The organism is Tenacibaculum sp. SDUM215027, from assembly GCF_050566205.1.
Lineage (GTDB): Bacteria > Bacteroidota > Bacteroidia > Flavobacteriales > Flavobacteriaceae > Polaribacter.
In genome coordinates, this window is sequence record NZ_JBNXUE010000005.1 from 115,344 (window position 1) to 230,686 (window position 115,343).

Below are 115,343 nucleotides of genomic sequence, written 5' to 3' on the forward strand. Positions count from 1 at the left end.
TATTAACAAGAAAAAAGCTCGGAAAATGTATTTCCGAGCTTTTTCTTATTATCATTTATTTGTTGTACTAACTAAAAATTTCATTCAGTAATTTAGCCAAACGTAAACCTCCTTTTTGTAACTGTTCTCTAACTACAGGAAAATATACATACGAGTAACGATAGCGTAAATTTTCCCCTACCTCAGCTGACTTATATACTTCTTTAGTAATCTTGTGTGTATCATGTAACCAATCAACCACAGTTCCTTTTTGAATTAGTTTAACTTGTTCTTTAGACAAGTCTCTTGCATTATCAGCTAATTCAACATAACTCATATCCCACTTATTAATTAAATCCTCATCCCATACTCTATGTAAGTTAGAGCCTTTTCCATGCCACTGAACCTGAATTTTATTACCTCCTAAATCTTCTTTCTGTCCTACATGCATTGGTTGATGTAAATCACCTACTAAGTGTACTAACATCTTTAAGTAAAAACGCTTATCTTCTGCTGAACTATTTTCATCCTTTAACACTTTTACACATTGCTCAATGCCAGTAATCATATCTCCTTTCGGATTTTTATCTGTTTCTTCGTAACGAGCATCTAATGGCATATTTACATAGTGCCAAGTATAAAACTTACCATATTTCTTTCTATCAGACTTTATTTCATCTGCATAAGTAGATACAAACGCTAAGCTCTCACCTTGTAGTAATTTTTCAATTTTCTTTCTAGCTTTTTTAGTCAAATGTTTTTCTGCAATTTTTCCAGTAGCTCTATGACCTGTTGGTCCCCAAACATCTTCGTTGTTAGCTATTGACGAAATACTCACTAACAATGCAGCTAGTACTATTAAAAATTTTGTCTTCATGAATGGTTTAAATTATAATCGGAAGCTAAATTATAAAATATAATCATCAAAAATTTGGATTTAACAAAATTTAATTTATATCTTTATGATATCATTTTAATATCACTTTAAATAAAACAAACATGAAAGCAGAAAAAATCATCAAACCAGCAAATGGGTATGTAATGTTTTTTATCGTACTTATTCTTTTTATTGGCGGAATCGCTTTAACAGTAAAAAACGAAAACCCAATATTTATATTAATTTCAGTATTAGCATTTATTTTGGCATTAGGTTTCATTTTAGTGAACCCTAATTCTTCAAAAGTTCTATTATTCTTCGGTAAATATGTAGGTACTGTAAAACAAAATGGTTTATACTGGGCTAATCCATTATACAAAAAGAAAACTGTTTCATTAAGGGCTAGTAATTTTGATAGTGAGCGTTTAAAGGTTAACGATAAACTAGGAAACCCAGTAATGATAAGTACCATTTTAGTTTGGAGAGTTACCGAAACCTATAAGGCTGCTTTTGATGTTGATAATTATGAGAATTTTGTTCGTGTACAAACAGATGCTGCTGTACGAAAACTAGCTAGTATGTATCCGTATGACAATTTTGCTGATGAGGGACACGAAGAAGATATTACATTACGCTCTAGTGTAAACGAAGTAAGTGAAGCTTTAGAAAAAGAGTTAGAAGAACGATTAGCTATTGCAGGTATTGAGGTTTTAGAAGCACGAATTGGTTATTTAGCCTATGCACAAGAAATAGCAAGTGCAATGTTAAAACGCCAACAAGCTACAGCCATCGTTGCAGCTCGACATAAAATTGTGCAAGGTGCTGTTGATATGGTTGACATGGCTTTAGAAGAACTAAGCAAAAAAGAAATTGTTGATTTAGATGAAGAACGTAAAGCTGCGATGGTTAGCAATTTATTGGTTATTTTATGTGGAGATAAAGAAGCTTCTCCAGTAGTAAATGCAGGAACCTTAAATCATTAGAGTATGAAAAAAAAGAATAAAGAAAATAAAATTATTTTAGGAACTACTGTAGGTATAGCTATAGGTACAGCATTAGGAGTTGCTTTAAACAATATTGCTATTGGAATTTCAACAGGAATAGCGATTGGAGCAGCTATTGGGTTGACTATGAATACTAATAAAGGCAAATAAAATGAAAGAATACAAGATTATACATCGAAAATTTAGTTGGTCTAACGGAAGACAAAAATTTGAAGATGAAATTAATAATTATGCTAAACAAGGTTGGCGAGTTACCAGTACTTATCAAGTAAGTGATGGTAATATTGAAGTTATTTTAGAAAGAGATAAAAACCGATAGAATGAAAATTTTTAAAGAAGAACAACAGTTTACACAATCATGGTTAATTATTCTTATAACAATAAGTATAATTCTTCCTATAACTCTTATTATAAAAGAGTACATGAAAGAAAGTTCAACTATGAGCTCAACCGAGTTTATATTAACGTTACTTGGTATCACCTTATCTATTACGTTTATATTCTTCTTTAAATTAACAACTAGAATAGATGAAATTGGAATTCATTACCAGTTTTTCCCATTTCATCTTTCAATGAGAAAAATTACTTGGACAGAAATTAATAAAATACATGTTAGAAAATACGAGCCAATTAGTGAATATGGCGGCTGGGGATTAAAAGGTGGTTTTTTTTGGAACAAAGGAAAAGGAACAGCTATTAATATTTCTGGAAACATTGGCATTCAAATAGAATTGAAAAACAACAAAAAACTATTGATAGGAACTAAAAAAAAACGAGAAGCTAAACATGTATTAGAAAACTATCAATACAAAATCAACTAACGATGATAAAAGTAATAACTATTACCATAGTATATATTTTAACCTTTATAATCTCTTTACTATAAATTAAAAAGAAATTTGAAATTGTATTTTTGCAACCATTTTTTGCGTTTCAAAAAAACACTATTAAAAACACAACATGGCAAAGAAGAAAGCTTTTGCACTCCGCATTAATGAAGAAATGTTAAAAGCCATTGAAAAATGGGCTTCTGATGAATTTCGATCTACCAATGGGCAGATTGAATGGATGCTTATGCAAGCACTTAAAGAAGCCAAAAGAGAACCAAAAAAGAAAGAAGAATAACAACAAATCTTAAGAACTTGTTAAAAAAAACGTCCAATTTTATTGGGCGTTTTCTATTTTGTACATTGTACAAACTTAAATTACAAGCAACTAACCATTATGAAAAACCTTTTTTATCTACTGTTTATAACCTTCTCTTGCACTGTTTTTTCTCAAGAATTCTCAATGGACTTAGTCAAAAAAATGAAGCCAAGAAATATTGGTCCTGGCGGAATGAGCGGACGTGTAACAGCCATTGATGTTGTAGAATCTAACCCTGATATTATGTTTGTTGGTACAGCTTCTGGAGGTATTTGGAAATCTACTTCAGGAGGTATTAAATGGGAACCCATTTTTGATAAAGAAGTAACTGCTTCTATTGGTGCTTTAGCCATACAACAATCCAATCCTAGTGTAATTTGGGCAGGAACTGGTGAAGGAAACCCTCGTAATAGTTTAAATGGTGGTTACGGAATTTTCAAGTCTCTTGATGGTGGTAGATCATGGAAATCAATGGGATTAGAAAAAACACGTCACATACATCGTGTAGTTATACACCCAAACAATCCAGATGTTGTTTACGTAGGCGCTATCGGATCTCCTTGGGGAGAACATAAAGAACGTGGTGTATATAAAACTACCGACGGTGGTAAAACCTGGAAACAAATTTTATTCAATAATAACAAAACTGGGGCTGCTGATTTAATTATGGATCCATCCAATCCTAATAAACTAATAGCAACTATGTGGGAACACAAACGAGATCCTTGGTTTTTTAAATCTGGAGGTGAAGGAAGTGGTTTATACATTACCCATGACGGTGGCGATAACTGGAAAAAAAATACCGAAAAAGAAGGCTTCCCTAAAGGTGAACTAGGTAGAATTGGCGTAGCAATCGCTCCTTCGAACCCAAATACTGTGTATGCTCTTGTTGAAGCAAAGAAAAATGCTTTATATAAAAGTGAAGATGGTGGTTTTTCTTGGAAAAAGGTTAATGATAAAAAAGGTATTGGAAATAGACCTTTTTACTATTCAGAAATTTATGTAGATCCTCAAAACGAACATAAGTTATATACTGTTTTTACGTACGTAAATGTTTCTATTGATGGTGGAAAGAACTTTAAACAACTCATGCCTGCATATGGAGTTGATAATGGTATTCACCCAGACCATCATGCTTGGTGGATTCACTCAAAAAATGGAAAATTTATGATTGATGGAAATGATGGAGGAATGAATGTTACCAAAGACGGTGGTAAAACTTGGCGTTTTATTGGTAATTTACCTGTAGCTCAATTTTATCATATTAATGTAGATAATGAGTTTCCATATAATGTGTATGGCGGTATGCAAGATAATGGTTCTTGGAGAGGACCAGCTTATGTATGGAAAGCACAAGGAATACGAAATTCTTATTGGCAAGAGATTAGCTTTGGAGATGGTTTTGATGTTATTCCTGATAAAGACGATTCGCGTTATGGCTGGTCTATGAGTCAACAAGGATATGTATCACGTTACGATTACAAAACAGGTAATAATTATACCGTTCGTCCAACACATCCTGATGCCGATGTAAAACTACGCTTCAATTGGAATGCTGCTATCAATATTGATCCTTTTGATAACTCCACACTATATTTTGGAAGTCAGTTTGTACACAAATCAACCGATAAAGGGTTAACATGGAAGGTAATTTCTCCAGACTTAACTACAAATGATAAAAGTAAACTCAAACAATCTGAAAGTGGTGGGTTAACCATGGATGCTACTGGTGCAGAAAACCACTGTACTGTTTTAGTAATTGAACCATCTCCTATTGAAAAAGATATGTTGTGGGCTGCTACTGATGATGGACAAGTACATATTACTAAAAATGGAGGTACAACTTGGACAAATGTTGCCAAAAACCTAAAAGGATTACCAGAAAACAGTTGGATTACGCAAATAAAAGCATCTAACAAAAATAAAGGAGAAGCTTTACTAGTTGCTAACGATTATCGTCGTTTTAACTATAAACCTTATGCTTACAGAACTAAAGATTATGGAACAACTTGGGAACGTATTGTTGATGAAAATGATGTAAAAAGCTTTACACAATGTATTATTGAAGACCCAATTGAGCCAAATTTATTGTTCTTAGGAACTGATGATGGCTTGTATATTTCTATCAATGCTGGAAAAAAATGGACGAAATGGACGGAAGGCTTCCCCACTGTTCCTGTAAAAGATTTGATAATTCATCCAAGAGAACACGATTTAGTTATTGGTACTTTTGGTAGAGCAGCTTGGGTGTTGGATGATATTCGTCCGCTAAGAGCAGTAGCTAAAGACAACAATATTCTTACCAAAAACATTGAGTTATTTACTCCACCAACAGCCTATCAAGCAGCCTATCAACAACCCACTGGTAGCCGATTTGGTGCTGATGCTATGTTTAATGGAACTAACAGAGGTCGTGGTGCTTTGGTTAAGTTTTATGTGAATAAACCAAAATCAACAAAAAAACCTGATGAAAAAGATAAGAAACCACTAAAAAAAGAGGATGAGAATAAAGTAAAATGGGATTCTATCAAGTTTGAAGTTTTTGATGGTAACAGACTTATTCGAACTATTAAAAGAAAAACTCCTAAAGAAAACGGAATTCACAAAGGTGTTTGGTTTATGAGTGAAAAAGGTGTTACTCGACCTTCAAGAACAATCAGAAAACAAAAAAGAGAACCTAGGGGTGTACAAGTAAAACCTGGTACTTACAGAATAAAAGCTACGTTTGGTAACCAAACATCAGAAAAAAATATTACTGTAAAATTTGATCCTAGACTTCGTATTTCTCAAAACGCAATCGATCAAAAATATGCAACAGCTAAAGACTTAGAGGCTCAACAAAAAATTATAGCTGATGCCGTAAAACAGTTAGTTGAAAGTAAAAATATTGCAAACAATTTCAATCAAAAACTATCTAAAAAAGACAAAAAACTTTACAAAGAATCAATTAAAAACTCTAAAGATATTGTTAAGAAAATAGATACACTTTTAGCTGTTTATTTAGGTAAGGTAGACAAAAGACAGGGTATTACACGAAACCCAGAAATGAATGTTACGCAACGTTTAGGAATAGCTAGCAGATACGTTAATAGTAGATTTGGAGAACAAACTTCTACAGAAAAACAATTAATTATTCAATTTAAAGAAGCACTAAAACCAGCACTAGAAAAAACCAATGCTTTCTTTAATAAAAATTGGAAAGAATATAAGATTGAAGTTGAAAAAATAGACTTGTCTCCTTTTAAAGAAACCAAGCAATTTAGTTTAGAATAAAAAAGCTTACTAAAAACAAAAATTAATAACCCAAACATACACTTATGAAAAAACATTTCTTACTACTTGCTATTGCCCTTTCGGTAGTTGCCTGTAAAATGGATAAAAAAGATTCTGACAAAGCCATTGTAACACTCAAAAAATACTCTATTGAGCAAATGATGGATAACGAAAATGTTTTTGGAGGAAGTTTTTCTCCTGATAACTCTAAATTACTAGTAACTAGTAATCGTTCAGGAATTTATAACATGTACACTGTTTCAACTTCTGGTGGTGAGTTAAAGCCTATTACAAAATCAGATAGCTCTTCAGTTTTTGCAACCTCTTATTTTCCAAAAGATGAAAGAATGCTGTTTAGAATGGATAATAATGGTGATGAAATTTACCACATCTTTTTAAGAGAACTTAATGGTTACATTAAAGATTTAACACCAACTAAAGGAGCTAGAGCTAGCTTTTTTGGATGGGCTAAAGATGAAAAAAGTTTCTTTTTTACTTCAAACAAAAGAGACAATCGCTTTATGGATCTCTACGAAATGGATCTTGAAACTTTTACTCCTAAAATGATTTATGAGAACAAAGAAGGTTATAACGTTTCGGCTATATCAAACAACAAAAATATATTAGCATTAAGTAAAACGGTTAATACTAACGATAGTGATTTATTTTTGTTTGATAGAACCACCAAAGTAATTACAAAAATTAACCTAAGATTAAGTGGTAATTCAGCAGCTGATTTTTCTATCGATGATACTGAGTTTTACTACACAACAGATGCGGAAGGTGAATTTGCTACCTTAATGAAATATACTATTAGTACCAATGAAACAGAAAAAGTATTAGCTAAAGACTGGGATATTTCTGGAAGTTACTTTACCAATAATGGTAGCTACAGAGTAACATATATTAATGAAGATGCTAAGAATGTAATTGAAGTTTATGATATTAAAGCTGGTAAAAACATAGAACTACCTAATGTTAATGGAAAAAGCATTACTAGTGTTGGTTTTTCTAGAGATGAAAACATAATGCGTTTTTATGCTGGTGGCTCTAACACTCCTTCTAACTTATATGTGTATGACTTAAAAACAAAAAAGCAAACACAACTAACTGACGTATTAAATAAAGAAATTAACCCCGAAGATTTAGTAAAAGCTAAAGTAATCCGTTACCCTTCTTTTGATGGAGTAACTATTCCTGCAATCTACTACTTACCACATCAAGCTTCAAAAGATACTAAAGTTCCTGCTTTAGTTTGGGTTCATGGAGGTCCTGGAGGGCAATCACGTCAAAATTTCAGTTCTAGAATTCAATATTTAGTAAACCACGGATACGCTGTTTTGGCTGTTAACAATCGTGGTAGTAGCGGATATGGTAAAACCTTTTTTACTATGGATGATTTAAATCACGGAGAAAAAGATTTACAAGATTGTGTAGAGGGTAAAAATTGGTTAGCAAAACAACCAGAAATAGACGCTGAAAAAATAGGAATCATAGGAGGTTCTTACGGTGGTTATATGACAATGGCTGCTTTAACATATACACCTGAAGAATTTGCTGTTGGAGTAAACATTTACGGAGTTACGAACTGGATGCGTACATTAAAAAGTATCCCTTCTTGGTGGGAGTCTTTTAGAGAAGCTTTATACAAAGAGTTAGGCGATCCACACTCTGCAGACTCGGTAAGATTGAAAAGAATTTCTCCTTTATTTCATACAGATAAAGTAACAAAACCTTTAATGGTGTTACAAGGAGCTAAAGACCCAAGAGTTTTACAAGTAGAGTCAGACGAAATTGTAGCTGGAGTTAAAAAAAATGGAGTTCCAGTAGAATATGTTCTTTTTGATGATGAAGGACATGGTTTTGTTAAAAAGGAAAATCAAATAGAAGCTAATAGTAGAATTTTACAATTTTTAGATACTTATCTAAAAAAAGAAGAGCCTATTAAAAATGATGAATTATAAACAAGTTGGCGCAATTTTAACATCCTAATTTTTCGTAAGAAAACTCTGGTTTTTATTTTTGCTTACATAACAATTAAATCTCCTACATATACCGGATATGTAGGGGATTTTTAATATAACAAACAACCACTTTAACAATTATGAAAAAGTTAACTTTATTAATTATCACTTTATTTTCATTAAACAATTTCGCTCAACAATCAGCAGCCCCAGACCCAACAAAAGAATTAGGTGTATGGTATATGTACAACGGATCTCATCAAATTTCTGATAAGTTTAGTTTAAAAAGCATGGCGCATTTCCGTTTTTTTGAAATTGGAGACGATATACAGCAATTCATCGGACGTTTAGGTGGTAATTATAAATTCAACAAAACTTTAAGCGCTACTGTAGGATACGCTTTCTTAAATACTGATAGAACTTTTGATATTGATGCAGGAGATTTTAACGAACATCGAATTTATGAAGACCTAAATGTAAAGCATAAAATAGCTAGCTTAAATTTAGCACATCGTTTTAGAGGAGAACAACGTTTTTTTGAATCAATAACTGGTAATTTTTTTCGATACCAATTGGCCTTAGGGTATCCTATCAATGAAAAATGGTCTACATATTTGTATAATGAAACTTTTTTAGACTTTAAGGGTGAAGCCTATAATCAAAACTGGTTTGGAGTTGGTTTTAAATACAAAGTATCTGATATAGTTAAGCTTCAAGCAGGGTATCAACTAATAAATCTAAATGAGGTTGGTAACTTTAATAGAATTCAATTAGGAGTTGCAATCAGCACAGACCATAGAAAATAGAACTAACTAATATTTCATACTTTAGCGACAAATTATTTTTAAATGGAAGCACCTCTTTTTACAAACGATGCAATCGTATTTGGTATTTTAATGATTTCGTTAGGTTTTGTATTTTATACAGAATCTAAAACTACAGGGTTTTGGCCTAAGTTTTACAAAATAGTCCCAGGATTATTTATGGCTTATTTTATCCCTGCAATATTCACAACACTTGGTATTATCTCCCCAGAATGGGAAACTACTAGTGCTGCTGGCGAAGTCGTAAAAAACAAATCACAACTATACTATGTTTCTAGTAGATTTTTATTGCCTGCTGCCTTAGTTTTAATGACTTTAAGTATCGATTTAAAAGCTATTTTTAACTTAGGTTCAAAAGCATTAATCATGTTTTTTACAGGTACTATAGGAATTGTAATTGGAGGGCCTATAGCTATTTTATTAATTTCTTCTGTTTCGCCAGAAACAGTTGGCGGTGCAGGTTTTGATGCTGTTTGGAGAGGACTTTCTACCTTAGCTGGTAGCTGGATTGGTGGTGGAGCTAACCAAACTGCCATGCTAGAAATTTACCAATACAATCCTGCTAAATATGGAGGAATGGTATTTGTTGATATTGTAGTGGCTAATATTTGGATGGCAATCATTTTAATTGGAATTGGTAAAAAAGATAAAATAGATAAATGGTTAAAAGCTGATACCTCAGCTATTGAAGATTTAAAACAAAGAGTTTCTAACTTTACTCAAAGTGTTAAAAGAAATCCAACTTTAACCGATTTTATAATTATGCTTGCTATTGCTTTTGGAACTGTTGGTTTTGGTCATTTTGCAGGAGCGTATTTAAGTGATGTTTTTGCTTCGTTTACAGCAAGTATGGAGTCTCAAACTATGAGAAACATTTTCTCTTTCTTGGGTTCTAACTTCTTCTGGTTAATTAGTATATCAACAATTGCTGCTGTTGTTTTATCTTTTACTAAAGCTAAAAACTACGAAGGTGCCGGTGCTAGTAAGATAGGAAGTATTTTCATTTATGTACTGGTAGCAACTATTGGTATGAAAATGGACTTAACGCTAATTTTTGATAACTTCAATTTAATTTTTATTGGTTTAGTATGGATGGCAATTCATGCTGGATTATTAATATTAGTAGCTAAATTAATTCGTGCTCCATATTTCTTCCTAGCTGTAGGAAGTCAAGCAAATGTAGGAGGAGCTGCTTCTGCTCCAATTGTAGCGCAAGCTTTTCACCCTTCTTTAGCAACCGTAGGTGTTTTATTAGCTGTTTTTGGATACGCTATCGGTACTGTAGGTGCAATCCTATGTACAATTTTAATGGAAATAGCCTCAAAAGTTTAGGAGAAATCTGCATATTTGCAACAGACAAATTTTGAATTCAATGAAGAAAATTATTGCTCTTTTCGCAATTGCACTTGTTGCTTTTGCTTGTTCCTCTAAAAAAGAGGGTAACATGATTGTTAAAGGTCAGATTAAAGGATTAAAAAAAGGTACTTTATATCTTCAAAAGATGAAGGATACATTATTGGTATCTGTTGATTCTATGGCGTTGTTAGGTGATGATAAATTTATACTAACAGATAATATTGAATCTCCTGTAATATATTACCTAACTTTTGATGGTAATACCACAGATAAACACATCATGTTTTTTGGTGAAGAAGGTGAAATTACTATAAACGATAAAATTGAAGAATTTGGTTTTAAGCCTGAAATTAAAGGTTCTAAAAACCAGGAGGTAATGGATGAGTACCGTAAAATAAACCAACGATTTATAGATCAACGTTTAGACTTTGTTAAAAAAGAAGTTGAAGCTCGTCAAGCTCAGGATGAAGTACAATTAGAGCAGGTAGAAGCTGATTACAAAAAAATGATCCGTCGTCGTTACTTATTCTCTACAAACTTTGCCATTGCAAACGCTGATAGTGAAGCTGCACCATATATTGCATTATCTGAATTATACGACGCTAACATTCAACTTTTAGATACTATTAATAACAGTTTAACAGATAAAGTTAAAAGCTCTGAATATGGTAAGCGTTTACAAAAATTTGTAGATGATATAAAAGCTAAAGAAGAAAAGTAAAATTTACTTTTCTCTTAAAATATAAAAAACCGTTGTTCTTTTCAACGGTTTTTTTATTTTATTACATTTGAAAAAAATTAAAATTTATGAAAAATAAAAAAAAGATTATTACTTTCTATTTACTGTTATTAGCACTATTTTCTTTTAGTCAACAAAAAACTATTTCGAGAGACTGGACTTCATTTACTCAAACCTTAAATATTAATTCTAAAAACAAAAAGAAGTTTAAAGTAATTGGTAGTATGAAGGTTAAAACTCTTGATAGAATGGCTTGGGGTGGTTTATGGGCTAGGGTTGACACCAAGGATGGTGAAGTTGGTTTTTTTGATAATATGAATAATAGAAGAGTGGTAAATAATCAATGGCAGAAATATACCATTGAAGGTTTTATAAACGAAAACTCGAAATCTTTAAATTTTGGCGGATTATGCTCTTATAATGGAGATTTTTATTTTGATGATATTAAACTTCTTATAGAAGATGAAAAAGGAAACTTCCAAGAGGTTAAATTTATTAACAATAACTTTGAAAAAACTATAACTAATAATAAAATAGTTGGTTGGAATGAATCAATAAATAAAAAAAACTCAGTAAGAGTTAAAGAATATTCTTTGGAATCTAGTAATGACAGCTTTTCTGGTAAAAAATCTCTACTAATAAAAGGTAGAGGTATTAAAGTCCCAGATCAAAAATGGGGTTACATAGGAAAAGAAGATGCGAAAAACCCTGAGATAGAAAGTATGATTTCTATGTTAGAAGATTTAAAAAGAAGAGTTGAAAGAACTGTAAAAAGTTTACCCCAAGAACACGTAGATCACTTACACGACCCTAAAGCCAATAGAATTGGTTCTTTAATCATGCACTTAGCTGCAGCTGAAGCTTATTATCAAAAATATACTTTTGGAAAATCTTTAATCGATAAAAAAAATAAAGAAGAATGGGATGCTGGAATGGATCTAGATAATAAAGGAAGAGATTTATTAAAAGGTAAACCTATTAGTTATTATTTAGACATTTACAATAACGTTAGAAATAAAACTATAGAAGAGTTAAGAAAAAGAAATGATAAATGGTTTAAAAGTACTAACGCAGGGAATAGTATTTCTAATCAATATGCCTGGTTCCATGTTATGGAACACCAATCGAGTCATTTAGGTCAAATATTATTTCTTAAAAAAAGGCTTCCTGAATTAAAGAAAGAAGTAAAAATTAAAGAAACTATTAAAAACTAATAAAAAAGCTCATTCAAATTGAATGAGCTTTTTTATTTTCTGTGTTGTATTAAATTTTAAAAGACAACACTGGTAATTTACTATGGTTAGCAATATCTTCTGAAATGCTACCTTCAAAAAAGTGTGCTATTCCTTTTCTTCCATGAGTCGCTACCACTAAAGCATCTGAATTTATTTTATTTGCATGGTAAAACACTCCTTTTTCTACTGTGTAATCAGAAATTATTTTTACTTTATGAACCCCTTCATCATAACTTTCATTAGTTTGATTGAAAAAACGCTTCATTCTTTCTTCTAACTCTTTTGTACTTTTAAATTTAGAAGTTGGAGTACTCACATACACTAGTTCCATATCTGCATTAAATTTCTTAATAAACTCTTTTGCTTCCTTGTATGGCTTCACGTCATCATCAGAAAAATCGCAAGCAAATAATACCTTTTCTATTTGTTTTACTACTGGCTCTTCTTTAATAACTAATACAGGTACATGTGCATAACGGATAACCTTTTCTGTATTAGAACCTATAAACATTTCTTTTAAACCACTAGCTCCTTTAGACCCCATAACTATCAAATCTGCTCCTTCGTTTCTTGCTAAAAGATCTATCTCACTAAATATTTTAAAATGTTTTATAACTGGTGTTACTTTTATTCCTGATAAATAATCTTTCTTTAAAAATTCTGCTAACTTTTTTTCAGACATTTGTAGGTAAAACAACATTTCTTGTTGTAAATAGCTTTCTGAGCGACTTAAGACAGCGTTAGACAACTCAAGCATATGTACTACCAATACCTCAGCATCTGATCTTTTTGCTAAAAAAGCTGCTGTTTGTAAAGCATTTTCAGAATATTCAGAAAAATCAACTGGGACTATAATTTTTTTCATGATTAATTACTTTTAGGTTTAATGTCTCCTATAAAGTTACCTAATTTTTATCAGTAAAGCTATGATTTTTGTCAGTTTATAAACTACTATATATTCTATACATTTGTTTTCTTAAATTTTACATTTGTTATGAATAAAAACTCTTCCAAATTTGCAGGCGTTATTGTACGTGCCTTTATTTCTTTAATGGTCGTTTCTATTTTAGGAATTTTATTAAAGTTTTTTATTACCATACCCAACCGACTTTTTTTTAATAGACTTATAGCATATACCAGTACACATTATTCATACAAACCAGGGCAAAATGGATGGACTTTTGATTTTTTTGTATTAAATAATGATGGTTTATATATAGCACTACCTTTACTTTTAGTGATTTTTATTGCTCTAATTTTTTACTTTGGGGTATTTTCTGCTATTGCTACATTTTTAAATTTTAAAGCACAAAACACGCAATTAGCTAAAAGAGATTTTATTTTAACACTACTTGTTGTTAGCTTCTACTTTATGCCCAAATTCATAAATATTGAATCTTTTTTAAACATTAATGAAAGAGGTGCTTATGTACTTAAAGAGCGTATATATAATCCTAATAATGAAATTTGGGAAATAGGTATACAAAAAATAAAAGGTAGCTATATTAAAGAACACAAAACCGTAAGCAATGACTCTTCATTTTTAGTTGTAAGAAAATTTAACACCACCAAAGTAGATACTGTTTTATTTGAAAAATTAGTTATTCCTGGTAGTAGTATTCACACTTTTAATGCAAAAAATACCCTGTGGTTATTTGAAGCTTCTAATGATTATTTAAAAGCTTTTGACATGGTTAACAGCTCCATGATTATAAAAAACAAAGAGGATTTAAATCGTATGATGCCAGAAAAATATCAAAAAAGAGGTATTGCCGAATTAAGTTACTCTTCTGCTCAAAAAAATAGTATTTATATAAAAACTAACTATGGTGAGGTATTATACTTGCATACAGATGATAATTTAATCACAGATCAATACAAATACACTAACAGCACATACTATTTAAGACGCATAAACGAACATAGATATAAATTATTAGCAAAAAAGAAACAACTAGCTACTACTTTACAAGAAGCTGTGTTTTTAAATGCTGAAATTATTTCTTACACAAATAATGTTGTTATTATTAGACACAAAGTCAACATAAAAAAAGAAACTCCTTATACCATTTCGGCATATGATACTATAACAGGAAATAAACTATGGTATTTTAATGAACAAAACAATTCTTTTTTAAATGATGCTTATGGTAAAATTATTGTAGAAGCAACTTTTTTACCAAACAAAACAATTCTTAATTTTTATGATGCTTTTGCATTAAAAGGAAATGTAATAATAGATAATCAAGGAAACTATATAACTCAAAGTATTGACATAAACGAAAAACTAGCAAATAAACATTAAAAAAACACCTTGTATACTAAATATTTAGGCTGTTTTAAATTATGGTTAATGACAGCCTTCAACTGAATTATGAATATCTGTTACAGGAAGAGGAGAAACATAAGGTATTCCTAACCCTAATCCTCTAAGAATAAACAATACTCCTATAAAAACTACAACATAAGGTATTGCTTGTTGAATTCTTTTTCGCACCAAGCCATTTGCGAAATTACCTACATAAACTACTGCTGTCATTAACGGTATAGTTCCTAACCCGAATAGAAACATATATAGGCTTCCTGACAACATATTTGTTGTAGTTAGTGCTCCAAAAACTGCCATATATACTAAGCCACAAGGTAAAAAACCGTTTAAAAAGCCAATTGTAAAAAAGGTATCGTTTCCTTTTTTCTTTAACTCTTTTCCCAGAGAAGATTTTACTTTCATTACCAACCTATTTATTGGATTTGAAAAATTATATTTCTGAAAGGTTTTAGGCACTAGAATAGCCAAAATCATTAATACCCCAACAATAATTGATAGTTGTTGCTGAAACCCAAAGAAATAAAACCCTTTTCCCAGTAATCCGAATAAAAAACCTATTAAACTATAAGTAAATAAGCGTCCTAAATGATAACTAGTAATTTGAAAAAACTGCTTTACTTTATTCGTTCTATCTACAGGTAACATAAAGGCTATAGGCCCACACATACCAATACAGTGGAAACTTCCTAATAATCCAAATATGATTGCCGAAAGAAACATTAATACACCAACTCTTTCTGAAATAAATAATCTTTATTTTTGTAGCTCCAAGAAACTGTTATGTTCCAACGACCACCCAACAAACGATTCTCAGGCACGAGCAAATATGTTTTGGAAATCGAAATAGGTATTTCGAAATCCAATTGTTTATCAGATGGTCTGTATAGGAACACTTTTCCTTTTATATCTTTTGGGTTAAAGTTCATTGGAAAATGGACTTTAATTCCTTCAGTTACTTTTTCTATTTTAATATTGTCTTTTAATGCTTTCGCATTTTTAGTTGCATTTATTTTGTTCTGAAACTCTAATTCTTGTTGATAATATTTTTCAGTTACCAAATCGTGATTATAGTTTTTACCTGTACTCATTGTTATTACAAAATACATGATAAACCCCATAAAACTTATAATTGCAATTACTATACTCGTGCCCCAGTTTAGTTTCATTTTTATTTATTTTTAAATGAAGTAATCCATTTATTTACGATGAAATCACTTCTTAATTCTTATTCGTAATTATCTATAACTTCTTGGTCCTAAAAAGTTGGTTGTAGTCGTTTCAATAAGTTTATCACCACTAAATACTCCAATTTCTAGTTTTTCCTTTTCTTTTTTCATTTCAGATTGATGCAACTCAATAAACAAAGTTCCTTCTGCTAACCCTTGTTTAGGCACTTCAAAATTTTGATGTGTTACCATTTCTATTGTTCCATTGTGAGATAACAACTTATAACTCACATTATCTATCTGTTCGGTTGTTTTGTTTACTACTTTAAAAGTGTAAATATTACTAATAATTCCGTTTTCTTTATGTTGATACAATTGACCTGGTAATCGTAAAACTGTAGCTTCTACATCATTTCTTAAAAATAACATTCCTACTAAAATTCCTGTCAAAATGAATAATACAGCAGAGTACCCCTTCATTCTTGCTGTAAACTTAAAAGGAGTTTTTTTAACAATGTTTTCTTCACTGGCATAACGAATTAACCCTTTTGGCAACCCAACTTTTTCCATTATGTGGTCACATTCATCAATACAAGCTGTACAGTTTACACACTCTAACTGTGTTCCGTTACGAATATCAATTCCTGTAGGACATACATTAACGCATTGAAAACAATCAATACAATCTCCTTTTCCTGTCGCTGTTCTATCTTCTTTTTTATTAAACTTTCCTCTTCCTGCCTTTCCTTCTCCTCTTACATGATCATAGGCTACATTAATCGTTTTATTATCTAATAATACTCCTTGTAGTCTACCATAAGGACAAGCAATAATACACACTTGCTCTCTAAACCATGCAAAAATAAAATAGAACACTCCTGTAAAAATCAACAATGAGATTAAAGTACTTACATGATCTAATGGGTTTCCTGTTATATAACTTATAAGCTTATCACTCCCTATTAAATATGCTAAGAATACATTTGCTATAATAAAAGAGATGATAAAAAAGAGAACCCATTTTAAAATTCTTTTTCTAATCTTTTCAGCATTCCAAGATTGCTTAGCCAAACGAATTTGCTTTCCTCTATCTCCTTCAATTAAATATTCTATTTTTCTGAAAACCATTTCTAAAAAAATGGTTTGTGGACAAATCCATCCACAAAAAATTCGACCAAAAACAACTGTAAATAGAATGATAAACACCACTCCTATTATCATGGAGATTACCATTAAATGGAAATCTTGTGGCCAAAAAGGAAACCCGAAAATGTTAAACTTACGTTCTAAAACATTAAATAGTAAAAACTGATTTCCGTTAATTTTAATGAAAGGTGCTAGTAATAAAAAAGTTAATAAAAAGTAACTTACATAGCTTCGGTATTTATAAAATTTACCACTTGGTTTTTTTGGAAACACCCAAGCCCTTTTTCCTTCATCATTTATAGTACCAATACTATCTCTGAATTGTTCGTTTTTGGGTGTTTCCATAATCAACTATTAAAAACTAATTTGTAACTATTATTTTTATTGAATACTGTCTTTTGGTTGTTCTCCTGTTGGTTCTGCAACAGCTGCTGCTTGACCTTCTTCTTTATATAACTCTCCTTGAGGTTCTTTTGGTTTTGCTGGAGTAGTTCCTTGTAAAGAAATAATATAACTTGCTACCTTTTGAATATCTTTTGGCTTTAACGTTTTATTCCAAGCAACCATCCCTTTACCGTCTCTACCACCATTAGAAATCGTATTAAAAATGTTCTTGACTCCACCTCCTAAAATCCAATATTCATCAGTTAAATTTGGTCCAATACCTCCACCACCATCTGCAACGTGACAAGCAGCACAGTTTAGGTTATATACTGCTTTACCTCTACTTAAATCACCAGCATCTGTTAAAACTGTTACTGTCTCTGCATCGATAACTGCTTCTTTAGAATTTGATTTAAATGCTGCTAACTCTCTTTTAGCTTCAGCTACAGCTTGAGCGTATTCCATCTCTTGATTATCTGCTCCAAGCACATGATATCTTACTAAATATACCGCTGCAAAAATGATTGTTGCATAAAACATATATAGCCACCATGGTGGTAAGTTATTATCTAACTCTTTAATTCCATCATAGTTATGATCAAGAATAATTTCATCCTCTTCTTCCACGGCTTTAGCTTCCGTCCATTTATCTATAATTTTCTTTGCCCAAGCCCAGTTATCAACTTCTTCTGGCTGAATACCATCCTTTTCCATTTGAAGCTGCTTTGCTTTTTGTTGAGCAACAATATTTAACGCTTCTTTTAAAACAACTACTGTTACAAGCCCCACAATTGCTATCCATACTAACGGATGTTCATACAAACTAAATGGGTTTTTGTATGATTTAATTGCAGTGGCAATAGCAAAAAAGGTTACTGCAACAAAAATGATATATACTATAGATTGAAAATATTTTTTCATCTTGTTTAATTTTACTAATTATCTAAAGGTAACTTACTTACATTACTTATATATTCTCTTTTGGCCGTAAATACCCACCAAAACAACACTACAAAAAATGTAAAGAATATGGTTAGCGAAATAATTGGGTATATTTCAATACCTGCAATAGTTTCCATATGGTTTTTTACAAACTTTAACATAACTTCTAGTTTTTAGCGCTTAATTGATCTTCAATATCTTTTACTTTAATATCGGTTCCTAATCTTTGTAAGTAAGCGATTAAGGCTACGATTTCTCTATCTTTCATTTCAATGAAAGTTTGTCCGTTTTCTTGAGCATATTTCTTATCTGCTTCATAGTTTGTTGCAAAATCTGGATCAGCATATAAGTTCTCTTGAATTTTGGCTCCTTGCTCTTCCATACTTACTTGCGCATTAGCTATATCTTCTTCAGTATACGGAACACCTAAACTAACCATTGCTTTCATTTTACCTTCGGTATTGCTCTTATCTAATTCGTCTCTTACTAACCATTGGTATGATGGCATGATAGAACCTGGTGAAGTACTTTGTGGATCATACATATGATTTAAATGCCAACTATCATTATACTTTCCTCCTATTCTTAATAAATCTGGACCTGTACGTTTAGATCCCCATAAGAATGGATGATCGTATACAAACTCTCCTGCTTTTGCGAACTCTCCATAACGTTCTACTTCTGATCTGAATGGACGTACCATTTGTGAGTGACATCCTACACACCCTTCACGGATATAAATATCTCTACCTTCCAATTCTAAAGGTGTATATGGTTGTACGCTTGTTATAGTTGGAATATTTGACTTCACTAATAAAGTTGGTATAATTTGAACAACACCTCCAATTAAAATTGCTACTGTAGCATAGATTGTTAATTTTACTGGTCTTCTTTCTAACCAAGTGTGCCACCCTTCTTTAGAAGTTCTGTATTTAGATACTTTTGTTAACGCGGCAGCTTCTGCTAATTCATCTGTTACTCCACTACCTGATCTTACAGTTTTAACAATGTTGTATAACATTACGAATGCTCCTAGAATAAATAAACTTCCTCCAATAGCACGCATCCAATACATTGGAATAATTTCATTTACTGTTTCTAAGAAGTTACCGTATGTTAAGGTTCCATCAGGGTTGAATTGTTTCCACATTGATGCTTGTACAAATCCTGCTACATACATTGGTAATGCATACATGATAATACCTAAGGTACCTATCCAGAAATGGAAGTTTGCTAATGCTGTAGAGTATAATTTTGTTTTAAACATTCTTGGTACTAACCAGTATAACATACCGAAAGTTAAGAATCCGTTCCATGCTAAGGCTCCTACGTGTACGTGAGCAATAATCCAATCACTAAAGTGTGCAATTGCATTTACATTCTTTAATGATAACATTGGTCCTTCAAACGTTGCCATACCATAACCTGTAATTGCAACTACCATGAATTTTAATACTGGGTCTACTCTTACTTTATCCCAAGCTCCACGGAGTGTTAATAACCCGTTAATCATACCTCCCCAAGATGGTGCAATTAACATTACAGAGAATGCAACTCCTAAGTTTTGAGCCCAATCTGGTAACGATGTATATAATAAATGGTGAGGTCCTGCCCAGATGTAAATAAAGATTAAAGACCAAAAGTGTACAATCGATAATCTATACGAGTATACTGGACGATTTGCCGCTTTAGGAACAAAATAGTACATTAATCCTAAGAACGGAGTAGTTAAGAAGAACGCCACCGCGTTGTGTCCATACCACCATTGTACCAATGCATCTTGAACTCCTGCATATACTGAGTATGATTTTAAGAAACCAACTGGTAGTGCTAAACTATTAAATATGTGTAATACCGCTACGGTTACAAAAGTTCCTAAGTAAAACCAAATAGCTACATATAAATGACGTTGTCTTCTTTGGAAAATGGTCCAAATCATGTTAGCGCCAAAAGCTACCCAAACCAATGCTATGGCAATGTCTATAGGCCACTCTAATTCGGCATATTCTTTAGAACTTGTATATCCTAAAGGCAGCGTTATGGCTGCTGCAACAATTATTAACTGCCATCCCCAAAAATTAAACTTACTTAAAAAATCACTCGCCATACGTGCTTTCAGTAATCGTTGTAGTGAGTAATAAACTCCTGCAAAAATGGCATTTCCTACGAATGCAAAAATTACTGCGTTCGTATGTAATGGTCTTAATCGTCCAAAACTTAACCACGAGATTCCGTCAGTTAAATTTGGGAATAAGAACATAAAAGCCAATAACAATCCTACTGAAAAACCTACTATCCCCCATAGTAAGGTTGCGTAGATGAATTTTTTTACGATTTTATTATCGTAATAAAATTGTTGCATTTCCATAATCTATTTGAATTTAATATCTATTGTTAATTGTTAGTTTTTGTTTCTTCTTTTACCAGTTCATCATCAAACAACATGCGAACTGAGGGTGTGTACGAATCATCGTACTGTCCTTTTTTTACTGAAACAATAAATGCTATAAAGAAAATAATAGCCACTAAAATACTTAGTGATAGTAGTAAATAAATAACGCTCATATCTTGCCTGATAATTATAGTTCAAAGATACTTGTGAAGGTTTTCTTAAAATATGACTTTTGTCATGTTTCAAGTTTTTTATATAAAAAAACTCGAAGAAAAAATCTTCGAGTTTTTGATTATTAAATTGTCATTGAAAACAATTTGGTTTCTGGTTGTTTTTCGTGTAATTTTTTATCAAATGCCATACATATATTACGCACATAGGGCCTAGCTTTTTCTGGAACAGTTAACTTACTTCCTTCAATAAAAACCAAACCATCCTCTATCATTTCTTCTAATCTCTCAATATGGTTCTCTACACTTTCAATCTGTAACGAGTCTTCTTCCCACGAAGTGGAAAAATGACACATAATATTTAAAATATGCTTTCTAATAATTAAATCTTCTTTGGATAATATGTGCCCTCTAAACACAGGTATTTCTCCTTCGTTTACAATTCTTTCGTACTCTTTTACCGTTTTTACGTTTTGTGCAAATCCGTACCAAGAATCAGATATTGACGACATTCCTAAACCAACCATTAATTGCGTTTTGTTAGCGGTATACCCCATGAAGTTACGATGTAATGTTTTCTCTTGGGTGGCTTTGTACAAACTATCGGTAGGTAGTGCGAAATGATCCATTCCTATTTCTACATACCCCATTTCTGCAAATAACTCCTTTCCTATTTCGTACAGTTCTCGTTTTTCTTCATTCTTCGGTAAATCATCTTCATTAAAACCTCGTTGTCCTACTCCTTTTACCCAAGGAACATGTGCATAACTATAAAACGAAATTCTATCAGGCTCTAATTCTTTGGTTTTATTAATCGTATGAATTACATTTTCTTTCGTTTGAAATGGTAATCCAAACACCAAATCGTGACTGATAGAGGTATAGCCTATTTCCTTTGCCCAATTGTGTGCTTTTTTAACGTTTTCAAAGGGTTGAATTCGATGAATTGCTTCTTGTACTTTTGGATTATAATCTTGTACTCCAAAACTCACTCGTGTAAACCCTAAATCGTATAAAGTTTGTAAATGTTCCTTTGTGGTATTATTTGGATGCCCTTCAAAACTGAATTCATGTTCGGGGTGTTTTTTTGCATTAACAAAAATCCCGTCAATTAATCTTTTTAATTGTTTTTCTGAAAAGAATGTTGGAGTTCCTCCTCCTAAGTGAATTTCTTTTATCACTGGTGTTTCATCTACCAAATCAACATATAATTGCCACTCTTTCAAAACTGTTTCTATATACGGATCTTCCATTTCATGACGCTTGGTTATGTGTTTATGACATGCGCAAAATGTGCATAAACTTTCACAGAATGGTAAGTGAATATATAAGCTAATTCCTTCTGAAGAATTACTTTCTATAAATGATTGTTTAAAGGTTTTTATCCATTTCTCTTTTGAAAAAGTATCGTTATTCCAATACGGAACTGTTGGATAGCTCGTATATCTGGGTCCAGGAATATTATATTTTTGTATTAGTGAATTTTTCATGTGTGTATTTTTATTAGCAAGAGATTTCTCGCTATCACTCGAAATGACAATTATGCCAATTCTAGAGCTATTTCTATCATTTCTTTAAAAGTTTGTTCTCTTTCATCTGCTGTAGTTCTTTCTCCTGTAACTAAACTATCTGAAATCGTTAAGATGGATAAAGCATTTACTTTATGTTTAGCTGCAACTGTATACAATCCGTTAGTTTCCATTTCAACACACAATACCCCATACTCTGACCATTTTTTATAGCTTTCAAATTCATCGGCATAGAATTCATCTGAACTTAAAATATTTCCTGCTTTTAATGGAATTCCTTTTTCTTTTGCTGCATCAACTGCTTTTTGAAACAACTCAAAACTTGCTGTTGGCGCAAAATCAGCCCCATTAAAACGGATGGTATTTAATCCTGAGTTAGTGGATGCCGCCATAGCTATAACAATATCACGGATTTTAACTTCTTTTTGATAAGAGCCTGCAGATCCTACTCTTATTAAATTTTTAACTCCATATTCATTAATTAATTCATGAGCATAGATTAACGCAGAAGGAATTCCCATTCCTGTTCCTTGAACAGAAATTTGTTTTCCATGATACGTTCCTGTGAATCCTAACATACCTCGAACATCATTATAACAAACTGGATTTTCTAAAAATGTTTCTGCTATCCATTTTGCACGCATAGGATCGCCTGGTAATAAAACAGTTTCTGCTATTTCTCCTTTTTTTGCTTCTATATGTATGCTCATTTTAATATTGATTTTTATCTGAAACACCACTAGTTACTAAAGAAACTCCAGAAGAAGTTCCTAAACGTGTTACTCCCTTTTCTATATACTTCTTAGCTGTTTCTATGTCTCTAATACCTCCTGCTGCTTTTATCTGAGCTTTCCCATCTACAACACTATCCATTATTTCTACATCTTTAAGTGTAGCTCCTCCTGTACCAAAACCTGTCGATGTTTTTACATAATCAGCACCAGCTTCTACCGCTAATTCACTTGCTACTTTAATTTGTTCTTTAGATAAGTAACAGTTTTCAAAAATTACTTTTAAAACATTTTCTCCTATTTCTTCTTTAATCAATCGGATTTCTTTTTCTACATAATTCTCATCGCCATCTAACAATTTTCCAATATTGATAACCATATCAATTTCTGAAGCTCCCTTTTTAATGCAATCTTTAGCTTCAAAAACCTTAGCTTTAGTTGCCATTGCTCCTAATGGAAAGCCTATTACTGCTGCTACTTTCACTTCTGAGTCTTGTAATTCTTTAGCTGCTAACTCTACATAACATCCATTTACACAAACTGCATAAAAATTATATTCTTTAGCTTCATTACACAACTTAACAATATCTGCTTTTGTTGCTGTTGCTTTTAGTAATGTATGGTCTATGTATTTATTAATATTCATAATTATATTTCTTTTACTCTTTTTAAAGTGTCTAATTTTGATAACGATAACCTTACGATACTTTCTTCAGTAGCTGTTAGATTATGTACTACTTGTGGTTTTAATGAAATTATATCTCCAGTAACCATTTGTTTTACTTCTCCTGCAACTACAAAATCTATAGATCCTTTTACTATTTGAATAATGATTGCAAATGGAGCTTGGTGATCTTCCATAGTTTGCCCTTTTTTAAATACCACTCGTATTTCTTTTGAAAAATCTGTATCTAATAATAAAGACACTGCTGGTTTAAGTTCATTAAATTTTATATCTTCTAAAAATGAGGCTACTTGCATAATTTTTTATTTTATTTTTCTCCCTAATATATTGGTAGCTATGGTTGTAAAAACCACGACACTAATTGAACTCAACGGCATTAAAATAGCTGCTATTACTGGCATTAATTGTCCTGTTACCGCAAAATAAAGTCCAACAATATTGTACATTAAAGATAGCAAAAAACAATACTTTATAATTTTTATAGCTTTTTTCGATGCTTTTATATAATTTCCTATCTCACTAAATTTTGTTGCATCTAAAATAGCATCACAAGCTGGTGAAAACACATTGATGTTTTCTGACAACGCAACTCCTACATTACTTTGTGCTAGTGCTCCTGCATCGTTTAATCCGTCACCAATCATTAATACACTTTTGTTTTTTTCTTGTAGTTCTTCTACATAGTGTAACTTATCTTGTGGTTTTTGATTGAATAAAAATGTAGTTTCCTTTGGTAATAATTCTTCCAAAAACTTTTTTTCTCCTTCATTATCACCTGAAACTATTGATAAATCATACCTTCTACTTAAATCAGAAAACAAGTCTTCAACTCCTTTTCTATAAGCATTCTTGAATATGTATTTTCCTTTGTAATCGTTATTTACACTAATATGAACCGAAGTATCAAGGTTTGATTGTTCTTTTGCATTTTTCACAAAAGAAGATGAGCCTATTTTTATAGTTGTTTGTTGGTAACTTGCTTCAATTCCTTTTCCTACATATTCTTGATAACCTTCAACAGGTAACATTTCTTCTTTTAATGAAGTATATAGCATTCTACTCAACGGGTGATTTGATGCTCGTAATGAACTTTTTAAAATCGATTTCTGAGTTTCACTTAAACCTTCCCCTTCGTACGTTATCGTGTTTTCTTTATTGGTAGTAAGTGTACCTGTTTTATCAAAAATAACAGAATTTATAGCTGCTAACTGTTCTACTACCGTCGCATTTTTTAAGTAGAATTTCTTTCTTCCAAAAATTCGTAAGATGTTTCCTAATGTAAACGGTGCTGCTAATGCAATAGCACACGGACATGCTATAATTAATACTGACGTAAATACATTTAATGCCAAGCTTGAATCGTGATACAGCCAAAATGCTGTAGACAAAAACGCTATAGACAATACGATTATCGTAAAGTTTTTACTGATTTTATCGGTTAATGTTTTGAATGATGAGTTTTTATCTTTCTGAAACACATCGTTACTCCATAACTGTGTTAAGTAACTTTGTGAAACTGAAGCTAGTACCTCCATTTCTATGCTTCCTGACAGTTGTTTTCCTCCTGCAAATAACTTATCTCCTGACTTTTTATTTACAGGAACCTCTTCACCTGTAACAAAGCTATAATCTATTTTTGCTTCTCCGCTAATTAAAATTCCATCAACAGGAATTAACTCTTGATTCCTTATTAGTAATCTATCTCCTTTTGTAACGTCATATATTTGTGTGTTTTCCTCCTTCCCTTCGATAGTTATCTTGGTTACAGCAATTGGAAAATAAGATTTATAATCACGTTCAAATGACAAGAAATTATAGGTCTTTTGCTGAAAAAACTTCCCTAGTAATAAAAAGAAAACTAGTCCTGTTAAACTATCAAAAAAGCCTGTTCCTAAGTCAAGAACTATTTCTGCTGTACTACGTACAAATAGCACTAAAATTCCTAAAGCAATTGGAACATCAATATTTAAAATTTTTGAACGAAGTCCTTTATATGCTGAAATGAAATAATCTTGTCCTGCATAAAAAACTACAGGAAGTGAAAATGCGAACATTAACCAACGGAAGATTCCTTTATATTGTTCTAACCAGTATTCAGACACTTCAAAATACTCTGGAAATGACAAGAACATCACATTTCCAAAAGCAAACCCAGCTATTCCTAGCTTATAAATTAAACTACGATCTACTTTCTTTTTACCAACCTCATAATCTTCTAAGCTTATGTAAGGCTCATAACCAATAGAGCTTAATAGTAATACGATCTCTTTAAGTGATGTTTTTTCAGAATTATAAGTAATTCGAACTGTTTTCTTCGGAAAGTTAACCTGTGATGAAGATACGTACTTTTGTAATTTATGTAGATTTTCTAACACCCAAATACATGAGCTACAGTGTATGTGCGGAATGTATAAATTTATTACCTGTACATTACCGTCGTTAAACTCTAATAGTTTATCTACAATAGATCCATTATCCAAGAAATCATATTTTCCTTGTATTTCTTCCGGTATTGCTCCTGGGTTGTTTTGAAAATCGTAATAACAAGTTAAATCGTTTTCTGAAAAAATTTCATAAACTGTTTTACATCCATTACAGCAGAAAAATTTATCTTCTATTGTAATTGTTTTTGTATCGCACTCGTTACCACAATGAAAACATGTTGTGCTTTCCATATTTACTCTTTTGCCTTGTACAAATGTCCGATAAGATTACAAATTAAAACATGATAATTATCAGCTTTTCCGTATATTTGAGTAGCAAAAAAAAGGCATATTATGAGCAAATGTGAACAGTGTATTATTCGACAATTCAACTCTTTAAAAGCCTTGACTAAAGATGAATTAGTAAGAATCTCTGGGTGCAAAACTTCTAAAATAATTAAAAAGGGAGAGACTCTTTTTAATGAAGGAGAGTACATTAATGGTGTTTTTTGTGTTAAGGACGGTGTTTGTAAAGTATCTAAAATGAGTGATAATGGTAGAGATCAAATTATTCATTTAATAAGAAAAGGAGATATTTTAGGTGAACGTAGTTTAATAAACAATGAAGCTTCTAATTTAAAAGCCATTGCCGTAAATGATATGGAAGTTTGCTTTATTCCTAAAGAAGAAATTCTCAGAGATTTAGAAAACAATTCTAACTTTTCTATGGATGTTTTGAAAAAGATGGCTAATTCTTTAAAGAAAGCTGACGGTGTTATTGTTGATATGGCTCAAAAAACTGTAAAACAACGTTTAGCTGCTACTCTCTTACTATTGGACACTAAGTTTGATAAAAACGAAAATGGCTCTATAAACATTAATTTATCAAGAGAAGATATTGCTAATATTATAGGTACAGCAACTGAAAGTGCTATCCGTTTACTTTCTGAATTTAAAAAGAAAAAATTAATTGATTTAAAAGGAAAAGAAATATTTATAACTGATGTAAAAACTCTAAAAGAGCTTTCTGAAGGGTTCTAATCTTTCTTATATTATTACAAACAAAAAAATCGTCTAAATAGACGATTTTTTTGTTTTAGGCTTCACCAGTAGTACCTCCAAAGTTCATTGGAATTGGTGGTTGCTCATAATCTTTTATTTCACCATGTGCTTGTTCAAACTTACGAATATTATCTGCTAATGCTTTTGATAAACGTTTAGCGTGCTGTGGTGTTAAAATTATTCTTGATTTTACTTTTGCTTTTGGAACTCCAGGCATAATATTAATAAAATCTACTATAAACTCTGAAACAGAATGATTTATAATAGCTAAATTACTATAGGTTCCTTCTGCTATTTCTTGATCTAACTCTATATTTAATTGTGGGTCTTTCTTATTATCTTCCATAATTGAGTCTTTATATTATTTAGTTAAAAAATAAGGGTTTAGAGTTCTAAGAACTCTAAACCCTTGATATTATTTATAAACTCAAGTTTTTATAAACTTTGTTCAATCTCATCCTTAGGTCCAACTACTATGTCTTCGTAAGCTCTCATTCCTGTACCAGCTGGTATACGTTTACCAACAATTACATTTTCTTTTAATCCTTCTAAAGTATCAATTTTACCGTTTACAGCGGCTTCATTTAATACTTTAGTTGTTTCCTGGAATGATGCAGCTGAGATAAATGACTTCGTTTGTAACGATGCTCTAGTAATACCTTGTAATACTTGCTCAGCTGTTGCTGGTTGAGCATCACGTGCTACTACTAAGTTTTTATCTTCTCTACGTAATAACGAGTTTTCATCTCTTAATTGACGAGCTGAAACTATTTGTCCTGCCTTTAAATTTGTAGAATCTCCAGCATCTTCAACAACTTTCATCCCGTAAATAGCATCATTTTCTTTGATGAAATCAGTTTTATGAACTAATTGATTTTCTAAGAATAAAGTATCTCCTGAATCAATAATTCTAACTTTTCGCATCATTTGACGTACTACTACTTCGAAATGCTTGTCGTTAATTTTCACCCCTTGTAAACGATATACTTCTTGGATTTCGTTTACTAAGTACTCTTGTACTGCTGAAGGTCCTTTAATATTTAAGATATCTATTGGAGTAATTGCTCCATCAGATAACGGCATTCCTGCTTTAATAAAGTCGTTTTCTTGAACTAAGATTTGATTAGATAACTTAATTAAGTATTTCTTAATCTCTCCAGTTTTAGATTCGATAATAATTTCACGGTTACCACGCTTAATTTTACCAAATGATACAACTCCATCAATTTGTGCTACTACAGCTGGGTTAGAAGGGTTACGTGCTTCGAATAACTCAGTTACACGTGGTAAACCTCCTGTAATATCTCCTGCTTTACCAGACTTACGAGGAATCTTAACTAAAGTTTTACCTGATTCTACTTTATCTCCATCACTTACCATTAAGTGTGCTCCTACTGGTAGACTGTACGAACGTAACGCGTTACCATCAGCATCTTCAATAATTAATGAAGGAATAATCTTCTTATTCTTAGAATCTGTAATTACTTTTTCTTGGAATCCTGTTTGTTCATCAACTTCTACAGAGAAGTTAATTCCTTGCTCTAAGTTATCAAACTTAACTTTTCCTCCAAATTCAGAAACAATAACTCCGTTAAATGGATCCCATTGACATACTGCATCTCCTTTCTTAATTGTCTTTCTATCTTTATCAAAAAGAATAGAACCATAAGGAATAATGTTAGTACTTAATACAATTCCAGTTTTCTTATCTGTAATCTTAATCTCTGCTGTACGAGAAATTACGATTTCTACTTCTTCTCCTGCTGAATCTTTACCTTTTACAGTACGTAAATCATCAATTGATACAGAACCGTCGAATTTAGCGATTAACTTATTATCTTCTGAAATGTTTCCTGCTACCCCTCCAACGTGGAATGTACGTAATGTTAACTGTGTACCAGGCTCTCCAATAGATTGTGCTGCAATTACACCTACTGCTTCACCTCTTTGAACTTTTTTACCTGTTGATAAGCTTTGTCCGTAACATTTTTCACAGATTCCTCTTTCAGATTCACATGTTAATGCTGAACGTACTTCAACCTTATCTATTCCTGAAGCTTGTATTTTATCAGCTAAGACTGGTGTTATTAACTCTCCTGATTCAACTAGTAATTCATCAGATATTGGTGCGTATACATCGTATAATGCTGTACGACCTGTAATCCTCTCACTTAAAGGTTCAACGATTTCATCATTTTTCTTTAATGGAGCTACTTCTAATCCTCTTAATGTACCACAATCTACTTCGTTAACGATAACATCTTGAGATACATCTACTAAACGACGTGTTAAATAACCTGCATCGGCTGTTTTTAATGCGGTATCGGCAAGACCTTTACGTGCACCGTGCGTTGAGATAAAGTATTCTAAAATTGATAAACCTTCTTTAAAGTTCGATAAAATCGGGTTTTCAATAATTTCTCCACCTCCTGCAGTCGATTTTTTAGGTTTCGCCATTAATCCACGCATACCTGTTAACTGACGAATCTGCTCTTTCGATCCACGTGCTCCAGAATCTAACATCATAAATACAGAGTTAAATCCTTGTTGATCTTCACGTAAACGCTTCATCGATAATTCAGTCAATCTATTATTAGTAGATCCCCAAACATCAATTACCTGGTTGTAACGCTCTTTTTGCGTTAACATACCCATGTTATAGTTCATAACGATTCCATCCACTTCTTTATTAGCTTCAGCAATCATCGTATGCTTTTCTTCTGGAATAATGATATCTCCTAATGAAAACGATAAACCTCCTTGGAAGGCAAACGTATATCCCATACCTTTAATATCATCTAAGAATTTACCTATCGATGGAATATCTGTTACTTTTAAGATATTACCAATAATTCCACGTAACGATTTTTTGGTTAATACCTCATTAATATATCCTGCCTGCTCTGGTACTACTTCATTAAATAATACTCTACCAACAGTAGTTTCAATTATTTGAGTTACTAACTCTCCGTTTTCATTGAAATCTTTAGTTCTTACTTTTATTCCAGCATTTAAGTCTACTCTGTCTTCGTTATAAGCAATAGTAACCTCTTCTGGAGAATAGAAAGTTAATCCTTCACCTTTTATAGGCACTTCTGGAGTTGACTTTCTTTCTTTTGTCATATAGTATAACCCTAAAACCATATCCTGAGACGGTACCGTAATTGGTGCTCCGTTTGCAGGGTTTAAGATATTATGAGAAGCTAACATTAATAATTGCGCTTCTAAAATAGCTTCTGGTCCTAATGGTAAGTGAACCGCCATTTGATCCCCATCAAAATCGGCGTTAAATGCCGTACATACTAATGGGTGTAAACGAATTGCCTTTCCTTCAATTAATTTTGGTTGGAAAGCTTGGATACCTAAACGGTGTAAGGTAGGAGCACGGTTTAATAAAACTGGGTGTCCTTTAATTACATTTTCTAAAATATCCCAAACAACTGGTTCTTTTCTATCAATTATTTTCTTTGCAGATTTTACTGTCTTAACAATTCCTCTTTCGATTAACTTACGAATAACGAAAGGTTTGTATAATTCAGCTGCCATATCTTTTGGCAATCCACATTCGTATAACTTTAATTCTGGTCCAACAACAATTACCGAACGTGCAGAGTAATCAACACGCTTACCTAATAAGTTTTGACGGAAACGCCCTTGCTTACCTTTTAAACTATCAGATAATGATTTTAATGGTCTGTTAGACTCAGTTTTTACTGCTGATGATTTACGTGTGTTATCAAATAATGAATCTACTGATTCTTGTAACATACGTTTTTCATTACGTAAAATTACCTCTGGTGCTTTAATTTCCATTAATCGCTTTAAACGATTGTTACGGATAATTACACGACGGTATAAATCATTTAAATCAGAAGTTGCGAAACGACCTCCATCTAATGGTACTAATGGACGTAATTCTGGTGGAATAACCGGAACTACTTTCATTATCATCCATTCTGGGTTGTTTTCTCTATTCTTTTGAGAATCTCTGAATGCTTCAACAACATTTAAACGCTTTAATGCTTCGTTTTTACGTTGCTTAGAAGTTTCTGTATTTGCTTTATGACGTAACTGGTATGATAACTCGTCTAAATCGATTCTTTCTAATAAATCGATTAAACATTCTGCTCCCATTTTAGCTATAAACTTATTAGGATCAGAATCTTCCAAATACATATTTTCTTGTGGAAGCTCATCTGCGATATCTAAATATTCTTCCTCAGTTAAGAAGTCCATTTTTTGTAATGGTTCTCCTTCAGCATTTTTAGCAATACCTGGTTGAATTACAACGTAACGTTCGTAGTAAATAATCATATCTAACTTCTTAGATGGTAAACCTAAAAGGTATCCCATTTTGTTAGGTAATGATCTAAAATACCAAATATGTGCTACAGGTACTACTAAATTAATATGACCTACTCTATCTCTACGTACTTTTTTCTCAGTAACTTCAACACCACAACGGTCACAAACGATACCTTTATATCGAATTCTTTTATATTTACCACACGCACACTCATAGTCTTTTACAGGACCAAAGATACGCTCACAAAATAACCCATCTCTTTCTGGTTTATGCGTACGGTAGTTAATAGTTTCTGGTTTTAACACCTCTCCTTTAGAAGCCTCTAAAATAGACTCAGGTGATGCTAAACCTATTGAAATTTTGTTAAACTTCTTAACAGTGTATTTTTCGTTTTTTCTTGCCATGATAATGGATTCGAATTAAAAATAAATGTCTAATAATAAGACTGATATTGAAAAAATGATTTGCCTCAGAGCTTTCGCTCTGAGACATTTCACTGTGATTATTCTTCTAATTTAACGTCTAATCCTAAACCTTTAAGTTCATGCATTAATACGTTAAATGATTCTGGTAAACCTGGTTCTGGCATTGCTTCTCCTTTAACGATAGACTCGTAAGTTTTTGCTCTACCTAATACGTCATCAGACTTAACAGTTAAGATTTCTCGTAAGATACTTGATGCACCATATGCTTCAAGTGCCCAAACTTCCATCTCACCAAAACGCTGACCTCCAAACTGAGCTTTACCTCCTAATGGCTGCTGAGTAATTAATGAGTATGGTCCGATAGAACGTGCGTGCATCTTATCTTCAATCATGTGACCTAACTTAATCATATAAATTACCCCTACTGTTGCAGGTTGGTCAAAACGTTTACCTGTACCTCCATCATATAAATATGTATGTCCGTAACGTGGTATTCCAGCTTCGTCTGTTAAAGCATTTATTTGATCAATTTTTGCTCCATCAAAAATAGGTGTCGCATATTTTTGATCTAATTTTTGTCCTGCCCATCCAAGAACAGTTTCATAAATCTGACCAATGTTCATACGAGATGGTACCCCTAATGGATTTAATACGATATCTACTGGTGTTCCGTCTTCTAAGAAAGGCATATCTTCTTGACGTACGATACGTGCAACAATACCTTTGTTTCCGTGACGTCCTGCCATCTTATCTCCTACTTTTAATTTACGTTTTTTAGCAACATAAATTTTAGCAAGTTTTAAAATTCCAGCTGGTAGTTCGTCTCCTACAGAAATTGTAAATTTCTCACGACGTAAAACTCCTTGTAAATCGTTTACTTTAATTTTATAATTGTGAACTAATTCAACAACTAAAGAATTTAAATCTTTATCAGTAGTCCAAGTTCCGTGTAAGTGTGTAAAATCTTCAACAGAATTTAACATTTTTTGAGTGAATTTCTTACCTTTTGGCAATACTTCTTCACCTAAATCATTATAAACTCCTTGAGAAGTTTTACCTGATACTAAGTTGAATAACTTTTCAACTAAAACATCTTTTAACTCCTCGAATTTAGACACATAAGATGCTTCTAAAGCTGCAATTGCTTCTTTATCACGAGCACGCTTATTCTTATCTTTTACAGCACGTTTGAATAATTTTTTATTAATTACAACACCTCTTAACGATGGAGAAGCTTTTAATGATGCATCTTTTACATCACCTGCTTTGTCACCAAAGATTGCTCTTAATAACTTTTCTTCAGGAGTTGGATCAGATTCTCCTTTTGGTGTAATCTTACCTATTAAGATATCACCTGGATTTACTTCTGCTCCAATACGAATCATTCCGTTTTCATCTAAGTCTTTTGTAGCCTCTTCTGAAACATTAGGAATATCGTTTGTTAATTCTTCCGCTCCTAATTTCGTATCACGAACATCTAATGAATATTCATCAATATGAATAGAAGTAAAGATATCTTCACGAACTACTTTTTCAGAAATCACAATCGCATCCTCAAAGTTATACCCTTTCCAAGGCATAAAGGCTACTTTCATGTTTCTACCTAAAGCTAATTCTCCTTTTTGTGTTGCATATCCTTCACAAAGTACTTGTCCTTCCTCAACTCTATCACCTACTCTTACAATTGGTTTTAGGTTAATGTTAGTACCTTGGTTGGTTTTTCTGAACTTAATTAAGTTATACGATTTCTCATCAGATTCAAAGCTTACCATACGCTCTTCTTCAGTTCTATCGTACTTAATTGTTATTTTGTTGGCATCTACATACTCAACTACTCCTGCTCCTTCAGCATTGATTAAAATACGAGAGTCTTTTGCTACTCTACGTTCTAAACCTGTACCAACGATAGGAGACTCTGGACGTAATAATGGAACTGCTTGACGCATCATGTTCGATCCCATTAATGCACGGTTCGCATCATCATGCTCTAAGAAAGGAATTAACGATGCTGAAATCGAAGCTATTTGGTTTGGAGCAACGTCCATGTAATTAATTGCTTCTGGACTTTCAACTGGGAAATCACCTTCTTCACGGGCAATAACTCTATCACGTTCTATTTTACCATCTTTTGCAATAGGTAAGTTAGATTGTGCAATCTTCATTCCTTCTTCCTCCTCTGCACTTAAGTAAATAGGATCTTCTCCTAAAACTGTACCATCTTCAACTTTTTTATATGGTGTTTCGATGAATCCCATGTAGTTTACTTTCGCGTAAACTGCTAAAGAAGATATAAGTCCAATGTTTGGCCCTTCAGGTGTTTCAATCGGACATAAACGACCATAGTGTGTATAGTGAACGTCACGAACCTCGAAACCTGCTCTTTCACGTGATAAACCTCCAGGTCCTAAGGCCGATAAACGACGCTTATGAGTAATCTCTGCTAATGGGTTTGTTTGATCCATGAACTGAGATAACTGGTTGGTACCAAAGAAAGAGTTAATTACTGATGATAAAGTTTTCGCATTAATTAAATCAATTGGAGTAAATACTTCGTTATCACGAACATTCATTCTTTCACGAATAGTACGTGCCATACGAGCTAAACCTACACCAAATTGACCTGCTAATTGCTCTCCAACAGTTCTAACACGACGGTTAGATAAGTGATCGATATCATCTACTTCAGCTTTTGAATTGATTAACTCAATTAAATACTTGATAATAGTAATGATATCGTTCTTAGTTAATACTTTTTGATCTAAATCTTCATTTAACTGAAGCTTAGTATTCATTCTAAAACGTCCTACCTCACCTAAACTATAACGTTGTTCTGAGAAGAATAACTTTTCAATAATTCCTCTTGCAGTCTCCTCGTCTGGCGGTTCAGCATTACGTAATTGTCTATATACGTGCTCTACAGCTTCTTTTTCAGAGTTTGTAGGGTCTTTTTGTAATGTGTTATGGATGATGGCATAATCAGCTTGTAAGTTATCTTCTTTATGTAATAAGACAGTCTTAGCTCCTGCTTCGATTATTTCATCAATATGTTCTTTTTCTATAATTGTATCACGGTCGAAAATAATTTCGTTACGCTCAATAGATACTACTTCTCCTGTATCTTCATCTACGAAATCTTCATGCCAAGTTTTTAATACTCTAGCTGCTAATTTACGCCCTAATACTTTTTTTAATCCAGCTTTAGAAACTTTTACTTCTTCCGCTAAATCAAAAATTTCTAAAATATCTTTATCTCTTTCAAAACCTATGGCTCTGAATAACGTTGTTACTGGTAATTTTTTCTTTCTATCAATATAAGCATACATTACTTGATTGATATCGGTAGCAAATTCAATCCAAGAACCTTTAAATGGTATAACTCTTGCAGAGTATAACTTAGTTCCGTTTGCGTGAAATGATTGCCCAAAGAATACACCTGGTGAACGGTGTAATTGTGACACAACTACTCTTTCTGCACCATTAATGATGAAGGTACCAGAGTTTGTCATATAAGGAATTGTACCTAAGTACACATCTTGAACGATTGTTTCAAAATCTTCGTGTTCTGGGTCAGTACAATATAATTTTAAACGTGCTTTTAGAGGTACACTGTGAGTTAATCCACGCTCTATACATTCTTGAATGCTATATCTTGGTGGATCTACAAAGTAGTCTAAAAATTCTAATACGAATTGATTACGAGTATCTGTAATCGGGAAGTTATCCATGAAAGTTTTATACAAACCTTCTTCTCCTCGCTCTTCAGCTTTAGTTTGCAATTGGAAGAAATCTTGGAAAGATTTTACCTGAATATCTAAAAAATCTGGATAATCAGTCCCTAACTGCGATGACGCGAAGTTAATTCTTTCAGTAGTATTTATCGTTGCCAAAAGAGATGCTATTTTTAATTAAAAATATTATTTTTGAAACTCATTTGTTTCAATACTGCAATTTTAATTGCTGTTACTGATTAAAAATCAGCACTTTATAATCGTAAAATCACAATTAAAAACATTGTGACAAATAAAGAACGAATATATACACAAAATGGTTTAGGACTAAAAACATAAGTTTTTAGTACCTAAACCTTTATTGTTTTTTCCCGTTTTTTTATAAATCGGGAGTATAGCTTACTTAAGCTCTACCTCAGCTCCTGCTTCTTCTAAAGACTTCTTAAGACCTTCTGCCTCATCTTTAGATATACCTTCTTTGATTGGTGCTGGTGCGCTATCTACAATACCTTTAGCTTCTTTTAATCCTAATCCAGTTAATTCTTTAACTAATTTTACAACTGCTAATTTAGAACCTCCTGCTGCTTTTAAGATTACATCAAACTCAGTTTGCTCTTCTGCTGCATCTCCTCCACCTGCTGCTGGTCCTGCAATTGCTACTGCTGCTGCTGCTGGCTCAATACCATACTCTTCTTTTAAAATATCAGCTAATTCATTAACTTCTTTTACTGTTAAGTTAACTAATTGTTCTGCGAAATCTTTTAAATCTGCCATTTTAATTGTTTTTTAAAAATTTTATTTATTTAGTTTATTAGTGCGCGTAATTATCTTTCTGATAATGTTTGTAAAATACCTGATAACTTACCACCACCTGATTGTAATGCTGAAACAACATTCTTCGCAGGAGATTGTAATAAGGTAATAATATCTCCAATAAGTTCTTCTCTAGACTTAATGTTAACAAGAGCGTCTAATTGGTCATCCCCAACATAAACCGCCTCTTCAACATATGCTCCTTTTAATAAAGGCTTGTCTGATTTTTTTCTGAACTCTTTGATTACTTTTGCTGGCGCATTTGCTGCTTCAGCAATTAACATTGAAGTATTTCCTTTTAATACATCTGGTAACTCTCCAAAATCTTTATCAGAAGCTTCCATTGCTTTTGAAAGCAATGTGTTCTTTACAACAGCCAATTGTACGTTTGCTTTGAAACAAGCTCTACGTAAGTTAGATGTAGTAGTAGCATCTAATCCAGAAATATCTGCTAAATAGATGGTACTCGTATCTGCTAACTGTGCTGTTAAATCTTGTATTACTTGTGATTTTTCCTCTCTAGTCATAATTAAAAAGTTTTAACTGCCTTACGATACAGATTTTTCATCTATTGCAACACTAGGACTCATTGTTGAAGACATAAAAATACTCTTAATATAAGTTCCTTTTGCCGCAGTTGGCTTTAATTTAATAAGTGTTTGCAATAACTCGTTTGCATTTTCTTCAATCTTTTTAGCATCAAAAGATACTTTTCCAATTGCTGCGTGTACAATACCAGTTTTATCAACTTTAAAGTCAATTTTACCAGCTTTTACTTCGGTTACTGCTTTTGCAACGTCCATTGTTACCGTACCTGTTTTTGGGTTTGGCATTAAACCTCTTGGTCCTAAAATACGACCTAAAGGACCTAATTTACCCATAACGCTTGGCATAGTAATAATAACGTCTACATCAGTCCATCCTCCTTTAATCTTTTGAAGGTACTCATCTAATCCTACATAATCAGCACCTGCTTCTTTAGCTTCTGCTTCTTTATCTGGAGTAACTAATGCTAAAACCTTTACATCTTTACCGGTTCCGTGAGGTAATGTTACAACTCCACGAACCATTTGATTAGCTTTACGAGGATCAACTCCTAAACGTACTGCTAAATCAACAGACGCATCAAATTTTACGTTTGTAATCTCTTTAACTAATGCTGATGCATCTTGTAAGCTATAAACTTTAGAGCTATCTACTTTAGCACGAGCTTCTTTTTGCTTTCTAGTAATTGCCATTTCTAAATATCTTTTAAAGTTTAAGCAGGTGCATCACCTGTTACTGTTAATCCCATAGAACGAGCTGTTCCGGCAATCATTCGCATTGCAGACTCAACTTCAAAGGCATTCATATCTACCATTTTGTCTTCTGCTATTCCACGAATTTGATCCCAAGAAACGCTTGCTACTTTTTTCCTATTAGGTTCTCCTGAACCTTTCTTAATTTTGGCCGCTTCTAATAATTGTACTGCGGCTGGTGGTGTTTTTACAACAAATTCAAATGATTTGTCTGTATAAACTGTAATAACAACTGGTAATACTTTACCTTGTTTGTCCTGTGTACGAGCATTAAACTGCTTACAGAACTCCATGATGTTAACACCGGCAGCACCTAAAGCGGGTCCAACTGGTGGCGACGGATTCGCTGCACCTCCCCTAACTTGTAGTTTAACTAATTTACTTACTTCTTTTGCCATTGTTTAAGATTTAACGATGTGTTTAAATTGGAAGCTTAAACTCATCTAAATATAGGTGTAACAATTATATTTTCTCTACTTGCATATAATTTAGTTCTAATGGAGTTTTTCTTCCGAAAATCTTAACCATTACTTCTAATTTACGCTTTTCTTCATTTACTTTTTCAACAGTTCCATCGAATCCATTGAAAGGACCATCAATTACTTTTACAGTTTCTCCAACTGTGTAAGGAATTGCAATATTTTCATCTTTAACAGAAAGCTCATCTACTTTACCTAACATTCTGTTTACTTCTGATTTACGCATTGGCACTGGATCTCCTCCTTTTGTTTCACCTAAAAAACCAATAACTCCTGTTACTGATTTAATTACGTGAGGAACTTCTCCTGCTAAATTAGCTTCAACCATTACATAACCAGGAAAGTAAACTCTTTCTCTGTTAATTTTCTTCCCGTTTCTTACTTGAATAACTTTTTCTGTAGGAACAATTACTTGGTTTACAAAATCAGACAACCCATGTCGAGCAATCTCAGTCTCAATATAAGTTTTCACCTTATTTTCTTGACCTCCAATAGCTCTAACTACATACCACTTCATCACCGAATCAGCCATCATTAAAACATTTTAAAGAAGTTATCTAACCCAGTTTGAAAAACCTTATCTATCCCTGCTACAGCTAAAGCAAATACAATTGTAAATGCTGCAACTACTACAGTAGACTTCTGAGCTTCTTCACGAGAAATCCAAGTCATATTGGTATTTAATTCTTCAAAAGAATCTTTAATGTATTGTACAAAGTTACTCATATTTTATCCTTTTAACGAGTTGCAGTTTTCACCACAACTCGTTTTAGTTTTTGCACGGGTTGAGAGGCTCGAACTCCCGACACCTGGTTTTGGAGACCAGTGCTCTACCAACTGAGCTAAACCCGTATTTTAAAGGAGTCTCTCTCTTAAAAAGAGACTCCTTATACTCTTTATTATTAAACTATAATTAGTCTAAGATTTCAGTTACCTGACCAGCTCCTACTGTTCTACCTCCTTCACGGATAGCGAACTGTAAACCTGTGTTTAATGCGATAGGTTGGATTAAGTCAACTATAATAGTTAAGTTATCACCTGGCATTACCATTTCTACTCCTTCTGGTAAAGCAATGTTACCAGTTACATCAGTTGTACGTACGTAGAACTGTGGACGGTAGTTATTATGGAATGGAGTGTGACGTCCACCTTCTTCTTTCTTTAAGATATACACCTCAGCTTTAAACTTAGCGTGTGGAGTAATAGAACCTGGCTTACAGATTACCATTCCTCTCTTAATCATAGATTTCTCAATACCTCTTAATAAGATACCTGCGTTATCTCCAGCTTCACCTCTATCTAAGATTTGACGGAACATTTCGATACCAGTTACAGTAGATGTTAATTTCTCATCTCCCATACCAATAATCTCTACAGGATCTCCAGTATTAACAATACCAGTTTCGATACGTCCAGTTGCTACTGTACCACGACCTGTAATAGAGAATACATCCTCGATAGGCATTAAGAAATCTTTATCAGTATCTCTTGGTGGCTCTTCAATCCAAGTATCTACAGCTTCCATTAATTCTAAAACTGTATCAACCCACTTTTGCTCTCCGTTTAATGCACCTAAAGCAGAACCAGAAATTACAGGACCATTATCTCCATCATATTCATAGAAAGATAATAAATCTCTTACTTCCATTTCTACTAATTCTAATAATTCCTCGTCATCAACCATATCAACTTTGTTTAAGAAAACAACGATACGTGGAATACCTACCTGACGACCTAATAAGATGTGCTCACGAGTTTGTGGCATTGGACCATCTGTAGCAGCTACTACTAAGATAGCACCATCCATTTGTGCAGCACCAGTTACCATATTCTTTACGTAATCGGCGTGACCTGGACAGTCAACGTGTGCGTAGTGACGGTTAGCTGTTGCGTATTCTACGTGAGAAGAGTTAATTGTAATACCTCTTTCTTTTTCTTCTGGAGCGTTATCGATTTGATCAAAAGCTCTCTGCTCAGAAAATCCAGCATCTGCTAATACTTTAGTGATTGCAGCAGTTAAAGTAGTTTTACCGTGATCTACGTGACCAATAGTACCTACGTTTAAGTGCGGTTTCGAACGATCATAAGTTCCTTTTGCCATGATTATTAATTTTAATTCTTAGTTAAATATATTTAGTGTTATTTTTAAACTCTTGTCAAATAAACTCTAAAATAGAGCCAACAACGGGATTTGAACCCGTGACCTCATCCCTACCAAGGATGCGCTCTACCAACTGAGCTATGTCGGCAACGAATTTAGAGCGGGAGACCAGGTTCGAACTGGCGACATTCAGCTTGGAAGGCTGACGCTCTACCAACTGAGCTACTCCCGCAATAAAATTTTATTAAGATAGTGGGGAGAGCAGGATTCGAACCTGCGAAGTCGTAAGACAACGGAGTTACAGTCCGTCCCATTTGGCCGCTCTGGAATCTCCCCTAAACCTTAAATAGTATTTTAATGAACTTTTATTTTTTTAGAGCCGATGGAGGGACTCGAACCCACGACCTGCTGATTACAAATCAGCTGCTCTAGCCAGCTGAGCTACATCGGCTTTTGCTATAAAAAAACAATCCGCTATTTCTAACGGACTGCAAATGTAAAAAGTAATTTTTAATTTTTAAAACTTTTTTAATTATTTTTTATCGTTATTTATGATACTAACACATCCTTTGATTTTTCTTTTGATTTTTGCAACTGTCTTTTTAAGGATTCGACCGATACACTAATACCTTCTTCAAAGGTTTTATTTTGTTTCTTCACTATTAATTCACTTCCTGGAATATTAATTTTTACTTCAGTAATTTTATTCTCCTTCTCACTCGTTTTTTGCACTTTTAAAAACACCTCTGCATCAACGATCTTATCATGAAATTTTTCTAATCCCCCTATTTTTTTCTCAATGAAATCTATTAGTTTTTGGTCTGCTGAGAAATTTACTGATTGCGTGAATACCTTCATAATTCTTCGATCTTTTAAGTTGACTCTCTAGGGTGAGCCTTGTTATACACTTTTTTTATTTGCTCCAAGCTATTGTGCGTATATACTTGGGTGGAGGCTAAACTTGAATGTCCTAGCAATTCTTTAACCGAATTTAACGACGCACCGTTATTAAGTAAATGTGTCGCAAAAGCATGCCTTAATATATGAGGGCTTTTTTTAGCTTTTGTTGACACCCTACTAAAGTACAAATTTATTATTCGGTAAACAAGAGTTTCATAAATTTTAACTCCTTTTTTAGTTACAAAAAGCACCTCCATATCCACCTCTTCTAACTCCTTTTTTTCACTTAAATATTCTTCTAAAGTTTTATAAACTGACGGTAAGATTGTTACATACCTTTCTTTATTTCTCTTTCCTAAGACTTTTATTGTTTTACTTGTATGATCTACATCTTTCTCTTTAACATTTATTAACTCAATCCTCCTCATCCCTGTTGAATACAACATTTCTATAATTAATCGATCTCTTACTGATTCAAAATCAGCACCCTCTCTTATTAATTCTAAAACTTCTTTTACTTCATTTTGATCAAAAGGTGTTTGTATTTTCTTCTGAACTTTTAATGCTTTATGATTTGACAATGGATTCGTGGCAACTTCTCCAATTTTTTGCAGAAACTTATAGAAAGTTTTTAAAGAACTAACTTTTCTGTTTACACTTCTATTTGACACATCATTATCTACCAAACTAACAATCCATGTTCGAATTTGATTGTAATGAATATTTTCTAAATCCTCCTGACCAAACTCGACCTCACAAAAATCTTTAAACGTAATTAAATCTGTTTTGTACGCTTGAATTGTATTTTTTGAATATTTTTTTTCAAATTCTAAATACTCCAAAAAAGCCTCTATTAGCATTATTTATCTTATTTATTAATTGAAGGTACAAAAAAAACCTGTATTGATATCAATACAGGTTTTTTACATTTTAAGGATAACTACTATCCTACTTCTTCTTGAGTTCTTAATCCTTGAACGTAAGATGCTTTAATCATTTGAGCACGTTTTGCTACAGATGGCTTTGTAAACTGCTTTCTGTTACGTAATTGCTGCATCGTTTTAGTGTTGCTGAATTTACGCTTATAACGTTTTAACGCTCTATCGATATTCTCTCCTTCTTTAACTGGAATGATTAACATATTTTTGCACCTCCTTTCATTGTAGTCTCTATATATTAACAAACCGACAACAAACAGTATATCAGTTTATTATATCTTTTTATTTGATTTTGGACCGCAAATATACAAAGTATTCTTTAATATCAAATTATTTTATTTCTTTTTTGGTTTTAAAAATAGCCTAAATAAAAAAATCCTGCTATTGCAGGATTTTAACTTTTATCTTAGGAACAACCTATGTTGCAGGTTTATATTCTTTCTTATCTATTATCATTTTTGCAATAATCTCTTTAAGAATCTCCGAAGTACCTCCTCCAATTGGTCCTAAACGACTATCACGTAGTAAACGTGCCATTGGGTACTCTTCCATATATCCATAACCTCCTAACAACTGCAAAGCTTCATAAATAACCTCATCTGCCATTTTAGTAGACAGCAATTTACTCATACTCGCTTCTTTCACGACATAAATACCATCATTCAATCGTTTTGCTATAGAATAATTATATTCTCTACACATATCTACTCTACTGGCCATTTCTGCTACTTTATGACGTAAGGCTTGAAATTTATCTAATGTTTTCCCGAAAGCTTCACGCTCACTCATGTATTGCACAACATAATCAACTGCATAGTCTGCACGAGCATGAGCATTAATCCCCATTATTAAACGTTCTAAAGCGAAATGCTGCATAATATAAGGAAAACCTTTCCCTTCATCTCCCATTAAATTTTCAGCAGGTATTACCACATTATCAAAAGCAATTTCTGCAGTATCAGAAGCTCTCCACCCTAACTTATCTAATTTAGTTGAAGAAATTCCTTGAGTATCTCTATCAATAATAAAAATACTCATTCCCTTATGTTTGTCTTCTGGATCTGTTTTAGCTGCAACGACTAAGTAATCAGAATACACTCCATTCGTAATAAATGTTTTTGATCCATTAATCACATAAGTATCTCCTTTTTTTATTGCTGTTGTACGCATTCCTGCAACATCACTTCCTCCAAAAGGTTCTGTAATACATAAACACCCTATTTTATCTCCTTCGATACTTGGTGTTAAATATTCTTTTTTAATTCGATCGTCTCCTTCTTTATTTACATGTGTCATTGCTAAATAAGCATGTGCCCACATATTAGCTGCAAAACCTCCTGAATTTATTTTTTGTAACTCTTCTAAAAAGATAACAGTATAAAAAAGGTCTAAACCTAATCCTCCATATTCTTCTGGTTGATTTAAGCCAAAGTATCCCATTTCACCGAATTTCTTCCAGATAAAACGCTCTACCGTGCCTTCTTTCTCCCATTTATTTATATGAGGAACGACCTCTTTTTGTAAAAAATCTTTAAAACTCTGACGAAAGGCTTCGTGCTCTTCGGTAAAGTACATACTATTCATAGTGGCTTGTTTATTAAATTTTGTTGCTTGTTTATTTTGCTTCCAAATATAAGATTATTCTATCGTATTTATTTAGTGGAAAATCTTTAATATTTCTTAATTCTGATATATCTTGGAGTTCTGCTACTTCATCCCTGTATTCAAAAATCTTTTTACATAGCTCATAATTTATATATGGGTTTTTCAATACTTCTTTAAATCTCGCTGTATTTACATTTACTTTTTTAATTGTTGGCTTTTCTACTATAGTAAAAGTTTTTATAACTCTATTTGCTGTTACTTTATCTAGACCCCAAACTTCATATAATTGTTCAGAAAGTGAAAATCCTTGTAATTTACCTCGATATTTTATTATTCTAGAAGATAGCACCTCGCCTATTCCGCTAATAGTTTCAAAATCTTTTTGAGTAGCTTTGTTTATGTCTGTGGTACTCAACGTTGGTTTTACATATGGCAAATTTTGATTTTCAGTTCTATAATTACTTCCTGACCTTGTTCGTAATAACGTTTGATTTTTTCTTTTATTTCTAGCATCCACCCAATCTGGGAATTTGAAATACGGAGCTATCTTATTCAATAAGCTATCAGACACTTTTGTTACTTGTTTAAAATCCTCTACAGAATTAATCCACTTATTTAGCTTTCTGTAATTATGTAATCTATCTACTTCTTCAACTGACATCCCTAATTGATATCCTTTAAAATCAGTTATATAATTTGGATTGAATGGATATAGCTTTGGCTTTCTACCATCCAGCTCTATTCTTTTTAAACTATCAATTCTATTCTGAAAAGCTATCAATTCCGATTCATTTACGTCTTCTACTTCTTCTTCAGAAAAATCGGCATAGACATATATTAATTGTAAAGCAACAATGATAAACAACAAAAAGAAAACCCCATTTCGTTGGCGTTTGTTATACCAGAAATGGGGTTTAAATATTTTCATTAATTTTTATTTCTTATTCTTCTACTGCTTCTTTCTTAAGGTTAATAGCATCTAAATATCTTTTTAGTTGCTTTTTAACCACAGGCATTAACAAGTATAAACCTACCATGTTAGGAAACACCATTGCAAAAATCATTGCATCAGAGAAATCCCAAATAGACTTCATACTAGCCGCTGCACCAATTACCACAAAAGTTAAGAATAAAATTTTATATGTTAAATCAGCCTTCTTTCCTCTACCAAATAAAAACTTCCAAGACTGTAATCCGTAATACGACCAAGAAATCATTGTTGAAACCGCAAACAATACTACTGCTACTGTTAAGAATAAGTTTGAGAAAGGAATGTAAGCTGCAAATGCTCTTGAAGTAATTCCTGCCCCTTCATAAGCTACACCATCAATAAACACTGACCCTGTACCATCTCCTCCATATTCAAAGGCTCCTCCAAAATTAAAAATAATAATAACTAAAGCAGTCATTGTACATATTAATACAGTATCTATAAATGGTTCTAATAATGCTACTAGACCTTCAGAAGCTGAATATTTTGTTTTTACTGCTGAGTGTGCAATTGAAGCTGAACCAGCTCCTGCTTCGTTTGAAAAAGCCGCTCTTTTAAACCCTACTAATAAAACACCTATAATACCACCTACACCTATTGCTGTTGGATTAAAAGCTTCTGTTATAATTAAAGAGATAGCATCATCTATTAAAGAAAAATTAACTCCTAATATATATAAACAAGCTAATAAGTATAACAAAGCCATAAAAGGAACTACTTTTTCAGTAACAGAAGCAATTCTTTTGATACCCCCAATAATTATTACACCTACTAAAATAGCTAGCACAACACCTATGATAGCTCCAGCTGCTGTACTTTCTAAACCTAACAACTCCTTAATTACTATAGTTGCTTGATTAGACTGAGCCGCATTACCTCCACCAAAAGAACCTCCAATACAGAAAACTGCAAATGCTCCTGCAACTATTTTACCTAGGATTACAAAACCTTTTTCTTTTAATCCTTTTGATAAATAGTACATAGGTCCTCCATATACTGTTCCATCTTCACCTACATCACGATAGTGTACTCCTAATGTACATTCAACAAATTTTGTAGACATTCCTAGTAAGCCACAAATAACCATCCAAAATGTTGCTCCTGGACCACCTAAAGCGATTGCTAACGCAACCCCTGCAATATTACCATTTCCTACTGTACCAGAAACAGCTGTTGCCAGTGCCTGAAAATGTGATACCTCTCCTTCATGACTTTCATCTCTAATAGTATCTTTTATATCTCCATCAATTTCTAAATCACTATGTAAACTCTCTACATTTTCTATATGCTCCTCAATATCATCAACTTCATTCATATCTACTCCTTGAGCTATACCATCTTCTCCATATAACAATTGAGCCCCATGCTTTTCAATATCCTCATATTTTCCTCTTACAACATTAATTGCAGTAAAGAAGTAACGAACATTAGGGAATCCAAAATAAATCGTAAAAAAAGCGGCACTAGCCACTAACAAAATCAATACAAAAGGGGTTCCAAATACTGGAAAGAAAATCACACTACTAAAAAAATCAGAAATAGGTTTAAAAGCTTCGTCAATTTGTTTGTCTAAACCTTTTTCTTGTGCAAATGTTAACATTGGCGTTATCAAAAACAGCAATGCAAGTAGTTTTTTGTTCATAATATGTATTAGATTTTTGAATTAGTAGCCCGCAATATCATAAAAAAATGTACTTACAACAAGTTTTCGTTGTTAAATATAGTTTTTACGTTAGTTTTTCTTTAAATTTTTGTAAATCTTCTCGAAATGGTTTCGGAGCTAACCCTAAATATTGCTCAGTTTTTGCTAAATCAAACCCTGTTATCTCTGGGCGTTTAGCTCTTTGATTTAGAACTTCTGTAGAAATTGGTTTTATCAAGCTTTTATCCAACATAAAAACTTCTGCTATTTGTTGTGCTATTTCATAAATACTCAACAATTTTTTTGAGGAAACATTAAAAACTCCCAATGCTTTTTTATCTATTGACAATTTACACGCCAATGCTAAATCTTCAACATAAGTTGGCATACGAAATTGATCATCTACTATTGTAATTTCTTTACCTTCTTCCAACATTTTCTTCACCCATAACACTATATTACTACGTGACATATCGTATACTTTTCCATACACTAATATCGTCCGTAAAATAGTATAATCTATAGTCGATTTTGTTAAGACTTCTTCTGACTTCAATTTAGAGAGTCCATAATAACTTAACGGATTTGGTTTATCAGTCTCCTTATATGTTCCTTTTTTTCCATCAAAAATAAAATCAGTTGAAATATGGATTAAATGTGTGTTATTATCTTTAGAATAGTTTTTAAGATATTGGACTACATCAATATTTAATTTATCACAAGCTTCTTTGTTTATTTCACATATATCAACGTTAGTCATTGCTGCTGTATTTACAATAACATCAGGTTTGTGTTCAGATAGCTTTCTGTAAAGTGACGTTTTATCTGTAATGTCTATTGAAACATACTCAAAATCGTTTCTTCCACTTCTGTTTTCACCTCTAGAGAATCCTATTACTTGATAATCTTTTTCTTTTAACAAAAGATTCACTAGAGTTTGCCCAAGTAAACCATTACTACCAGTTACAACTACTTTCTTCATTAAAAAATTCTTCTAAGAGTTTCTATTTGTTCAGGGCGCCCTAAAACAATTAAATTGCCTCCTGCTTCTAATTTCACAGAAGCCTCTGGGTTGATAATATAATCTTTATCTGGAGTTCGATAACCTATTACTGTACACCCTGTTTTTTTTCGTAAATCTAAGTCTAAAATTGTTTTATCAAGATATTTTTCAGGTAAACCATTAATAGCCACTTCTTCTAAATTTGCAGTCGTTTCTCCTTCAATAGTTAATCTATCAACAAACTCAATAACATCTGGAGTAACAACTAAAGACGCCATGTGTGAACCACCTAATTTATCAGGCATTATCACATTATCTGCTCCCGCTATTTTTAGTTTATTATATGAAGTTTCTTTTGACGCTCTACTAATTACTTTACAGTTTTTATTCAATTGTTTTGCAGTTAACACCACAAACAAATTATCAGCATCAGAAGCTAAAGCAGTTATTAAGTTTTTTGCATTCATAATCCCTGCTCTTAACAAAGTTTCATCGAGCGTTGCATCTCCTTGAATTGTTAACACTCCTTTTTCATCTAATTGCCTGACTATTTCATCGAACTTTTCAACTATAACTACTTGTTTCTTGTAATTCTTTAATTTTGAAATAGCTTGTTTACCATTTCTTCCATAACCACACACAATAGTATGCCCTTTTAATTGTTCTATTTTTTTTTGCACTTTTTTTACTTTTAGTTGATGGAAAAATTGTCCGCTAATTAAATACTCTGAAAACGAAGAAACCGCATAACCAAAAATAAACAAGCTGGATATTATTAATCCGATGGTAAACAATTTTTCTCCTGTCCCAAATGGATGCACTTCTCCGAAACCAATAGTACTAATGGTTATAATTGTCATATATAAAGCATCTATTAGAGAATACCCAAAAAACACTATATAACCTAACACCCCTACCGAAACAATCAATACAGAATAAATTATAGCTTTATATAACCTTGACTTAAATACGGTATTTATCATAAATCAAAAACAGAAGTTCTTTTAGTGTAAATCATATCTTTTAACCTCAGTAAAAAGGCCATAGTTAAGTACAAGCCAAAAGACAAGCCAACTGTTACAAATGATATGTATATAAAAAACAAACGTACATTAGTAGCTCGCATACCTAAACGATCTGCAAACCTAGAAGACACATTAAAACCGTGTCGTTCGAAAAAATGTCGTACTGAATGGATAAACCTCATTACACTATTTTTTTTAATATATAAAAATTCTCATTTAGAATTAAATTTTCCTCTAATTTCACCTCGTTATTATATTTTTTTGAAAGACTAAAGTAGTCTTGATGATTTACCAAATCATAATTTTTACTTTCTCTATAAAAATCATCTTCAATTGTCTGCCAATCCGATGCTTCAGTTTTCACCATTTCTTTATTACAAAAATTGAGTAATTTTTTAAACCCTTCGGATTTTTTTAATCCTTTTTGAAAAGAAGCACTTCCTATGTAATCTCCTTTCTCTTGGGTTTCCGAAAAAAAATCAAAAAGTTTCTCTGTATCCTTTCTCGACAAAAAAAACAGCACCCCTTCTATTAAAACAAATGAGGTTTTATCTTTTTTGATTGACTTAATTGTTTTTAACAATTTCTCTACATAATCTTCACTAAAATCAACCCCAACAAAATGAATCGTCCTTTCAGGCAACTTCCCTGCTTTTATAAACTCTCCTATTCTGCTTTTCTTATAATTGATTACCTCCTCTTTATCTATTTCTATGTTAATTATATTTTCATCTAATAGAAAAGGATACATACTAAAGCCACATCCAAAGTTAATAACTACATCTGGCTTTAACCTTTCAATCTCCTCTAAAAAAAATCGATTTCTTAAACAATGCGCCGAAACTTCTTCTACACAAACTTGATTGAGGTATTTTTTTACTAGAACATCTGTTCGAGAATTACTCCAAAGCTCTGCATACACATCCCTACTCAAAGTCTCATTCAAAGACCTAAATGTTGATGTAACAAATGCTGTTTCGTGTATTTCTATACTAAGACTACTCATTAACACGCAAGATACTATTTTCAGTTTATTTGTTAACAATCACTACTTCAAAATAAATTTGGTTTTGGTAACTTTGCTGTTTTTGGTAAAATCCTCACTTTGAAAGAACAAGAATACATAGAAGTTTACGGAGCCCGTGCTCACAATTTAAAAAATATTGATGTTAAAATTCCTCGTGAAAAACTAGTTGTGATTACTGGTTTGAGTGGAAGTGGTAAATCTTCTTTAGCATTTGACACTATTTACGCTGAAGGACAACGTCGCTATATTGAAACATTTTCTGCTTATGCACGTCAGTTTTTAGGTGGATTGGAGCGTCCTGATGTTGATAAAATCGACGGACTTTCTCCTGTAATTTCTATTGAACAAAAAACTACTAATAAAAGTCCACGTTCTACAGTAGGTACTATTACTGAAATTTATGATTTTCTCCGTTTATTATTTTCTCGAGCAGCAGATGCATATTCTTACAATACAGGTGAAAAAATGGTAAGCTATTCCGATGAACAAATCAAAAACTTAATTTTAAAAGATTTTGACAGAAAACGTATTGCTATTCTTGCTCCTATAATCAAATCGAGGAAAGGACATTATCGTGAGTTGTTCGAACAAATTTCTAAACAAGGATTTGTTCGTGTTCGTGTTGATGGAGAAATTCGTGAGATTGAAAAAGGCATGAAACTCGATCGCTATAAAACCCACGATATTGAAGTGGTTATTGATCGTTTGGTTGTAAATGAATCTGCTGAAAAACGTTTAGAAGAAACCATTAAAACCGCTTTATATACAGGTGATAATATTTTAATGGTAATTGATGTTGATGATGAAAAACCACGTTATTTCAGTCGCGAACTGATGTGCCCTACCTCAGGAATCGCTTATCCAAATCCTGAACCAAATACCTTTTCATTTAACTCACCAAAAGGTGCATGTTCTCACTGTAACGGATTAGGAATTACCAATGAAATAAACAATCAAAAAGTAATTCCAGATGATGCTATTTCAATTAAAAATGGAGGGATTGTTCCTTTAGGGGAACAAAAAAATAGTTGGATTTTCAAACAACTACAAACTATCGCTGAGCGTTATAGTTTTAAATTAACTGATTCAATAAAAAACATCCCAAAAGAAGCTATGGAGATTATTCTTCACGGAGGGAAAGAAAAATTTGAAATACAATCAAAAACTGCTGGAGTTACTAGAAATTATGAAATTGATTTTGAAGGGATCATCGCTTTTATTGAAAATCAATACAAAAATTCTGAAAGTACTTCAATAAAACGTTGGGCTAAAGGGTTTATGGATGAAGTTACTTGTTCTGTTTGCAATGGTAAACGATTAAAAAAAGAAGCGCTTCATTTTAAAATCACCGATAAAAACATTAGTGATTTAGCTCAAATGGATGTTTTGGAATTGGCTAGTTGGTTTCAAGAAGTTGATGAAAAATTATCAGAAAAGCAACTCACTATTGCTTCTGAAATTTTAAAAGAAATACGTACTCGTATTCAGTTTTTATTGGATGTTGGGTTAGATTATCTAACATTAGACCGTACATCAAAATCACTATCTGGTGGTGAAGCGCAACGTATTCGTTTAGCAACACAAATAGGCTCGCAACTAGTAGGTGTTTTATATATTTTAGATGAACCAAGTATTGGCTTACATCAACGAGATAATCAAAAATTAATCGACTCTTTAATCAAACTTCGTGATCTCGGTAATTCTGTTTTAGTAGTTGAGCACGATGAAGACATGATTAAAAATGCCGATTTTGTCTTAGATATTGGTCCAGGTGCAGGTCGTCATGGTGGAGAAATTGTTAGTGAAGGAAATTTTAACGATTTAAAAAGCCACGATACACTTACTGCTGATTATTTATCAGGGCGAAAAAAAATTGAAATTCCTAAAAAACGTCGTGAGGGCAACGGAAAAAAAATCTCATTAAAAGGAGCCTCTGGGAATAATTTAAAAAATGTTTCAGTTGAATTTCCATTAGGTAAAATGATTTGTGTTACAGGTGTTTCTGGTAGTGGTAAATCTACTTTAATTAATGAAACCCTCTACCCTATTTTAAACGCACATATTTATCGTGCTGTTAAAAAACCAATGCCTTATAAAAAAATTGAGGGATTAGAACATGTTGATAAAGTTATTGATATTGATCAATCTCCTATTGGCCGTACTCCGCGTTCTAACCCTGCCACGTATACAGGAGTATTTAGCGAAATCCGCAGTTTATTTGCCAAAACTCCAGAAGCGTTAATTCGAGGTTATAAACCTGGTAGATTTAGTTTTAACGTAAAAGGAGGGCGTTGTGAAACTTGCCAAGGTGGTGGTGTTCGTGTTATTGAAATGAATTTTTTACCCGATGTTCATGTAGAGTGTGAAACTTGTCAAGGAAAACGTTTCAACAGAGAAACTTTAGAAATTAGATATAAAGGAAAGTCTATTTCAGACATTTTAGAAATGACGATCAACGAAGCTACAGCCTTTTTTGAACATATCCCTAAAATATATAGAAAACTAAAAACAATTAAAGATGTAGGCTTGGGATACATCACTCTTGGTCAGCAATCTACTACATTATCAGGTGGAGAAGCACAGCGTATTAAATTAGCGTCCGAATTATCAAAAAGAGACACTGGTAACACTTTTTATATTTTAGATGAACCTACTACAGGATTGCATTTTGAAGATATTCGTGTTTTAATGGATGTTTTAAATAAATTAGCTGATAAAGGAAACTCTGTATTGATTATTGAGCACAACTTAGATGTTATTAAATTAGCTGACTACATCATTGATATTGGCATGGAAGGTGGTAAAAAAGGTGGTAAATTACTAACTTCTGGAACTCCTGAAGAAGTTTCTAATCACAAAAAAAGCTATACAGCGAAATTCCTAAAAAAAGAGTTAAAAAAATAAGATTACAACATTTCTCACGAACAGATAGTTTATTTTTTATATATATTTTTGATTTTAAATTAGTTTGTATAAATTTATGAGCTGATTTTTTGCAAAAAGAATCAATTAAATAGTATTCCCCCCGAAATTATTTAAACATGAGAAAAGAAAAACAATCTGCTTTATTAGCAGATAATTGCCCGCTCATTTGCGAAACGTACAAGAATATAATATCTAAAATAGCTAGGCTAAACCCTAATTTTAACTTTAACACGGACATTACCTACAATTGTAATGGAGCTTATGATATTATAAAAAAGACAATCGAAAAAGAAACTTCTCTCAACTTTGTTGTTTTAGATTTAAAACTTTCACCTGCTAAGAACAGAAAAATCTTATCTGGTGAAGACTTAGGACTTTTAATAAGGAAATTACTTCCAAACACAAGACTGATTGTTTCAACTGATTGTAATGACAATTACAGAATCCACAATATTTTTAAAAGCTTAAACCCTGAAGGCTTTCTTATTAAGAATGATTTAACTTCAAAAGAATTAAAAAATGCGATAAAGAATGTGACTAATAACATTCCTTATTATAGCAAAACTGTCTTAAGCCTTTTAAGAAAAGAAGTTTCCAACAACTTTTCCATTGATTCGATAGATCGACAAATTCTATACGAACTTTCATTAGGTTCTAAAATGAAAGACATGCCTAATTACATACCTCTTTCCGCAGCTAGCATTGAAAAACGAAAACGACATTTAAAAAAAGTTTTTAATGTTAAAGCTAAAGGAGATAGAGAGTTGATATTAATAGCTAAGGAAAAGGGCTTTATTTAAAAAAATAAAAATTACGGTTTTCCCTTACTTTTTTTATGGTTTTTTCTATAAAAAAATAATTATCAAAATATAGCTTTGGGAAAACTAAAAATAGCTATCCTTAAAAACCTTTTTACTTTTGAAAGACACATTAATCAATTTAGTACAAAATTTACTTAAGAAAAATAGTATTTCTTTTGACAAAGAAGAATTAGCTTTTCAAATTCAAAGCCACCCTTCTTATCCTAGTTTACACGCAATTACAGGAGTGTTAGATCATTTTAATATTGAAAATGTGGCAGCCGATGTTCCTGTTAATTCAGAAACTCTTTTACAACTCCCTGAATGTTTTATCGCTCAAATTAATGGCGACCATGGTCAAGATTTAATTGTAGCGGAAAGAAAAAAATTGGATTACATAATTTATGATTCTGAAAACAAAAAAACGAAATTATCTGAAAATGAATTTCTAAGTAAGTTTACAGGGATTATTGTTGCTGTTGAAGAAACAGAAGATTACCAAACAGCCAAAAACAACTCTAAACTAGTAAAAACTATCGGTTTTTCTCTTCTTAGTGTTTTTGCGTTATTTTTTGTTTTTAATAATTCAACTTCATGGTACAATACTTTTTATTTTCTGTTATCAATAACAGGCGTTGTTATTAGTATTGCCATTATAAAACAAGAGCTTGGGTTAAAAACCTCTATAGGTGATGCTTTTTGTTCTGGAACTGATGACAAAAAAGATTGTGATGCTGTATTAACCTCTAAAGGTGCTGAAATTTTAAAAGGATACAAATTAAGTGACTTTAGTATACTTTATTTTATTGGATTATCTCTTTTAACTTTTACTCAAATTTCTAATCCTGTAATTTCATATACTATTAGTTTACTTGCTATACCTATTACATTATATTCTTTATATTATCAGTATGCAATAGTAAAAAAATGGTGCCTTTTGTGTTTAAGTATAGTTGGAGTACTTTGGCTACAAGCATTAGCTCCAGTATTGACAAATAGTTACATTAACACCTTTATACTTACTGACTTTGTTACTTTAGGCTTGATTGCTTCTTTTACTTGGTTAGCTTGGAATTACATTAAACCTCTGTTCACTGAAATTCAAGAACTTAAAAAAGAAAAAATAGCAAGTGTAAAGTTTAAAAGAAACTACGCTCTATTTGATAGCTTATTACAAAAGTCACCTCAACTTAACACTCAGTTAACTGACAGTAAGGAAATTATTTTTGGAAACCACAACTCTAACCTTGAACTAACAATAGTTACAAATCCTTTTTGCGGACACTGTAAACCGGTTCATACTCATGTTGATGAGATTCTTAAAAGATATCATAACAATGTAAAAATTAAAGTACGTTTTAACGTTAATGTAGAAGATAATAATAGTGATGTTGTTAAAATTACTAGTAGGCTCATAGAAATTTATAATTCTGAAGGAGAAAAAGAGTGTCTCTTAGCTATGGATGCCATTTATGAGGGGCAAAAACCTACTACTTGGCTAAAAAAATGGGGGGAGTGTTCAAACAAAGAAGTTTACACTTCAGAACTTGAAAAAGAAAAGAATTGGTGTACGGAAAATGCCATCAACTTTACTCCTGAAATTTTAGTAAACGGAAAATCATTCCCTAAAGAATATAACAGAACTGATTTAATATTATTTATTGAAGACTTAGAAGAAAACTCGAAAACTTCTAATGTTTCATTAAAAACAGCATAAAAAACAAAGCCCTAAAAAGGGCTTTGCGTTTTGAACAAAATTCTCTCGCGAAGAATAGACACATTGGTGAGTGTCTTTAAATGTTCGCCGCAAAAGTAACTTTAAATAATTTAATTATGAAAAAAACAGTTTTAAATTTAGGAAAAACTCTAAACAAAGCGGAGCAAAAAAGTATTAATGGAGGTTATTTATGCCACTGCAATGGAACTACTTATTATGTAGCAGATCCTAAGTGGTGCGGATGGAAATGTGGTGCAGGAACAATAGAAGATATTACAGAAGATTAATTTAAGGAGCTGCCTTAAGTTCTGAGACAGCTTCTTAAAACAAAAATTGTTTAGATAAAAATACAAATAACTAAAAGCTGAAATTGTACACATACATATAATTAATCAAAACCAGCATAAGAGAATAAACATATATGGTAAGTATCTTTAAATGTTTATCTAAAAAACAACCTTAATATTTTAATTATGAAAAAACAAATTCTAAATTTAGGTAAAGCTTTAAAAAAAGCGGAACAAAAGCAAATCAATGGAGGCAAGAGACAGTGTATTACTCCTTGGAGTAATGGTGAGTGTACCGAATACGGGGTACAATGTGCAGAACGTGAATGTCAATTAATTCCTTTTTAATCATGAAAAACCAGATTTTAAACTTAGGAAAAGCTTTAAACAAGACTCAACAAACCCTCATTAATGGAGGTGGAGAAATTGTAGGTTTATGTGATTTTGAAGGAAACTGCCCTAGAGGAAGTTATTGTGCAGACGGTTACGTTTGTATAAAAAATTAATTAATAACAAATACTTATGAAAAAATCAATTTTAAACTTAGGTAAGCTTTTAAATAAAACAGAACAAAAGCAAGTCACAGGAGGAATTCCAAGGTTTTGTCAATGTGATTCTGATTGTGGATTTAACTCTCACTGCTGTAACAATATGTGTTTCCTTGTATCAGATCCTAATTATCCTACAGGAAATTGCCCTGCAATGGAATGTCCAAACGACTTTTAGTCTTAAAAACAATCACTAATCAAACAATAACTCAATTATGAGAAAATCTATTTTAAACTTAGGAAAAACTTTAAATAAGGCTCAACAAATCCAAATTAATGGAGGTAGAAAAATGTGTGACACTAACAAAGATCGTGTATGTGAAGATTTTGGTGATCACTGCGCTGAATTATATTGTGCTTTTGGTCCTTTTTAGATAAAAAACATCAAAATGAAGAAATCAATTTTAAATATAGGAAAATCCTTGAATAAAGAAAAACAAAAATTAATCAATGGTGGTAGCACCCCTGTTGGGCTATGTGACTCTGAAAACAGCTGTCCCACTGGTTATTATTGCGAAGGAATTTATTGTTATAAAGATTATGGTGATAATGATAATGGTGATAATAGCTGTACAGGCCCATGGCAATTTTGTCCTAATGGTGGTGTAAGCTGTACAGGATGTTAATTTACTAATACAAAAACTAAAATTATGAAAAAAACAATTTTAAACTTAGGTAAATCTTTAAACAAAAAAGAACAGAAGCTAGTTAATGGAGGGAAAGAAATCCCTGGAGGATGTAGAACTGATAAAGGATATTATTGGCACCCATTAGAAAGATGTTGTTGGACAGATCAATATAATTGCTGTTACGGAACCCCTGAATGCCCTGCTCCTTATCTATAACCTTAAAGTAACTATTTTATGAAAAAATCAATTTCAAACTTAGGTAAAATTTTAAATAAAGATGAACTAAAATCAATTAACGGTTCAGTTATTATTGCCTGCTATACTCATTCTGAGTGTCCACGCAATATGGGGTGCTGTAAAAACCCTCCTTATATTGGACTTTGTATGGAAGGAGAAGATTATAGAAGAATCTGTAATAATTAATAAACAAAACAGGTAAAAGGGCAGTATCCCTCTTACCTGTTTCATATCTAAGCTTAACTTGAAAAAATTCCCAAACTACAAACAAACTGAAGCAAAAGATTGCGGACCAACTTGTATAAAAATCATAGCTAAGCACTATGGTAAAACTATTAACACACAACAACTAAGAAGTCTTAGTGAAACCACTCGAGAAGGTAGCAGTCTACTCGGTTTAAGCGAAGCCGTTGAATCTATAGGTTTTAAATCTTTAGGTATAAAATTAGCTTTCAGTAAACTTAAAGAAGCTCCTTTTCCTTGTATTGTTCATTGGAACAAAAACCATTATGTGGTTCTTTATAAAATAAAAAAGGATACGGTTTATATTTCTGATCCTGCTCATGGACTCATTACTTTTACTAAAGAGGAGTTTATTCAACACTGGATTGGAAACAACGCTGATGAAAATACAGAAGAGGGAATCGCTCTACTAGTTGAGCCAACTCCTAAGTTTTATCAGGAAGACTTTGAAGAAGACGAAAAGTTTGGCTTTTCATTTATTTTTAAATATTTATACAAATACAAGAAGTTTATAGTTCAATTAATAATAGGGCTTCTAGCAGGAAGTTTGCTACAGTTAATACTACCTTTCTTAACTCAAAGTGTAGTAGATGTAGGTATTAAAAATCAAGATTTAAACTTTGTATATCTAATTTTATTTGCTCAACTATTTTTATTCGTTGGAAAAGCTTCCTTAGAAATTATTCGAAGTTGGATTTTACTGCATCTAAGTACTCGTATCAACATCTCTTTAATTTCTGACTTTTTCATCAAGTTAATGAAGTTACCTATCTCTTATTTTGATGTGAGAATGACTGGTGACTTACTACAAAGAATCAACGATCATAAACGTATTGAACGAATCTTAACCACATCGTCTTTAACTGTTTTATTCTCTTTTTTCAATCTTATTATTTTTAGTTTAGTATTAGGGTATTACAGTTTACAAATATTTGGAGTCTTTGTTTTAGGAAGTGTTCTATATTTTGGGTGGGTATTGTTCTTCTTTAAAAAACGAAAAGAACTAGATTATAAACGTTTTTCTCAAGTAAGTCAAGAACAAAGCAAGGTTATTGAACTTATTAACGGAATGCAAGAAATTAAACTCCACAATGCTGAAAGACGCATGCGTTGGAATTGGGAATATGTACAAGCTCGTTTATTTAAAGTAGCTACCAAAAGTCTTGCTTTAGAACAAACACAAAGCGTAGGTTCAAATTTCATTAATGAACTTAAAAACATGTTTATCACCATTCTATCTGCAAAGCTAGTTATTGATGGTCAAATCACTCTGGGGATGATGATGGCAATTAGCTATATAGTTGGTCAATTAAATGGACCAATTACACAACTAATTAATTTTATGAGAGATATACAAGATGCACAAATCTCTATAGATAGACTAGGTGAAATACACAACATGGAAGATGAAGAAAAGCCTGGTGATGAAAAAGTAACTACAATCCCAGATAACGCATCTATAAGGCTAAATAATATTTCATTCAGATACACTGGTGGTTTAGAACCTGTTTTAAAAGATTTATCTCTTGAAATTCCTGCAAATAAAACAACGGCAATAGTAGGTGTTAGTGGAAGTGGTAAAACTACTTTAATGAAGTTATTACTTGGTTTCTACCAGGTTGATCAAGGTGATATTATGATTGACAACTTCAACTTAAAAAATGTTTCACAAAAAGAGTGGCGAAGAAACTGTGGGGTTGTGATGCAAGAAGGGTATATTTTTAATGATTCTATAGCTAAAAACATAGCCGTAGGAGAAGATTATGTTGATAAAGAAAAATTAGCTCACGCAATTGATGTAGCCAATATTGGAGATTATATAGAAGGCTTACCTTTAGGTTACAATACGAAAATTGGTAGTGAAGGAAATGGGTTAAGTACAGGTCAAAAACAACGATTATTAATTGCCAGATCTGTTTACAAAAACCCGAAGTTCTTATTCTTTGACGAAGCGACTAGTGCTTTAGATGCTAATAATGAAAAGGTAATTATGGGTAAGCTTAATGAATTTTTTGCAGACAAAACAGCAGTTGTTATAGCACACCGGTTAAGTACTGTAAAAAATGCACATCAAATAGTTGTACTTGAAAAGGGAAAAATCATTGAAAAAGGAAGTCACGAAGAACTAATCAAACTAAAAGGAAGTTATTACCATCTAGTTAAAAACCAACTAGATTTAGGCAAATAAAAATATTTCGCGGAGAATAGACACAAACCTTGAGTGTCTTTAAACTGTTCAAGGATTTTATCAAATTTAAATTATTTTAAAATGAAAAAATCAATTTTAAACTTAGGAAAAACTTTAGACAAACTTGAGCAACAACAAATTAGTGGAGGTAAAATAGTTAATTGTATGCATTACCGTATATGTCCTCCTATCGATGAGCTTGCATGTAAAATTATTGATAATGAATGTATCCTACTAGGATAAAAATGAATATTTATTAAAATAGTCTAGCTTTAAACAAAGTATAATAACAACAAATTAATGGAGCGATAAGTTCATGTATCATGTACAAACCCTGAACAATGTTATGAAAAATATAACTGTTTCTCAGATGATATATATTTTGACACAAACCATCTATTTATTCAACCTTATTGTTTTATAAAAAATTATTTCGCGAAGAATAGACACAAACCTTGAGTGTCTTTAAATTATTCAAGGATTTTATCAAATTTAAATTATTTTAAAATGAAAAAATCAATTTCTAACCTAGGTGAAGCTTTAAATAAAGCTGATCAAAAACAAATTAATGGAGGTCGTATGTTTACCTGTGATGAATTCTGTAGTGCTTCGCCTCAAGCACAACAACTTCAAATTGATCTCTATGGTTATGATGCTTTTCAAATGTGCCCTTGTTAATATCAAACATTTTTAACTATGAAAAAATCAATATTAAAACTAGGTAAAACTTTAAACAAACTTGAACAACAAAAAATCAATGGGAAATTTGGTCAAACTTGTGACGGTTTTGAAATGTATTACGTAAACGATTGTAGTTAATGTATTAATACTATGCTACCTGGAGCCCCTACTCTTTGCCACAATAATTGTTGTGTAATGGCTTACTAAAGTAGTATATAAATAAAATATTCTCGCGCGAAGAATAGACACAAACCTTGAGTGTCTTTAAATGTTCAAGGGCTAGTTAAATACTTAATTTTTTTAATCATGAAAAATTCAATTTTAAACTTGGGAAAAACCCTAAACAGAGTAGAACAACAACAAATTAATGGTGGATACATATATACTTGTGAAAAGTTTTGTAGTGTATCCCCTCAAGAACAACAAGACCAAATTAACAGGTATGGCTGCGCACCTTTTAGCTCATGCCCTTGTTATGTTCCATGTTAATTTTAAATAATTTCAACTATGAAAAAATCAATTTTAAACTTAGGAAAAGCTTTAAAAAAAGCAGAGCAAAAACAAGTTAATGGTGGCGTAGCATATGGCTGCTATCAAGATGGATATAAATGTTGTCAAACTACTTCTGGAGGTTTCACTCTATGTGATGCTGGAAGATGTGAAGGATTTCGTTGTATGTGGTACTAATCTAACAATTATATTTAAATCTTAAATTATGAAAAAATCAATTTTAAACTTAGGAAAAACTCTTAAAAAAAGTGAACAACAGCTTATTAAAGGAGGAAAAGTAATTGGATTTCCTTGCTCTAGCTACTTCTTTTGCGCTTTAGATTGTGAAGAAGGAGATGCTTGTGCTGTACCAAATGGTATGGGAGGTACCAATAGAGGTATTATAAATAACGGACAGTGCTGTCCTGCTTAACTTTTAAAATAAATAATTATGAAAAAACCAATTTTAAACTTAGGTAAAAGCTTAAGTAAAGTAGAACAAAAATTAATCAACGGAGGAGATGAATCATGCCCTCCAATTAACTGTTACTACGGAGATACCCCTCCAACAATGGGAGCTAGTCATTGCGGAACTTGTCAAGATTACCACAACCTTTCACCAGTATGTCAAGGTAGAGTTTTAATCAGTCACGAATGCTTCCCTAGATAAAAATTTATAATCCAACATCGTAAAAATATTTCGCGAAGAATAGACACAAACCTTGAGTGTCTTTAAATTTTCGAGGATTTTATCAAATTTAAATTATTTTAAAATGAAAAAGTCAATCTTAAACTTAGGAAAAAACCTAAACAAAACAGAACAAAAACTTATTAATGGTGGAGATTCCCGTAGAGAACCCGATTTTTGTGATGAACAAACGGAGATGTCAAGAGAAGGTTGTTTATGCTACTACTTTGGTATTTGTCCAAATAACAATTAGAAAAACATACATCAAAAAGAATATTGTCTGGGGAAAAATTTATACTAAAGACTTTTCTAACTGAAAGAAATTACTACCATCTAGTTAAAAACCAACTAGATTTAGGCAAATAAAAATATTCTCTCGCGAAGAATAGACACAAACCTTGAGTGTCTTTAAACTGTTCAAGGATTTTATCAAATTTAAATTATTTTAAAATGAAAAATTCAATTCTGACACTAGGAAAAGCATTAAACAAAGCCGATCAAAAATTAATTAATGGAGGTCGAATTTCAGCACACGGAGGTTACCAATGTTGTAACGCCTGGGGTTGTGGTGCTTGTGTAACTGGCTCAAGCGAAGACTGTAGCAGTTATGGTGAAGGTGTGTATGGAAGACATTGCACAGTTAATGAAGAAATAGAAATAGCCTAATCATGAAAAAATCAATCTTAAACTTAGGTAAAAACTTAAGCAAAACAGAACAACAGAGTATTAATGGAAGTATTAACGAGTATGGAGAGTGTAAAGAGAAATACAGTTTCTTTTGTGGAGTAGAAAATCACGTCTGCTGCAATTATATGTGTGTACTTCCAACTCATGCTGCCTGTAATTCCTAAAAACAAAAAGTAATAGAGGGAAAGTTTTTTCCCTCTATTTTAAACCCTAAATATGCCAAACAATACCCAAGACATAGAAATTCGTAGTGAAGAAGTTCAAGAGATTCTAACTCATGTTCCTAACTGGATGATTCGTTGGGGGAACACCTTGCTTCTTGGACTTATCATAATGTTATTATTCATTTCATGGTTTGTTAAATACCCTGACGTTATTTCCACCGAAGTAATGGTTACCACCTCTACTCCTCCTGAAAAAATTTATGCAAAGTCTACCGGTCAATTCGAAACTTTTTTAACAAGTGAAGGTAAAAATGTTTCTGAAGGAGATGTTTTAGCTGTAATTGAAAACAGTGCTTCTTACAAAGATGTTTTACTATTAAAAAGTATTGTCGATACTATCGAAATAAATCAACAAAAATTCTTTTTTCCTATTGATAAAGTACCTCCACTAATTTTAGGTGACATAACTTCTAGCTACTCTCAATTTGAAAACGACTACTCTGAATATGTTTTAAACGAACAATTAACTCCGTTTAAATCTGAGAACTTTGCAAATCAAATGTCTGTTATAGAAGCAAGAGGTAGACTACAGATTTTACTATCACAAAAAGAGCTAAACTTAAAAGAATTAGAGTTTAAAGAAAAGGACTTAGAACGCAGTAGAAAAATGTTTGGTCAAGGGGTTATTTCTGCTAAAGAAAAAGACCAAAAAGAAATAGAATATTTACAAGCTAAACGATCATATAAAACTCTAGAATCATCTATCTCACAAATAAGAGAGTTAATCAATAATTCTGCAAAAAACTTAGAAGGAACTTCTATTAAAAAAACACAACAAGATTCCCGTTTAAAAAAGAAAGCTATCCAATCTTTTCTATATTTAAAAAAAGCTATTAAAGATTGGGAAAAGCAATATGCATTAACATCTTCAATAGATGGAAAAGTATCCTTCTTATCGTTTTGGAACAAAAACCAAACTGTTAATACTGGAGATTTAATTTTTACTATTATTCCAAATAAAGGAAATTCTTTTATCGGTAAAATTGAAGCTCCTGCTGCTAATTCAGGAAAAATAAAAAAAGGACAAAAAGTTCAGATTAAGCTATTAAACTATCCATCTGATGAATTTGGAGAGCTAAATGGAACAGTAAAATCTATTTCACTTATCCCTAACGAAAAAGGCAACTACTTGGTTGATGTAGAACTTCCTCAAAACTTAAAAACAACCTATGATAAAACAATTCCTTTCAGGCAAGAAATGAAAGGTGCTGCTGACATAGTCACTGAAGACTTACGTTTAATAGAACGTTTCTTTTATCAACTTAAAAATATTATTAAATAAAAAATTCTTTCGCGAAGAATAGACACAAACCTTGAGTGTCTTTAAATGATCAAGGATTACTAAATATTAAATTTTTTAATCATGAAAAAATCAATTTTAAAACTAGGAAAAACACTAAACAAAGCCGATCAAAAAGAAATTAATGGAGGTGTCGGGTTTGGTTCCTGTACAGGAAGTGGAAGTAGATGTTGCGTACAAACTCAATGGGGAGAATTCTGTGACGCAGGAAGATGTACACAATATGGTTGTATTTGGTATTAATATCTAAAAAATAAATTATGAGCCTTGGAAAAGTTTTGAGCAAGGTAGACCAAAAACAAATTAATGGCGGAAACAACTGTGATTCTTACAAAGAACATGGCTTATGCTTTGGTCCTGTACCTGGTTGCTTAAGCTGCGATCAAATTGAATGCTACCCAAGCGCTATTGAATGTGCTCTAATTCATAGTTATTGTTTTGAAGAGATGGAGCCTTTATAAACTCTTTCGGCTGTCCAAAGAGGCAGCCTTTTTCTCTCTTCTTTACATTACTAACAAATAACTTTAAACAAAATAAACTAAAAAGAGCTTAATAGAAAAAACACATACAGTTAAGCTTATAATATTGCTACACAATGTATCTCCTTTTTTCACCAAAACACTTGTGCTAATTAATTATGGCTTAAGCATATTTAATGCATTTTATATCAACTAATAAAATATTAATTTTTAATTAAAAACATGAAAAAACAAATCTCAAATTTAGGAAACATTTTAAACAAAATTGAACAAAAAACGATTAACGGTGGAGGTCTTGCCAATTGTAGTACGTACTCTGGTCCTAATTGCTATAGTGACGAACAAAGCCAATGTGGAAGTTGTCAAGAATATAATGCGCTCCCTGAAGAACATAAACCTTGTGTACTTGTTGACTACTATTGTGTTTCTGTTTAGAAATAAAACTTGTCCTAAAATAATATATTTTAATCATTAATAATGAAAAAATCAATCTTAAGCCTAGGGAAAGCCCTAGATAAAACTAATCAAAAACAAATTAATGGAGGAAGCTCTAGTTGCAATACTTACTCTGGACCTCCATGTTACGGTATAAGTAATGGAGTTTGTGGTACTTGTTCTCAGTATCAAGCACTTCCTCAGGAACACAAAAGTTGTGTTCTTGTCCATGCAGATTGTGAAGAAAATAATCCTTCTTAACTATAAAACATTTTTATATAAAAAGAACACATCAATGGCTATGTTTAACTGAAGAGCAATGCCAAAGAGAAACACATTAAAATAAAATTCTTTCGCGAAGAATAGACACAAACCTTGAGTGTCTTTAAATGATCAAGGATTACTAAATATTAAATTTTTTAATCATGAAAAAATCAATTTTAAACTTAGGTAAAGTTTTAAATAAAACTGATCAAAAAGAAATTAATGGAGGAATAGGGTCTGGCTCTTGTACAGGAATTGGAAATAGATGTTGTGTACAAACTCAATGGGGAGAATTCTGTGACGCAGGAAGATGTACACAATACGGTTGCATTTGGTATTAATATCTAAAAATAAATTATGAAAAAATCAATTTTAAATCTAGGAAAATCTCTTAATAAGCGTCAACAGAAAGTTATTAACGGAGGTAATCAATCATGCCCACCAAGAGGATGCTATTACTCTGACGAACCACTCAACACACCTGCTACCCTTTGTGGCACCTGTCAAGATTACCATAACTTAACACAGGAGTGTCAAAATATGACGCTCGTTAATTATGAATGTTTTTCTTAATAATAAGAAAACAATGAACCATTCTATAAATATTTAATCTAAAAAAATAATAAAATGAAAAAATCAATTTTAAACCTAGGTAAGGTTTTAAATAAAGCCGATCAAAAAGAAATTAATGGAGGATTACCCCCTTGTTTTTGTTCTGCAAACCCAGTAACATGTCCAGATAACTTAACTTTGGTGCCTTGTACTTGTAACTCATCAGGATATGAATGCATGTAATTTTTTATAATCTTAAAACTACCTTAAGGTAAGGTAGTTTTTTTCTTTTATCTTTTTTCTAATATTAAAAACCACTAAATTAGCAGGCTTGCTAAAAATCAAATTTTGGCAGTTTAATTTGTTATTTAATATAAAAGTAGAAGAATTATGAGTCCGAATGATGACAGAAAAATTAGAGAAAAATTACAACAAAAAACCTGGAACGAAATAAAGACAAATGATTCTTGGGCAATATTTAAAATTATGTCTGAGTTTGTTGAAGGATATGAAAAATTAAGTAAAATTGGACCTTGTGTTTCTATTTTTGGGTCTGCTCGTACAAAAACTGACGACCCTTATTATAAATTATCCGAAGAAGTAGCCTTTAAATTAACACAAAATGGTTTTGGAGTAATTACTGGTGGAGGACCAGGTATTATGGAAGCCGGTAATAAAGGTGCTCATCGTGGTAAAGGAACCTCAGTAGGGTTAAATATTGACCTTCCTTTCGAACAACATGATAACCCATGGATTGACAAAGATAAAAACCTAAATTTTGATTATTTCTTTGTTCGTAAAGTAATGTTTGTAAAATATTCTCAAGGTTTTGTTGTAATGCCTGGTGGTTTTGGTACAATGGACGAGCTTTTTGAAGCAATTACTTTAATTCAAACTAATAAAATTGGACGTTTTCCTATTGTTTTAATCGGTAGAAAATTCTGGGCTGGCTTATTAGACTGGATTAAAAACACTTTAATTGAAGAGGGAAATATTAGTGAAAAAGATTTAAATTTATTCAGAGTTGCAGACACCGCGGATGAAGCTGTTGAACATTTTAATAAATTCTACGCTAAATATCAACTGAAACCAAATTTCTAAAATTTTTTATCTTTAAGGCTCGTTGAATTTACAACGAGCTTTTTATTTTTACAAGGTTTATGAAACTTAAATATTTTCTATAAAGCCTTTTTAAACATACCTTAAATAATATTGAAACAGAAAATATTACTCTTATTATTTGCAACCATCTTGTATTGCTTTAAAATAGTAGCACAAGAAAACTCTATTGAAATAAAAGCTAAATTAGATGTAAACAATGATATAATTCATATTCTACAAAAAACAACCTTCTACAATCATACTTCTTCTAATTTAGATTATATTTTTTTGCATAATTGGGCAAATAGTTATAAAAACGATGATACTCCCCTAGCTAAACGCTTTATTGAAGACTATAGAAAAACTTTTCATTTTTCAAAAGATAAAGATCGAGGCTATAGTAAAATAAGAAACTTAACAGTTAACTTTAAACAAGTTTCATTCAAAGAGATAAAGAATAAACAAGACATTATTAAAGTATCTCTTAATAAGCCTTTAAAACCAAAAGATAGTTTAATACTCCGTACCTCATATTCTGTAAAGGTGCCAAATGCAAAATATACAGGATACGGGAAAACTAAAACAGGATATCACTTACGATTTTGGTACATAACTCCTGCTATTTACAACAAAAAATGGCAGTTAATGAGCAACTTGAATTTAGATGATTTATATGAAGAGCTTTCTTATTATAATATCTCCATAGATGTTCCAAAAAAATATCACATTGAAAGCAACTTATATCAATATAAAACCGATAATAATCACTATACTAATTATTACCTAGTTGGTTCAAAAAAAAAGGATATTATACTTCATATTGATACAGTAAGAACTTTTAAATCTTTTAAATTAAAAGATAAAGAGGTAAAAACAGATGCTTACCTAAGAAAAATATCTAATAACGAAACCACCAAAATTATAAATAGACAAATACAATTTATAGAAGACTTTATTGGCAAACACCCGCACCCTGAAATCCTTGTAGATTCACGTACCATTAACAAAAACTCTCTACATGAAATTTATGGTCTTCCTAGTTGGTTAAAACCTTTCCCTAAAAACTTTAGATGGGAAACAGGTTTTTTCAAAGCACTTACTCAAAAATATTTTGATGATGTAATTATCCAAAATCCAAGAAAGGATTATTGGTTAACTGATGGGTTACAAACATTTTTAATGATGGAGTATGTGAAAAAATACTATCCAGAAGTTACTTTTCTAGGTAAATACTCCAAGTATTGGCCCATAAAAACCTATAACATTGCCAAATTAAAACAGAACGATAAATATCCTCTTGTTTATCAATTTAGCTCTCGTAAGTTTTATGATCAACCTTTAACTATCTCTAGTGATTCTCTTTCTAACTTTAACAAAAAAGTTGTTAGTAAATACAAAGCTGGCTTAGGAGTTAAATATTTACATGATTTTGTAGGTGATAGCATTTTAAAAAATGCCGTAAAAGAATTCTATATTCAAAATCAACTAAAACCTTCAAATAGTAAATCCTTTGCTGAGATCCTTCAAAAAAAGACTTCAAAAGATTTACAATGGTTTTTTGGTGATTATCTTACTACTGATAAAAAAATTGACTACAAAATAAAAAAGGTAGCCTACACCAAAAACAAAGACTCTCTATTAGTTACAATAAAAAACAAAAGAGACTTTTCAGCTCCCGTAGCACTTTATGGTATTCAAAAGAAAAAAATAAAACTTAAAACTTGGGTTACCAATGTAGACTCTACCAAAACAGTAAAAATTAAAAGAGGTAACTTTAATAAGCTAGCTTTAAATTACGAAAATAACTACCCTGAATTTAATTCCCTTAACAATTTTAGGAATGTAAATAATAGTATTATAAGTAAACCTATTCAATTTCGTTTTTTTAAAGATTTTGAAAACCCCTATTACAATCAATTATTCTATTACCCTGATATTAAGTATAACTTATATGACGGACTAATACTTGGGGTAAACATAAACAATAGATCGCTTGTTAATCACAACTTTCAATTTAGTTTAACTCCCAACTATGGCCTTAAAAGCCGTAACCTTACTGGGGCATTCTCTGTAGCATATAATCATTTCTTAAGAGACTCTAAGATTTATAAAATACGATATGGAATTTCAGGAAGTAACTTTCATTACGCACCTGAATTAGGATACAATACTTTTAGTCCATTTATTAATTTTCAATTTAGAAGAAATACACTCCGTGATATTGGTTCAAAATTCTTAATAGCTCGTATGGTTAGTATTGACAAAGAAGTAGCTCTTAACAATACTCAAAGTGATCGAGATAAATATAATATTTTCAACCTACGTTATATAAGTAATAAATTTGATGCCATACACAGAATTCAGTATGCAGCTAACCTAGAAATAAATTCTAATTTCAGTAAAGTATCAACCGATTTCCGTTATCGAAAGTTTTTTACAGCTAACGAAAGTTTTGAAGTTCGTTTTTTCGGAGGTCTCTTCTTATCTAATAAAACTGAAGGAGATTACTTCAGTTTCGGGTTAAATCGCGGTAACGATTATTTATTTGAACAAAACTTATTTGGCCGCTCAGAAAATGAAGGTTTCTTCAGTCAGCAATTTGTTGTAGGTCAAGGAGGTTTCAAATCTAAATTTAGCGAACCTTACTTTGCTAACCAACTTATAACATCTATTAACACTAGTGTGAGCGTTTGGAAGTGGGCTGAAATTTATAATGATGTTGCGATGTTAAAAAACAAAAGTACTTCTCCTAAGTTTTTTTATGAAAATGGTATTCGTTTAAATTTCCTTCCTGATATTTTTGAGTTTTACTTACCTATATACACCAATGAAGGTCTTGAAATTAATAAAAGCGCGTACCCTTCAAAAATTAGATTCATCATTACAACAGATATTGATAGAATTTATAACTTTATTAGAAGGGGGATATTATAGATACTTCAATAATTTTCTTTTTTTTCTTATTTTATTGAAAGATATTCAATAAAAATTCAAATTTTTAAATTTCAACTAAAAAACCTATCTTTGTAACCATACCTAAATTAGATGATTATGACGCAAAATACCGAAATAGCTAATACTCAACAGCTTTCTTTTCAAGATTTTAAAAATGAAGTTTTAAAAGACTATAGAATTGCTCGTATTAGTCGAGAATGTAGTTTATTAGGAAGAAGAGAAGTTTTAACAGGTAAAGCTAAGTTTGGAATTTTTGGTGATGGTAAAGAAGTTCCACAGTTAGCTATGGCAAAAGCTTTTCAAAATGGAGATTTCAGATCCGGTTATTATCGTGATCAAACATTTATGATGGCTATTGAGCAGTTAACTCCACAACAATTTTTTGCGGGTTTATACGCTCATACTGATATTAATGTTGAGCCAATGTCAGCTGGACGTCAAATGGGAGGGCATTTTGCAACGCATTCTTTAGACGAAAATGGCGACTGGAAAAACTTAACAGCACAAAAAAATTCATCGTCAGATATTTCTCCTACTGCAGGCCAAATGCCTCGTTTATTAGGATTGGCACAAGCATCAAAAATATACAGAAACGTAGAAGGATTAGAAAAACACACTAATTTTTCAATCAACGGAAACGAAGTTGCTTGGGGTACTATTGGTAACGCTAGTACAAGCGAAGGTTTATTCTTTGAAACTATCAACGCTGCTGGTGTTCTGCAAGTTCCAATGGTTATGAATGTATGGGATGATGAATACGGTATTTCAGTACATGCACGTCATCAAACTACTAAAGAAAGTATTTCTGAAATCTTGAAAGGATTCCAACGCGAAAACGAAACCAATGGGTATGAAATTTTTGTAGTAAATGGTTGGGATTATGTTCAGTTAATTGACACTTATAATAAAGCTTCTCAAATTGCAAGAGAGCAACACATCCCTGTATTAATTCACGTAAAAGAATTAACACAACCACAAGGACACTCTACTTCTGGTTCTCACGAACGTTACAAGTCTAAAGAACGTTTACAATGGGAACAAGATTTTGATTGTATTGCACAAATGCGTAAGTGGATTTTAGAATTTGAGTTAGAAAGTGAAGATGGAGAAACTTTAAAATTTATTGATTCTGAAGAAGATTTAATCAATATTGAAAAAGAAGCTAAGAAAGAAGTAAGTAAAGCTAAACGTGATGCTTGGAGTGCTTATACAAATGAAATAAAAGCAGAAGTAACTGAAGCTGTTTCTTTGTTAGAAACTATTGCTAAAAAAAGCAACAATGGTTCTTTTATTACAAAATACAAGAACGATTTAGCTGCTATTTCAGAACCTATTAGAAAAGACATTTTAGTTGCTGCTCGTAAAACTTTACGTTACTTAAGAGATGAAGATTTTGCTGAAAAAGCTACACTGCGAAGTTTTATTAAAACTTCAACTGATAAAGCTGCTATAAAGTATTCAGCTCATTTGGTAAGTGAAACTGAATTAGCAACTGAAAATGTTACTGCAGAAGCTCCAACCTATGCTTCTGAAAAAAATATCGTAGATGCACGTGTTATTATGCGTGACAACTTCGATGCTATTTTGGCTAAACATCCAGAGGTATTAATTTTTGGTGAAGATGCAGGATATATTGGAGATGTTAACCAAGGGTTAGAAGGATTACAAGAAAAGTTTGGTGAGTTGCGTGTTTCTGATACAGGAATTCGTGAAGCTACCATTTTAGGTCAAGGTATTGGAATGGCAATGCGTGGATTACGTCCTATTGCTGAAATTCAGTATTTAGATTATTTATTATATGCCTTACAAATTATGAGTGACGATTTAGCAACACTTCGTTACCGTACTTTTGGAAAACAAAAAGCTCCATTAATTATCCGTACCCGTGGACATCGTTTAGAAGGAATTTGGCACTCAGGATCTCCAATGGGAGGAATCATTAATAATATAAGAGGAATTCACGTATTAGTTCCTCGTAATATGACAAAAGCTGCTGGATTTTACAACACGTTGTTAGAAGGTGACGATCCTGCTTTAGTAGTAGAATGCTTGAACGGATATCGTTTAAAAGAAGAATTACCAACAAATTTAGGAGATTTTAAAACTCCAATTGGTGTTGTTGAAACTATTAAAGAAGGAACTGACATTACTATTCTTTCTTATGGATCAACCATAAGAATTGTTGAAGAAGCTGCTAAAGAGTTAGCGCAAGTGGGTATTGATGTAGAAATTGTTGATGCACAAAGTTTATTACCTTTTGATATTAATCATGATACTGTAAAGTCGGTAGCAAAAACAAATCGCTTGTTGGTTGTTGATGAAGATGTTCCTGGAGGAGCTTCAGCATATTTATTACAAGAAATTGTTGAAAACCAAAATGGTTACAGACACCTAGATAGCAAGCCACAAACCTTAACTGCTAAAGCACACAGACCTGCTTATGGTACTGATGGAGACTATTTTTCTAAACCATCTACTGAAGATATATTTGAAAAAGTGTACGAGATCATGCACGAAGCAAATCCTGAAAAGTTTAAAAGTTTATATTAAACTTTTAATTATACAAAATAAAAAAAACGATTTTAGAAATTCTAAAATCGTTTTTTTTTATTAATTTTTTATAAAATTTTATTCAGCAGGCTTTTCTGCAACTTCCTCAGTAGTTGCTTCTGCTTCCTGAGTATCTAAAGGCTGATTTTTTGACTCATAGTCTTGTATTTTATTCTCTATAATAGAAATAAATTTAGAAGAAGATAAATCTGAATTATTTATAACATCTTTTAATGCCTTAATTCTTTCTGACATTGTTGGTTGAGAATTTGCTATCCCAGCGAACTTCGCAGTTGCTATATCTATTTGGTCATTTGTTATATTAGAAGTTTTAATCCACCCCTCTTCAATATACTTTCCTTCAGACCTTTTTCCTTTAACCTTAATCCAATCTCCTTGAGTTTCGGTTACAGCAATAATATCCATTTTACTGTATTTTTTTTCTGTCTTGGTAAGTAAGTCTGGTCTTTTATATACCGTTGCGTTTTCTAACATAGCCCCCACTTTACCATTAACAGCTAAAAAAGTAGATCTAGTCCACCCTTCTTTTCCATCAATAAGTTTTACCTTATAGTACTCCTTTTTTGAAACAGAATCAATAGTTTCTTCTCCTGTTAAAGTTACTTTTTCACCTAAACTAATAGAGGTTATCCATTTCCCTTTAGCAGAAGCACTTTCTCTAATAGATAATTTATCTAATAAACAAATTGCTGAAGCTGATTTTTCTTCTTTTTCACTAATAGATTCTTCAATTGTTGAAGTTTCTCCATTGTTTTTTGAATTTTTGTTGTCTTTACAACCTACACAAATAGTAGATACTAATGTAATAGCAATTAATACTTTTTTCATTTTTATAAATTTTTGTCGCAAATATATCATTTTATAAATTAATCTGATATATTTTTTATATTGATACTACTGCATCTGTAAGACAAATACTATGTTTTTTTATTTCTTTAACAACTTACTTCCTATAGCGCATTGTAAACAACATTTCTTTGCACAATAATTATTTTTAAACTCTAATAAAGCTTGAGATTCAAATGCATTATTTGCTTTAATTTTTAACTCCAAAAACTTACTTATAATCGAATTATTTTCTGGTTTCAACTGTTTTATTAACTGTAACAACCCCTCTTGATCAACCTCTCCTCTAGCCTGTTCATAAACAAACTTTAAAGGAATAATCGTATTAATAATCAACAAGTCAATAAATGATTTTGTGAGCTTCTTATCCGTTTTTTTAGATGCTGTTTCAAATGTATAATGTGTTTTCCAAAAATCATTCACTTCACCTGTAAATAAGTCATAAAAGCTCTCTACTTTATTTACATCTATTAATCTTGAAAACAAGTTTTGATACTTGTTATATAAAGCTACCATTTGAGCTATTCTAATCGTAGGAAAGTTATTCGGTCTCATTCTAAAAAACTGGAATCTATGCTTAGCTATTGGCTCTAACCTGTATTTATGCCGTATGTAAGTATATTCTTTTTGTAATTGTAAATAATAAGTTTCCTCTAGTTCTTGCTCTAAGAATCCAGCTTGCCCAAACAATAAAGCTGATAATTGTTCTTCATTGAATAGAACTTTACGCAACACAGAAAAATTAAATGATTGTGCTAGCTGCAGAAATGCTGCTCCATTTACTTTTAATCCGAAGTTTTTAGCTAACAGCTGAAACAATACAGCCTCAAAGTTGTTGTTGGATTTTTGCAATAATTCTTTTATTACAACCGACTTCTTTTCCAGTCGTTCAATGTATAACCGTTCTAACCAGTTATTCAATATAAAAGAACTAGTTTCAGCTATTTGCTTTTCACATGGAATCCATCGCTGCTCTTTTAAAAACAGTTTTTTATAGTTTGCCAATACTTCTTTTTGAACAAAACTTTGTAATTCTACTGTCGGAATTGGATGATTGTTTTTCATAAACACATCAGCATCATGCTCCCATACAACATGTAAAATAACCGCATCGTAATTCACATCTTTTTCATGATGATGAGCGTACCAGTCAGATGATTTTATATGAATTTCAATATTTCCAACCCATAACTGCTCATCAATTTTTAATTTTGCATTTAGAAAATCAGGTCCTGAATTTGTATTACGACTTCCAGAATCTATAACCTCAACGATTTCTCTTTTTACGGATATTAAATTTGTACTGTTAAATAATTTGTATTGCCACAAAAAGTGTAAAAATTCTTCTTTCATATGCTTTCTTTTTCATTTTCAATGTACAAAATATTTCTATGACACTATCAATATTAATTATTCGAAGTATTTTTGGGCAACTTTTTATTCCTCTATTTTTGCTAAATAAGTTACTGTAGGGAAATCTACAAAGTAATTAAGTGAAGGAATATATTAATTTCAAGACAAATCTTGAAGCATTATAATTCTCAAGTATTTGAGAACAAAAATTAAAACCACATGAATAGTATAGAAAATTTACAATGGCGTTATGCTGTTAAAAAATTTGACGAACATAAATTTCTTTCTGAAGAACAAATTAACATTTTAAAAGAAGCTTTTAATTTAACTGCTACTTCCTACGGATTACAACCTGTTAAAATGGTTGTAGTAAAAAACAAGAATCTTCAACAACAACTGGTTGCTCATTCTTGGAATCAGCATCAAGTAGCACAAGCCTCTCATTTATTAGTTTTATGTGTTCCTAAAGAGTTAACCTCTGATTATGTAAATAACTATTTCCAATTGGTAAAAGACATCCGAAATACACCAGATGAAATTTTAAATCCATTTAAAGAGTATTTAACAAACGACATTAATAACAAGTCTCCAGAAGTATTATTTCATTGGATGAAAAATCAAGCATATATCGCTCTAGGAAACCTTATGACTGTTGCTGCTAATGAAAAAATTGACAGCTGCCCAATGGAAGGTTTTGTTCCTGAAAAATATGATGAAATTTTAGACTTGAAGAAATACAACTTACAATCAGTTTTAGTATTACCTGTTGGTTTTAGAGCAGAAGACGACTATATGAAAGACTTAAAAAAAGTCCGTAGAAAAACCGAAGAAGTGGTTATTGAACTTTCTTAGACAATGCTAATTATGAATTACGAATGATAATTTTAGTACATTCGTAATTCATAATTTAACTATATGCAACCACTACATATACTACTCCTTATTTTAACCTATTTCGGTGTTTTAATTCTTATTTCATATATCACAGGTAAATCGGCAAACAATCAAACATTTTTTAAAGCAAACAACTCATCTCCATGGTATTTAGTTGCCTTTGGTATGATTGGAGCATCACTATCTGGAGTTACTTTTATTTCGGTTCCTGGTTGGATCGAGGGTGACAAAATGAGTTATATGCAAATGGTACTAGGATACGTATTAGGTTATGCCGTTATTGGATTGGTACTACTTCCACTCTATTACCGATTAAATTTAACTTCAATTTACACCTATTTAGAAGGACGTTTTGGTAGATATTCGTATAAAACTGGCGCTTCTTTTTTCTTACTTTCAAGAACTATTGGTGCTGCCTTTCGCTTATTTTTAGTAGCTAATGTATTACAATTAATTTTATTTGATGCTTATGGAATTCCGTTTTGGGTAACGGTAACCATTACCATTTTACTTATATGGCTATATACTTTTAAAGGAGGTATAAAAACTATTGTATGGACGGATACTTTACAAACCTTATTCATGCTCATTGCAGTAGGTGTTTGTATTGTAATGATAAAAGATGAAATGCAAATAGATAATTTGTTTTCGTATGTAATTGAAAACAATCTCTCTAAAACTTTCTTTTTTGATGATGTAAAAGCAGGTAATTACTTTTGGAAACAATTCTTTTCAGGTGCTTTTATTTCAATTGTAATGACAGGTTTAGATCAAGACATGATGCAAAAAAACTTGACCTGCCGCAATTTAAAAGATGCTCAAAAAAACATGTTTTGGTTTACTATAGTACTGGTAATTGTTAACTTTTTCTTCTTAGCTTTAGGAATCCTGTTAACTGATTATGCTACAGCAAATGAATTAAACGCTCACAAAGACAACTTATTCCCTACCATAGCAATGAGTGGTAATTTAGGACTGGTTACTTCTCTATTCTTTTTACTTGGTTTAATTGCAGCTGCTTATTCTAGTGCAGATAGTGCTTTAACTTCGTTAACTACTTCGTTTAGTATAGATATTCTTGAAATTGACAAGAAAGATAACGAGGAAGAAAAGGAAAAAACAAGAAAGAAAATTCATATATTATTCTCTTTTATTTTGGTCGCTACCATTTTAATTTTTAAATATTTTATTGCTAATGAAAGTGTCATTGCTAAAATATTTCAGTTTGCTGGGTATACCTATGGACCATTACTAGGTTTATATGCCTTCGGATTATTTACCAAGCTAAATATAAAAGACAAGTTTGTTCCTGTAATTTGTTTGATTGCTCCAGTTTTAACCTATATCATTAGTTTTTATAGCAAAGAAAAGTTTGGTTTTGACTTTGGATTCTTTGTATTAATATTAAACGGATTCTTAACTTTCTTGGGATTATTAGCTATTAAAAATAAGTAGTAATTTTATAAGATTAAAAACTCATCTACCATGAAACTACTAATCACCACCATAATAGTGCTTTTATCAATAAGTTTAACTGCACAAAACAATAATCCTAATTATGATGCTGAACTTGCAAAAAAATTAAGCGCTGATGATTATGGAATGAAAGGTTACGTATTTGCTATTTTAAAAACAGGTAGTAATACATCTACAGATAAAGAACTAAGAAGTAACGCTTTTAGAGGTCACTTAAACAATATAAACAAGTTAGTAAAAGAAAATAAACTAGTTGTAGCTGGACCTTTTGAAAAAAATGAAAATTCATACAGAGGATTGTTTATCTTTAATGTTAAAACTATAGAAGAAGCTAAAGAATTAATTAAAACAGACCCTGCTATAGAAGCAAAATATTTAGATGTTGATTTATACAACTGGTATGGTTCAGCAGCTTTATCAGAATATTTAAAAGCAGCCGATAAAATCTGGAAAATAAATCCTTAAGATGCCTAAAAAAGGGAAAGCAAAAAACACCGTAAACAAAGCGAAGCATACACGCTTAATGAAGCAGAAGGAAAACAAACTTCGTTTAGAAAAGCAACGTACGAAAGAGCGTTTAAAATCCATTATTAAAAAAGTGAATGAACAAAAAGAAAATGACAGCACAACAGATAGTTAAAAAATTTGATTTAACCGAGCATCCCGAAGGTGGTTTTTACAAAGAAACATACAGAAGCAACGGAATAATTAAAAATGATCAATTAAGTTCTAATTTTATAGGTGATAGAAATTACAGTACTTGCATTTATTTTTTATTGACTTCTGATAAATTTTCTGCTTTTCATAAGATCAACCAAGATGAAATTTGGCACTTTTATAAAGGAAGTACTTTAAAACTACATATGATTTCTCCTGAAGGAGACTATTCTTTTGTTCTTATAGGAAATAACATAGAAAATGATGAGCAGCCACAATTTATGGTTCCTGCTGGTTATTGGTTTGCTGCTGAAGTTAGTAAGGAAAACTCATACGCTTTTACAGGTTGTACTGTTGCTCCTGGGTTTGATTTTAACGATTTTGTATTACCCAAAAAAGAAGAGTTAATACAGTTATTCCCACAACATAAAGAAGTAATAACAAAGCTAACATATTCTTAGACAATCCTTATGTAAGTTTTATTTTTCAGCATCTCGTAATATAAATTATCAAGTGTTTAAAAACAATTACTAAGAACAACAAATGAAGCAAGAAAGATAATACTCTTTTAAGTTTTCCTTTTATTTTATAAATTGAATTAATTAAATTTGCTAGAAGTATTACTTATCCATAAATACTTAGAACTTCAATTATTAAAGCAACGTATTTCTTAGCTCGTTGTTTTTATTTTTTACAAAAAATGAAAAATAACACATATAAAAAGCTATCTATTTGGTATAAAAAATTCCAAATTAGTAAAACACCTCAAATGAATTTAGTTTGGGGATTCTTCCTATATACCTTTATCGGTTTTATTTTACTATCCATTCCCTTATTTCATAAAACAGATGTATCTTTTTTAGATAATTTGTTTATTTCTACATCAGCAATATCAACTACAGGGCTAGTTACTATCAGTATTTTTGATTCCTATAATTTCTTTGGACAGTTTATTATAATGATGCTCATACAAATTGGTGGAATTGGCTACATGACATTAACAACCTACTATTTGTTATTTATTACGAAAAAAATAACGCATTGGCATAGTAAATTACTAGGAACTGAATTTACATTACCTAATAGTATTAAAATAAAAGACTTTATTAAAAGTGTTATTGTTTTCACTCTAGTAATGGAAGCTATTGGGGTTATTCTATTTTATATTGCTTTTACCAATTCTGGAATGGAAAGCTTAAAAGCCATTTGGTTTTCTATTTTTCATAGCGTTTCGTCTTTTTGTACAGCAGGTTTTGGTTTATTTAACAATGGTTATGAAGGATATCACGATAACGTTTTTATAAATACAACCATCTCTATTCTAGCTATAGCTGGTTCTTTAGGTTTTATTGTTGTTACGGATTTATGGTATCGGCTTTCTGGAAAGACTAAAGAAATATCCTTCACAACAAAAGTTATTGTGTATGGGTTTATATTCTTATTACTTTCAGGAACATTACTTATATACGTATCGGAACCTTCTTCAACCCTACACTCCAACCATTCGTTGATGACTTCTTTTTTTCAAACAATGTCTGCCATGACAACAGTTGGTTTTAATACGATTCCTATTGGGAGTTTTTCTTTACCAATATTACTGCTCTTAACCTTTTTAATGTACATAGGTGCATCTCCATCTGGAACAGCTGGAGGAATGAAAATTACAACTTTAACAGCAATGATTTCTATATTAAAAAGTAGATTGTTAGGGCAAAAAAAGATTACTTTTTTAAACAGGGTTATACCTTTTGATAGAATATATATAGCAACATCTACTTTTATGCTATATACTAGTTTAATTTTCTTGTTCTCATTCTTATTTTCTTATAGCGAAAGCTTCTCTTTTGACAAAATACTGTTTGAAGTTGCTTCTGCTCTTGGTACTGTTGGATTGAGTACTGGAATTACTGGAGATCTATCGAACTTAGGAAAATTTTTCTTAATTATTCTAATGTTCATAGGAAGGGTTGGTGTTTTAACTTTTGGATTTGCCTTATTACAACAAAAACAAAACGAATTAAAAAAAGTAAAATCTGACGATTTAGCTGTATAATTTTTTAACCGATAGCGAAACATCAATCACTATCGGTTTATAATTTTTACATAAACGCTATTTGTATCCCCATCAATACAAATATTACTCCTGAAATTTTATTCAATCTCACACCCATTTTTTCATTTTCTTTAATTTTAGTTGAAAATGTACCTGCAAATGATGTTAAAACCAAGTACCAAACAGTAGTCATCATTGCATAAATAACACCTAAAATCATAAAAGGAACTGGATTTTCTATTTCTGTTGGACTTATAAACTGCGGAAAGAATGCTATAAAGAATAATGCAACTTTCGGGTTTAATATATTTGTAATAAACCCTGATGTAAAATTACTTTTTGCTGAATCTTTCTTTTGTCCTTCATTCGTTTCAGTTATTAATCCTTTTTTTGACATCACTTTTGTTACTCCTAAATAAATTAAATAAGCTGCTCCTAAATATTTAATTAATGCAAAGAATATTGCTGATTTTGCTACCATAATTGACAACCCTAACGCACCTAACAAAGTATGCACTAAAGCCCCAGTATTTAAACCAAAACTAGTATATACTCCAGACCTTCGTCCTTGACTAATTGACTTGTTAATTAAAAAAACTGTTTCTATTCCTGGTGTTAACACAAAAAGAACAGTTGCTACTAAAAACGCAATAAAATTCTCAATTCCCATTTCGTTACTCTTTTAAAAATGATTACAAAGTTTTTTATGCAAAGCAACAGCAGTTCTCTTTATTAAAAAATACTTATTTTTGACTGATTAATGCAAAAAACGCATTAAAATGACTATTCAACAGATACGGTATTTTTTAATTCTAGCAGAAGAATTACATTTTTGGAAAACAGCAGAGAAAGTTTACACCTCTCAATCGTCATTAAGTAGACAAATTCAGTCTTTAGAAGAAGAATTAGGCGTTACTTTATTTGAGCGAGATAAAAGAAATGTAAAACTTACAGAGGCTGGTGTATTCCTTAAGAAAAAGTGGGACGTTCTATTAGACGAGTTTGACCGCACACATCAGCATGCTAAAAAAATTGATGAAGGTTCTTCCGGACTTGTTAGTATTGCTTATCCTGGCTCTATCTCTTACAACTATTTACCCGAATTACTCAAAATATTTTCAGAAGAGAAACCTGATTTGAAAGTAGAACTTATGGAACCTACTGATATTACGCTTGAAAAACTACTTTCTAGCTACCAAATAGACTTTGCCTTTAGCAGAAATGAAGTTTTAAATGCTTCTATTTTATCTGAAAGACTATATGCTGAACCTGTTTGCCTTGTAGTTCCAAAAAATCATTGGTTAACTGAAGATTCTTTTGTAGATTTAAGAGATGTAAAAGATGAAAAGTTTATTCTTTCAGGATTACATCACACTACCTACTTTTCTTCATTACTTCGTACTATTTTTAACACTTATGGCTTCGAACCGCTAACTCACATTGAATCTGATTTTGGCAGTATGATATTGAACTTAATTGGTAGAGGTTTGGGAATTTCTATTTTGCCTTACTCCTATCAATTTTCTTTAAATACAAACATCCGTTTTATTACACTACCAGAAAACACAGAACTGTATATCAATTGGCGTAAAAATGACAATAGAAAAATTATTAAAAACGTTATTGATTACTCAGTTAAATTAGGTAAAAACTACAACCGAAAGTTTGTTTAAGTTTATAGGGTCAAACCTCTATCTAAATCTTAAATCATAAGATATTCCTAAGGTGTATAGTAAAAAATATTCACCACGATCAAAACTTTTTTCTTCTCGTAAAATATTTACTGAAGCTTTACAAGCATGCTTTTTATTACCTGAGGTAAATGCGTACTCACCCCTTATTTTTTGTGTTTTTAAATCAAAAATAACTGTTTGTTCTGTATTTACAGGAAACCTATCTATTTCTGGAGAAAACCCCATCCCTACAGCTATTCCAAAATAATTATCAGCATCGCTATAATATCTACGATATGTTAGTGTAACTGATTTACTTGTACCATTATCATTCGGCGTAAAATAAGGTCTTAATGACCAGTAGCTATTTCCTGTGTACCAACCTACAGAACCTGTATATATAGTAGTCGTCTCAGAAAATTTTAATCCTCTAAAACCTAAAGAAACTTCTAAGCCAAGTGGTAGCGATTTATACAATTCTGCTCCATAACGTACGTTAGGAAATAAACTAGAATTTGAAAAGCCTGCACTCACGTATGCATATAAACCATCTGTTATTCTTGGGTATAAGTCTACTTCATATTGTAAATTATCAGTATCAAAACGTCTTGAGTAGTTTATTTTAGCTATAATACTACCATATTTTGTTTGTCTTGTATAATTAAGCGTACTATAGTGAGATTCATCTCTTTCGTTTTTATTATATAAAACTGTTGAATAACTCAATCCAACACTATTAAAACGCAATGTATTGGTTAAGCTTTCTTTGTATGAAATTGCATTAGAATTGTTAGCATCAATACTAATTATTTTATCTAGGGTTATTAAAGCTTCTTCTGGATTTTGTAGTTTTTCTTCTGACTTTGCTTTTAGATATAATAAATCTGTATCGTCTGGAAAATATGATAATGCTTTTTTTACCAAATCATTTGCTTTGTATGGTAATGAAGCGTACAACTCGTTTTTAATTGTTGCTATCCAATCATTTTTCCTTTTAGGGTCTTTTTGTAGCACATATTCAAACTCTTTTCTAGCTTCTTTATAATTTCCATCCCAAGAATAAGTACTTGCCAAAAAGGAGCGAATATCTAAGTAATTTGGATACTTTGTTAAAATAAACCGTAAGGTATCTTGTGCTTCTTTTCGTTGCTTATTAAAAGCCATCTTTCTTGCTTTTTCAAAAGCTGTATCTGGATTACCCTGAAATACTTTCTGCTGTGAAAAGGCAGAACATACAAACAACGTTAACAGTATACAAAGGTTACTCTTTATGCTTTTTAATATCATTCTTTTAATGCTTTTTCTAATTCTACGTATTCCTTTTTATCTGGATATATATTTAAAAGACTATCTATAATTTTTACTGCCTTAGTTTTTTGTTTTAATCGTTGACATGCCTTTGCTAGCTTAAAACTTATATCTGGGTTTTTGATTTCATTTATATAAGCTTCTTTGGCTACTGCTATACTTTTATTTTCTTGACCAGACCACCAATATAAATCTAACAAAGCAACGTAAGCATCATCATAAAACGGATGTCTCTCAACAGCATTTAGTAACAGTTTTTCAGCTTCTTTATACTCTCCGTCCCAAGACAAGGTTCTACCTTTTAAGATTCTTGCATCTGCGTGGTTAGGCATAGTCCTTAAAATAAAATCACACAGTAACCTAGCTCCTGTTCTATCTCCATCAAAAGCTTTTGATCTTGCTATTAGGAATACCTCATCAAATGTTTTTCCTTCTGTTATTTCTCTTATTATTGTTTGTTCTTCTTCTGTAAATTGAATTCCAGGTTGCTTTTTTTCATAAATAACTTCTGGGTAAATTTTGTCTTGTTGGGTTACATATTTATTTATTGCTTTGAATTCTTCAAAAGACTTTTTCACCTCACTCAATATTTTTTCATCATAAATTTTACGAGTTTCAAAAGTGCTGTCAATCTTATACAAATCTCCATCAGAAAATAAATATTCACCATAAATAAAGTCTTTTAATCCTCCTTTATAACGCATCAAACCTATTTGATGAATATTTCTAAACTTTTTCGCTGTATCTAGCCCCGTTCCTAACCATGCAGTTTGTTTTAATGACTCTAAAGCATAGTTGTTAGTTAAAAAAGAATAGATACTCGGAGCAACATCTAAATGAGATGAAACTGACTTAAATCGCTGTGCCTTTTTTAGCATTGGACTGTATATAAGCATCGGAACATGAAATCTACATAACTTATCCTTTTGTTCTATAGGAATTAACCTATGATCTCCTGTAATCACAAAAATTGTATTATCAAAATCTGTTCTTTCTTTATAACTCTTCATAAAGTTTTTTAAAGAGTTATCGCTATAAAGTAATGTTGCGTAAATCTCTTTTTTACTTTCTATTTCTCTCTTAGAAACTCCAAAAGTTTGTGATGTATTTAGCATACTATCTACTTTCTTTTCATAGACTTCTTTTTCTGGAAAAACAAAAGGTTCGTGGTTACTAAGTGTTGCTATTACGTCTAGCCTAGGCTGCTTTTTATCTTTTAACGTGCTTACTACTTTTTTAAACATTTCTGCATCTGGATACCCCCAAGAGAAACCATCAACTCCTCCTGTTTTTACATATGAAGGTCCATATTTATTTTCATCAACAATAAAATCAACATTGTTATATTCTAAAAAATTAACGATTTTATCAAAGCTGGATTGGGTTCCTGTATAATATGATGTTGTATATCCATTTGCTTTTAAAATATTAAATAACGATAAATGCGCTGGTGTTTTAATAATCTCTAAAAATCCAGTATCACCAAAAGGTAATGATCCAGTTAGTGAAGGTAGTACCCCAAAGGTTCTCCCTGTGTTACTAACAAAATTCTCCCAATACAACGATTTTGTTATTAGGTTGTCTAAATATGGAGTAAATCCACTGTATGAATTACCGTCTACAAATTCGCTTCCTACCCCTTCCATTACAATAACAACTATATTAGGTTTTTGTAGCTTTGTATTAAAAAATGATCCTAATACGTCTTTTGTTTCTTCTGATGATTTCAAAAGAGGATACTCATTTACATCTTCTGGTTGGTAATCGTATGTTTGTACTTCATCTAATTTAAATTTTAAAATATCTGTTGCTAAAAAGCTTATTTTATTTTGATATTTAGCTTCATTAAATTCTGAGTTAAAAAACTTTAATAGAATCGCTAATACTAGCAAGCCTAAAGTTGTTTTTAGAAAAAACTTTTCTGGTATTTTCTTTTTAAATAGATATACAAGTACTAAAAACAATAACGGTATTGCTAAGAAAAACAGGTAGTTTGTAATAGAAAATGATTCAGAAGATGCGACTGTTTTATAAATATCATCATACGAATACCCTAAAAGATCTGCTCCTAAATTTAATAAGGTGGTTATACTATACTTCACCAAAGAAAACTCACCAATAACAAGAAACAGTCCGAAGACTATAGCTATTATTTCTGCTAACTTTTTATTCCCTAATCCTAAAAGATAGTATATAGGAAAAAATAATATTCCTATTATTACAACTGTAATACTAGCGTGCAACAACTTATATACAATAAGTTTTAGTACATGAACTATTGTATGTGTTTCTTTAAAACTAGTAAAAACCTCCATCATTCCTAGCAACCAGAACATTACTAACAGTGCAGTGAGTACTTTTAAATATGTTAATAGACTTTTTCTCATCGTTGTTTAGTTATTACTCAATCCTTTCCTTGTCATTTTACCCCACTTAAGTTTTTTATTAAAATAGTAATCTTTATTTCCTTTTAATGCTGCGTATAATATTATTGGATGTAAAATAAAGGGTTCTAAAAAGGCTGACTTTATTAACTGAAATCCTACTCCCTTTTTTTTATATTGATGAAAGCTAAATTCTTCTGAAAAAATTGCTAATAACGTATAGATTATAGAAGAAAAATAGGCTACTAAAAAAAATCCAAGTACATAATTCCAATAAACACTTCCCATAAAAAGCAGTACTATAAAATATATGATTCCTAATGCTTCAATTATAGGTGCTAGTCGTTCAAAAAGGAACCAATAAGGAAAACTTAACATTCCTAAAACTCTGTATTTAGGGTTAAAGCCTATTGCCCGATGTGTTTTTAATGTTTCTATTGTTCCTCTCGTCCATCTATTACGCTGTGATATAAAAATTCTATAACTTTCAGGAGCTTCTGTCCAACATAAAGGGTCTGGAATATATGCTACTTTATATTTTTCATTTTGCTCTTCCATATATCTACGCATTCGAACAACAATCTCCATATCTTCTCCAACTGTTTCTGTACTATAACCTCCTACTTTAATAGCTATATTTTTATCAAACATTCCAAACGCTCCTGAAATTACTAATAGCCCATTTAATTTACTCCACGCCATTCTACCCAATAAAAAAGATCGTAAGTACTCCAGTATTTGTAACCTAACTAAGGTTACTTTAGGGTAATTTATATCTATTAGCTTCCCGTTTTCTATTATACATGAATTAGCTACTCTAATAACTCCTCCTGAGGCAATTACTTTTCTATCTGTATATTCTAAAAAAGGTTTTATCATTTTTTGTAATGAGTCTTCCATTAGCAAACAGTCAACATCAATACAGGCTACATAATCATTCTTACTAATATTTAGTCCCACATTAAGCGCATCTGCTTTTCCTCCATTTTCTTTATCAACAACAATAAGCCTCTCAAAGGCTGGGTTTTTAGACTTAAAAACCCCAGCTCTTATTGGTTTTGTTTTAATACGCTCATTAATTAGGTACTCTACTTTTTCTAAATCATAAGCTTTAATTAACTTCTCTAAGCTATCATCTGTACTCCCATCATTTACTATAATTACATCATAATCTGCATAGTGTGTAGAGAGCAACGACCTCACATTTTCTACAATATTTAAACTTTCATTATACGCAGGCGCTATGATTGAAATACCTGGTGCTAACCTTGATGATAATATGTCTTTGTAATTAACAAAACTATTTTTTCTTAAATACGAAATCGTTTCTTTTCTTGAATAAACCGCTAATACTCCGTACGATACTAAAACTAAAAATGAGTATCCTAAAAATAAAAAGTGAATAATTAATAATATGTAATATGCAACACTTGAGGTATTCATAACTTTTTTTGTTTACGGGGTTTTTTCTAAAAAATCAATAACCTTAAAATTTCCTAGCTTACTTATTTCATTTTTAATACCTACAAATTTTGGGCTGTCTATTTGTTTTAAAATTTTTAGAGCTAACACTTTTATTTCAAAAACTTCGCTAGTAACATGTTTTAACACAAAAGGCTCCTCTTCTTTTGTCCCCATATTCTCTAACAACTCAAATACTACTATTTGTTCTTCTTCTGTTAAATTTTCATAAGTGTTAATTAGTAATTCTTTCGCCTCTGTAATATATAGGTAGTTTAAAACGTGAATAGTTGTTAAACGAATCTCTTTATTTTCGTGCTGTATTAATTGTAGTAATTCTTCTTGTGTTTCTCTTAAATTATAAGCTCTAATTAACTCAAGGGCTAACAACACAACATAGTCGTTTTTAGAGGTTAACCACTTTCGAGCATCGGGTATGTTTTGTGATTTTATTTCTTGTAAAGCATCTAGAATTCCTATTCGATCCCAAACAGAAATTGATGACTTTAAGTTATCTAAAAAATCAAGTCCTTTAAAACCAAATAAGTTTATAAAGTATAAATACGCTTGTCTACGAACCTCCGTTTTAGGGTGATTAATATATTTAGCTACTTCTTTTTGACCCTCTAATACTTTAAACCTTCTTAAGTCTCTAATTCCTATTGCTACTATATGCCATTTACTACTTTTTAGCTTAGATAAAGCTCGTGCATCTAATTCTAGTTTCTTATACAGTTGATTAATAATATCAATCATATTACCAGAAACTTCGCCTTTTAACTTTAAAAGTGTATTTACAAACGTTTTTCTGTTTATACTGGTTGTTAAACTGAGTTTTATCTGTGAGATAAGTTTCTCTTGGGTATTGTTTAATTCTTTACAGTCTTCGCATGCGTATAGGTAATCTACTATGTAGATTTCATATTGCTCACTCTGGTTTTTAACAAATGCTTCTTTTTTTCTTAAACGAAACCTCACCACTTTTAAAAAAAGGATAAGACTTAGTAAAACAAAAAAGAAGACTGTAGCAAGTATCCAGATTATTTTGGCTATAGACGGAAGATCTTTAAAAAAAGAATCGATAAATTGAGGGGGGACCATAAAGTTGAGGGATAAGTTTATTTTACATAAGCATTCTTTTTACCCTTATCACCAACTCATTAGGCATTAATGGTTTTACCATAAAATCATTAGCTCCTAAATTAAACGCTTGTGTTACCATTTCTTCTTGACCTGAAGCCGAAAAAACAAGAATAGGGACATTCATTTTTAATACATTTCTAACATGACTTATAACTTCCAAACCCGAAAGGTAATCCATCATTATGTCTGTTAAAATCAAATCAGGTTGATGAGTTTCTATAAGCTCAATTGCTTTTTTTCCATCTTCAGCAACAAACAACTCATAACCTTCTTTTTCTAATTTCAATTTAATCAATAATAAAAACACTGAGTTATCCTCAGCTATAACTATTTTCTTCTCCTTGCTCATTAAATTATTATTTACATACTTTTTTTACTAATTTTATAGAAAAATCATACCTAACACTCAAATATAACAAAAATATGCTAGTTTAACTACTTAATTACTCGTATTAAAACTACACTAACAAAATTGCAACCCCATGTTAAAAAATAATTGTTTTCATAGTGAAATTGTTGATTTAAGCTTTCTAAACAATAACCTTTCTGATGATATTGAACTATACACTGAAATGATTTCTGTTTTCTTAACAGAGAGCAAAGGAAAAGTTACAACTCTTAAAAAAGCTAGCAATGAAGAAGATTTTACTTTGATTAAAGAAGTGGCTCATTTTTTAAAATCTTCATTTACCATTATGGGTTTAAAGTCTAAAAATTTACTTGTCGAAATTGAAGAATTAAGCTCTCAATCAAAAAATATTAAAAGAATAAGATCACTTATAAATTCGGTAATAGATAATTACCAAGAAAGCATTATTGAATACGAAAGAATGCTTTCGTGCTTTCAAAAAAACAATAATTAACCTTTTTTATAGAGTCCCCCACTACATGAAATCACAAAAACTTAAATACATAAGTTACTCATTCACATATTTAGTATTGTTCTTTAGCATTTTCACTATGCTTGAATGGACTTTCCACAAACAACTTTTATTTACAATTAATGAAGACGGAGCTACAACTAAATTTAATACAGCTTTTCTGTTTTTTTTATCTACAATCAGTTTAATTATTTGTAGAAAAAAGAAAAAAAAATACAGAAAACCTTTCTTTATAATTACCTATACTGTGTTATTGGTAAGTTTTTTAACTGTAGTAGAATATATTTTTAAAGTAAATTTATATATAGATAACCTACTTGTAAAAGACACTATTACAAATATTAACCCAGGTAGAATGTCAGAAGCTACAGCCGTATGCTTTTTCTTCTTCGCTATTGGGCTTACAGGTTTAAAATCAACAAACAGGGCTTACATCGCTACAACTCAACATGTTGCTCTCGTAACCTCTGTAGTATCTTTAATTACTATCCTTTATTTTATTTTAAAAATCCCTATAGAATCAAAAATTGAGTTCTTCAAAACTATGTCGATTCAAACATCTATATCTTTTGTTTTTATCTCATTTTTATTAGTGTTTAAGTCGTACAATATTGGCTTTAAAGAAACTATTTTAGGAAACAGTTATGGTAGCAGATCTCTTCAAAGATTATTGCCTTTTATTATACTAATTCCGTTTTTTTTAAGCTTTTTCATGCTAACCTTAATTAATGAAAACGTTATTGGCGCTCAATCTGGTATTATTGTTTATACTCTGGTTTTAATTCTTTCTGGTTTTTTATATACCTACATTGTTTCTATTGGCTTAAACAAGTCTGATTATCTAAGAAAGGCACTTGAACAAAACTTAATTAATAAGAACTCAGAACTATTGCAGTTTAAAGAGGCTTTAGATCAAATAGCTATTGTTGCTATTACTGACGAAAATACATTTATCAAATATGTGAACGATAAGTTTTGTGAAATTTCAAAATATTCTAGAGAAGAAATTATAGGCCATACAAACGAAATTGTTCGTTCAGATTATCATCCAGACTCTTTTTTTACCGAAGCCTGGTTAACAGTATCTTCAGGAAACCCTTGGTTTGGTGAAGTTAAAAATAGAGCTAAAGATGGTTCTTTATATTGGACAGAAACAGCTATTGTTCCTCTAAAGAAAAGAACCGACTATATTAGAGAGTACATGGCTATTCAATTAGACATTACAAAACGTAAAGAAGCTGAAGAATTACTTGCCTCTAAATATGTAAAAACCTTAGAGCAAAAAAATCAAGAATTAGAGCAGTTTAGCTATATTACCTCTCATGATTTACAAGAACCTCTGAGAACTATTTCTTCTTTTTCTGACATTCTTTATGAAGAGTACAATGATCAATTAGACAATAATGCTAAACAGCTTTTTCTTTTTATAAAAAAGGCTACCAGTAGAATGAGTAGTTTAATTAAAAACTTATTAGATTATTCTCGATTAGGTAGTCAAAGAAAATTATCAAAAGTAAACTGTAACCTTTTAGTTAGTGACATTATAGAAGATTTAAACAGCAGCATTAAACAAAATAAAGCAACTGTAGAATATAGTGATTTACCTATTATAAATGCTTACCCTACTGAACTTAGATTATTATTTCAAAACCTTATTAGTAATGCCATAAAGTTTTCTAAAAAAGATGTTCCTCCTCAAGTTTCAATTAAAGCAAAAAAGAAAAATAATTCATGGAAATTCTATGTAAAAGACAATGGTATTGGAATTCCGGAACAATTTCAAAGCAAAATTTTTGCTATCTTTCAACGTTTACATTTAGAAAATGAATACGAAGGTACCGGAATTGGTCTTGCACATTGCCATAAAATAGTAGGAATGCACGGAGGAGAAATAGGAGTTAAGTCAAAACCAAATAAAGGAAGTACCTTTTTCTTTACAATACCAAATTAATAATTATGAAAAAACTACACACTATTTTATTAATCGACGATGACCCAGCAACCAACTTTCTTCATAAGTTAATTATAGAAAAAGAAAATTGTGCTGAACATGTTATATGCAAACAAAGTGCTGAAGATGCCCTTGAGTATTTAAAACCTAAAATTGATGATAAGATTCCTCATCCGGAACTTATTTTTTTAGATATTAATATGCCTAAAATGAATGGGTGGGACTTCCTAGAAGAATATAAAAAGTTCGACAAAAACAGAAAAGCTAAAAAGATTGTTATTATGCTTACTACATCTTTAGATCCAAACGATAAAGAAAAAGCTAAGTCTATTAGTCAAATAAATGAATTTCAATCAAAGCCATTAACTTCAGAAAAATTGAAAAGTATTTTGGCTTCAAATTTTCCTAACACATTTTAATCTCTTTTAAAAAGCTCAAAAAAAATCCCAGAAAACTTAAAAGTTAACTGGGATTTTATATTTATAATGTCTTTCTAAAAAACTATTGGTCAATCGAACCTAAAACACGTTTCATAAAAGTATTTAACGCTTCTTTTTTAGGTGCTCCGTCTTTAATCATTTTATCAACTTCAATTGCTCCATACATATTAGAGATTAACTCTCCTATAACGTCTAATTCTTCATCTTTTAATGATGGAACTTCTGTTAAAGCTTCAAGAGTTTCAATAGTTTCTAGTACGTAATCTTGGTCGTTTTCTTCAATAAATGAAGTTAAGTGTTTAATTACTGGTAATTTCATAATTAAGCTACTTCGTTTACTAAATCCTTCAATACATCAAACTTATTCGTTTGAGTTTGACTCACAAATTTACCATCAATAAAAGTAGCAAAAGTTGGTAAGTTACTTACATCAGCAAGTTTTCTACTCTCTGGAAATTTCTCTGCATCAGCAATTACAAAAACCATACCTTCATTCTCAGAAGATAACTTTTTAAATTTAGGCTTCATAATACGACAGTTACCACACCATGTAGCCGAAAACTGTACTACTACTTTTTTATTATCTGCAACAACCTCTGATAAATTGTCTTGACTTAATTCTTGTACCATAGTCTTTATATTATCTATTTCGAAAGGAGCTCGTGCTCGACCCCTTCACTTATCTCACACGAACTTGTTTCCTTTCTTAAATTATATTTTAGATTGCTGCTAAGTACTCTGCAGTAGCTTTAGCGTTAGCTTGCATTGCTTCTTTACCTTCTTCCCAGTTTGCAGGACAAACCTCACCTTTTTCTTGTACGTGAGTGTAAGCATCTACTAAACGTAAATATTCGTTTACGTTACGACCAACTGGCATGTGGTTGATTCCTTCATGGAATACAGTTCCTTCTTCATCAATTAAATATGTAGCTCTATACGTTACGTTATCTCCTTCAACTTGTACAGTTCCTGTAGCTTCATCATAAACTTCGTTAGAGATGTCTAAGATACCTAAAATAGATGATAAATTACGATTACTATCAGCTAATAATGGATAAGTAACACCTTCAATACCTCCGTTATCTTTTGATTGGCTTAACCAAGCAAAGTGTACTTCAGGAGTATCACAAGAAGCTCCAATTACAATAGTGTTTCTTTTTTCAAATTCTGGTAATGCAGCTTGAAAAGCATGTAACTCAGTTGGACAAACGAAAGTAAAGTCTTTCGGATACCAAAATAACAACACTTTTTTCTTGCTCTTAACTGCTTCTTCTAATACATTTAACTTAAACGTATCACCCATTTCGTTCATTGCATCTACGTTTAAACTTGGAAATTTTTTCCCTACTGCTGTAGCCATTTTATAATTTTTTATTGATTAATAATTTTTACGAGCACAAATGTATTTTGTTTCTTACCATTAAAAGAGTGAATCTAAAAATATTTTTTTATTACGTTATAAGAATAATCAATACTAACTAAGCAACAAAATCAATAAACTAAATACCTTTTTAAAAACCAACAACTTACAAACAAAAAAAAACAAAGAATAAGAAAATACTATATCAAAATAAAAAATATAGATAAAAATTATCCATTGTTTTATCGTAAATTTGATCGTATTCTAACCTATAAAAAATATAAATATGAAAGATATACACTCACACTCTTCTAGTAAAAATGGAAAGTGTCCTTTTTCTCAAGGCGCTAATACTGAAATACATGACAACGTTATGGAGTGGTGGCCTAAATCATTGAATTTAGACATCCTACACCAACATGACACCAAAACGAATCCTTTAGGAGAAGATTTTAAGTATGCTGAAGAATTTAAAAAATTAGATTTAGAAGCTGTTAAAAATGACTTGAAAGATTTAATGACCAATAGTCAAGATTGGTGGCCTGCCGATTGGGGTCATTATGGAGGTTTAATGATTCGTATGGCGTGGCATGCTGCAGGTACTTATAGAGTTGCAGATGGTAGAGGTGGTAGTAATACAGGAAACCAACGTTTCGCTCCATTAAATAGTTGGCCTGATAATGGTAACTTAGACAAAGCTAGACGACTATTATGGCCTATCAAGAAAAAATATGGTAACAAACTATCTTGGGCTGACCTTATTATTTTAGCTGGTAATATGGCTTATGAATCTATGGGATTCAAAACATTTGGTTTTGCAGGAGGACGAGAAGATATTTGGCACCCTGAAAAAGATATTTATTGGGGTACTGAAAAAGAATGGTTAGCTCCTACCAAAAATAGATACGGAAGTGACAATGATCGTGAATCACTTGAAAACCCACTTGCTGCCGTTCAAATGGGGTTAATTTATGTAAACCCTGAAGGTGTAGACGGAAAACCTGACCCGTTAAGAACTGCACAAGATGTTAGAGAGACTTTTAAGCGAATGGCAATGAATGATGAAGAAACCGTTGCTTTAACTGCAGGTGGACATACCGTAGGAAAGGCTCACGGTAATGGTGATGCTGATGCTTTAGGTCAAAGCCCTGAAGGGGCAGAAATTCACAACCAAGGTTTTGGTTGGATGAATCCTAAAGGAAGTGGAAATGCTGAACATACTGTAACTAGTGGTTTAGAAGGTGCATGGACAACAACACCTGATAGATGGAACAACACATACTTCCATTTATTATTAAATCATGAATGGGAATCAAAAAAGAGCCCTGCAGGAGCATGGCAATGGGAGCCTATTAGTATGGATGAAGCTGACAAACCTGTAGATGCTCACAATCCGAACATCAAAAGAAATCCAATCATGACTGATGCTGATATGGCGATGAAAATGGATCCTGAATACAGAAAAATATCTGAGAAGTTCTATAAAAACCCTGAGTATTTTGCTGACACTTTTGCACGTGCTTGGTTTAAATTAACACATCGTGATTTAGGGCCTAATACTCGTTATTTAGGTGCAGATGTTCCAGCAGAAACACTTATCTGGCAAGATCCAGTCCCTGCTGTTGACTATACTTTAAATGACAGTGAAATTGAAGAATTGAAAGAAAAACTATTAAATAGTGGACTTTCTCGTACTGAACTTATAAATACTGCTTGGGATAGTGCTAGAACTTATAGAGGATCCGACTTTAGAGGTGGTGCTAATGGAGCTCGTATTCGTTTAGCTCCTCAAAAAGACTGGGAAGGAAACGAACCAACAAGATTAAAGAAAGTATTAGATAAGCTTACTGAAATTCAATCTGGGCTAAGCAAAAAAATAAGTATTGCTGATTTGATTGTTTTAGGAGGTAGTACAGCTGTTGAAAAAGCCGCTCAAGAAGGTGGTGTTAACATTAAAGTTCCTTTTACTCCTGGAAGAGGTGATGCTACCGCTGAAATGACAGATGCTGAATCTTTTGATGTTTTAGAGCCTTTACATGACGGATATAGAAACTGGCAAAAGAAAGATTATGTTGTAAAACCTGAAGAATTATTACTAGATAGAACACAACTTATGGGCTTAACTGCTCCTGAAATGACTGTTTTAGTTGGAGGAATGCGTGCACTAGGAACCAACCACGGAGGCTCAAAACATGGAGTATTTACAGACAACGAAGGCGTATTAAGTAACGACTTCTTTGTAAACCTTACTGATATGAAATACTCATGGAAGCCTGCTGGGGAAAACTTATACAATATTGTTGATCGTAAAACTGGAAGTACTAAATGGACAGCTACAAGAGCTGATTTAATATTTGGTTCAAATTCAATTTTACGTTCGTATGCTGAAGTATATGCACAAGATGACAACAAAGAAAAATTTGTAAAAGATTTTGTAGCTGCTTGGACTAAAGTAATGAATGCTGACAGATATGATTTAGCTTAATCTAAAACAAAAAAAGAAGAGCAAAATGCTCTTCTTTTTTTATCTTTTATTATAAGTAATTTACTTACTTGCAAATAGTTTTACATCATTTTTAGAAACTTCTTTTTCTCCTAAAATAAGTAATCGCTCAACTACATTTCGTAGCTCACGGATATTTCCTGTCCAATCATACTCCTGCAATAACTTTATTGCATCTTTTGAAAATCCTTTTTTTGACATTCCTTGCTCTTCAGAAATTTTATTTGCAAAGAAATCTACTAATAACGGAATATCTTCTCTTCTATCATTTAGCGCAGGAACTTTAATTAAAATCACTGCTAAACGATGATATAAATCTTCACGAAAACGTCCTTCCTCTATTTCCTTCTTTAAATCTTTATTTGTTGCAGCAACTACACGTACGTTTACTTTTATGTCTTTATCAGAACCTACTCGCTGAATACGGCTTTCTTGTAGTGCACGTAACACTTTTGCTTGAGCTGATAAACTCATATCTCCTATTTCATCTAAGAAAATAGTTCCTGCATTAGCTGCTTCAAATTTCCCTGCTCTATCTTTATTAGCCCCTGTAAAACTTCCTTTTACATGTCCAAACAATTCACTCTCTATTAATTCTGAAGGTATCGCTGCACAATTTACTTCAACCATAGGAGCTTTTGATCGTTCAGATTTTTCGTGCAACCAATGTGCTACTAATTCTTTTCCTGTTCCGTTAGGCCCTGTAATTAAAACTCTAGCATCTGTAGCTGATACTTTTTCTATAATTTCTTTTATATGAGTAATGGCATCACTTTCTCCAATCATTTCATAATTCTTACTCACCTTCTTTTTTAAACGCTTATTTTCTACTACCAATTCCTTTTTATCTAAAGCATTTCTTACGGTGTTAAGTAAACGATTTAAATCTGGCGGTTTTGAAATATAATCAAAGGCTCCTAAACGCATTGTGTTCACTGCGGTATCTAAATCTCCATGACCAGAAATCATCACCATTGGTGTTTCTGGTTTTAATTTCCTGGCTTTTTCCAATACCTCAACACCATCCATTTTAGGCATTTTAATATCACATAATACTAAATCGTAATCTGTTTTTTTTATCATTTCAATTCCTTGCAAGCCATCTTCTGCTTCTTCTACTTCATAGGAATCATTTTCTTCAGAAATAATTTTTTTTAATACTCTGCGAATTGCAGCTTCATCTTCAATTATTAATATTTTAGCCATACTTTATTTTATTCTTTTATGCTTTGCTTTAAAGAACAACAATTAAGCCATTATCCTTTTACTCTTTAATAATATGTATATCTCTTTGAGGAAAAGGGATACTAACATTATGTTCTCTAAATAGTTCGTCTATTTTAAATCGTATATCACTTTTTGGTATAGCTGCTTGAAAACTATCATTTAATGTAAAAATTAATTTAAAGTCTAGCGAGCTATCTCCAAAATTTTCAAAAAGCACCAACGGAGCAGGATGTTGATACACTTTTGAATGTTCACTAGCCGCTTGCATTAACAGCTTTTTTACCAAAGCTACATCACTTCCGTATGCCACTCCAACTGTAACACTTTCTCTTGTTGTAGTACCATTTTGCGTCCAGTTATATAAACTGTTTGATAAGTATTTATGATTAGGAATAACTAATACCTTATTATCAATTGTTACAGCTCTAGTGGTTCTTAGTTTTATTTCCTCTACTCTACCTACTTTTCCATCTAATTCGATAATATCACCTACGTGAACACTTTTATCAAGAATAATAAAAATTCCAGAAATTATATCTTGAAAAAAAGTTTGCAACGCTAAACCAATACCAATTAATAAGGCTGAAGATGCTACTAAAATCGCACTCAAATTAACTCCTGCTGAACTTAAGGCTATTGAAAAAATAACTACATAAGCTAACCAACTAGTAAAAGAGAAAATAGTATCAAACTTATTTTTATCTTCTTGCTCTAGTTTACTTTTCGCTAACCTTTTTAGGTACTTTAGTAGAAGCTTAATAAGAATTAAACCAATTATTAAAAACAGAATCGTTTTTATGGTAATATCTATTTCTTTTCCTCCTAGAGGAATTCTAAGGTTTAGAAAATCGGTTACTTCTTTAATTATTTCTTTCATCTACTAGTTCTTATTGTTTTTATTAATCAAATCCAATTCACTATTAAACTCTTTAAAATAAAATTTATTAAGTCAATTTCATAAAGATTTAATTATCCATTATAACGAATCCACTTCCATAAGTCTTTGTAGGTTGGCTTTTTACCGTACATTAAAATACCCACGCGATAAATTTTTGCAGCAATCCATACAATTACCATAAAAGTAAGAATTAATAGCAACATAGAAATTGCTATTTCCCACCAAGCTACTCCAAATGGAATTCTCATTAACATTACAATAGGTGAAGTAAATGGTATATATGAGAATATTACTGAAACCGGACCATGAGGATCATTAATTACCGTTGCAAAACCTACATATACTGCTAAAATTAGCGGTAACATAATAGGCATCATAAATTGTTGCGTATCCGTTTCGTTGTCTACTGCAGCACCTACAGCCGCAAATAACGAACTATAAAGCATATACCCTCCTAAGAAATAGAAAATAAATAAGAAGAACATTTTTACTAAAGGCAACCTAAAAATTTCTTGCACAATCATTTCCCCTTTATTGGTTGCTGTTTGCTGAATAGCTTCCATTTGTTCTGGCGATACTTTTGCTGACTGCATTTCCATCATATCAACTCCAAAGAAAGAAGATGCTACTAGGCTAAACACTAAAAACAAAATTCCCCAAATAAAGAATTGTAACAATCCAGCTGAAGCATTTCCTATAATTTTCCCTAACATTAATTGGAATGGTTTTACTGAAGATACAATCACTTCAATAATTCGGCTCGTTTTTTCTTCAATTACACTACGCATTACCGATGTTCCATAAATCATTACAAACATCATTAATAAGTATCCTGCAATAGCACCAACACCTATTTTTAATCCGTTGATTAATTTTGATGATTTTTCTCCAGAAAAATTCAGCATTTTTATTTCTGAAGATATTTTTGATTCTTCTATATGTGCAATATCAATACCAAAATTGGTGAGTTTTTCATGACGTAATTCTTTATCAATCTTATCCTCTAAACTTTCCATGATAGACATACTTGGAGAGTCTTTTGAGAAGAACTCAATTGATTTCGCCAAAACTTCTAAACTATCTTGTTTAGGTATATATAAAGCTCCATAGTAATCACCTTCTTCAACTTTTCTCTTAGAATCTTCAATTCCTAAAGCGGTAAAATCTTCATACTTTACCGTTTTTGAATCTTTAAACACATCTTTTGAAAATAACCCAGACTCATCAACATATACTATTTTCTTAACCTTTTCGTCATTCTTTTTCATTAGAAAAAACACCAAAGCTCCCATACCAATCATTAATAGCGGACTTAAAAAAGTCATAACAATGAATGATCTATTTCTAACCTTAGCTATAAACTCGCGTTCTATAATTAATCGTAATCTTTTCATAGTTTAACTGTTTTTATTTACAGCCTGGATAAAAATATCGTTGGCACTTGGTATTAATTCTACAAAATGTTGCACTTGTCCTTGATTTGTTAAAAACGATAATAAGTCGTTTGCCGAACTACCATTTGTTAATTTAACATTTAATTTTAATCCGTCGTTTAACAGTCTAAAATCTGCCGGTAATACTTCAAAGTTTTCTTTTAGCTTTTGCTCCACTTCTTTTGAATTAGAAGTAGCTAATCCAACCTGAAAAGTATTTGTTCTAAACTCCTTTTTAATATCTTCTAGTTTACCATCTAAAATTTTATTCGACTTGTTAATCAAAGCTATATAATCACACATCTCTTCAACTGATTCCATTCTATGTGTAGAAAAAATAATAGTAGCACCCTCATCTCGTAATTGTAAAATTTCTTTTGCAATTAATTGTGCGTTGATAGGATCAAATCCTGAAAAAGGTTCGTCAAAAATTAATAATTTAGGTTGGTGTAGTACGGTTACAATAAATTGTACCTTTTGTGCCATTCCTTTTGAAAGCTCTTCTATCTTCTTATTCCACCATGCTCCAATATCAAACTTATCAAACCAATATTTTAAGCGTTTTTTTGCTTCCGATTTACTTAATCCTTTTAATTGAGCAAGATATAATGCCTGCTCTCCTACCTTCATGCTTTTATACAAACCACGTTCTTCAGGTAAGTAACCTATATATTCTATATGATTAGGAGCTAACTTTTCTCCATCTAAAATAATCTCTCCAGCATCAGGCATTGTTATTTGATTGATAATTCTAATAAGAGAGGTTTTTCCTGCACCATTAGGACCTAACAAACCAAAAACACTTCCTTTAGGTATGTGCATCGACACATTATTTAATGCGGTATAATCGCCGTAACGCTTTACTACATTATTAACTTCTAATAAATTGTTCATAGATTTTATAGTTGATTAATTACCGCTTATTGAAAAACAGCAGTGACAAACTTACATATTTTTATACTCAATTAGTATACGGTTCTCTCCAAACGTTACAAGATTAATTTTTTGTTAATTTTATTATGCATGCATAACTTTTTTACAAAATACTATGCATGCATAATAAATTTTTATATATTTGGCATCCATGGACAAGGATAAATCAATAGATCACCAATTAAGAGCCACGTGGCAAGCCGTTGCAAAAATGTATAACGAGCAGGCTGCAAAGCACGATAGCACAATGGCCACGGCTTTTGCTTTATTGAATATAGATTCTGAAAACGGTACCCCTTCAACTGCATTGGGTCCGTTAATGGGAATGGAACCTACAAGTCTTTCTCGTTTATTAAAAACTATGGAAGATAAAGGGGTGATATGTCGCGAGAAAAACCCAAATGATGGTAGAAGCGTTATTTTAAAACTTACCGAATACGGTAAAGAAATGCGCGAAGTTTCAAAAGGACACGTATACCAATTCAATAATAAGGTAAGAGAACATATTACTGAAGAAGAGCTAGACACCTTCTTTAAAGTAACCACAACAATAAACAAACTAATTACAGACAAGTTGATATATGATGAAGATATTGACAATAAAGCTGTATAAAACAAACCAACAAACAAATGGCAAGAAGAATTAAAAAAGTAGCAATTATCGGTTCTGGTATCATGGGATCAGGTATTGCATGTCATTTTGCTAACATTGGCGTTGAAGTATTGCTTTTGGACATCGTTCCGAGAGAGCTTAACGACAAAGAAAAAGCAAAAGGATTAACCTTAGAAGACAAAGTAGTTCGTAACCGTTTGGTAAACGATGCTTTGACTGCTTCATTAAAGTCGAAACCCTCACCTATCTATAACAAAAAGTTCGCAGATAGAATTACTACTGGAAACCTTGAAGACGATTTACATAAAGTAAAAGATGTAGATTGGATTATGGAGGTAGTTGTTGAACGCTTAGATATTAAACAAAGTGTTTTTGAACAAGTTGAAAAATACCGTACTCCAGGTACAATTATTTCTACCAACACTTCTGGTATTCCTATTAAGTTTATGAACGAAGGACGTAGTGAAGACTTTCGTAAGCACTTTGCGGTAACTCACTTTTTTAACCCTCCTCGTTATTTAAAATTATTTGAAGTTGTTCCAGGACCTGACTGTAAGCAAGAAGTAACTGACTTCTTAATGGATTACGGTTCTAAATTCTTAGGAAAAACTTCAGTATTAGCAAAAGATACTCCAGCTTTTATTGGTAACCGTATTGGTATCTTCGGAATCCAATCATTATTTCACCAAGTAAAAAAATTAGGGTTAACTGTTGAAGAAGTTGATAAATTAACAGGACCAGTTATCGGACGTCCTAAATCAGCGACTTTCCGTACTGTTGATGTTGTTGGATTAGATACTTTAGTACATGTTGCTAACGGAATCTATGAAAACTGTCCAAACGACGAAGCACACGATTTATTTAAGTTACCAGGTTTCATCGACACCATGATGGAAAATAAATGGTTAGGTAACAAAACCAAGCAAGGTTTTTATAAAAAGACAACCAATGCTGAAGGAAAGCGTGAAATTTTAGCTTTAGACTTAGATACGATGGAATACCGTCCGTCTAAAAAAGCAAAATTCGCCACCCTTGAATTAACAAAAACAATCGATAAGCCAATTGACCGATTTAAAGTATTAGTTGGTGGAAAAGATAAAGCGGGAGATTTCTACCGTAAGAACTTCGCTGCAATGTTTGCATACGTTCAAAATAGAATTCCAGAAATTTCTGATGAATTATACAGAATTGACGATGCCATGAAAGCAGGTTTCGGTTGGGAAAATGGTCCTTTCGAAATTTGGGATGCTGTAGGAGTTGAAAAAGGTATCGAATTAATGAAAGCTGAAGGGGCGGAACCCGCCTTGTGGATAAAAGAGATGTTGGCTAGTGGTCAAACCTCTTTCTATACAGTTAAAGACGGTGCAACTTATTACTACGATGTACCAGCAAAAGCACAAGTTAAAAAACCAGGACAAGATTCATTTATCATCTTAGACAACATTCGTAAAACTACTGAGGTATTCAAAAACTCAGGAGTTGTTATTGAAGATTTAGGAGACGGAATCTTAAACTGTGAATTCCAATCTAAAATGAACACTATTGGTGGTGATGTTTTAGCAGGATTAAATAAAGCAGTAGATTTAGCTGAAAAAGACTTCCAAGGATTAGTTATTGGTAACCAAGCTGCAAACTTCTCAGTAGGTGCCAACATTGGAATGATTTTTATGATGGCTGTTGAGCAAGAATATGATGAATTAAACATGGCTATCAAGTATTTCCAAGATACCATGATGCGTATGCGTTACTCTTCAATTCCTACTATTGCTGCTCCTCACGGAATGGCGTTAGGTGGTGGATGTGAGTTATCATTACACGCTGATAAAGTAGTTGCTGCTGCTGAAACCTACATCGGATTAGTAGAGTTTGGAGTTGGAGTAATTCCTGGTGGTGGTGGATCTAAAGAAATGGCTGTAAGAGCTCAAGACTTATTCCACACTGGTGATGTTCAATTAAACGTATTACAAGAACACTTCTTAACTATTGGTATGGCTAAAGTGGCAACTTCAGCTTATGAAGCATACGACTTAAACTTACTACAGAAAGGAAAAGACGTTGTGGTTGTAAACAAAGACCGTCAAATAGCAGAAGCTAAAAAACACGCTATATTATTAGCAGAAGCAGGTTACACACAACCAGCAAAACGTAAAGATGTTTTAGTATTAGGTAAGCAAGCCTTAGGAATGTTCTTAGTAGGAACAGACTCTATGGAAGCTTCTAAATATATTTCTGAACACGATCAGAAAATTGCAAACAAATTAGCCTATGTAATGGCTGGAGGAGATTTATCAGAACCAACAAAAGTTACTGAGCAGTATTTATTAGACCTTGAACGTGAAGCTTTCTTAAGTTTAACTACAGAACGTAAAACGTTAGAGCGTATTCAGCACATGTTAAAAACTGGTAAACCTTTACGCAACTAGAAGTTGCGAGTTATTAGTTTTCAGTTATAAGTGATAAGTTAATAATCACTAAAAACTTAAGACTAAACACTAAAAACTTGAAAATATGAAAACAGCATATATAGTAAAAGGATATAGAACCGCCGTAGGTAAATCTAAAAAAGGTGTGTTCAGATTTAAAAGAGCTGACGAATTAGCTGCTGAAACCATCAAATATATGATGGAAAAGTTGCCAGAATTCGACGTAAAACGTATCGACGATGTTATTGTTGGTAACGCAATGCCAGAAGGTTCTCAAGGATTAAACATGGCAAGAATTATTTCGTTAATCGGATTAGATTCTGTGGATGTTCCTGGGGTTACCGTAAACCGTTTCTGTTCATCAGGATTAGAAACAATTGGTATGGCTGTAGCAAAAATTCAATCTGGAATGGCAGAGTGTATTATTGCTGGTGGAGCAGAAAGTATGAGTTCTGTACCAATGACAGGTTTTAAACCAGAATTAAACTACGATATCGTAAACGCAGGTCACGAAGATTATTATTGGGGAATGGGTAATACTGCAGAAGCAGTAGCACAACAATACAATGTATCTCGTGCAGATCAAGATCAATTTGCTTACGAATCGCACATGAAAGCTTTAAAAGCGTTAGACAGCGATCGTTTTCAAGATCAAATAGCACCAATCGATGTAGAAGAAACCTACATTGATGCAAACGGAAAACGTGCCACAAGAAATTATACAGTTACTAAAGACGAAGGTCCACGTCGTGGAACTAGCGTAGAAGCCTTAGCAAGATTACGTCCAGTATTTGCTGCTGACGGTTCTGTTACCGCTGGTAACTCATCACAAACAAGTGACGGAGCAGCTTTCGTAATGGTAATGAGTGAAGATATGGTAAAGGAGTTAGGTATTCAACCAGAAGCTCGTTTAGTAAGTTATGCAGCAGCAGGAGTACCACCTCGTATTATGGGAATTGGTCCTATAGCAGCAATACCAAAAGCATTAAAACAAGCAGGTTTACAACAAAGTGATATTGAATTAATTGAACTAAATGAAGCGTTTGCTTCACAATCATTAGCTGTTATTCGCGAATTAGGATTAAATCCGGATATCGTTAATGTGAATGGTGGAGCAATTGCTTTAGGTCACCCATTAGGATGTACTGGTGGTAAATTATCTGTTCAGTTATTTGATGAAATGCGTAAGCGTGAAATGAATAACAAATACGGAATGGTAACCATGTGTGTAGGTACCGGTCAAGGTGCTGCAGGTATTTTTGAATTCCTTAGCTAGATAAGAGTAAAGAGCATAGAGAAAAGAGAATAGACTTTTAATGAGTACTAATAAAAGACATAATTATAAAAATCTAAAAATTTGGCAACTAGGATTAGACATTTCTGATGTACTAGTAGAGTTTCCAAAACATGAACGTTATGATTTGTCTTCTCAAATGAGCAGGTGCTCTGTTTCTATGCCTAGTAATATTGCAGAAGGTTCGGCAAATACCAATAAGTCGTTTAGCAACTATTTAAACATTGCTTTAGGTTCTTCGTTTGAACTAGGCACACAGTTATTAGTTGCTTTTCACAGAAAATATATTAACCAAGAAACATTAACAATACTTGAAGAAAAAATAGAAGAATTTCAAAAAATGACAATGAGTTTTCAAAATACTCTTACCTAGTCTTTTTTCTATTCTCTATTTTCTCTTTTCTTAAAACTAATAAAGATGTCAGAATTAACAAAAGATCTTTTACGCGGAGGGCAGTTCTTAGTAAAAGAAACAAAATGCGAAGATATATTTACTCCTGAAGATTTTTCAGAAGAGCAAACAATGATGAGAGATGCGGTTAAAGAATTTAACGACCGTGAAATCATTCCTCATAAAGCTCGTTTCGAGGCAAAAGATTATGCACTTACCGAAGAAACTATGCGTAAAGCTGGTGAATTAGGATTTTTAGGTGTGGCAGTTCCTGAAGCCTATGGCGGATTAGGAATGGGATTCGTTTCTACCATGTTAACATGTGATTACATTTCAAGTGGAACAGGATCTTTTAGTACTGCTTTTGGTGCGCATACAGGTATTGGTACGATGCCAATTACTTTATACGGTACCGAAGAGCAAAAGCAAAAATACGTTCCTGCTTTAGCAATGGGTGAACGTTTTGGAGCTTACTGTTTAACCGAACCAGGAGCAGGATCGGATGCAAATTCTGGTAAAACTACTGCTGAGTTAACTGAAGACGGAAAGCACTACAAAATTAACGGTCAAAAAATGTGGATTTCGAATGCAGGATTTGCTGAGATCTTCATCGTTTTTGCTCGTATCGAAGACGATAAAAACATTACTGGTTTTATCTTGGAATATGATAAAAACAATCCTAACGGAGTAACTTTAGGAGAAGAAGAACACAAATTAGGTATTCGTGCATCATCTACACGTCAGGTATTTTTCAACGACACATTAATTCCTGTTGAAAATATGTTATCTGTTCGTGGTGGTGGATTCAAAATTGCAATGAACGCCTTAAACGTTGGTCGTATCAAATTAGCTGGTGCTTGTTTAGATTCTCAAAGAAGAATTATTAGCCACGCTGTAAACTATGCTAACGAGCGTAAACAATTTAAAACTCCAATTTCAGAGTTTGGAGCTATTAAAATGAAGTTAGCTGAAATGGCTACTAATGCATATGTTGGTGAGTCAGCATCATACAGAGCTGCTAAAAACATTGAAGATAGAATCGCTATTCGTGAAGCTGAGGGAAGTTCTCATCAAGATGCAGAATTAAAAGGTGTTGAAGAATATGCTATTGAATGTTCAATCTTAAAAGTAGCTGTTTCTGAAGACGTACAAAACTGTGCTGATGAAGGAATCCAAATTTACGGAGGTATGGGGTTCTCTGAAGAAACTCCAATGGAGTCTGCTTGGAGAGATGCTCGTATTGCTCGTATTTATGAAGGAACTAACGAAATCAACCGTTTATTATCGGTAGGAATGTTAGTTAAAAAAGCAATGAAAGGTCATGTAGATTTATTAAATCCTGCAATGGCTGTTCAAAACGAATTAATGGGAATTCCTTCTTTTGACACTCCAGATTATTCTGAATTATTCTCAGAAGAAAAAGAGATACTAGCTAAATTAAAGAAAGTATTCTTAATGGTAGCCGGTGCAGCTTTACAAAAGTTTGGTCCTGAGTTAGAGCAACACCAACAGTTATTAACTGCTGCTTCAAATATTTTAATTGAAATATACATGGCAGAATCTGGAATTTTAAGAACTGAAAAGAACGTAAAGCGTTTTGGTGAAGCAGCTCAAAAAGAACAGATTGCAATGGCTAAGTTATACTTATACAATGCCGTAGAAACTATTACTAAAAGCGCAAGAGAAGGAATTATTTCTTTCGCTGAAGGTGATGAGCAACGTATGATGTTAATGGGTCTTAAGCGTTTTACAAAATACGCTAACTACCCTAACGTAGTTGAGTTACGTGATACAATTGCAGAAAAGTTAAAAGCAGAAAATAAATACTGCTTCTAAACATATTAAAACTACCTAATGTTGCTAACAAGCATGGGTAGTTTTTAAAAATTTTCTTCAACTTTTATAGGTTTTAGAATTTAGTTGTTTGTTTAAAAGATCGTCAAATTAGTTTTTGGCGGTCTTTTTTTTATGCTCTCAAAACACACTACTAATTCTATACACTACCATATCAACTTACTATAAAACTAAGAGTCTTAAGGTTTTCTTAAAACGTTTTTTTATATATTTAATGGTATATTTATTGTATCCGAATGCAAAAAACACAAGATAGCATGATAAAACTTAACACTACAGCACTACTAGGAATGGTTTTCTTAGCCATGGTTAGCTGTAAAAACGAAGCAAAAAAAACAGGCGCGCAAGAGAACTCTAACCAAGAGACAGTTGCTACAACGCCCGATGTTACTGGAAACTACGTTTCATCAGAATACGAAAAAAGAAATGAAGGGTACGACTGGGTTTCTGTTGCTGTAAAACCAGCCGCTAATGACAATATAAAAATTGCTATTCGCTCACGTGCTGACAAGAAAAAACCTACCTGTACTTTTGACGCTCTTGCTAAAAAAGCGAATGACAGTACCTATAAAGCTGACATAAATGGTAAAACTGTAGTGTTTTCTTTTAAAAACAAACAAATTTCTATTGCAACGGCAAACAAAGAAGACAGCGGTTTATTAAACTTTTACTGTTCAGGTGGAGGAAGTCTTGCGGGTTCTTATCATAAAATTGAAGGAAACCTTGACCAAACACAGATAGACAAAACCATTTTCAGAAAAAATGTGACCTTACAAGGAATTGGTTTTAACATTTCTACCCAAAAAAATGGAATGGAAACTGAATTAACAGTTACTCCTTACGGGTTAGAAATTGATAACTCAGCTGTTAATCAAAACATTGACGGGAATGTTGTTGATGTTGAAATTGAAGATTTAAACTCTGATGGTTCTCCTGAAGTATTAATTTATACTCAATCTGACGGTAGCGGAAGTTATGGTAACGTAATTGGATATTCAGTTAATAACAGAAAATCAATGAGTGAAATATACTTCCCTCCTATTACCGATAATAAGGAGTTAAGTAAGGGATATATGGGGCACGATGAATTTACCATTATTGAAACAACCTTAGCACAACGCTTTCCTATTTATAAAGAAAGTGATTCAAATGCAAACCCTACTGGTGGTACCAGACAAATTACTTACAAATTGGTTGATGGAGAAGCCTCAAGAAAATTTGTAGTAAAAAACTCAACTGAATTGAACACTAATAACTAAACTTAAATATTATGAAAAAACTATCATTTGTATTCGCTGCAATTCTATTAATCACCGTGTCTTGTGCTAAAAAAGACACAGCCGAACAATTATACGGAACCACTTGGGAACTAGAATACATCTCTGGACCAAGAATTGCTTTTGACGGATTATTTCCTGATAAAAAGCCACAACTTACGTTTGATAAAGAAACAAACAAAGCTACTGGAAATAACGGTTGTAACGGTTATGCTGCTGAATTTACGTTAGGTGAAGAAGATGCTATTTCTTTTGGAGAAGCAGGACCAACAACTATGATGTACTGCGGACAAGGAGAACAAGAGTTTTTAAAAACCATTAAAAAAATAAACAAGTATAGTTTTGACATAGAAGGAAAACTAAACTTATTGATGGACGATGTAACCATGATGCGTTTTAAAAAAGTAACTACTGAAGAATAATTTACGATAGTTGTTACTTTAAACGAATTAATAACTTAGGGGAAAACCTCATACTATACAGCCTTTTTTTGGTTTGTTGGTATGAGGTTTATTTTTTATTGCCAAAGACAGCGTCCGCTAATAAGTATATAGTTTCAGCGACCCGTGCCGTGGTGTCTGCGGAGCATGCCGTGATAGTAGCTACCCAATAACGGGGAGTATTCAATAAAGTGTGTCAACTTGGTTTTTGATTTTCTAAATAAGGTATCAGAGATCGTTAATAACAACTAAAACTACTTTTAGTATCTAAATAGCTGCGATTATGGGTTTCCGTAAGAATGTATAGATATTTTGTATTAGGTTCGTAAGAATTGTAAAAGCAATTAGCTTTTTATAATTAAATAACAATAATTTTATTTTAAGTAAAGTATTGGATTTGATATATTTGATAGCGTAAAAAATTACTAAACCTTATGATATCCCATCTTTTTATCGGGATAAAAGAACTAAAGTTTGGTATATAACGAGTTGGGTGTCATTAAAAACCGAACATAAACGAAAAACTGAAAAATAAATAATATGAAAAAACTTGTACTTCTAACATTCTTAATCGTCTCTTCATTTCAAACAATTAATTCTCAAGAAAAAAATGAGGAAGATTTAATTTCATCTGGAAAATGGCATATTGAATATATGGAAATGGGTGGAAAAAAAATGAATTTACCTTCAGAAATGCAAAAAATGAATTGGGTAATGTTTCACAAAGGTGGAAAACAAGAAGGAATGGAAAACGGTCAAAAATATATTGGAAAATGGGAATTTGACAAAAAAAGAAGAATAATAAAAACGAATGATTTAGACGGAATAGCTGAACAAAAACTAATTTCTGTAACAAAAAATAAATTAATTGTTTCAATAAAAGAACAAGGTTCGGAAATGATAATGGGAATGAAAAAACAATAACGCCACCCAACACCGTATAAAATTAATTGCTGGTTTTAGCCAATTTACGAAAGTCCTCGCGGACTTTCTATCTGTGTTTTATTTGCTAACTTTAGTGCTTAAACCACGCAACTAATCTTATACATCAACGTTGGTAATAATTGCCTGCGGCACGTAGAAACCGTGTTTTAACAAACACTCCTTTTCTACTAATTATTACCAACGCTCTAGGTTAATTGTTCCTCTAACAACTATATTGTGTATCTTTAGCCTTCTTCGTGAACTACACACGAAACTATAAACAACAAAATGTATAACGAATGAGGCACAATTATGGCTACTCATGAGGCTGTGCCTCACACGCCATACACCTAGAGCGTTAGCAAAAATTATGAAAAAAAAGATAACATATTTATTGGCATTAATATCCTTATTTTCTTGTTCGAAAGATATAGATGAAATTGATTCAAATAATAATTCTGGAGAAGAGGAGACAAACTATTATTTCAACTTAAGTCAAACACAAATTAATTCGTCATCTTCAGAAACCGAATTTACAATTAACATTACAACCAATACTAATTGGGAATTACTATCTAAACCAGATTGGGTTGTAGTTACTCCCGAAAATGGAAGTCAAGATGTTGAATTAAAAATAACTTTGTTAGAGAATACAACTCCAAATTCTAGAATTAGTGATGTTAAATTTAAATCATTACAAAACACCTACACTTTAAATATTTCTCAACAGAGTTTCCCTTTAAGTCTTGTCTCATTCAGTGGAAGTGAATCACCAATAAAAATGAATGAGGCCAAATATTTACTGTTTAATAAACCCATAACTATTAACTCAATATCTAGTGGTGAAGATAGATATTCTTTTTTTGCAGGTCCAAATGATGTTGAATATTTTGACAATAATCATGGGGTGAAATTTACTGTTGGTCCTTCAAATTTAGGTAGCCAGTATAAGTATAAATTTTCAGTTTCTGATAGTGATAATAACAAATTAGAACAAATAGTTGATTTAAATTTCTACTCTCAAAAAATTATTGTTCCTGGTGCTATTAAAAAAATGATTTTAGATGATAACAATAATCTTTGGGTCTTATCATTAAAAGTATGGGAATCTGGTGAGCCTAGTTATATCTTTAAATTTAAAGAAAATGAAGGAGCATACGAAGAAGAGTTAAGGTTTGAAGTTGACATTAATCAATCAAACTCCGATTATGTTGGAGGAGATTTTTTTATAAATCCTTATAATGGTTTAATCTACGTTCCAGATTATGAAGGAGAGGAAGTCGATGTTTATTCAAAAACTGGTTCGCTAATTAAGCACATACAAATTCCTCGCGTTAATTCTGATCATCCACAAAATCCACACTCAAGCCCAGTATATATAGGATTCAATAAGGCAGGGAAAGGAATCATTTCTTTACAAGGAAAGGGCATATCTGGAATTAAATGCAGGTTTATTGATAGTTCTAATGATGATGCTTTAACAGAGCTAAATTATTCAGGCTTACAAACATATGTACTGACCAGAGATAAATCTAAATTATATGTTTTAGAAGACAGGTCACCCAAAATTAAAATCTTTGATGGGACTGATGTTTTTGAAGAAATAAATATGAATGACTTATATCCAAGCGGTGCTGATGCTGCAAGAATTACTCAAAACAGATTAAATGATAAAATTTATGTAAACGGTTTATATAATCAGCAGATAATTAATCCTAATCTATCATATTTAAGTTTACAATCTTATGATCAATCATTTTTAGGTGATTTTTGTTATGACACAAATCTTCCAAATCACATTTATGCTTTAAGTAGTAGCACTGATGTTAATTTAAAACTATTAGATTATGACAATCAAAATACAATTTTAGATTACCCAATGAATAATTTATTCAATTGGTCTCATGGTCGAGGACTTATTACAACTCCAAACGATGAATATATTTTAACATATTCTGACCGTGTTGACAATATTACTTCTCGTTCACAAATAGTTATATATAATACAGAAATGTTTAAATAACTTTTGCTAACAACGGCTATAATTCATTGTGGCGGAATTTTCTAATCGAAAATTCCTATCTTTAAACAATGGCTAGGTTACAACGGAATGGTCCTCGCGGACAATTCCACAACGAAACCATAGCCCAACCGTTAGCGGTCAGCATATAAACAACTACAACATAAAAAGGGAAATTAATAGATTATGAAAAAATCAATTTTTATTTTAATAGTAACAATACTTTCAATTTCTAGTTCAATTGCTCAAACCACAAAGAAAGATTTTGTTGGTCACTGGACAACTGATGGGTCTTCTGTCGAATGTGTTATTTGGATTGACAAATATGACGATTTTCAATATGTTTCATGGGATAAAAATGGTGGAGAAAGACTTGAAGTTCTGAATGTTAAATATGTTAATAATAATTTAATTGTTAGAACACGTTTCAAAAAAAACAACTGGGTAGTTACAAAAACTTTTATCTTGACTGATGGATATAATATGACTGCCAAATTTGAAGGAGATGCGGATACAATACTCGAATACAAAAAATTAAAATAAGTTTCTTAGGTCTTTATAAAAAGAAGTTAAGAAAGCCGAACCGCTAACAAAGAACTGAGGTAAAAAACAAGTAAATTTTATACTTTTTTAAACCAAAGTACTTTTATAATCAGCATCATAAGGCAAACCACTTTTTACTATTGCAAAAGCTTGTTTTAACAACTTATTACACACCGCTATTAAAGCAAGTTTTTTACTCTTACCTTTAGCAACTATTCGTTCATAAACTTCTTACTTTTTTTAAAAAACTTCTTGTTTTTTTCTTCGGTTTGTATTTACTAAATTGGTTGCTTAAACCACGTTACTGGCAATCGTAACAAAATGAAAATGCTGATACTAAGTTATGAATGATTTACACGTAAGCACAATAATAACTATTATCTTGATTTGCCATTTAGCAGCCATTACCATTGGGTATAAAATGCAAAAAACAACTTTAATAATTTCTTATTTAAATATGGTTACTGTGATAGGGATATTTGTTTTTTGGGTCATTACTAGCCCGAATATAAAACAACATAACTTTGAATTTAGAGAATTATTAGTAATATGTTTGGAAACTTGTATTTTAATATTCGCTTTCTACTCTATAATTGGTTATCATAATAAAGCCTATGTAAAAATCATAAATTTCATTGGGTTTGGAATTCATTTATTGGCTACAATAGGAATATTTTATTATATGTTCGCATTCAAATTTGACAAACTTTTTTAATAATAAATCGAGCTTAATAATGAAGGTTTCTGAAATTAACATATTGATTATATTACTTGTATTTATTCATTTTACAGGATATACACAATCAGACAATAATATGATAAACAGTTCTATTACAATACCTTTAAAAACTGGAAAAAACCCTAGTACTCAATTTGAGAAATTAGTTATAGAACCAGCCAATCTATTTATTCAATCCAAACCAATAAACAACGACTCACCACATTTTCAACTAGAATTAAATTTATTTAAAAACAACACTAAACACACTACTTTTCTCTGGTGCTATGATGCATCTACTGATAATGAAAAAGCAAACTATCCAAAAACATATCAAAACTATTCTTTTGCTTTAAATATTAATAAAAAAGAAGTTACGTTAGTTGTGGAAAAATTAGACTTTGGAAAAACAATGTTTATTAATTTTGGGCAAACAGCAGTTATTGGTAACCTTGAAATTATGTTTGTAGATTTCATTGGAGAATGGTCAGAGGATATAAATGGAAATCAGACAGATGCCTTTAATTCATATAATATATCATTATCAGAAGGAGGTGAGCAGAAAACTGTGTCGTTTACGTCACTAAATAAGCTTACAGACAAGGAACTAATTATAAAATGGAAGAATTATAAAATCTTCATTTTAGAAGATTCGGAAAAAGCATTAAAGCTAATTGTCCGTAAAAACGATTCTTAAAAAACTATAGGTAACAAAGACGTGTATAATTAATTGCTTGCTCTCACCTATTTCCAAAACCCAACAAAACTCATATTTTATTTATATTCATTAAATTAGAGGTTTAAAAATGTAACTAATTTTATACGAATATGTTATGACATTTTCTAAACACAAAACACTAAAACACTATTTAGGAGCGCTTTTTTTAATGCTAATTGTAACTTCCTGTAAAGGACAGTCGCAAACTAACGTAGAAAGAAATGTAGATGGAGGTTGCCAAGACTGTAAAGCTTTATTGGATTATAAAATGCTTAACATAACACCTAAGTCAGTTGATACCTTACCTGGTTTTCATGAAAATGAACCAAAACTAAAAATAACGGGTACTGCATTTAAAAAAGACGGAAAAACACCCGCTGAAAATGTTATACTCTACATTTATCATACAAACAGAAATGGAATTTACCAACCTAATGACAAACCAATAGGTTCGGAAAAAAGACACGGACAACACAGAAATTGGCTTAAAACAGGTAACGATGGTAAATTTACTTTTTACACATTCAGACCAGCATCTTACCCAAACTCTCAAGAACCAGAGCACATTCATATTTATGTAAAAGAGCCCAATACAGTACCTTATTATATTGACAGCTATCAATTTGAAAGTGACCCTGCTCTTACTGAAGAAAAAAAGCAATCAGAAAAAAACAGAGGTGGTTCTGGAGTCATACAACTTAAAAAGAAAGACGGTATTTGGACAGCCAACAGAGATTTAATTTTAGGATTGAATATTCCTGATTATGAGTAAAAGCTTTCCTTACCAACACTTACTTTTTTAGATTTTCTATTCAGTTTCAATTTGTTAAATTAGTTGCTTAATTCAAGAAAAAGTTAATCTAATATTTTATGAAAGTAAAAAAGTACATGTATAGCTTTCCAATACTGAAAGAAAAAATTGATGAATGGAAAAGTTTTGCTCAAAAAGTAAACGGAGAAAAAAACGAGGAGTTTACAAAAATGCATAAAAGAATTGGTGTTACTAAAGAGTTATGGTTTTTAAAAGAGAAAAAAGATAGCTACGAGGTATTAGTATACACTGAGGCTGTTAATGATAATTTTATGGAACTCTTTAAAGAAGATACTTCCGAGTTTTCAGAATGGTTTAAAGCAAATGTTGAGAAAACTCAAAAAATAGATTTAACTGAAAGCTTTAAAATGCCTGAACTTGTTTTAGACTGGGTAGAATAAAGTTTGTTGAATCTTTATAACCCGTTTTATTCGTATTTAATCATTATATCAAAAAATGAAACTTTCCTTTCAAATAATTATTCTAGCCTTAATATTTAACTTGTTCTCCTGCAAAGGTTCAGCTCAAGAAACTAAATTAAAAAAGGTAACGTCTGAAACTGTCTCTTCTGAGATTAAAAAAAATGTTTTTCCTAAACCCTTAGGAATTGTAAATGATTATGAGCTAATTTTTACGGAACCTCAGCGAAATAAATTATCAAAAACTCTCTACGACTATGATATTGAAACTACAAGACAAATTGTAGTCGTTACAATTAACAGTATAACACCTTACCAAAATATTCATAGGTATGCTACCGATTTAGGTAATAAATGGGGAGTTGAAACAAAAGAAAAAAATAACGGATTAACAATAGTTTTATGTAAACCTTGTAAGCAAATAACAATTGCAACAGGCATAGGAACAGAACAAATTTTAACAAACAAAATTTGTGAAGAAGTAATTGAGAAAACAATTATCCCTGAGTTTAAAAAAGGAGAGTATTACCTTGGTATTGAAAAAGGAATAACTGAGTTAATATCAAAATGGGAATAAAAAGATATTCAATCCATTCCTTATCATTACAAAGCATTAAGAAATGAAAAACACTGTGCTACTGATTTTTATGTTTATCTGCCTTAATGTTTCGTTTGCGCAAAACACAATATCGTATACTCTTAATCATACACCAAATTCAAAGAAAATTACCATTGAGTTAGCTTTTGATACTACTAGCACAGATACTTTAAAATTAGTAATTCCAAGAAGTGCGCCTGGAACGTATGAACTAACCAACTATATCGCTTTTATAAGTAATGTTAATGGTTATACTACTTCTGGCAAAATTTTGAAAGGCGTTGTTGGAGACGGCTCGTTTTTCTTCTTCAAAGAAAAAAATGAGGTACTTAAAAAAATAAGCTATGAAGTAGATATAAACAAAATGGAAATGACCTTATTAGGGAGTTTTGCTAGTTCTAAAATAAGAGACAACTATCTCGGTATATTAGGTTATGCTGTTTTTGGGTTTATTGAAGGATTTGAAAATGAGTCAATTGTTTTAAAGGTACATACACATAAAGACTGGTCTATTTTTAGCACCTTAAAGCCATCTGTTCAAAGAAACAAAGGCACAGAACTTTACAAGGTAGATAATTTTGCTTTATTGGCTGACTCCCAATTATTATTAGGAGATGCTGTTCAAGTATATCAAGTAAGTGATTCTAAAATCCCTTTGTTTGTTGCTGTCTATTCTGAAACTACTATCAATATTGAAGAAATTGGAAGAAGAGGTTTGTTATCTCTTAAGAAACTAACAGAGTATTTTGGATATGTACCAATGCCACATTATACCTTGTGTTATGAATTCCTAAATCCTGTTTCAGAGATGCATAACTATGGATTTTCTATGGAACACTTAAACAGTATGACTTCCAGTTTAAATGTTTCTAAAGCTATTTTGGAGCCTAATGACAAAGCTATTGGAGGCATAATACACCATATGGCGCATTCATGGCTTCCTTTACGATCTTTTGGAACAGGATACAAACCCTTTGAATGGCAAACAGCTCCAATAATTGAAACTATTTGGTTAAATGAAGGCTTTATCTGGTATATTTCCTACTATCATATATTGGACAACAAAGCCGTTTTACAATTCTTTAAAAGAACAATTAATCAAGCTCCCAAATACATTCAAGATAAATCATTAAAAGAATTGTCAGTATTAGGATCTACACAATATTCTTTGGATTTTAGAATTGGTAAAAACCTATTTTCAAGAGGTGCTTTATTAGCTCATGATTTAGATCATTTAATTCAAAAAGAAACAAACGGACAAAAATCATTTAGAGATGCAATTCTTGGCTTGTTAAAATGGACAGAAGAAAATAACAAAGCTTTTAAATATGATGAAATTGAAGCTATTATGTCTGAATATACAGGCGTTGATTTGAGTAGTGTTTGGCACAAGTGGCAAAAGCCCTTAAAAAATTAAAGCATATAATTTCAAGTACCTTTATAAGCCTAAACAAAGAAATTCAATGTATAAAACTATCTTTGAAATAACCAAAATGGACTGTCCGTCCGAGGAAAGTTTAATCCGAATGAAGTTAGACGGGATTTCTAGTATTGCGAATTTAAACTTTGATATTCCGAACAGAAAATTAACTATTTTTCACAGCGGAGAAGCTGAATTAATAGAAAAATCAGTTATTGAACTTAACTTGGGTGGAAAGAAAATTTCAACAGAGAAAACCGATCAAACTGACTTCAAAGAAAACACCAATCAGAAGAAATTACTTTGGGCTGTACTCGGAATAAATTTTGTTTTTTTTATTGTTGAAATGACAACGGGACTTATTTCAAA

120 protein-coding genes, 5 tRNA genes and 1 pseudogene (1 of these 126 only partly in view) are annotated in these 115,343 nt (G+C 31.8%); 71 read left to right on the forward strand and 55 right to left on the reverse strand.

Features of this window, described 5'->3' with window-relative positions:
* Window positions 1–67: 67 nt before the first annotated feature.
* A complete protein-coding gene (locus ACQYZ7_RS12165; RefSeq protein WP_430730008.1) occupies window positions 68–856 on the reverse strand; it encodes a S1/P1 nuclease in 789 nt (262 codons plus the stop codon).
* Window positions 857–978: 122 nt separating this feature from the next.
* Between ACQYZ7_RS12165 and ACQYZ7_RS12170 the strand changes: the two genes are divergently transcribed.
* The 11 genes from ACQYZ7_RS12170 (at window position 979) to ACQYZ7_RS12220 (ending at window position 12,376) form a co-directional block, all read left to right on the forward strand.
* Complete coding sequence (locus ACQYZ7_RS12170; protein ID WP_430730009.1) at window positions 979–1,839, forward strand: SPFH domain-containing protein; 861 nt, start codon at window positions 979–981, stop codon at window positions 1,837–1,839.
* Window positions 1,840–1,842: 3 nt separating this feature from the next.
* Window positions 1,843–2,010: a hypothetical protein gene (locus ACQYZ7_RS12175; RefSeq protein ID WP_430730010.1), complete on the forward strand. Its 168-nt coding sequence runs from the start codon at window positions 1,843–1,845 to the stop codon at window positions 2,008–2,010.
* Between the two features lies 1 nt (window position 2,011).
* Window positions 2,012–2,179 carry a DUF4177 domain-containing protein gene (locus ACQYZ7_RS12180; protein WP_115900479.1) on the forward strand — a complete coding sequence of 56 codons (168 nt, stop codon included), beginning with the start codon at window positions 2,012–2,014 and terminating at the stop codon, window positions 2,177–2,179.
* Between the two features lies 1 nt (window position 2,180).
* Complete coding sequence (locus ACQYZ7_RS12185; RefSeq protein WP_430730011.1) at window positions 2,181–2,681, forward strand: hypothetical protein; 501 nt, start codon at window positions 2,181–2,183, stop codon at window positions 2,679–2,681.
* 139 nt (window positions 2,682–2,820) lie between these two features.
* A complete protein-coding gene (locus ACQYZ7_RS12190; RefSeq protein ID WP_408028052.1) occupies window positions 2,821–2,985 on the forward strand; it encodes an Arc family DNA-binding protein in 165 nt (54 codons plus the stop codon).
* Between the two features lie 99 nt (window positions 2,986–3,084).
* On the forward strand, window positions 3,085–6,279 hold the full coding sequence (locus ACQYZ7_RS12195; RefSeq protein ID WP_430730012.1) for a WD40/YVTN/BNR-like repeat-containing protein: 3,195 nt from the start codon (window positions 3,085–3,087) through the stop codon (window positions 6,277–6,279).
* A gap of 44 nt (window positions 6,280–6,323) precedes the next feature.
* Window positions 6,324–8,243: an alpha/beta fold hydrolase gene (locus tag ACQYZ7_RS12200; RefSeq protein ID WP_430730013.1), complete on the forward strand. Its 1,920-nt coding sequence runs from the start codon at window positions 6,324–6,326 to the stop codon at window positions 8,241–8,243.
* Between the two features lie 140 nt (window positions 8,244–8,383).
* The gene (locus ACQYZ7_RS12205; protein WP_430730014.1) at window positions 8,384–9,049 is read left to right on the forward strand and encodes a DUF2490 domain-containing protein; all 666 of its coding nucleotides are present in this window, start codon (window positions 8,384–8,386) and stop codon (window positions 9,047–9,049) included.
* 42 nt (window positions 9,050–9,091) lie between these two features.
* Window positions 9,092–10,399, forward strand: a complete 1,308-nt coding sequence (locus tag ACQYZ7_RS12210; protein WP_430730015.1) for a DUF819 domain-containing protein — start codon at window positions 9,092–9,094, stop codon at window positions 10,397–10,399.
* Window positions 10,400–10,439: 40 nt separating this feature from the next.
* A complete protein-coding gene (locus ACQYZ7_RS12215) occupies window positions 10,440–11,144 on the forward strand; it encodes a DUF4369 domain-containing protein (RefSeq protein WP_430730016.1) in 705 nt (234 codons plus the stop codon).
* A gap of 86 nt (window positions 11,145–11,230) precedes the next feature.
* Window positions 11,231–12,376, forward strand: coding sequence for a DUF664 domain-containing protein (locus tag ACQYZ7_RS12220; protein ID WP_430730017.1), 1,146 nt, complete (start codon window positions 11,231–11,233; stop codon window positions 12,374–12,376).
* Between the two features lie 49 nt (window positions 12,377–12,425).
* Here ACQYZ7_RS12220 and ACQYZ7_RS12225 read toward each other — a convergent pair whose 3' ends face one another.
* Window positions 12,426–13,262, reverse strand: a complete 837-nt coding sequence (locus ACQYZ7_RS12225; RefSeq protein WP_430730018.1) for a universal stress protein — start codon at window positions 13,260–13,262, stop codon at window positions 12,426–12,428.
* A 129-nt stretch (window positions 13,263–13,391) separates the two neighbouring features.
* Between ACQYZ7_RS12225 and ACQYZ7_RS12230 the strand changes: the two genes are divergently transcribed.
* Window positions 13,392–14,702 carry a hypothetical protein gene (locus tag ACQYZ7_RS12230; protein WP_430730019.1) on the forward strand — a complete coding sequence of 437 codons (1,311 nt, stop codon included), beginning with the start codon at window positions 13,392–13,394 and terminating at the stop codon, window positions 14,700–14,702.
* Between the two features lie 45 nt (window positions 14,703–14,747).
* Here ACQYZ7_RS12230 and ACQYZ7_RS12235 read toward each other — a convergent pair whose 3' ends face one another.
* From ACQYZ7_RS12235 to ACQYZ7_RS12290, 12 genes are all read right to left on the reverse strand, one after another.
* The gene (locus ACQYZ7_RS12235; protein ID WP_430730020.1) at window positions 14,748–15,446 is read right to left on the reverse strand and encodes a sulfite exporter TauE/SafE family protein; all 699 of its coding nucleotides are present in this window, start codon (window positions 15,444–15,446) and stop codon (window positions 14,748–14,750) included.
* Window positions 15,446–15,892, reverse strand: a complete 447-nt coding sequence (locus tag ACQYZ7_RS12240) for a FixH family protein (protein WP_430730021.1) — start codon at window positions 15,890–15,892, stop codon at window positions 15,446–15,448. The genes ACQYZ7_RS12235 and ACQYZ7_RS12240 overlap by 1 nt, the downstream gene beginning before the upstream one ends.
* A 69-nt stretch (window positions 15,893–15,961) precedes the next feature.
* Window positions 15,962–17,383 (reverse strand): cytochrome c oxidase accessory protein CcoG, encoded by a 1,422-nt coding sequence (gene ccoG / locus ACQYZ7_RS12245; protein ID WP_430730022.1) that lies wholly within the window; start codon window positions 17,381–17,383, stop codon window positions 15,962–15,964.
* Between the two features lie 36 nt (window positions 17,384–17,419).
* Window positions 17,420–18,343, reverse strand: a complete 924-nt coding sequence (locus ACQYZ7_RS12250) for a cbb3-type cytochrome c oxidase N-terminal domain-containing protein (RefSeq protein WP_430730023.1) — start codon at window positions 18,341–18,343, stop codon at window positions 17,420–17,422.
* Between the two features lie 14 nt (window positions 18,344–18,357).
* Complete coding sequence (locus tag ACQYZ7_RS12255; protein ID WP_115902066.1) at window positions 18,358–18,525, reverse strand: CcoQ/FixQ family Cbb3-type cytochrome c oxidase assembly chaperone; 168 nt, start codon at window positions 18,523–18,525, stop codon at window positions 18,358–18,360.
* A gap of 5 nt (window positions 18,526–18,530) precedes the next feature.
* Window positions 18,531–20,732, reverse strand: a complete 2,202-nt coding sequence (ccoN, locus tag ACQYZ7_RS12260; protein ID WP_430730024.1) for a cytochrome-c oxidase, cbb3-type subunit I — start codon at window positions 20,730–20,732, stop codon at window positions 18,531–18,533.
* Window positions 20,733–20,758: 26 nt separating this feature from the next.
* On the reverse strand, window positions 20,759–20,929 hold the full coding sequence (ccoS, locus tag ACQYZ7_RS12265) for a cbb3-type cytochrome oxidase assembly protein CcoS (RefSeq protein WP_115902068.1): 171 nt from the start codon (window positions 20,927–20,929) through the stop codon (window positions 20,759–20,761).
* Between the two features lie 122 nt (window positions 20,930–21,051).
* Complete coding sequence (gene hemN, locus ACQYZ7_RS12270) at window positions 21,052–22,416, reverse strand: oxygen-independent coproporphyrinogen III oxidase (RefSeq protein WP_430730025.1); 1,365 nt, start codon at window positions 22,414–22,416, stop codon at window positions 21,052–21,054.
* Window positions 22,417–22,466: 50 nt separating this feature from the next.
* The gene (deoD, locus tag ACQYZ7_RS12275) at window positions 22,467–23,165 is read right to left on the reverse strand and encodes a purine-nucleoside phosphorylase (RefSeq protein ID WP_430730026.1); all 699 of its coding nucleotides are present in this window, start codon (window positions 23,163–23,165) and stop codon (window positions 22,467–22,469) included.
* A 1-nt stretch (window position 23,166) separates the two neighbouring features.
* Window positions 23,167–23,832, reverse strand: coding sequence for a deoxyribose-phosphate aldolase (gene deoC / locus ACQYZ7_RS12280; protein WP_430730027.1), 666 nt, complete (start codon window positions 23,830–23,832; stop codon window positions 23,167–23,169).
* A 2-nt stretch (window positions 23,833–23,834) separates the two neighbouring features.
* Window positions 23,835–24,167 (reverse strand): cupin domain-containing protein, encoded by a 333-nt coding sequence (locus ACQYZ7_RS12285; RefSeq protein ID WP_430730028.1) that lies wholly within the window; start codon window positions 24,165–24,167, stop codon window positions 23,835–23,837.
* Between the two features lie 6 nt (window positions 24,168–24,173).
* A complete protein-coding gene (locus tag ACQYZ7_RS12290; protein ID WP_430730029.1) occupies window positions 24,174–26,546 on the reverse strand; it encodes a heavy metal translocating P-type ATPase in 2,373 nt (790 codons plus the stop codon).
* A gap of 102 nt (window positions 26,547–26,648) precedes the next feature.
* Here ACQYZ7_RS12290 and ACQYZ7_RS12295 point away from each other — a divergent pair, with 102 nt between their 5' ends.
* On the forward strand, window positions 26,649–27,335 hold the full coding sequence (locus ACQYZ7_RS12295) for a Crp/Fnr family transcriptional regulator (RefSeq protein WP_430730030.1): 687 nt from the start codon (window positions 26,649–26,651) through the stop codon (window positions 27,333–27,335).
* Window positions 27,336–27,390: 55 nt separating this feature from the next.
* Here ACQYZ7_RS12295 and ACQYZ7_RS12300 read toward each other — a convergent pair whose 3' ends face one another.
* The 25 genes from ACQYZ7_RS12300 to ACQYZ7_RS12420 form a co-directional block, all read right to left on the reverse strand.
* The gene (locus tag ACQYZ7_RS12300) at window positions 27,391–27,702 is read right to left on the reverse strand and encodes a DUF3467 domain-containing protein (RefSeq protein ID WP_430730031.1); all 312 of its coding nucleotides are present in this window, start codon (window positions 27,700–27,702) and stop codon (window positions 27,391–27,393) included.
* Between the two features lie 89 nt (window positions 27,703–27,791).
* Entirely contained in the window at window positions 27,792–32,066 is a 4,275-nt protein-coding gene (gene rpoC, locus ACQYZ7_RS12305; RefSeq protein WP_430730032.1) for a DNA-directed RNA polymerase subunit beta', read from the reverse strand.
* Window positions 32,067–32,164: 98 nt separating this feature from the next.
* Window positions 32,165–35,974, reverse strand: a complete 3,810-nt coding sequence (gene rpoB, locus ACQYZ7_RS12310) for a DNA-directed RNA polymerase subunit beta (RefSeq protein WP_430730033.1) — start codon at window positions 35,972–35,974, stop codon at window positions 32,165–32,167.
* A gap of 240 nt (window positions 35,975–36,214) precedes the next feature.
* Window positions 36,215–36,589 carry a 50S ribosomal protein L7/L12 gene (gene rplL / locus ACQYZ7_RS12315; protein WP_430730034.1) on the reverse strand — a complete coding sequence of 125 codons (375 nt, stop codon included), beginning with the start codon at window positions 36,587–36,589 and terminating at the stop codon, window positions 36,215–36,217.
* A 50-nt stretch (window positions 36,590–36,639) separates the two neighbouring features.
* The gene (rplJ, locus tag ACQYZ7_RS12320) at window positions 36,640–37,155 is read right to left on the reverse strand and encodes a 50S ribosomal protein L10 (protein ID WP_430730035.1); all 516 of its coding nucleotides are present in this window, start codon (window positions 37,153–37,155) and stop codon (window positions 36,640–36,642) included.
* A gap of 21 nt (window positions 37,156–37,176) precedes the next feature.
* On the reverse strand, window positions 37,177–37,866 hold the full coding sequence (gene rplA, locus ACQYZ7_RS12325) for a 50S ribosomal protein L1 (protein ID WP_115902080.1): 690 nt from the start codon (window positions 37,864–37,866) through the stop codon (window positions 37,177–37,179).
* A 20-nt stretch (window positions 37,867–37,886) separates the two neighbouring features.
* The gene (gene rplK, locus ACQYZ7_RS12330; RefSeq protein WP_047790105.1) at window positions 37,887–38,324 is read right to left on the reverse strand and encodes a 50S ribosomal protein L11; all 438 of its coding nucleotides are present in this window, start codon (window positions 38,322–38,324) and stop codon (window positions 37,887–37,889) included.
* Window positions 38,325–38,388: 64 nt separating this feature from the next.
* Entirely contained in the window at window positions 38,389–38,937 is a 549-nt protein-coding gene (nusG, locus tag ACQYZ7_RS12335) for a transcription termination/antitermination protein NusG (RefSeq protein ID WP_099214163.1), read from the reverse strand.
* 2 nt (window positions 38,938–38,939) lie between these two features.
* Complete coding sequence (secE, locus tag ACQYZ7_RS12340) at window positions 38,940–39,131, reverse strand: preprotein translocase subunit SecE (RefSeq protein WP_047790104.1); 192 nt, start codon at window positions 39,129–39,131, stop codon at window positions 38,940–38,942.
* 53 nt (window positions 39,132–39,184) lie between these two features.
* Window positions 39,185–39,257 (reverse strand) — tRNA-Trp (locus ACQYZ7_RS12345).
* Window positions 39,258–39,318: 61 nt separating this feature from the next.
* Complete coding sequence (gene tuf / locus ACQYZ7_RS12350; RefSeq protein ID WP_430730036.1) at window positions 39,319–40,506, reverse strand: elongation factor Tu; 1,188 nt, start codon at window positions 40,504–40,506, stop codon at window positions 39,319–39,321.
* 75 nt (window positions 40,507–40,581) lie between these two features.
* A tRNA-Thr gene (locus ACQYZ7_RS12355) sits at window positions 40,582–40,654 on the reverse strand.
* 11 nt (window positions 40,655–40,665) lie between these two features.
* Window positions 40,666–40,738 (reverse strand) — tRNA-Gly (locus tag ACQYZ7_RS12360).
* Between the two features lie 21 nt (window positions 40,739–40,759).
* Window positions 40,760–40,842 (reverse strand) — tRNA-Tyr (locus ACQYZ7_RS12365).
* 41 nt (window positions 40,843–40,883) lie between these two features.
* Window positions 40,884–40,957: transfer RNA gene (locus ACQYZ7_RS12370), tRNA-Thr, on the reverse strand.
* Between the two features lie 98 nt (window positions 40,958–41,055).
* Window positions 41,056–41,364: a ribosome hibernation-promoting factor, HPF/YfiA family gene (gene hpf, locus ACQYZ7_RS12375; protein WP_430730037.1), complete on the reverse strand. Its 309-nt coding sequence runs from the start codon at window positions 41,362–41,364 to the stop codon at window positions 41,056–41,058.
* Between the two features lie 14 nt (window positions 41,365–41,378).
* Window positions 41,379–42,266, reverse strand: coding sequence for a tyrosine-type recombinase/integrase (locus ACQYZ7_RS12380; protein WP_430730038.1), 888 nt, complete (start codon window positions 42,264–42,266; stop codon window positions 41,379–41,381).
* An 83-nt stretch (window positions 42,267–42,349) separates the two neighbouring features.
* Entirely contained in the window at window positions 42,350–42,547 is a 198-nt protein-coding gene (gene rpsU, locus ACQYZ7_RS12385; RefSeq protein WP_115902084.1) for a 30S ribosomal protein S21, read from the reverse strand.
* A 214-nt stretch (window positions 42,548–42,761) separates the two neighbouring features.
* On the reverse strand, window positions 42,762–43,928 hold the full coding sequence (locus ACQYZ7_RS12390) for an acyl-CoA dehydrogenase family protein (protein WP_430730039.1): 1,167 nt from the start codon (window positions 43,926–43,928) through the stop codon (window positions 42,762–42,764).
* 31 nt (window positions 43,929–43,959) lie between these two features.
* On the reverse strand, window positions 43,960–44,877 hold the full coding sequence (locus ACQYZ7_RS12395; protein ID WP_430730040.1) for a helix-hairpin-helix domain-containing protein: 918 nt from the start codon (window positions 44,875–44,877) through the stop codon (window positions 43,960–43,962).
* 13 nt (window positions 44,878–44,890) lie between these two features.
* Window positions 44,891–46,582: an alanine/glycine:cation symporter family protein gene (locus ACQYZ7_RS12400; RefSeq protein ID WP_430730041.1), complete on the reverse strand. Its 1,692-nt coding sequence runs from the start codon at window positions 46,580–46,582 to the stop codon at window positions 44,891–44,893.
* Between the two features lie 85 nt (window positions 46,583–46,667).
* A complete protein-coding gene (locus ACQYZ7_RS12405; RefSeq protein WP_430730042.1) occupies window positions 46,668–47,564 on the reverse strand; it encodes an SDR family oxidoreductase in 897 nt (298 codons plus the stop codon).
* A complete protein-coding gene (locus ACQYZ7_RS12410) occupies window positions 47,564–48,568 on the reverse strand; it encodes a potassium channel family protein (protein WP_430730043.1) in 1,005 nt (334 codons plus the stop codon). Before ACQYZ7_RS12410 ends, ACQYZ7_RS12405 begins: the two co-directional genes overlap by 1 nt.
* Complete coding sequence (locus ACQYZ7_RS12415; RefSeq protein ID WP_430730044.1) at window positions 48,565–48,792, reverse strand: PspC domain-containing protein; 228 nt, start codon at window positions 48,790–48,792, stop codon at window positions 48,565–48,567. Before ACQYZ7_RS12415 ends, ACQYZ7_RS12410 begins: the two co-directional genes overlap by 4 nt.
* The gene (locus ACQYZ7_RS12420) at window positions 48,792–49,616 is read right to left on the reverse strand and encodes a class I SAM-dependent methyltransferase (RefSeq protein ID WP_430730045.1); all 825 of its coding nucleotides are present in this window, start codon (window positions 49,614–49,616) and stop codon (window positions 48,792–48,794) included. Before ACQYZ7_RS12420 ends, ACQYZ7_RS12415 begins: the two co-directional genes overlap by 1 nt.
* Before the next feature lie 99 nt (window positions 49,617–49,715).
* Between ACQYZ7_RS12420 and uvrA the strand changes: the two genes are divergently transcribed.
* From uvrA to ACQYZ7_RS12575, 31 genes are all read left to right on the forward strand, one after another.
* Window positions 49,716–52,541 (forward strand): excinuclease ABC subunit UvrA, encoded by a 2,826-nt coding sequence (gene uvrA, locus ACQYZ7_RS12425; RefSeq protein WP_430730046.1) that lies wholly within the window; start codon window positions 49,716–49,718, stop codon window positions 52,539–52,541.
* Window positions 52,542–52,678: 137 nt separating this feature from the next.
* Window positions 52,679–53,362, forward strand: coding sequence for a response regulator (locus tag ACQYZ7_RS12430; RefSeq protein WP_430730047.1), 684 nt, complete (start codon window positions 52,679–52,681; stop codon window positions 53,360–53,362).
* 118 nt (window positions 53,363–53,480) lie between these two features.
* Window positions 53,481–55,079, forward strand: coding sequence for a vitamin K epoxide reductase family protein (locus ACQYZ7_RS12435; protein WP_430730048.1), 1,599 nt, complete (start codon window positions 53,481–53,483; stop codon window positions 55,077–55,079).
* A 116-nt stretch (window positions 55,080–55,195) separates the two neighbouring features.
* The gene (locus ACQYZ7_RS12440) at window positions 55,196–55,366 is read left to right on the forward strand and encodes a hypothetical protein (RefSeq protein WP_430730049.1); all 171 of its coding nucleotides are present in this window, start codon (window positions 55,196–55,198) and stop codon (window positions 55,364–55,366) included.
* A gap of 186 nt (window positions 55,367–55,552) precedes the next feature.
* Window positions 55,553–55,714 (forward strand): hypothetical protein, encoded by a 162-nt coding sequence (locus ACQYZ7_RS12445; RefSeq protein WP_430730050.1) that lies wholly within the window; start codon window positions 55,553–55,555, stop codon window positions 55,712–55,714.
* 2 nt (window positions 55,715–55,716) lie between these two features.
* Window positions 55,717–55,872 (forward strand): hypothetical protein, encoded by a 156-nt coding sequence (locus ACQYZ7_RS12450; protein ID WP_430730051.1) that lies wholly within the window; start codon window positions 55,717–55,719, stop codon window positions 55,870–55,872.
* Between the two features lie 16 nt (window positions 55,873–55,888).
* Window positions 55,889–56,092 carry a hypothetical protein gene (locus ACQYZ7_RS12455; protein ID WP_430730052.1) on the forward strand — a complete coding sequence of 68 codons (204 nt, stop codon included), beginning with the start codon at window positions 55,889–55,891 and terminating at the stop codon, window positions 56,090–56,092.
* A gap of 37 nt (window positions 56,093–56,129) precedes the next feature.
* A complete protein-coding gene (locus ACQYZ7_RS12460; RefSeq protein ID WP_430730053.1) occupies window positions 56,130–56,288 on the forward strand; it encodes a hypothetical protein in 159 nt (52 codons plus the stop codon).
* Window positions 56,289–56,303: 15 nt separating this feature from the next.
* Window positions 56,304–56,540, forward strand: a complete 237-nt coding sequence (locus tag ACQYZ7_RS12465) for a hypothetical protein (protein WP_430730054.1) — start codon at window positions 56,304–56,306, stop codon at window positions 56,538–56,540.
* Window positions 56,541–56,564: 24 nt separating this feature from the next.
* Complete coding sequence (locus ACQYZ7_RS12470) at window positions 56,565–56,759, forward strand: hypothetical protein (protein ID WP_430730055.1); 195 nt, start codon at window positions 56,565–56,567, stop codon at window positions 56,757–56,759.
* 18 nt (window positions 56,760–56,777) lie between these two features.
* Entirely contained in the window at window positions 56,778–56,966 is a 189-nt protein-coding gene (locus tag ACQYZ7_RS12475; RefSeq protein ID WP_430730056.1) for a hypothetical protein, read from the forward strand.
* A 58-nt stretch (window positions 56,967–57,024) separates the two neighbouring features.
* The gene (locus tag ACQYZ7_RS12480; protein ID WP_430730057.1) at window positions 57,025–59,211 is read left to right on the forward strand and encodes a peptidase domain-containing ABC transporter; all 2,187 of its coding nucleotides are present in this window, start codon (window positions 57,025–57,027) and stop codon (window positions 59,209–59,211) included.
* Window positions 59,212–59,292: 81 nt separating this feature from the next.
* Entirely contained in the window at window positions 59,293–59,454 is a 162-nt protein-coding gene (locus ACQYZ7_RS12485) for a hypothetical protein (RefSeq protein ID WP_430730058.1), read from the forward strand.
* A 264-nt stretch (window positions 59,455–59,718) separates the two neighbouring features.
* Window positions 59,719–59,889, forward strand: a complete 171-nt coding sequence (locus tag ACQYZ7_RS12490; protein ID WP_274640353.1) for a hypothetical protein — start codon at window positions 59,719–59,721, stop codon at window positions 59,887–59,889.
* 18 nt (window positions 59,890–59,907) lie between these two features.
* Entirely contained in the window at window positions 59,908–60,030 is a 123-nt protein-coding gene (locus ACQYZ7_RS12495; protein WP_430730059.1) for a hypothetical protein, read from the forward strand.
* A 369-nt stretch (window positions 60,031–60,399) separates the two neighbouring features.
* On the forward strand, window positions 60,400–60,579 hold the full coding sequence (locus ACQYZ7_RS12500) for a hypothetical protein (protein WP_430730060.1): 180 nt from the start codon (window positions 60,400–60,402) through the stop codon (window positions 60,577–60,579).
* 28 nt (window positions 60,580–60,607) lie between these two features.
* Window positions 60,608–60,814: a hypothetical protein gene (locus tag ACQYZ7_RS12505; protein ID WP_430730061.1), complete on the forward strand. Its 207-nt coding sequence runs from the start codon at window positions 60,608–60,610 to the stop codon at window positions 60,812–60,814.
* 18 nt (window positions 60,815–60,832) lie between these two features.
* Window positions 60,833–61,051 carry a hypothetical protein gene (locus ACQYZ7_RS12510; protein WP_430730062.1) on the forward strand — a complete coding sequence of 73 codons (219 nt, stop codon included), beginning with the start codon at window positions 60,833–60,835 and terminating at the stop codon, window positions 61,049–61,051.
* Between the two features lie 103 nt (window positions 61,052–61,154).
* A complete protein-coding gene (locus ACQYZ7_RS12515) occupies window positions 61,155–61,322 on the forward strand; it encodes a hypothetical protein (RefSeq protein WP_430730063.1) in 168 nt (55 codons plus the stop codon).
* 197 nt (window positions 61,323–61,519) lie between these two features.
* Window positions 61,520–61,735 (forward strand): hypothetical protein, encoded by a 216-nt coding sequence (locus tag ACQYZ7_RS12520; protein ID WP_430730064.1) that lies wholly within the window; start codon window positions 61,520–61,522, stop codon window positions 61,733–61,735.
* A gap of 2 nt (window positions 61,736–61,737) precedes the next feature.
* The gene (locus ACQYZ7_RS12525; protein WP_141554021.1) at window positions 61,738–61,920 is read left to right on the forward strand and encodes a hypothetical protein; all 183 of its coding nucleotides are present in this window, start codon (window positions 61,738–61,740) and stop codon (window positions 61,918–61,920) included.
* A 52-nt stretch (window positions 61,921–61,972) separates the two neighbouring features.
* On the forward strand, window positions 61,973–63,262 hold the full coding sequence (locus ACQYZ7_RS12530) for an HlyD family secretion protein (protein WP_430730065.1): 1,290 nt from the start codon (window positions 61,973–61,975) through the stop codon (window positions 63,260–63,262).
* An 81-nt stretch (window positions 63,263–63,343) separates the two neighbouring features.
* A complete protein-coding gene (locus tag ACQYZ7_RS12535) occupies window positions 63,344–63,523 on the forward strand; it encodes a hypothetical protein (protein ID WP_430730066.1) in 180 nt (59 codons plus the stop codon).
* Window positions 63,524–63,540: 17 nt separating this feature from the next.
* On the forward strand, window positions 63,541–63,741 hold the full coding sequence (locus tag ACQYZ7_RS12540; RefSeq protein WP_430730067.1) for a hypothetical protein: 201 nt from the start codon (window positions 63,541–63,543) through the stop codon (window positions 63,739–63,741).
* 240 nt (window positions 63,742–63,981) lie between these two features.
* The gene (locus ACQYZ7_RS12545; RefSeq protein ID WP_430730068.1) at window positions 63,982–64,194 is read left to right on the forward strand and encodes a hypothetical protein; all 213 of its coding nucleotides are present in this window, start codon (window positions 63,982–63,984) and stop codon (window positions 64,192–64,194) included.
* 42 nt (window positions 64,195–64,236) lie between these two features.
* A complete protein-coding gene (locus tag ACQYZ7_RS12550; protein ID WP_430730069.1) occupies window positions 64,237–64,455 on the forward strand; it encodes a hypothetical protein in 219 nt (72 codons plus the stop codon).
* Between the two features lie 164 nt (window positions 64,456–64,619).
* Window positions 64,620–64,799 carry a hypothetical protein gene (locus ACQYZ7_RS12555; RefSeq protein ID WP_430730070.1) on the forward strand — a complete coding sequence of 60 codons (180 nt, stop codon included), beginning with the start codon at window positions 64,620–64,622 and terminating at the stop codon, window positions 64,797–64,799.
* Window positions 64,800–65,085: 286 nt separating this feature from the next.
* The gene (locus tag ACQYZ7_RS12560; protein ID WP_430730071.1) at window positions 65,086–65,253 is read left to right on the forward strand and encodes a hypothetical protein; all 168 of its coding nucleotides are present in this window, start codon (window positions 65,086–65,088) and stop codon (window positions 65,251–65,253) included.
* A 147-nt stretch (window positions 65,254–65,400) separates the two neighbouring features.
* A complete protein-coding gene (locus ACQYZ7_RS12565) occupies window positions 65,401–66,111 on the forward strand; it encodes a TIGR00730 family Rossman fold protein (protein WP_430730072.1) in 711 nt (236 codons plus the stop codon).
* A 111-nt stretch (window positions 66,112–66,222) separates the two neighbouring features.
* Window positions 66,223–69,045, forward strand: a complete 2,823-nt coding sequence (locus tag ACQYZ7_RS12570) for an aminopeptidase (RefSeq protein ID WP_430730073.1) — start codon at window positions 66,223–66,225, stop codon at window positions 69,043–69,045.
* A gap of 117 nt (window positions 69,046–69,162) precedes the next feature.
* On the forward strand, window positions 69,163–71,616 hold the full coding sequence (locus ACQYZ7_RS12575; protein ID WP_430730074.1) for an alpha-ketoacid dehydrogenase subunit alpha/beta: 2,454 nt from the start codon (window positions 69,163–69,165) through the stop codon (window positions 71,614–71,616).
* 78 nt (window positions 71,617–71,694) lie between these two features.
* Here the strand turns inward: ACQYZ7_RS12575 and ACQYZ7_RS12580 are convergent, their stop codons facing one another.
* Entirely contained in the window at window positions 71,695–72,465 is a 771-nt protein-coding gene (locus ACQYZ7_RS12580; RefSeq protein WP_430730075.1) for an SH3 domain-containing protein, read from the reverse strand.
* Window positions 72,466–72,564: 99 nt separating this feature from the next.
* Window positions 72,565–73,836 carry a DUF2851 family protein gene (locus ACQYZ7_RS12585; RefSeq protein ID WP_430730076.1) on the reverse strand — a complete coding sequence of 424 codons (1,272 nt, stop codon included), beginning with the start codon at window positions 73,834–73,836 and terminating at the stop codon, window positions 72,565–72,567.
* Between the two features lie 219 nt (window positions 73,837–74,055).
* Here ACQYZ7_RS12585 and ACQYZ7_RS12590 point away from each other — a divergent pair, with 219 nt between their 5' ends.
* The 6 genes from ACQYZ7_RS12590 to ACQYZ7_RS12615 all read left to right on the forward strand — a co-directional run bounded on the left by ACQYZ7_RS12590 (window position 74,056) and on the right by ACQYZ7_RS12615 (window position 78,916).
* Window positions 74,056–74,688 (forward strand): NAD(P)H-dependent oxidoreductase, encoded by a 633-nt coding sequence (locus tag ACQYZ7_RS12590; RefSeq protein ID WP_430730077.1) that lies wholly within the window; start codon window positions 74,056–74,058, stop codon window positions 74,686–74,688.
* Window positions 74,689–74,751: 63 nt separating this feature from the next.
* On the forward strand, window positions 74,752–76,185 hold the full coding sequence (locus ACQYZ7_RS12595) for a sodium:solute symporter (protein WP_430730078.1): 1,434 nt from the start codon (window positions 74,752–74,754) through the stop codon (window positions 76,183–76,185).
* A 30-nt stretch (window positions 76,186–76,215) separates the two neighbouring features.
* On the forward strand, window positions 76,216–76,671 hold the full coding sequence (locus ACQYZ7_RS12600; protein WP_430730079.1) for a YciI family protein: 456 nt from the start codon (window positions 76,216–76,218) through the stop codon (window positions 76,669–76,671).
* A 1-nt stretch (window position 76,672) separates the two neighbouring features.
* The gene (locus tag ACQYZ7_RS12605) at window positions 76,673–76,846 is read left to right on the forward strand and encodes a hypothetical protein (RefSeq protein WP_430730080.1); all 174 of its coding nucleotides are present in this window, start codon (window positions 76,673–76,675) and stop codon (window positions 76,844–76,846) included.
* Window positions 76,824–77,324 carry a cupin domain-containing protein gene (locus tag ACQYZ7_RS12610; protein WP_430730081.1) on the forward strand — a complete coding sequence of 167 codons (501 nt, stop codon included), beginning with the start codon at window positions 76,824–76,826 and terminating at the stop codon, window positions 77,322–77,324. The genes ACQYZ7_RS12605 and ACQYZ7_RS12610 overlap by 23 nt, the downstream gene beginning before the upstream one ends.
* 239 nt (window positions 77,325–77,563) lie before the next feature.
* A complete protein-coding gene (locus ACQYZ7_RS12615; protein ID WP_430730082.1) occupies window positions 77,564–78,916 on the forward strand; it encodes a TrkH family potassium uptake protein in 1,353 nt (450 codons plus the stop codon).
* Between the two features lie 46 nt (window positions 78,917–78,962).
* Here the strand turns inward: ACQYZ7_RS12615 and ACQYZ7_RS12620 are convergent, their stop codons facing one another.
* Window positions 78,963–79,586, reverse strand: a complete 624-nt coding sequence (locus tag ACQYZ7_RS12620; protein WP_430730083.1) for a LysE family translocator — start codon at window positions 79,584–79,586, stop codon at window positions 78,963–78,965.
* A 109-nt stretch (window positions 79,587–79,695) separates the two neighbouring features.
* On the opposite strand from ACQYZ7_RS12620, the gene ACQYZ7_RS12625 reads away from it, so the two are divergent.
* Window positions 79,696–80,589, forward strand: a complete 894-nt coding sequence (locus ACQYZ7_RS12625) for a LysR family transcriptional regulator (RefSeq protein ID WP_430730084.1) — start codon at window positions 79,696–79,698, stop codon at window positions 80,587–80,589.
* 18 nt (window positions 80,590–80,607) lie between these two features.
* Here ACQYZ7_RS12625 and ACQYZ7_RS12630 read toward each other — a convergent pair whose 3' ends face one another.
* The 5 genes from ACQYZ7_RS12630 to ACQYZ7_RS12650 form a co-directional block, all read right to left on the reverse strand.
* On the reverse strand, window positions 80,608–81,753 hold the full coding sequence (locus ACQYZ7_RS12630) for a YaiO family outer membrane beta-barrel protein (protein ID WP_430730085.1): 1,146 nt from the start codon (window positions 81,751–81,753) through the stop codon (window positions 80,608–80,610).
* Window positions 81,754–81,872: 119 nt separating this feature from the next.
* A complete protein-coding gene (locus ACQYZ7_RS12635) occupies window positions 81,873–84,284 on the reverse strand; it encodes a sulfatase-like hydrolase/transferase (RefSeq protein ID WP_430730086.1) in 2,412 nt (803 codons plus the stop codon).
* Window positions 84,285–84,290: 6 nt separating this feature from the next.
* Window positions 84,291–85,724 carry a glycosyltransferase family 2 protein gene (locus ACQYZ7_RS12640; protein WP_430730087.1) on the reverse strand — a complete coding sequence of 478 codons (1,434 nt, stop codon included), beginning with the start codon at window positions 85,722–85,724 and terminating at the stop codon, window positions 84,291–84,293.
* A gap of 12 nt (window positions 85,725–85,736) precedes the next feature.
* Window positions 85,737–86,843 carry a HEAT repeat domain-containing protein gene (locus tag ACQYZ7_RS12645; RefSeq protein WP_430730088.1) on the reverse strand — a complete coding sequence of 369 codons (1,107 nt, stop codon included), beginning with the start codon at window positions 86,841–86,843 and terminating at the stop codon, window positions 85,737–85,739.
* 22 nt (window positions 86,844–86,865) lie between these two features.
* A complete protein-coding gene (locus tag ACQYZ7_RS12650; RefSeq protein WP_430730089.1) occupies window positions 86,866–87,234 on the reverse strand; it encodes a response regulator in 369 nt (122 codons plus the stop codon).
* Window positions 87,235–87,367: 133 nt separating this feature from the next.
* Here ACQYZ7_RS12650 and ACQYZ7_RS12655 point away from each other — a divergent pair, with 133 nt between their 5' ends.
* The 3 genes from ACQYZ7_RS12655 to ACQYZ7_RS12665 all read left to right on the forward strand — a co-directional run bounded on the left by ACQYZ7_RS12655 (window position 87,368) and on the right by ACQYZ7_RS12665 (window position 90,136).
* The gene (locus ACQYZ7_RS12655; RefSeq protein ID WP_430730090.1) at window positions 87,368–87,748 is read left to right on the forward strand and encodes an Hpt domain-containing protein; all 381 of its coding nucleotides are present in this window, start codon (window positions 87,368–87,370) and stop codon (window positions 87,746–87,748) included.
* A 97-nt stretch (window positions 87,749–87,845) separates the two neighbouring features.
* Window positions 87,846–89,717 (forward strand): sensor histidine kinase, encoded by a 1,872-nt coding sequence (locus ACQYZ7_RS12660; RefSeq protein WP_430730091.1) that lies wholly within the window; start codon window positions 87,846–87,848, stop codon window positions 89,715–89,717.
* A 5-nt stretch (window positions 89,718–89,722) separates the two neighbouring features.
* Window positions 89,723–90,136: a response regulator gene (locus ACQYZ7_RS12665; protein WP_430730092.1), complete on the forward strand. Its 414-nt coding sequence runs from the start codon at window positions 89,723–89,725 to the stop codon at window positions 90,134–90,136.
* Between the two features lie 82 nt (window positions 90,137–90,218).
* Here ACQYZ7_RS12665 and ACQYZ7_RS12670 read toward each other — a convergent pair whose 3' ends face one another.
* The 3 genes from ACQYZ7_RS12670 to ACQYZ7_RS12680 all read right to left on the reverse strand — a co-directional run bounded on the left by ACQYZ7_RS12670 (window position 90,219) and on the right by ACQYZ7_RS12680 (window position 91,517).
* Window positions 90,219–90,476 (reverse strand): DUF6952 family protein, encoded by a 258-nt coding sequence (locus ACQYZ7_RS12670; RefSeq protein WP_430730093.1) that lies wholly within the window; start codon window positions 90,474–90,476, stop codon window positions 90,219–90,221.
* Between the two features lie 2 nt (window positions 90,477–90,478).
* Window positions 90,479–90,787, reverse strand: coding sequence for a thioredoxin family protein (locus ACQYZ7_RS12675; protein WP_430730094.1), 309 nt, complete (start codon window positions 90,785–90,787; stop codon window positions 90,479–90,481).
* A gap of 88 nt (window positions 90,788–90,875) precedes the next feature.
* Window positions 90,876–91,517 carry a peroxiredoxin gene (locus ACQYZ7_RS12680; RefSeq protein WP_430730095.1) on the reverse strand — a complete coding sequence of 214 codons (642 nt, stop codon included), beginning with the start codon at window positions 91,515–91,517 and terminating at the stop codon, window positions 90,876–90,878.
* Window positions 91,518–91,803: 286 nt separating this feature from the next.
* Here ACQYZ7_RS12680 and katG point away from each other — a divergent pair, with 286 nt between their 5' ends.
* Window positions 91,804–94,002 carry a catalase/peroxidase HPI gene (gene katG / locus ACQYZ7_RS12685; protein ID WP_430730096.1) on the forward strand — a complete coding sequence of 733 codons (2,199 nt, stop codon included), beginning with the start codon at window positions 91,804–91,806 and terminating at the stop codon, window positions 94,000–94,002.
* 60 nt (window positions 94,003–94,062) lie between these two features.
* Here katG and ACQYZ7_RS12690 read toward each other — a convergent pair whose 3' ends face one another.
* The 4 genes from ACQYZ7_RS12690 to ACQYZ7_RS12705 form a co-directional block, all read right to left on the reverse strand.
* Window positions 94,063–95,226: a sigma-54-dependent transcriptional regulator gene (locus ACQYZ7_RS12690; RefSeq protein ID WP_430730097.1), complete on the reverse strand. Its 1,164-nt coding sequence runs from the start codon at window positions 95,224–95,226 to the stop codon at window positions 94,063–94,065.
* 58 nt (window positions 95,227–95,284) lie between these two features.
* Window positions 95,285–96,124 carry a mechanosensitive ion channel family protein gene (locus ACQYZ7_RS12695; protein WP_430730098.1) on the reverse strand — a complete coding sequence of 280 codons (840 nt, stop codon included), beginning with the start codon at window positions 96,122–96,124 and terminating at the stop codon, window positions 95,285–95,287.
* Between the two features lie 92 nt (window positions 96,125–96,216).
* The gene (locus ACQYZ7_RS12700) at window positions 96,217–97,539 is read right to left on the reverse strand and encodes an ABC transporter permease (protein ID WP_430730099.1); all 1,323 of its coding nucleotides are present in this window, start codon (window positions 97,537–97,539) and stop codon (window positions 96,217–96,219) included.
* 3 nt (window positions 97,540–97,542) lie between these two features.
* On the reverse strand, window positions 97,543–98,472 hold the full coding sequence (locus ACQYZ7_RS12705) for an ABC transporter ATP-binding protein (RefSeq protein ID WP_430730100.1): 930 nt from the start codon (window positions 98,470–98,472) through the stop codon (window positions 97,543–97,545).
* Between the two features lie 190 nt (window positions 98,473–98,662).
* On the opposite strand from ACQYZ7_RS12705, the gene ACQYZ7_RS12710 reads away from it, so the two are divergent.
* From ACQYZ7_RS12710 to ACQYZ7_RS12755, 10 genes are all read left to right on the forward strand, one after another.
* Complete coding sequence (locus ACQYZ7_RS12710; RefSeq protein ID WP_115902131.1) at window positions 98,663–99,124, forward strand: MarR family winged helix-turn-helix transcriptional regulator; 462 nt, start codon at window positions 98,663–98,665, stop codon at window positions 99,122–99,124.
* Window positions 99,125–99,141: 17 nt separating this feature from the next.
* Window positions 99,142–101,547 (forward strand): 3-hydroxyacyl-CoA dehydrogenase NAD-binding domain-containing protein, encoded by a 2,406-nt coding sequence (locus ACQYZ7_RS12715; protein WP_430730101.1) that lies wholly within the window; start codon window positions 99,142–99,144, stop codon window positions 101,545–101,547.
* A gap of 85 nt (window positions 101,548–101,632) precedes the next feature.
* Window positions 101,633–102,823, forward strand: coding sequence for an acetyl-CoA C-acyltransferase (locus ACQYZ7_RS12720; RefSeq protein ID WP_430730102.1), 1,191 nt, complete (start codon window positions 101,633–101,635; stop codon window positions 102,821–102,823).
* A 40-nt stretch (window positions 102,824–102,863) separates the two neighbouring features.
* Window positions 102,864–103,214: a four helix bundle protein gene (locus ACQYZ7_RS12725; protein ID WP_430730103.1), complete on the forward strand. Its 351-nt coding sequence runs from the start codon at window positions 102,864–102,866 to the stop codon at window positions 103,212–103,214.
* A gap of 45 nt (window positions 103,215–103,259) precedes the next feature.
* Window positions 103,260–105,068, forward strand: a complete 1,809-nt coding sequence (locus ACQYZ7_RS12730) for an acyl-CoA dehydrogenase family protein (protein WP_430730104.1) — start codon at window positions 103,260–103,262, stop codon at window positions 105,066–105,068.
* A gap of 275 nt (window positions 105,069–105,343) precedes the next feature.
* Window positions 105,344–106,345, forward strand: coding sequence for a PliI family lysozyme inhibitor of I-type lysozyme (locus ACQYZ7_RS12735; protein WP_430730105.1), 1,002 nt, complete (start codon window positions 105,344–105,346; stop codon window positions 106,343–106,345).
* An 11-nt stretch (window positions 106,346–106,356) separates the two neighbouring features.
* Window positions 106,357–106,785 carry an META domain-containing protein gene (locus ACQYZ7_RS12740; RefSeq protein WP_430730106.1) on the forward strand — a complete coding sequence of 143 codons (429 nt, stop codon included), beginning with the start codon at window positions 106,357–106,359 and terminating at the stop codon, window positions 106,783–106,785.
* Window positions 106,786–107,343: 558 nt separating this feature from the next.
* A complete protein-coding gene (locus ACQYZ7_RS12745) occupies window positions 107,344–107,727 on the forward strand; it encodes a hypothetical protein (protein WP_430730107.1) in 384 nt (127 codons plus the stop codon).
* Window positions 107,728–108,097: 370 nt separating this feature from the next.
* Window positions 108,098–109,750, forward strand: coding sequence for a BACON domain-containing protein (locus ACQYZ7_RS12750; protein ID WP_430730108.1), 1,653 nt, complete (start codon window positions 108,098–108,100; stop codon window positions 109,748–109,750).
* A gap of 183 nt (window positions 109,751–109,933) precedes the next feature.
* Window positions 109,934–110,290 (forward strand): hypothetical protein, encoded by a 357-nt coding sequence (locus ACQYZ7_RS12755; RefSeq protein WP_430730109.1) that lies wholly within the window; start codon window positions 109,934–109,936, stop codon window positions 110,288–110,290.
* Between the two features lie 87 nt (window positions 110,291–110,377).
* Here the strand turns inward: ACQYZ7_RS12755 and ACQYZ7_RS12760 are convergent.
* A pseudogene (locus ACQYZ7_RS12760) lies at window positions 110,378–110,521 on the reverse strand (IS110 family transposase); the annotation flags it as partial.
* A gap of 527 nt (window positions 110,522–111,048) precedes the next feature.
* Here ACQYZ7_RS12760 and ACQYZ7_RS12765 point away from each other — a divergent pair.
* The 6 genes from ACQYZ7_RS12765 to ACQYZ7_RS12790 form a co-directional block, all read left to right on the forward strand.
* Entirely contained in the window at window positions 111,049–111,705 is a 657-nt protein-coding gene (locus tag ACQYZ7_RS12765; protein ID WP_430730110.1) for a hypothetical protein, read from the forward strand.
* Between the two features lie 136 nt (window positions 111,706–111,841).
* Window positions 111,842–112,498, forward strand: a complete 657-nt coding sequence (locus tag ACQYZ7_RS12770) for an intradiol ring-cleavage dioxygenase (protein WP_430730111.1) — start codon at window positions 111,842–111,844, stop codon at window positions 112,496–112,498.
* A 98-nt stretch (window positions 112,499–112,596) separates the two neighbouring features.
* Entirely contained in the window at window positions 112,597–112,938 is a 342-nt protein-coding gene (locus ACQYZ7_RS12775) for a hypothetical protein (protein ID WP_430730112.1), read from the forward strand.
* A gap of 55 nt (window positions 112,939–112,993) precedes the next feature.
* Window positions 112,994–113,533, forward strand: coding sequence for a TPM domain-containing protein (locus tag ACQYZ7_RS12780; RefSeq protein WP_430730113.1), 540 nt, complete (start codon window positions 112,994–112,996; stop codon window positions 113,531–113,533).
* A gap of 43 nt (window positions 113,534–113,576) precedes the next feature.
* Window positions 113,577–114,971 (forward strand): hypothetical protein, encoded by a 1,395-nt coding sequence (locus ACQYZ7_RS12785; RefSeq protein WP_430730114.1) that lies wholly within the window; start codon window positions 113,577–113,579, stop codon window positions 114,969–114,971.
* A 46-nt stretch (window positions 114,972–115,017) separates the two neighbouring features.
* Window positions 115,018–115,343: the beginning of a cation transporter gene (locus ACQYZ7_RS12790; protein ID WP_430730115.1), read on the forward strand. It continues 469 nt past the right edge of the window; 326 of the gene's 795 nt are visible here — the first part of the coding sequence; its start codon is at window positions 115,018–115,020; the stop codon falls past the right edge of the window.

Coding starts and splice junctions, on each gene's coding strand:
- ACQYZ7_RS12165 (WP_430730008.1), bottom strand. CDS start 856: ATGAAGACAAAATTTTTAATAGTACTAGCTGCATTGTTAGTGAGTATT.
- ACQYZ7_RS12170 (WP_430730009.1), top strand. CDS start 979: ATGAAAGCAGAAAAAATCATCAAACCAGCAAATGGGTATGTAATGTTT.
- ACQYZ7_RS12175 (WP_430730010.1), top strand. CDS start 1,843: ATGAAAAAAAAGAATAAAGAAAATAAAATTATTTTAGGAACTACTGTA.
- ACQYZ7_RS12180 (WP_115900479.1), top strand. CDS start 2,012: ATGAAAGAATACAAGATTATACATCGAAAATTTAGTTGGTCTAACGGA.
- ACQYZ7_RS12185 (WP_430730011.1), top strand. CDS start 2,181: ATGAAAATTTTTAAAGAAGAACAACAGTTTACACAATCATGGTTAATT.
- ACQYZ7_RS12190 (WP_408028052.1), top strand. CDS start 2,821: ATGGCAAAGAAGAAAGCTTTTGCACTCCGCATTAATGAAGAAATGTTA.
- ACQYZ7_RS12195 (WP_430730012.1), top strand. CDS start 3,085: ATGAAAAACCTTTTTTATCTACTGTTTATAACCTTCTCTTGCACTGTT.
- ACQYZ7_RS12200 (WP_430730013.1), top strand. CDS start 6,324: ATGAAAAAACATTTCTTACTACTTGCTATTGCCCTTTCGGTAGTTGCC.
- ACQYZ7_RS12205 (WP_430730014.1), top strand. CDS start 8,384: ATGAAAAAGTTAACTTTATTAATTATCACTTTATTTTCATTAAACAAT.
- ACQYZ7_RS12210 (WP_430730015.1), top strand. CDS start 9,092: ATGGAAGCACCTCTTTTTACAAACGATGCAATCGTATTTGGTATTTTA.
- ACQYZ7_RS12215 (WP_430730016.1), top strand. CDS start 10,440: ATGAAGAAAATTATTGCTCTTTTCGCAATTGCACTTGTTGCTTTTGCT.
- ACQYZ7_RS12220 (WP_430730017.1), top strand. CDS start 11,231: ATGAAAAATAAAAAAAAGATTATTACTTTCTATTTACTGTTATTAGCA.
- ACQYZ7_RS12225 (WP_430730018.1), bottom strand. CDS start 13,262: ATGAAAAAAATTATAGTCCCAGTTGATTTTTCTGAATATTCTGAAAAT.
- ACQYZ7_RS12230 (WP_430730019.1), top strand. CDS start 13,392: ATGAATAAAAACTCTTCCAAATTTGCAGGCGTTATTGTACGTGCCTTT.
- ACQYZ7_RS12235 (WP_430730020.1), bottom strand. CDS start 15,446: ATGTTTCTTTCGGCAATCATATTTGGATTATTAGGAAGTTTCCACTGT.
- ACQYZ7_RS12240 (WP_430730021.1), bottom strand. CDS start 15,892: ATGAAACTAAACTGGGGCACGAGTATAGTAATTGCAATTATAAGTTTT.
- ccoG (WP_430730022.1), bottom strand. CDS start 17,383: ATGGAAACACCCAAAAACGAACAATTCAGAGATAGTATTGGTACTATA.
- ACQYZ7_RS12250 (WP_430730023.1), bottom strand. CDS start 18,343: ATGAAAAAATATTTTCAATCTATAGTATATATCATTTTTGTTGCAGTA.
- ACQYZ7_RS12255 (WP_115902066.1), bottom strand. CDS start 18,525: ATGTTAAAGTTTGTAAAAAACCATATGGAAACTATTGCAGGTATTGAA.
- ccoN (WP_430730024.1), bottom strand. CDS start 20,732: ATGGAAATGCAACAATTTTATTACGATAATAAAATCGTAAAAAAATTC.
- ccoS (WP_115902068.1), bottom strand. CDS start 20,929: ATGAGCGTTATTTATTTACTACTATCACTAAGTATTTTAGTGGCTATT.
- hemN (WP_430730025.1), bottom strand. CDS start 22,416: ATGAAAAATTCACTAATACAAAAATATAATATTCCTGGACCCAGATAT.
- deoD (WP_430730026.1), bottom strand. CDS start 23,165: ATGAGCATACATATAGAAGCAAAAAAAGGAGAAATAGCAGAAACTGTT.
- deoC (WP_430730027.1), bottom strand. CDS start 23,832: ATGAATATTAATAAATACATAGACCATACATTACTAAAAGCAACAGCA.
- ACQYZ7_RS12285 (WP_430730028.1), bottom strand. CDS start 24,167: ATGCAAGTAGCCTCATTTTTAGAAGATATAAAATTTAATGAACTTAAA.
- ACQYZ7_RS12290 (WP_430730029.1), bottom strand. CDS start 26,546: ATGGAAAGCACAACATGTTTTCATTGTGGTAACGAGTGCGATACAAAA.
- ACQYZ7_RS12295 (WP_430730030.1), top strand. CDS start 26,649: ATGAGCAAATGTGAACAGTGTATTATTCGACAATTCAACTCTTTAAAA.
- ACQYZ7_RS12300 (WP_430730031.1), bottom strand. CDS start 27,702: ATGGAAGATAATAAGAAAGACCCACAATTAAATATAGAGTTAGATCAA.
- rpoC (WP_430730032.1), bottom strand. CDS start 32,066: ATGGCAAGAAAAAACGAAAAATACACTGTTAAGAAGTTTAACAAAATT.
- rplL (WP_430730034.1), bottom strand. CDS start 36,589: ATGGCAGATTTAAAAGATTTCGCAGAACAATTAGTTAACTTAACAGTA.
- rplJ (WP_430730035.1), bottom strand. CDS start 37,155: ATGACTAGAGAGGAAAAATCACAAGTAATACAAGATTTAACAGCACAG.
- rplA (WP_115902080.1), bottom strand. CDS start 37,866: ATGGCAATTACTAGAAAGCAAAAAGAAGCTCGTGCTAAAGTAGATAGC.
- rplK (WP_047790105.1), bottom strand. CDS start 38,324: ATGGCAAAAGAAGTAAGTAAATTAGTTAAACTACAAGTTAGGGGAGGT.
- nusG (WP_099214163.1), bottom strand. CDS start 38,937: ATGGCTGATTCGGTGATGAAGTGGTATGTAGTTAGAGCTATTGGAGGT.
- secE (WP_047790104.1), bottom strand. CDS start 39,131: ATGAGTAACTTTGTACAATACATTAAAGATTCTTTTGAAGAATTAAAT.
- tuf (WP_430730036.1), bottom strand. CDS start 40,506: ATGGCAAAAGGAACTTATGATCGTTCGAAACCGCACTTAAACGTAGGT.
- hpf (WP_430730037.1), bottom strand. CDS start 41,364: ATGAAGGTATTCACGCAATCAGTAAATTTCTCAGCAGACCAAAAACTA.
- ACQYZ7_RS12380 (WP_430730038.1), bottom strand. CDS start 42,266: ATGCTAATAGAGGCTTTTTTGGAGTATTTAGAATTTGAAAAAAAATAT.
- rpsU (WP_115902084.1), bottom strand. CDS start 42,547: ATGTTAATCATTCCAGTTAAAGAAGGAGAGAATATCGATAGAGCGTTA.
- ACQYZ7_RS12390 (WP_430730039.1), bottom strand. CDS start 43,928: ATGAATAGTATGTACTTTACCGAAGAGCACGAAGCCTTTCGTCAGAGT.
- ACQYZ7_RS12395 (WP_430730040.1), bottom strand. CDS start 44,877: ATGAAAATATTTAAACCCCATTTCTGGTATAACAAACGCCAACGAAAT.
- ACQYZ7_RS12400 (WP_430730041.1), bottom strand. CDS start 46,582: ATGAACAAAAAACTACTTGCATTGCTGTTTTTGATAACGCCAATGTTA.
- ACQYZ7_RS12405 (WP_430730042.1), bottom strand. CDS start 47,564: ATGAAGAAAGTAGTTGTAACTGGTAGTAATGGTTTACTTGGGCAAACT.
- ACQYZ7_RS12410 (WP_430730043.1), bottom strand. CDS start 48,568: ATGATAAATACCGTATTTAAGTCAAGGTTATATAAAGCTATAATTTAT.
- ACQYZ7_RS12415 (WP_430730044.1), bottom strand. CDS start 48,792: ATGAGGTTTATCCATTCAGTACGACATTTTTTCGAACGACACGGTTTT.
- ACQYZ7_RS12420 (WP_430730045.1), bottom strand. CDS start 49,616: ATGAGTAGTCTTAGTATAGAAATACACGAAACAGCATTTGTTACATCA.
- ACQYZ7_RS12430 (WP_430730047.1), top strand. CDS start 52,679: ATGAGAAAAGAAAAACAATCTGCTTTATTAGCAGATAATTGCCCGCTC.
- ACQYZ7_RS12440 (WP_430730049.1), top strand. CDS start 55,196: ATGAAAAAAACAGTTTTAAATTTAGGAAAAACTCTAAACAAAGCGGAG.
- ACQYZ7_RS12445 (WP_430730050.1), top strand. CDS start 55,553: ATGAAAAAACAAATTCTAAATTTAGGTAAAGCTTTAAAAAAAGCGGAA.
- ACQYZ7_RS12450 (WP_430730051.1), top strand. CDS start 55,717: ATGAAAAACCAGATTTTAAACTTAGGAAAAGCTTTAAACAAGACTCAA.
- ACQYZ7_RS12455 (WP_430730052.1), top strand. CDS start 55,889: ATGAAAAAATCAATTTTAAACTTAGGTAAGCTTTTAAATAAAACAGAA.
- ACQYZ7_RS12460 (WP_430730053.1), top strand. CDS start 56,130: ATGAGAAAATCTATTTTAAACTTAGGAAAAACTTTAAATAAGGCTCAA.
- ACQYZ7_RS12465 (WP_430730054.1), top strand. CDS start 56,304: ATGAAGAAATCAATTTTAAATATAGGAAAATCCTTGAATAAAGAAAAA.
- ACQYZ7_RS12470 (WP_430730055.1), top strand. CDS start 56,565: ATGAAAAAAACAATTTTAAACTTAGGTAAATCTTTAAACAAAAAAGAA.
- ACQYZ7_RS12475 (WP_430730056.1), top strand. CDS start 56,778: ATGAAAAAATCAATTTCAAACTTAGGTAAAATTTTAAATAAAGATGAA.
- ACQYZ7_RS12485 (WP_430730058.1), top strand. CDS start 59,293: ATGAAAAAATCAATTTTAAACTTAGGAAAAACTTTAGACAAACTTGAG.
- ACQYZ7_RS12490 (WP_274640353.1), top strand. CDS start 59,719: ATGAAAAAATCAATTTCTAACCTAGGTGAAGCTTTAAATAAAGCTGAT.
- ACQYZ7_RS12495 (WP_430730059.1), top strand. CDS start 59,908: ATGAAAAAATCAATATTAAAACTAGGTAAAACTTTAAACAAACTTGAA.
- ACQYZ7_RS12500 (WP_430730060.1), top strand. CDS start 60,400: ATGAAAAAATCAATTTTAAACTTAGGAAAAGCTTTAAAAAAAGCAGAG.
- ACQYZ7_RS12505 (WP_430730061.1), top strand. CDS start 60,608: ATGAAAAAATCAATTTTAAACTTAGGAAAAACTCTTAAAAAAAGTGAA.
- ACQYZ7_RS12510 (WP_430730062.1), top strand. CDS start 60,833: ATGAAAAAACCAATTTTAAACTTAGGTAAAAGCTTAAGTAAAGTAGAA.
- ACQYZ7_RS12515 (WP_430730063.1), top strand. CDS start 61,155: ATGAAAAAGTCAATCTTAAACTTAGGAAAAAACCTAAACAAAACAGAA.
- ACQYZ7_RS12520 (WP_430730064.1), top strand. CDS start 61,520: ATGAAAAATTCAATTCTGACACTAGGAAAAGCATTAAACAAAGCCGAT.
- ACQYZ7_RS12525 (WP_141554021.1), top strand. CDS start 61,738: ATGAAAAAATCAATCTTAAACTTAGGTAAAAACTTAAGCAAAACAGAA.
- ACQYZ7_RS12530 (WP_430730065.1), top strand. CDS start 61,973: ATGCCAAACAATACCCAAGACATAGAAATTCGTAGTGAAGAAGTTCAA.
- ACQYZ7_RS12535 (WP_430730066.1), top strand. CDS start 63,344: ATGAAAAAATCAATTTTAAAACTAGGAAAAACACTAAACAAAGCCGAT.
- ACQYZ7_RS12540 (WP_430730067.1), top strand. CDS start 63,541: ATGAGCCTTGGAAAAGTTTTGAGCAAGGTAGACCAAAAACAAATTAAT.
- ACQYZ7_RS12545 (WP_430730068.1), top strand. CDS start 63,982: ATGAAAAAACAAATCTCAAATTTAGGAAACATTTTAAACAAAATTGAA.
- ACQYZ7_RS12550 (WP_430730069.1), top strand. CDS start 64,237: ATGAAAAAATCAATCTTAAGCCTAGGGAAAGCCCTAGATAAAACTAAT.
- ACQYZ7_RS12555 (WP_430730070.1), top strand. CDS start 64,620: ATGAAAAAATCAATTTTAAACTTAGGTAAAGTTTTAAATAAAACTGAT.
- ACQYZ7_RS12560 (WP_430730071.1), top strand. CDS start 65,086: ATGAAAAAATCAATTTTAAACCTAGGTAAGGTTTTAAATAAAGCCGAT.
- ACQYZ7_RS12565 (WP_430730072.1), top strand. CDS start 65,401: ATGAGTCCGAATGATGACAGAAAAATTAGAGAAAAATTACAACAAAAA.
- ACQYZ7_RS12575 (WP_430730074.1), top strand. CDS start 69,163: ATGACGCAAAATACCGAAATAGCTAATACTCAACAGCTTTCTTTTCAA.
- ACQYZ7_RS12580 (WP_430730075.1), bottom strand. CDS start 72,465: ATGAAAAAAGTATTAATTGCTATTACATTAGTATCTACTATTTGTGTA.
- ACQYZ7_RS12585 (WP_430730076.1), bottom strand. CDS start 73,836: ATGAAAGAAGAATTTTTACACTTTTTGTGGCAATACAAATTATTTAAC.
- ACQYZ7_RS12590 (WP_430730077.1), top strand. CDS start 74,056: ATGAATAGTATAGAAAATTTACAATGGCGTTATGCTGTTAAAAAATTT.
- ACQYZ7_RS12595 (WP_430730078.1), top strand. CDS start 74,752: ATGCAACCACTACATATACTACTCCTTATTTTAACCTATTTCGGTGTT.
- ACQYZ7_RS12600 (WP_430730079.1), top strand. CDS start 76,216: ATGAAACTACTAATCACCACCATAATAGTGCTTTTATCAATAAGTTTA.
- ACQYZ7_RS12605 (WP_430730080.1), top strand. CDS start 76,673: ATGCCTAAAAAAGGGAAAGCAAAAAACACCGTAAACAAAGCGAAGCAT.
- ACQYZ7_RS12610 (WP_430730081.1), top strand. CDS start 76,824: ATGACAGCACAACAGATAGTTAAAAAATTTGATTTAACCGAGCATCCC.
- ACQYZ7_RS12615 (WP_430730082.1), top strand. CDS start 77,564: ATGAAAAATAACACATATAAAAAGCTATCTATTTGGTATAAAAAATTC.
- ACQYZ7_RS12620 (WP_430730083.1), bottom strand. CDS start 79,586: ATGGGAATTGAGAATTTTATTGCGTTTTTAGTAGCAACTGTTCTTTTT.
- ACQYZ7_RS12625 (WP_430730084.1), top strand. CDS start 79,696: ATGACTATTCAACAGATACGGTATTTTTTAATTCTAGCAGAAGAATTA.
- ACQYZ7_RS12630 (WP_430730085.1), bottom strand. CDS start 81,753: ATGGCTTTTAATAAGCAACGAAAAGAAGCACAAGATACCTTACGGTTT.
- ACQYZ7_RS12635 (WP_430730086.1), bottom strand. CDS start 84,284: ATGAGAAAAAGTCTATTAACATATTTAAAAGTACTCACTGCACTGTTA.
- ACQYZ7_RS12640 (WP_430730087.1), bottom strand. CDS start 85,724: ATGAATACCTCAAGTGTTGCATATTACATATTATTAATTATTCACTTT.
- ACQYZ7_RS12645 (WP_430730088.1), bottom strand. CDS start 86,843: ATGGTCCCCCCTCAATTTATCGATTCTTTTTTTAAAGATCTTCCGTCT.
- ACQYZ7_RS12650 (WP_430730089.1), bottom strand. CDS start 87,234: ATGAGCAAGGAGAAGAAAATAGTTATAGCTGAGGATAACTCAGTGTTT.
- ACQYZ7_RS12655 (WP_430730090.1), top strand. CDS start 87,368: ATGTTAAAAAATAATTGTTTTCATAGTGAAATTGTTGATTTAAGCTTT.
- ACQYZ7_RS12660 (WP_430730091.1), top strand. CDS start 87,846: ATGCTTGAATGGACTTTCCACAAACAACTTTTATTTACAATTAATGAA.
- ACQYZ7_RS12665 (WP_430730092.1), top strand. CDS start 89,723: ATGAAAAAACTACACACTATTTTATTAATCGACGATGACCCAGCAACC.
- ACQYZ7_RS12670 (WP_430730093.1), bottom strand. CDS start 90,476: ATGAAATTACCAGTAATTAAACACTTAACTTCATTTATTGAAGAAAAC.
- ACQYZ7_RS12675 (WP_430730094.1), bottom strand. CDS start 90,787: ATGGTACAAGAATTAAGTCAAGACAATTTATCAGAGGTTGTTGCAGAT.
- ACQYZ7_RS12680 (WP_430730095.1), bottom strand. CDS start 91,517: ATGGCTACAGCAGTAGGGAAAAAATTTCCAAGTTTAAACGTAGATGCA.
- katG (WP_430730096.1), top strand. CDS start 91,804: ATGAAAGATATACACTCACACTCTTCTAGTAAAAATGGAAAGTGTCCT.
- ACQYZ7_RS12690 (WP_430730097.1), bottom strand. CDS start 95,226: ATGGCTAAAATATTAATAATTGAAGATGAAGCTGCAATTCGCAGAGTA.
- ACQYZ7_RS12695 (WP_430730098.1), bottom strand. CDS start 96,124: ATGAAAGAAATAATTAAAGAAGTAACCGATTTTCTAAACCTTAGAATT.
- ACQYZ7_RS12700 (WP_430730099.1), bottom strand. CDS start 97,539: ATGAAAAGATTACGATTAATTATAGAACGCGAGTTTATAGCTAAGGTT.
- ACQYZ7_RS12705 (WP_430730100.1), bottom strand. CDS start 98,472: ATGAACAATTTATTAGAAGTTAATAATGTAGTAAAGCGTTACGGCGAT.
- ACQYZ7_RS12710 (WP_115902131.1), top strand. CDS start 98,663: ATGGACAAGGATAAATCAATAGATCACCAATTAAGAGCCACGTGGCAA.
- ACQYZ7_RS12715 (WP_430730101.1), top strand. CDS start 99,142: ATGGCAAGAAGAATTAAAAAAGTAGCAATTATCGGTTCTGGTATCATG.
- ACQYZ7_RS12720 (WP_430730102.1), top strand. CDS start 101,633: ATGAAAACAGCATATATAGTAAAAGGATATAGAACCGCCGTAGGTAAA.
- ACQYZ7_RS12725 (WP_430730103.1), top strand. CDS start 102,864: ATGAGTACTAATAAAAGACATAATTATAAAAATCTAAAAATTTGGCAA.
- ACQYZ7_RS12730 (WP_430730104.1), top strand. CDS start 103,260: ATGTCAGAATTAACAAAAGATCTTTTACGCGGAGGGCAGTTCTTAGTA.
- ACQYZ7_RS12735 (WP_430730105.1), top strand. CDS start 105,344: ATGATAAAACTTAACACTACAGCACTACTAGGAATGGTTTTCTTAGCC.
- ACQYZ7_RS12740 (WP_430730106.1), top strand. CDS start 106,357: ATGAAAAAACTATCATTTGTATTCGCTGCAATTCTATTAATCACCGTG.
- ACQYZ7_RS12745 (WP_430730107.1), top strand. CDS start 107,344: ATGAAAAAACTTGTACTTCTAACATTCTTAATCGTCTCTTCATTTCAA.
- ACQYZ7_RS12750 (WP_430730108.1), top strand. CDS start 108,098: ATGAAAAAAAAGATAACATATTTATTGGCATTAATATCCTTATTTTCT.
- ACQYZ7_RS12755 (WP_430730109.1), top strand. CDS start 109,934: ATGAAAAAATCAATTTTTATTTTAATAGTAACAATACTTTCAATTTCT.
- ACQYZ7_RS12770 (WP_430730111.1), top strand. CDS start 111,842: ATGACATTTTCTAAACACAAAACACTAAAACACTATTTAGGAGCGCTT.
- ACQYZ7_RS12775 (WP_430730112.1), top strand. CDS start 112,597: ATGAAAGTAAAAAAGTACATGTATAGCTTTCCAATACTGAAAGAAAAA.
- ACQYZ7_RS12780 (WP_430730113.1), top strand. CDS start 112,994: ATGAAACTTTCCTTTCAAATAATTATTCTAGCCTTAATATTTAACTTG.
- ACQYZ7_RS12785 (WP_430730114.1), top strand. CDS start 113,577: ATGAAAAACACTGTGCTACTGATTTTTATGTTTATCTGCCTTAATGTT.